Annotated in this window: 93 protein-coding genes (1 of these 93 running past the window's edge); 35 read left to right on the top strand and 58 right to left on the bottom strand. The window is 38.9% G+C overall.

All coding sequences use genetic code 11. The features are described 5' to 3' along the window. The 8 genes in view from GQR38_RS10800 to GQR38_RS10765 are tightly spaced (at most 2 nt apart) and all read right to left on the bottom strand, a layout consistent with a single transcriptional unit that may run on beyond the window. On the bottom strand, nucleotides 1–679 hold the 5' portion of the coding sequence (locus GQR38_RS10800; protein ID WP_024594461.1) for a GspE/PulE family protein. 1,049 nt of this gene lie to the left of the window's left edge; 679 of the gene's 1,728 nt are visible here — the first part of the coding sequence; it begins with the start codon at nucleotides 677–679; the stop codon falls past the left edge of the window. Next, nucleotides 676–1,818, bottom strand: a complete 1,143-nt coding sequence (locus GQR38_RS10795; RefSeq protein WP_165721215.1) for a tetratricopeptide repeat protein — start codon at nucleotides 1,816–1,818, stop codon at nucleotides 676–678. Before GQR38_RS10795 ends, GQR38_RS10800 begins: the two co-directional genes overlap by 4 nt. Beyond that, nucleotides 1,815–2,717, bottom strand: coding sequence for an AAA family ATPase (locus GQR38_RS10790; protein WP_007586321.1), 903 nt, complete (start codon nucleotides 2,715–2,717; stop codon nucleotides 1,815–1,817). The genes GQR38_RS10795 and GQR38_RS10790 overlap by 4 nt, the downstream gene beginning before the upstream one ends. Nucleotides 2,718–2,719: 2 nt before the next feature. Continuing rightward, entirely contained in the window at nucleotides 2,720–4,378 is a 1,659-nt protein-coding gene (gene mshL / locus GQR38_RS10785) for a pilus (MSHA type) biogenesis protein MshL (RefSeq protein WP_165721265.1), read from the bottom strand. Further along, nucleotides 4,362–4,688, bottom strand: a complete 327-nt coding sequence (locus GQR38_RS10780; protein WP_165721216.1) for an agglutinin biogenesis protein MshK — start codon at nucleotides 4,686–4,688, stop codon at nucleotides 4,362–4,364. The genes mshL and GQR38_RS10780 overlap by 17 nt, the downstream gene beginning before the upstream one ends. After that, complete coding sequence (locus tag GQR38_RS10775) at nucleotides 4,666–5,361, bottom strand: hypothetical protein (protein ID WP_007586316.1); 696 nt, start codon at nucleotides 5,359–5,361, stop codon at nucleotides 4,666–4,668. The genes GQR38_RS10780 and GQR38_RS10775 overlap by 23 nt, the downstream gene beginning before the upstream one ends. Beyond that, on the bottom strand, nucleotides 5,358–5,957 hold the full coding sequence (locus GQR38_RS10770; protein WP_231609141.1) for a PilN domain-containing protein: 600 nt from the start codon (nucleotides 5,955–5,957) through the stop codon (nucleotides 5,358–5,360). Before GQR38_RS10770 ends, GQR38_RS10775 begins: the two co-directional genes overlap by 4 nt. After that, on the bottom strand, nucleotides 5,954–6,877 hold the full coding sequence (locus tag GQR38_RS10765) for a hypothetical protein (RefSeq protein ID WP_024589870.1): 924 nt from the start codon (nucleotides 6,875–6,877) through the stop codon (nucleotides 5,954–5,956). The genes GQR38_RS10770 and GQR38_RS10765 overlap by 4 nt, the downstream gene beginning before the upstream one ends. A 76-nt stretch (nucleotides 6,878–6,953) precedes the next feature. Between GQR38_RS10765 and GQR38_RS10760 the strand changes: the two genes are divergently transcribed. Next, entirely contained in the window at nucleotides 6,954–7,862 is a 909-nt protein-coding gene (locus GQR38_RS10760; protein WP_165721217.1) for a pyridoxal-phosphate dependent enzyme, read from the top strand. Here GQR38_RS10760 and GQR38_RS10755 read toward each other — a convergent pair. The 4 genes from GQR38_RS10755 to GQR38_RS10740 all read right to left on the bottom strand — a co-directional run bounded on the left by GQR38_RS10755 (nucleotide 7,859) and on the right by GQR38_RS10740 (nucleotide 15,072). Then, the gene (locus GQR38_RS10755) at nucleotides 7,859–9,478 is read right to left on the bottom strand and encodes an EAL domain-containing protein (RefSeq protein ID WP_165721218.1); all 1,620 of its coding nucleotides are present in this window, start codon (nucleotides 9,476–9,478) and stop codon (nucleotides 7,859–7,861) included. The genes GQR38_RS10760 and GQR38_RS10755 overlap by 4 nt on opposite strands. 513 nt (nucleotides 9,479–9,991) lie before the next feature. Further along, complete coding sequence (locus tag GQR38_RS10750; protein WP_165721219.1) at nucleotides 9,992–12,721, bottom strand: response regulator; 2,730 nt, start codon at nucleotides 12,719–12,721, stop codon at nucleotides 9,992–9,994. Nucleotides 12,722–12,961: 240 nt separating this feature from the next. Beyond that, complete coding sequence (ssb, locus tag GQR38_RS10745) at nucleotides 12,962–13,684, bottom strand: single-stranded DNA-binding protein (protein WP_007586300.1); 723 nt, start codon at nucleotides 13,682–13,684, stop codon at nucleotides 12,962–12,964. A gap of 20 nt (nucleotides 13,685–13,704) precedes the next feature. Then, a complete protein-coding gene (locus GQR38_RS10740; RefSeq protein WP_010553785.1) occupies nucleotides 13,705–15,072 on the bottom strand; it encodes an MFS transporter in 1,368 nt (455 codons plus the stop codon). 162 nt (nucleotides 15,073–15,234) lie between these two features. Here GQR38_RS10740 and uvrA point away from each other — a divergent pair, with 162 nt between their 5' ends. Next, on the top strand, nucleotides 15,235–18,060 hold the full coding sequence (gene uvrA, locus GQR38_RS10735; protein WP_165721220.1) for an excinuclease ABC subunit UvrA: 2,826 nt from the start codon (nucleotides 15,235–15,237) through the stop codon (nucleotides 18,058–18,060). Nucleotides 18,061–18,336: 276 nt separating this feature from the next. Here the strand turns inward: uvrA and GQR38_RS10730 are convergent, their stop codons facing one another. Further along, nucleotides 18,337–20,478, bottom strand: a complete 2,142-nt coding sequence (locus tag GQR38_RS10730; protein WP_165721221.1) for a winged helix family transcriptional regulator — start codon at nucleotides 20,476–20,478, stop codon at nucleotides 18,337–18,339. Nucleotides 20,479–20,760: 282 nt separating this feature from the next. Between GQR38_RS10730 and GQR38_RS10725 the strand changes: the two genes are divergently transcribed. Both GQR38_RS10725 and GQR38_RS10720 read left to right on the top strand, forming a co-directional pair. After that, nucleotides 20,761–21,126, top strand: a complete 366-nt coding sequence (locus tag GQR38_RS10725) for a hypothetical protein (RefSeq protein ID WP_165721222.1) — start codon at nucleotides 20,761–20,763, stop codon at nucleotides 21,124–21,126. A 36-nt stretch (nucleotides 21,127–21,162) separates the two neighbouring features. After that, a complete protein-coding gene (locus GQR38_RS10720; protein ID WP_165721223.1) occupies nucleotides 21,163–22,083 on the top strand; it encodes a TraB/GumN family protein in 921 nt (306 codons plus the stop codon). A gap of 115 nt (nucleotides 22,084–22,198) precedes the next feature. On the opposite strand, the gene trpS is transcribed toward GQR38_RS10720, so the two are convergent. Genes trpS through rpe form a run of 3 tightly spaced genes read right to left on the bottom strand, consistent with a single transcriptional unit; the run spans nucleotide 22,199 to nucleotide 24,584 of the window. Further along, nucleotides 22,199–23,203, bottom strand: coding sequence for a tryptophan--tRNA ligase (trpS, locus tag GQR38_RS10715; protein WP_024589884.1), 1,005 nt, complete (start codon nucleotides 23,201–23,203; stop codon nucleotides 22,199–22,201). 32 nt (nucleotides 23,204–23,235) lie between these two features. Then, the gene (locus tag GQR38_RS10710; RefSeq protein WP_165721224.1) at nucleotides 23,236–23,901 is read right to left on the bottom strand and encodes a phosphoglycolate phosphatase; all 666 of its coding nucleotides are present in this window, start codon (nucleotides 23,899–23,901) and stop codon (nucleotides 23,236–23,238) included. Continuing rightward, a complete protein-coding gene (rpe, locus tag GQR38_RS10705) occupies nucleotides 23,901–24,584 on the bottom strand; it encodes a ribulose-phosphate 3-epimerase (protein ID WP_165721225.1) in 684 nt (227 codons plus the stop codon). Before rpe ends, GQR38_RS10710 begins: the two co-directional genes overlap by 1 nt. Nucleotides 24,585–24,745: 161 nt before the next feature. On the opposite strand from rpe, the gene GQR38_RS10700 reads away from it, so the two are divergent. Both GQR38_RS10700 and GQR38_RS10695 read left to right on the top strand, forming a co-directional pair. Beyond that, nucleotides 24,746–25,048 carry a hypothetical protein gene (locus GQR38_RS10700; RefSeq protein ID WP_165721226.1) on the top strand — a complete coding sequence of 101 codons (303 nt, stop codon included), beginning with the start codon at nucleotides 24,746–24,748 and terminating at the stop codon, nucleotides 25,046–25,048. A 3-nt stretch (nucleotides 25,049–25,051) separates the two neighbouring features. Continuing rightward, the gene (locus tag GQR38_RS10695; RefSeq protein ID WP_007586286.1) at nucleotides 25,052–25,237 is read left to right on the top strand and encodes a DUF2970 domain-containing protein; all 186 of its coding nucleotides are present in this window, start codon (nucleotides 25,052–25,054) and stop codon (nucleotides 25,235–25,237) included. Here GQR38_RS10695 and GQR38_RS10690 read toward each other — a convergent pair. From GQR38_RS10690 to GQR38_RS10650, 9 genes are all read right to left on the bottom strand, one after another. After that, on the bottom strand, nucleotides 25,194–26,051 hold the full coding sequence (locus GQR38_RS10690) for a Dam family site-specific DNA-(adenine-N6)-methyltransferase (protein ID WP_007586285.1): 858 nt from the start codon (nucleotides 26,049–26,051) through the stop codon (nucleotides 25,194–25,196). The two genes, GQR38_RS10695 and GQR38_RS10690, sit on opposite strands and share 44 nt — an antisense overlap. Before the next feature lie 53 nt (nucleotides 26,052–26,104). Next, a complete protein-coding gene (locus tag GQR38_RS10685; RefSeq protein ID WP_024594435.1) occupies nucleotides 26,105–27,448 on the bottom strand; it encodes an AAA family ATPase in 1,344 nt (447 codons plus the stop codon). Next, a complete protein-coding gene (aroB, locus tag GQR38_RS10680) occupies nucleotides 27,449–28,519 on the bottom strand; it encodes a 3-dehydroquinate synthase (RefSeq protein ID WP_165721227.1) in 1,071 nt (356 codons plus the stop codon). A 27-nt stretch (nucleotides 28,520–28,546) separates the two neighbouring features. Continuing rightward, nucleotides 28,547–29,065 carry a shikimate kinase AroK gene (gene aroK, locus GQR38_RS10675; protein WP_004589350.1) on the bottom strand — a complete coding sequence of 173 codons (519 nt, stop codon included), beginning with the start codon at nucleotides 29,063–29,065 and terminating at the stop codon, nucleotides 28,547–28,549. A 184-nt stretch (nucleotides 29,066–29,249) separates the two neighbouring features. Further along, nucleotides 29,250–31,355 carry a type IV pilus secretin PilQ family protein gene (locus tag GQR38_RS10670; RefSeq protein ID WP_101217493.1) on the bottom strand — a complete coding sequence of 702 codons (2,106 nt, stop codon included), beginning with the start codon at nucleotides 31,353–31,355 and terminating at the stop codon, nucleotides 29,250–29,252. Beyond that, nucleotides 31,342–31,881 carry a pilus assembly protein PilP gene (locus GQR38_RS10665; RefSeq protein WP_007586272.1) on the bottom strand — a complete coding sequence of 180 codons (540 nt, stop codon included), beginning with the start codon at nucleotides 31,879–31,881 and terminating at the stop codon, nucleotides 31,342–31,344. The genes GQR38_RS10670 and GQR38_RS10665 overlap by 14 nt, the downstream gene beginning before the upstream one ends. Continuing rightward, nucleotides 31,878–32,483 carry a type 4a pilus biogenesis protein PilO gene (locus GQR38_RS10660; protein ID WP_007586270.1) on the bottom strand — a complete coding sequence of 202 codons (606 nt, stop codon included), beginning with the start codon at nucleotides 32,481–32,483 and terminating at the stop codon, nucleotides 31,878–31,880. The genes GQR38_RS10665 and GQR38_RS10660 overlap by 4 nt, the downstream gene beginning before the upstream one ends. Next, a complete protein-coding gene (locus GQR38_RS10655) occupies nucleotides 32,473–33,045 on the bottom strand; it encodes a PilN domain-containing protein (RefSeq protein WP_007586268.1) in 573 nt (190 codons plus the stop codon). Before GQR38_RS10655 ends, GQR38_RS10660 begins: the two co-directional genes overlap by 11 nt. Next, the gene (locus GQR38_RS10650) at nucleotides 33,033–34,112 is read right to left on the bottom strand and encodes a pilus assembly protein PilM (protein WP_024589891.1); all 1,080 of its coding nucleotides are present in this window, start codon (nucleotides 34,110–34,112) and stop codon (nucleotides 33,033–33,035) included. Before GQR38_RS10650 ends, GQR38_RS10655 begins: the two co-directional genes overlap by 13 nt. A gap of 130 nt (nucleotides 34,113–34,242) precedes the next feature. Here GQR38_RS10650 and GQR38_RS10645 point away from each other — a divergent pair, with 130 nt between their 5' ends. Then, the gene (locus GQR38_RS10645; RefSeq protein ID WP_165721228.1) at nucleotides 34,243–36,735 is read left to right on the top strand and encodes a PBP1A family penicillin-binding protein; all 2,493 of its coding nucleotides are present in this window, start codon (nucleotides 34,243–34,245) and stop codon (nucleotides 36,733–36,735) included. 64 nt (nucleotides 36,736–36,799) lie between these two features. Here GQR38_RS10645 and metL read toward each other — a convergent pair whose 3' ends face one another. Together metL and metB are read right to left on the bottom strand one after the other, a co-directional pair. After that, nucleotides 36,800–39,145 (bottom strand): bifunctional aspartate kinase/homoserine dehydrogenase II, encoded by a 2,346-nt coding sequence (gene metL / locus GQR38_RS10640; RefSeq protein WP_165721229.1) that lies wholly within the window; start codon nucleotides 39,143–39,145, stop codon nucleotides 36,800–36,802. Nucleotides 39,146–39,150: 5 nt separating this feature from the next. Beyond that, entirely contained in the window at nucleotides 39,151–40,398 is a 1,248-nt protein-coding gene (gene metB, locus GQR38_RS10635) for a cystathionine gamma-synthase (RefSeq protein ID WP_165721230.1), read from the bottom strand. A gap of 289 nt (nucleotides 40,399–40,687) precedes the next feature. Here metB and metJ point away from each other — a divergent pair, with 289 nt between their 5' ends. After that, the gene (gene metJ, locus GQR38_RS10630; protein ID WP_007586263.1) at nucleotides 40,688–41,008 is read left to right on the top strand and encodes a met regulon transcriptional regulator MetJ; all 321 of its coding nucleotides are present in this window, start codon (nucleotides 40,688–40,690) and stop codon (nucleotides 41,006–41,008) included. Between the two features lie 82 nt (nucleotides 41,009–41,090). Here the strand turns inward: metJ and GQR38_RS10625 are convergent, their stop codons facing one another. Further along, on the bottom strand, nucleotides 41,091–42,332 hold the full coding sequence (locus GQR38_RS10625; RefSeq protein ID WP_007582028.1) for a malic enzyme-like NAD(P)-binding protein: 1,242 nt from the start codon (nucleotides 42,330–42,332) through the stop codon (nucleotides 41,091–41,093). A 688-nt stretch (nucleotides 42,333–43,020) separates the two neighbouring features. Then, nucleotides 43,021–43,236 (bottom strand): 50S ribosomal protein L31, encoded by a 216-nt coding sequence (gene rpmE / locus GQR38_RS10620; RefSeq protein WP_007582029.1) that lies wholly within the window; start codon nucleotides 43,234–43,236, stop codon nucleotides 43,021–43,023. A gap of 230 nt (nucleotides 43,237–43,466) precedes the next feature. Here rpmE and priA point away from each other — a divergent pair, with 230 nt between their 5' ends. From priA to GQR38_RS10595, 5 genes are all read left to right on the top strand, one after another. Then, nucleotides 43,467–45,653 carry a primosomal protein N' gene (gene priA, locus GQR38_RS10615; protein WP_024594431.1) on the top strand — a complete coding sequence of 729 codons (2,187 nt, stop codon included), beginning with the start codon at nucleotides 43,467–43,469 and terminating at the stop codon, nucleotides 45,651–45,653. A 20-nt stretch (nucleotides 45,654–45,673) separates the two neighbouring features. Further along, nucleotides 45,674–46,201: an SPOR domain-containing protein gene (locus tag GQR38_RS10610; protein ID WP_007582031.1), complete on the top strand. Its 528-nt coding sequence runs from the start codon at nucleotides 45,674–45,676 to the stop codon at nucleotides 46,199–46,201. Between the two features lie 79 nt (nucleotides 46,202–46,280). Further along, a complete protein-coding gene (gene hslV / locus GQR38_RS10605) occupies nucleotides 46,281–46,799 on the top strand; it encodes an ATP-dependent protease subunit HslV (RefSeq protein ID WP_002958366.1) in 519 nt (172 codons plus the stop codon). An 11-nt stretch (nucleotides 46,800–46,810) separates the two neighbouring features. Beyond that, nucleotides 46,811–48,139, top strand: coding sequence for an HslU--HslV peptidase ATPase subunit (hslU, locus tag GQR38_RS10600; RefSeq protein ID WP_007582032.1), 1,329 nt, complete (start codon nucleotides 46,811–46,813; stop codon nucleotides 48,137–48,139). Nucleotides 48,140–48,201: 62 nt separating this feature from the next. Continuing rightward, nucleotides 48,202–48,576 (top strand): gamma-butyrobetaine hydroxylase-like domain-containing protein, encoded by a 375-nt coding sequence (locus tag GQR38_RS10595; RefSeq protein WP_010553804.1) that lies wholly within the window; start codon nucleotides 48,202–48,204, stop codon nucleotides 48,574–48,576. A gap of 86 nt (nucleotides 48,577–48,662) precedes the next feature. On the opposite strand, the gene GQR38_RS10590 is transcribed toward GQR38_RS10595, so the two are convergent. The 3 genes from GQR38_RS10590 to GQR38_RS10580 all read right to left on the bottom strand — a co-directional run bounded on the left by GQR38_RS10590 (nucleotide 48,663) and on the right by GQR38_RS10580 (nucleotide 52,220). Then, nucleotides 48,663–50,543, bottom strand: a complete 1,881-nt coding sequence (locus tag GQR38_RS10590; RefSeq protein ID WP_007582034.1) for a methyl-accepting chemotaxis protein — start codon at nucleotides 50,541–50,543, stop codon at nucleotides 48,663–48,665. A gap of 109 nt (nucleotides 50,544–50,652) precedes the next feature. Then, the gene (locus tag GQR38_RS10585; protein WP_165721231.1) at nucleotides 50,653–51,684 is read right to left on the bottom strand and encodes an MJ1255/VC2487 family glycosyltransferase; all 1,032 of its coding nucleotides are present in this window, start codon (nucleotides 51,682–51,684) and stop codon (nucleotides 50,653–50,655) included. Continuing rightward, nucleotides 51,681–52,220, bottom strand: a complete 540-nt coding sequence (locus GQR38_RS10580; RefSeq protein WP_024594428.1) for a phosphatase PAP2 family protein — start codon at nucleotides 52,218–52,220, stop codon at nucleotides 51,681–51,683. The genes GQR38_RS10585 and GQR38_RS10580 overlap by 4 nt, the downstream gene beginning before the upstream one ends. A 204-nt stretch (nucleotides 52,221–52,424) precedes the next feature. Here GQR38_RS10580 and rraA point away from each other — a divergent pair, with 204 nt between their 5' ends. Together rraA and GQR38_RS10570 are read left to right on the top strand one after the other, a co-directional pair. After that, nucleotides 52,425–52,922: a ribonuclease E activity regulator RraA gene (gene rraA / locus GQR38_RS10575; protein ID WP_002959955.1), complete on the top strand. Its 498-nt coding sequence runs from the start codon at nucleotides 52,425–52,427 to the stop codon at nucleotides 52,920–52,922. Between the two features lies 1 nt (nucleotide 52,923). After that, entirely contained in the window at nucleotides 52,924–53,973 is a 1,050-nt protein-coding gene (locus tag GQR38_RS10570) for a formimidoylglutamase (RefSeq protein ID WP_165721232.1), read from the top strand. Here GQR38_RS10570 and GQR38_RS10565 read toward each other — a convergent pair. Both GQR38_RS10565 and hutI read right to left on the bottom strand, forming a co-directional pair. Next, nucleotides 53,970–55,634, bottom strand: coding sequence for a GGDEF domain-containing phosphodiesterase (locus tag GQR38_RS10565; protein WP_165721267.1), 1,665 nt, complete (start codon nucleotides 55,632–55,634; stop codon nucleotides 53,970–53,972). The genes GQR38_RS10570 and GQR38_RS10565 overlap by 4 nt on opposite strands. Before the next feature lie 120 nt (nucleotides 55,635–55,754). After that, the gene (gene hutI, locus GQR38_RS10560; protein WP_165721233.1) at nucleotides 55,755–57,002 is read right to left on the bottom strand and encodes an imidazolonepropionase; all 1,248 of its coding nucleotides are present in this window, start codon (nucleotides 57,000–57,002) and stop codon (nucleotides 55,755–55,757) included. 119 nt (nucleotides 57,003–57,121) lie between these two features. Here hutI and hutC point away from each other — a divergent pair, with 119 nt between their 5' ends. The 3 genes from hutC to hutH all read left to right on the top strand — a co-directional run bounded on the left by hutC (nucleotide 57,122) and on the right by hutH (nucleotide 61,107). Then, nucleotides 57,122–57,829 carry a histidine utilization repressor gene (hutC, locus tag GQR38_RS10555; protein WP_007582045.1) on the top strand — a complete coding sequence of 236 codons (708 nt, stop codon included), beginning with the start codon at nucleotides 57,122–57,124 and terminating at the stop codon, nucleotides 57,827–57,829. Nucleotides 57,830–57,895: 66 nt separating this feature from the next. Further along, nucleotides 57,896–59,569 carry a urocanate hydratase gene (gene hutU / locus GQR38_RS10550; protein ID WP_007582046.1) on the top strand — a complete coding sequence of 558 codons (1,674 nt, stop codon included), beginning with the start codon at nucleotides 57,896–57,898 and terminating at the stop codon, nucleotides 59,567–59,569. 2 nt (nucleotides 59,570–59,571) lie between these two features. Next, on the top strand, nucleotides 59,572–61,107 hold the full coding sequence (hutH, locus tag GQR38_RS10545; protein WP_165721234.1) for a histidine ammonia-lyase: 1,536 nt from the start codon (nucleotides 59,572–59,574) through the stop codon (nucleotides 61,105–61,107). Here hutH and GQR38_RS10540 read toward each other — a convergent pair. Further along, nucleotides 61,104–61,874, bottom strand: a complete 771-nt coding sequence (locus tag GQR38_RS10540) for an NADP-binding protein (RefSeq protein WP_165721235.1) — start codon at nucleotides 61,872–61,874, stop codon at nucleotides 61,104–61,106. The two genes, hutH and GQR38_RS10540, sit on opposite strands and share 4 nt — an antisense overlap. A 116-nt stretch (nucleotides 61,875–61,990) precedes the next feature. Here GQR38_RS10540 and GQR38_RS10535 point away from each other — a divergent pair, with 116 nt between their 5' ends. From GQR38_RS10535 to GQR38_RS10520, 4 genes are all read left to right on the top strand, one after another. Further along, nucleotides 61,991–64,018 carry a methyl-accepting chemotaxis protein gene (locus GQR38_RS10535; RefSeq protein WP_165721236.1) on the top strand — a complete coding sequence of 676 codons (2,028 nt, stop codon included), beginning with the start codon at nucleotides 61,991–61,993 and terminating at the stop codon, nucleotides 64,016–64,018. Between the two features lie 371 nt (nucleotides 64,019–64,389). Beyond that, entirely contained in the window at nucleotides 64,390–67,104 is a 2,715-nt protein-coding gene (secA, locus tag GQR38_RS10530) for a preprotein translocase subunit SecA (protein ID WP_007582061.1), read from the top strand. 68 nt (nucleotides 67,105–67,172) lie between these two features. After that, entirely contained in the window at nucleotides 67,173–67,571 is a 399-nt protein-coding gene (gene mutT, locus GQR38_RS10525; protein WP_007582062.1) for an 8-oxo-dGTP diphosphatase MutT, read from the top strand. Between the two features lie 23 nt (nucleotides 67,572–67,594). Continuing rightward, complete coding sequence (locus tag GQR38_RS10520; protein WP_165721237.1) at nucleotides 67,595–68,662, top strand: aminoglycoside phosphotransferase family protein; 1,068 nt, start codon at nucleotides 67,595–67,597, stop codon at nucleotides 68,660–68,662. A gap of 287 nt (nucleotides 68,663–68,949) precedes the next feature. Here the strand turns inward: GQR38_RS10520 and GQR38_RS10515 are convergent, their stop codons facing one another. The 3 genes from GQR38_RS10515 to pmbA form a co-directional block, all read right to left on the bottom strand. Further along, on the bottom strand, nucleotides 68,950–71,025 hold the full coding sequence (locus tag GQR38_RS10515) for a M13 family metallopeptidase (RefSeq protein WP_165721238.1): 2,076 nt from the start codon (nucleotides 71,023–71,025) through the stop codon (nucleotides 68,950–68,952). A 415-nt stretch (nucleotides 71,026–71,440) separates the two neighbouring features. After that, nucleotides 71,441–71,926: a DUF721 domain-containing protein gene (locus GQR38_RS10510; protein WP_024589904.1), complete on the bottom strand. Its 486-nt coding sequence runs from the start codon at nucleotides 71,924–71,926 to the stop codon at nucleotides 71,441–71,443. A 72-nt stretch (nucleotides 71,927–71,998) separates the two neighbouring features. Then, the gene (gene pmbA / locus GQR38_RS10505; RefSeq protein WP_165721239.1) at nucleotides 71,999–73,348 is read right to left on the bottom strand and encodes a metalloprotease PmbA; all 1,350 of its coding nucleotides are present in this window, start codon (nucleotides 73,346–73,348) and stop codon (nucleotides 71,999–72,001) included. A 144-nt stretch (nucleotides 73,349–73,492) separates the two neighbouring features. Between pmbA and yjgA the strand changes: the two genes are divergently transcribed. Together yjgA and hemN are read left to right on the top strand one after the other, a co-directional pair. Continuing rightward, nucleotides 73,493–74,026: a ribosome biogenesis factor YjgA gene (yjgA, locus tag GQR38_RS10500; RefSeq protein WP_007582068.1), complete on the top strand. Its 534-nt coding sequence runs from the start codon at nucleotides 73,493–73,495 to the stop codon at nucleotides 74,024–74,026. 123 nt (nucleotides 74,027–74,149) lie between these two features. Further along, the gene (gene hemN / locus GQR38_RS10495; protein WP_165721240.1) at nucleotides 74,150–75,523 is read left to right on the top strand and encodes an oxygen-independent coproporphyrinogen III oxidase; all 1,374 of its coding nucleotides are present in this window, start codon (nucleotides 74,150–74,152) and stop codon (nucleotides 75,521–75,523) included. A gap of 93 nt (nucleotides 75,524–75,616) precedes the next feature. Here the strand turns inward: hemN and GQR38_RS10490 are convergent, their stop codons facing one another. From GQR38_RS10490 to GQR38_RS10480, 3 genes are all read right to left on the bottom strand, one after another. Further along, nucleotides 75,617–76,132: a DUF2489 domain-containing protein gene (locus GQR38_RS10490; protein WP_010553820.1), complete on the bottom strand. Its 516-nt coding sequence runs from the start codon at nucleotides 76,130–76,132 to the stop codon at nucleotides 75,617–75,619. A gap of 12 nt (nucleotides 76,133–76,144) precedes the next feature. Next, complete coding sequence (gene yihI / locus GQR38_RS10485) at nucleotides 76,145–76,741, bottom strand: Der GTPase-activating protein YihI (RefSeq protein ID WP_007582074.1); 597 nt, start codon at nucleotides 76,739–76,741, stop codon at nucleotides 76,145–76,147. Nucleotides 76,742–77,493: 752 nt separating this feature from the next. Then, entirely contained in the window at nucleotides 77,494–78,126 is a 633-nt protein-coding gene (locus tag GQR38_RS10480) for a c-type cytochrome (protein WP_007582080.1), read from the bottom strand. A gap of 281 nt (nucleotides 78,127–78,407) precedes the next feature. On the opposite strand from GQR38_RS10480, the gene yihA reads away from it, so the two are divergent. Next, the gene (yihA, locus tag GQR38_RS10475) at nucleotides 78,408–79,076 is read left to right on the top strand and encodes a ribosome biogenesis GTP-binding protein YihA/YsxC (protein WP_007377272.1); all 669 of its coding nucleotides are present in this window, start codon (nucleotides 78,408–78,410) and stop codon (nucleotides 79,074–79,076) included. 9 nt (nucleotides 79,077–79,085) lie between these two features. Here the strand turns inward: yihA and GQR38_RS10470 are convergent, their stop codons facing one another. The 3 genes from GQR38_RS10470 to polA form a co-directional block, all read right to left on the bottom strand. Beyond that, nucleotides 79,086–79,604 carry a DUF1285 domain-containing protein gene (locus GQR38_RS10470; protein ID WP_165721241.1) on the bottom strand — a complete coding sequence of 173 codons (519 nt, stop codon included), beginning with the start codon at nucleotides 79,602–79,604 and terminating at the stop codon, nucleotides 79,086–79,088. After that, a complete protein-coding gene (locus GQR38_RS10465; RefSeq protein WP_007582084.1) occupies nucleotides 79,601–80,188 on the bottom strand; it encodes a YceI family protein in 588 nt (195 codons plus the stop codon). Before GQR38_RS10465 ends, GQR38_RS10470 begins: the two co-directional genes overlap by 4 nt. A gap of 490 nt (nucleotides 80,189–80,678) precedes the next feature. Then, complete coding sequence (gene polA / locus GQR38_RS10460; protein ID WP_165721242.1) at nucleotides 80,679–83,414, bottom strand: DNA polymerase I; 2,736 nt, start codon at nucleotides 83,412–83,414, stop codon at nucleotides 80,679–80,681. A 524-nt stretch (nucleotides 83,415–83,938) separates the two neighbouring features. On the opposite strand from polA, the gene elbB reads away from it, so the two are divergent. The 3 genes from elbB (at nucleotide 83,939) to GQR38_RS10445 (ending at nucleotide 87,937) form a co-directional block, all read left to right on the top strand. Beyond that, nucleotides 83,939–84,586 (top strand): isoprenoid biosynthesis glyoxalase ElbB, encoded by a 648-nt coding sequence (elbB, locus tag GQR38_RS10455; RefSeq protein ID WP_165721243.1) that lies wholly within the window; start codon nucleotides 83,939–83,941, stop codon nucleotides 84,584–84,586. A 226-nt stretch (nucleotides 84,587–84,812) separates the two neighbouring features. Continuing rightward, a complete protein-coding gene (locus tag GQR38_RS10450) occupies nucleotides 84,813–85,208 on the top strand; it encodes a cytochrome c5 family protein (RefSeq protein ID WP_007582093.1) in 396 nt (131 codons plus the stop codon). A 164-nt stretch (nucleotides 85,209–85,372) separates the two neighbouring features. Next, entirely contained in the window at nucleotides 85,373–87,937 is a 2,565-nt protein-coding gene (locus GQR38_RS10445; RefSeq protein ID WP_007582095.1) for a diguanylate cyclase, read from the top strand. 15 nt (nucleotides 87,938–87,952) lie between these two features. Here the strand turns inward: GQR38_RS10445 and rep are convergent, their stop codons facing one another. Continuing rightward, nucleotides 87,953–89,971: a DNA helicase Rep gene (gene rep, locus GQR38_RS10440; RefSeq protein WP_165721244.1), complete on the bottom strand. Its 2,019-nt coding sequence runs from the start codon at nucleotides 89,969–89,971 to the stop codon at nucleotides 87,953–87,955. Nucleotides 89,972–90,133: 162 nt separating this feature from the next. Between rep and GQR38_RS10435 the strand changes: the two genes are divergently transcribed. Then, a complete protein-coding gene (locus GQR38_RS10435) occupies nucleotides 90,134–90,397 on the top strand; it encodes an accessory factor UbiK family protein (RefSeq protein WP_024594416.1) in 264 nt (87 codons plus the stop codon). A gap of 216 nt (nucleotides 90,398–90,613) precedes the next feature. On the opposite strand, the gene GQR38_RS10430 is transcribed toward GQR38_RS10435, so the two are convergent. From GQR38_RS10430 to ilvG, 8 genes are all read right to left on the bottom strand, one after another. Further along, nucleotides 90,614–91,258, bottom strand: a complete 645-nt coding sequence (locus GQR38_RS10430; protein ID WP_121954626.1) for an NAD(P)H-binding protein — start codon at nucleotides 91,256–91,258, stop codon at nucleotides 90,614–90,616. A 4-nt stretch (nucleotides 91,259–91,262) separates the two neighbouring features. Further along, nucleotides 91,263–91,925 (bottom strand): carbonate dehydratase, encoded by a 663-nt coding sequence (can, locus tag GQR38_RS10425; protein WP_007582103.1) that lies wholly within the window; start codon nucleotides 91,923–91,925, stop codon nucleotides 91,263–91,265. Between the two features lie 30 nt (nucleotides 91,926–91,955). Beyond that, nucleotides 91,956–93,131: a methyltransferase gene (locus GQR38_RS10420; protein WP_165721245.1), complete on the bottom strand. Its 1,176-nt coding sequence runs from the start codon at nucleotides 93,129–93,131 to the stop codon at nucleotides 91,956–91,958. Between the two features lie 61 nt (nucleotides 93,132–93,192). After that, nucleotides 93,193–94,227: an ABC transporter substrate-binding protein gene (locus tag GQR38_RS10415; protein ID WP_024594413.1), complete on the bottom strand. Its 1,035-nt coding sequence runs from the start codon at nucleotides 94,225–94,227 to the stop codon at nucleotides 93,193–93,195. Nucleotides 94,228–94,324: 97 nt separating this feature from the next. Further along, on the bottom strand, nucleotides 94,325–95,878 hold the full coding sequence (ilvA, locus tag GQR38_RS10410) for a threonine ammonia-lyase, biosynthetic (RefSeq protein ID WP_007582109.1): 1,554 nt from the start codon (nucleotides 95,876–95,878) through the stop codon (nucleotides 94,325–94,327). Between the two features lie 2 nt (nucleotides 95,879–95,880). After that, nucleotides 95,881–97,737 carry a dihydroxy-acid dehydratase gene (gene ilvD, locus GQR38_RS10405; RefSeq protein ID WP_165721246.1) on the bottom strand — a complete coding sequence of 619 codons (1,857 nt, stop codon included), beginning with the start codon at nucleotides 97,735–97,737 and terminating at the stop codon, nucleotides 95,881–95,883. A 103-nt stretch (nucleotides 97,738–97,840) separates the two neighbouring features. Continuing rightward, the gene (gene ilvM, locus GQR38_RS10400; protein WP_010553831.1) at nucleotides 97,841–98,086 is read right to left on the bottom strand and encodes an acetolactate synthase 2 small subunit; all 246 of its coding nucleotides are present in this window, start codon (nucleotides 98,084–98,086) and stop codon (nucleotides 97,841–97,843) included. Continuing rightward, a complete protein-coding gene (gene ilvG / locus GQR38_RS10395; protein ID WP_007582116.1) occupies nucleotides 98,083–99,732 on the bottom strand; it encodes an acetolactate synthase 2 catalytic subunit in 1,650 nt (549 codons plus the stop codon). The genes ilvM and ilvG overlap by 4 nt, the downstream gene beginning before the upstream one ends. A gap of 553 nt (nucleotides 99,733–100,285) precedes the next feature. On the opposite strand from ilvG, the gene GQR38_RS10390 reads away from it, so the two are divergent. The 6 genes from GQR38_RS10390 (at nucleotide 100,286) to GQR38_RS10365 (ending at nucleotide 107,355) form a co-directional block, all read left to right on the top strand. Beyond that, entirely contained in the window at nucleotides 100,286–101,956 is a 1,671-nt protein-coding gene (locus GQR38_RS10390) for a phosphoethanolamine--lipid A transferase (RefSeq protein ID WP_165721247.1), read from the top strand. Further along, nucleotides 101,953–102,324, top strand: a complete 372-nt coding sequence (locus GQR38_RS10385; protein WP_024605310.1) for a diacylglycerol kinase — start codon at nucleotides 101,953–101,955, stop codon at nucleotides 102,322–102,324. Before GQR38_RS10390 ends, GQR38_RS10385 begins: the two co-directional genes overlap by 4 nt. Next, a complete protein-coding gene (locus GQR38_RS10380) occupies nucleotides 102,315–104,261 on the top strand; it encodes an LTA synthase family protein (protein ID WP_165721248.1) in 1,947 nt (648 codons plus the stop codon). The genes GQR38_RS10385 and GQR38_RS10380 overlap by 10 nt, the downstream gene beginning before the upstream one ends. Before the next feature lie 73 nt (nucleotides 104,262–104,334). Then, nucleotides 104,335–105,009 carry a response regulator transcription factor gene (locus GQR38_RS10375; protein WP_007377292.1) on the top strand — a complete coding sequence of 225 codons (675 nt, stop codon included), beginning with the start codon at nucleotides 104,335–104,337 and terminating at the stop codon, nucleotides 105,007–105,009. Beyond that, on the top strand, nucleotides 104,990–106,426 hold the full coding sequence (locus GQR38_RS10370) for a HAMP domain-containing sensor histidine kinase (protein ID WP_165721249.1): 1,437 nt from the start codon (nucleotides 104,990–104,992) through the stop codon (nucleotides 106,424–106,426). Before GQR38_RS10375 ends, GQR38_RS10370 begins: the two co-directional genes overlap by 20 nt. Nucleotides 106,427–106,476: 50 nt before the next feature. Next, on the top strand, nucleotides 106,477–107,355 hold the full coding sequence (locus GQR38_RS10365; protein WP_007582127.1) for a TraB/GumN family protein: 879 nt from the start codon (nucleotides 106,477–106,479) through the stop codon (nucleotides 107,353–107,355). 46 nt (nucleotides 107,356–107,401) lie between these two features. Here the strand turns inward: GQR38_RS10365 and GQR38_RS10360 are convergent, their stop codons facing one another. The 5 genes from GQR38_RS10360 to GQR38_RS10340 all read right to left on the bottom strand — a co-directional run bounded on the left by GQR38_RS10360 (nucleotide 107,402) and on the right by GQR38_RS10340 (nucleotide 114,628). Continuing rightward, entirely contained in the window at nucleotides 107,402–108,811 is a 1,410-nt protein-coding gene (locus GQR38_RS10360; protein ID WP_165721250.1) for an ATP-binding cassette domain-containing protein, read from the bottom strand. Between the two features lie 392 nt (nucleotides 108,812–109,203). Next, complete coding sequence (locus tag GQR38_RS10355) at nucleotides 109,204–110,931, bottom strand: response regulator (protein ID WP_165721251.1); 1,728 nt, start codon at nucleotides 110,929–110,931, stop codon at nucleotides 109,204–109,206. Between the two features lie 123 nt (nucleotides 110,932–111,054). Beyond that, nucleotides 111,055–113,388, bottom strand: coding sequence for a fatty acid cis/trans isomerase (locus GQR38_RS10350; RefSeq protein ID WP_165721252.1), 2,334 nt, complete (start codon nucleotides 113,386–113,388; stop codon nucleotides 111,055–111,057). After that, nucleotides 113,385–113,747: a hypothetical protein gene (locus tag GQR38_RS10345; protein ID WP_010553841.1), complete on the bottom strand. Its 363-nt coding sequence runs from the start codon at nucleotides 113,745–113,747 to the stop codon at nucleotides 113,385–113,387. Before GQR38_RS10345 ends, GQR38_RS10350 begins: the two co-directional genes overlap by 4 nt. Nucleotides 113,748–113,833: 86 nt before the next feature. Beyond that, complete coding sequence (locus tag GQR38_RS10340) at nucleotides 113,834–114,628, bottom strand: VOC family protein (protein ID WP_007582136.1); 795 nt, start codon at nucleotides 114,626–114,628, stop codon at nucleotides 113,834–113,836. Nucleotides 114,629–115,343: the final 715 nt, after the last annotated feature.

The following is a 115,343-nucleotide window of genomic DNA, read 5'->3' as shown; positions in this document are numbered from 1 at the left end:
CTTGGTTAAGAGTGTGCTCTTGTAATATTCCATCTACACGTTGACGAATGCGAAGCAAACCTTCATCTGGCTCAATGTGAATATCAGATGCGCGAACTTGCACAGCATCCTCAAATATTGATTGCAGTAACTTTACAACGGTTGCATCGGATGTCTCATCACCTAAAGAGTTTAAATCAAACTCTTCTACGTCTTGATATTCTTCATGGAGTTGTGCTGCAAAGTTGGTAATTTCATCTGTACGACGATATACGTTGTCAAATGCAGCCATGATTTGGCTTTCTTGTACAACAGCTAAATCTATTCGTTTAGGAGCAAGCATAGTCGCAAGTTGATCAAGCCCCCTTAAATCAGCAGGATCGCTCATCCCAACCAAAACAGAGTCACCATTATCTTCGATTACTAGTGCTCTGTAACGACGCGCATATACCTCAGATAAAAGCTTAGATACATCGTGTGATATTTTTCGCTGTGATATATCTAAAAAAGGTACCTGTAATTGCTGCGCTAAAAAGCGTAATAATTGTGGCTCACTAATAAACTCAAGTGTAATAAGTGTCGAACCTAATTTACGGCCCGTTGCAGCTTGAACATTTAATGCTTCACTTAGTTGCGCTTCGGTGATCATGTGTTCGTGAACAAGTAAATCGCCTAAGCGCATTTTTAAACTAGGTCTCATACGGCCTCCTTTAGTGCAACTAAACGCTGTAATGCATGCTGGGTCATAGCGGTATTTAACCCACCTAAATCTAGAGCCACCTTATAAAGCTGTTTAGCATCGAGGTACTCTCCTAATGCATCTTTTGAGGTTGCAAGTGCAAGCCACCACTTGGCTTGGCTAGGCTGGAGCTGTGTAAGATGTTTAAAGCTTTCAAGTGCTTTATGGTGCTTACTCGCACTTTGCGCAGCAGTACCTTGCAGCACCCAAAAATCAAGATTCGCCTGGGATTCAAATTCATCACTTAAAAGCAGTAATACCCCTTCATACTGTTGTTGCATAATGAGTATTTTGCTTAGCATTACACGCCATTCAAGTACGTCAGGGTTTTGGCGAATACCTGATTGCAAAACCTGTTGCGCAGAATTTATATCTTGCTGTCTAAAGTAAGTTGCAGCCAGTAAGTTTCGGGCCTCAACATGTAAAGGCGATTGCGCTAAAATAATGTTTAAATCACTAATTGCTTCGTTGTATAAGCCAAACTGTATTGCCTGTTTAGCTGCTGCTAATTGCTCGACTAATAAAGCCTGTGGTGACTTAGTTTCTGCCGCGCTTTTGATCATAGTATTTTGTGGCTTAGTTTTAGCCACTGAAGTAATTTTTGGCTTGCTGACAATAACTTCGCTAGCCACTAACACATTATCTTTAGCTAGTGCAGGGCTTTGTTTAACCTCGGCAATTACAACCGGCTCAGCCGTTGGTTGAGAAACCAGTAATGTTGCTTCACTCAACTTGGATTCAGCTAAATCATTCACTTCTGGTTTTATTTGCTCAACTTGCACAGCCTTCTTCACAACTTCTTGCTCAACTAAAGGCTCTACAGTGCTTTTTTCATCTTGAGAATCAGATAAATTAGAGCTCAAAACCGCAACCATTTTTTGCTGTGGTAACACAGACTCACGTTGAGTTTCTTTTTTGTCGGCGGTCGGTAAATACAGGTATGCTAAAAAAATGACACTTAGCATAATAAGTAAAATTACGGCTTTAAATACAATGTTTTTTACATCATATATTGGCTTTACGCTTATACCTTCTTGAATATTCACTTGTTTAGCTTCACGTTGCTCAATATTTTTAAGCATATTATTTATAACGCTCATAACCACTGCCTCCATACCCATATGGCAGCAATAGCTAAAACACTAAACATTAAAGCGCTATAACTCCAATATTGGCCTGTTCGGTATTTTGCGCAGTCTTCAGTATCTTTTATGGCAAGCTGAATATGGCGATTTGTTATTGTATTTAACCCTTCACCGTACGCTTGTAATAGTGCTTTGTGGCATAAAATATTAACTAACCTAGGAATTCCACGGCTTGCTCTGGCAATCTTAAGCCCCATACTATTATTAAATAAAGGAGGCCTATTAAATCCTGCAACTTGTAAGCGATGATTAATATAATAAACAACCTCAGCGCCAGTCATCGCCCGTAATTTATACGAAAAACTAATACGTTGGCGTAACTGCCTTACTTTATTATTTGCCAGTTTTTCATCAAGTTCAGGTTGCCCAAATAACACAACTTGAATCAACTTTTCGCTTTCTGTTTCTAAGTTTGTAAATAATCTCAGCGCCTCTAGAGTCTCCCAACTCAAGCATTGCGCCTCATCTATCAAAAGCACTACGCGCTCATTATCTTCTTGTAAGTCGAGTAAGTGATGATTTATAAGCTGCCCTAGTGCTTGTTGGTCCAATGCTTTATCTACATCCATACCCAGTTCAATTGCAATCGCCCATCTAAGCTCTTCAGGACTTAAATAAGAGTTAGGTAAATAAGCCACAATGTAATCTGGCTCAAGTTGGTTTAATAGTTTTCTACAAAGCAACGTTTTACCTGTCCCAACTTCACCGGTGACTTTAATAAACCCTTCACCCATTTCAATGGCTGTTGTTAGCACTTGCATCGCTTCATGGTGCGGTTCAAGTGCACAAAAAAATTGTGTGTTAGGGGTTAATGTGAAAGGCATTTCACTCAAATTAAAAAAGCTTAAATACATAGTTAATTTTCATACCATGTTTTTAAAAGCTGACGGCTTTCACCTTGTTGTTTTTTCCAAGTATCGGGCATAACAACGGTTGGTTTGATTAAAATAATTAGTTCTTTTTTCTCTTGGCGTTTACGAATACTTTTGAATAAGTTGCCAAATATGGGGATATCACCCAGCACGGGTGTTTTTGATTCTTCATCCTGTGTTGACGTTTGCATCAAACCACCAATAACCACTATTTCGCCACTTTGAGCGCGAATAACGGTATCTGACTCTCGAATGTTGCTTTGCGCTAGAGGTAACTCAAAACGTTGATCGTCTAAAGTAATTACTTTTAGCTGCTCTTCTGTTTCAGTTACTGAAGGGTGAACATGCAAAATAACTGAGCCGTACTTGTCAATTTGCGGCGTTACATCAAGGGCAATACCAGAAAAGAACGGCGTTAAATCAATCTCAGGCGAGGTAGTTGTAGCAGTACCTGTTACCGTCGTACTTGATACATTAGTAACAAAGTATTCGTCTTGCCCTACTTTTATAACTGCTTTTTGGTTGTTTGTAGCCGTAACACGAGGGTTGGATAACATTTGCACATCACCTTGGGTTTCTAGCAAATTAATAACCCCGTTAAAGTCACCTTTTTGAATGGTTAGCGATGACGCTCCGCCAATGGCAGCCGAAATGCTATTACTAATTGTAGAACCCGCTGTTGTAGCAAACGAAATACCGCCTTCTAAACCACTGGCTATGCGCTCCCAGTTGACCCCTTGTTGGTACTCATCTTTTAAGGTTACTTCTATTATTTTTGCTTCTAGAATAACTTGGCGTTGTAGGTTTTCTTGGCTTTGACGTAAAAACTCTTTTAGCTGACTAATTTCGCTTGGTAATGCATTTACGGTTACCAAACTAGCTTGTGGGCTTGCAACAACATAGCGCCCATCGCTTGCGCCAATTAAAGACTTAAGGGCAACTTCTAATTCCTTCCAAAAATCGTTTTTATTAATTGTTTGGATTCGAGAACCATTTAAATCTAAGCTTTGATTATCGCCGCCAAATTCACTATTTTGCTGGTTACTATTACCTGAACTTGAACCACTCGAACCACTGCCACTTTGTGCAAATTGACTCACCCCACCAGCAACAACACTCACTGTAGACTGACCATGGCGTTGCATCATTAAATAATTTACAGGTATTGTTTCTGTGCGCATTTTGGCTGGTAGTACTTGTACAATTCGTCCTTCGTTAACAATATCTAAAGGATACATACGCTTAATAACATTAATGACTTCATTAAACGTAACGCTTTTAAGATTTAAATTAATTGTGCCATTTACCTCAGGATGCACAGCAACACTAAAAGGGGTATCGTCTGTTAAGCCTGCAAAAAAAGCGCCTATTTCGACATCATTTGCTGCGACATCAAAACGCTTGATAGATAAATCATCACTTATAGTTTGCTCATTATTTATAGATGACAATAAGCTTTGTGTAAGTTCGCTTGGCATTTGTAAAGGCGCAATTACTTTAGGCTCTGTAGGTCTTTCAGATAACTCTTGCTCTATATGATTTTTAACCTCTTTGCCTGGTTTAAAGCTATGGCACGCAGTTAAAAATGTAGGTAACAATAGAAGAACAAGCCACGGATGAGATAAATTATTTTTTAATTTCATAGTCATATAATTCTAATTTTATTTGTTTATCATCATTTGCTAACACAACCTGTTTTGAGTTAATGCTTAGCACCCGAAAATCATCTACAGCATCACCAACTCGATAAATATGGCCTGAAATAATGGCCTTAAATGCTGTACTGTTTTTAATAATAGATTGCAATTTAAGTTCTGTACTTTGCTTAACTGGACTATTGTTACTCACGAACATATTTGGCTGAGTCGGATCGCGAAGTTGCGCAAGCGCACTCGGTGCTAAAGCGAACAAAAGTAATAAAAAATATAAATTATAATGCGATAAATTTTTCATTAGCGCTCACTGTAGCAATTTGTAAAGTTAATTCAGCTTGAGGGTACTCTAGTACCTGATAACTAAACTCTTGTATTAATAACTTATCTTGATTATTTTTTAATGCGGCTAAATACTTTTGTAAGCTAAAGTAGCTACCTTGCAAAGTAACTACCATCTGATGCTCAAAAAATAATGTTTGCGTATCATGTTCACCTAGTTTTTCTACATCGATAGCCCGTGCTGGTTTGACATTAAAGCTACTCACTTTTACGTCGCTACTATCTACGAGCAAATCTTTTAAAACGGCAGGTACATTTTTAGCAGCTACAAAGCCTTGGCTAAAACTATTAAGTTGATTATTTATTTCGGCTAATTCATCTCTGGTTTGTGCAATTTGACCGCGTAAAACCTTAGTGTAGTCGTAGTTTAGTGCTTGGTTTAACATGGAGAGTTGCGCATTTATCTGCTGTAACTCTTGCAGCGTTGTATTGTGCTTTGAACGTATGTTGGCAACTTCATCTTGCTGTGGAAAAATAACGAACCAGAGACCGAGGTAAATCACTATAAACAAACCAACAAATAAGGTGGAATACTTCTCACGTTTTTGCAGCGATGCAAACTGAGCTTGGTATTTGACCCATAATGGCCAACCTTTATTTTTATTATTCTGGCTACTTATTGTTTGGCTCATGGTTTATCGCCCTCATCACTAAGCTCTGTCGCTACATTAAATTCACTCACACCTGCTTGCGTAGATAACTCTAAAACTGAAAACTCTTTATCAATAAAAAATGGCGACTGTTTTAAATTATCAAACCAAATTGGTAAGAATTTTGATTGCGATGTTTGACCTTGAAGCGTCACACTTTGCCCTACAAACTTAATGTGGGTCAGCCAAATATTAGGTTCATGATACTTAGCTAAATCGTGCATTACCTGTGCGTAATCGGTTGCAGACTGATCTGAACTTTGCTCTAAATAGCTAAATATTTGCTGCTTGTGCAAAACCTCTTGCTGAAGTGTTTTTAGCTCATTAATAAAGAGTGTTTTATTTTGTTTCTCTGCTAACTGCTGTTTTACAACTTCTAACTGAGCTTTTCCTTGTTTGAGGTATTGCCTATTTTGTTCTAAATCAAGCTCACTAGAATATGTTTTATAACTGTAAAAAGCCCACGTGATTGCAATAATTAATAGCGCACCTAACCATAACGTAATCATTCCAGACAAAGGGACTGGGTCTCGCCGTACGCGTAAGGTTTTTTGATAAAAGTTAATCCGGGTTTTCATAGCACAGACTCAGGATCTGTTAATTGATAGGCTGCCCCAAGCGCATAATAAAAATTTGGCTCTAATTGCTGCGCTAATTCTAAGTTAGGCTCAAAATCTACAACTTTTACTTGTAAAAACTCTGCAAGCCCGGCTCTAAGAGTTAATGAAGATAAATCATCGCACTGTAACTGAATGCTGCGAATTGGTGGTTGCTTGAGCTGGCTTTCAAAAAAGTCCATAGAACGCTGAATTTCTAATCCTAACGCTTCTATCAATTCTTGATTTTGATCTTTATCAGAAATACCTAAAAAACCATTTAATCGTCTAGCTAATACTAATTGCCCATCACGAATAATTAAGATTCGAGGTTCATGATTAGCATGTTGCACAATCAGCATATGCGCCTCTTTGTATGAGCCAAACAAGGTAACTAAAACCATTTCTTCAGAGGTCATTGCACGCAAAACAGGTTTAGTTTGTTCAAAACTGTCTATAAACGGAAGTAGTTGCAGCTTATTCGTAATAAACACATTCATTTTGCTGCTTTGCATCGGTAATGTTATTGGATAATCGATAAAATCAGCCACAATATTTTCAGAAGCTATATCAACTAAATCTTTTGTAGTCCAAGGGAGTGACTGAATAATTTCTTCATCACTAAGGTTTGGTTTATCCATTTGCACTATTTGATAAAAGTAGTGCGGTATGACTAAATTAACGGCACAAATATCAGTAGAAACCTCATTTGTACAAGCAACAATTGCAGCGGTATAATCGGTTTGCTCAGACACATTTACACTGTGAGAACTGTGAACCATCCATTGGTCGCGTTGTTTTTTTAAACATACTGCGTTAACAGTATCTGCGTAAGTTGCAACACCAATAGCTGTATTTGGATCTAAACTACGATTTAACCATGAAAACAGCTTTTCTTTCATATAGCTACTATTGTTAATTGTGTATGAAATAAGTGTCGTACATTTTAACTACTTTGCCAAATTGAAAACCAAAAAAATGCATGAAACATTCAAAATAGATGAAAATAACTATATTCAACAAATACATAGCTCGTTTCTAAAAAAGAGAAAAATTTATTTAGGTATAAAACGTGATGATTTGCTCCATCCGCTAATAAGTGGCAATAAATGGCGTAAATTAAAATATAATTTAGCGTACATGCAAAAGATAAATAAAACAGAACTTCTGACTTTTGGTGGTGCGTTTTCAAACCATATTCACGCCTGTGCAGCTGCCGGAAAAGAATTTAATATAAAAACTCGCGCGATTATTCGCGGACCTGAACTGGATAACAACAACCCAACAATCCAATTTGCAAAACATTGTGGTATGAACCTACATGTAGTTAATCGTATAGAGTATCGAAAACGCCACGACACCGATTACCTTAATGCTCTGCAAGAGCGCTTTCCAAATGCTTATATTATTCCTGAAGGTGGCACTAACGAGCACGCCTTATTAGGATGTAAAGAGTTAGTACAAAGCTTACCTGAGCATAGCTACTTAGTGTGCCCTACCGGTAGTGGTGGCACGCTTGCTGGATTAATAGAAGGCAGTGCTTCAACAACACAAGTGATTGGTGTAGCAGTATTAAAACAAGCTAATTATTTAAATGAAGAAATTAAAAAACTAAGTAACAAAGCCAAAAGCCAAAACAACTGGCATTTACTCACAGAGTTTCATGGTGGTGGCTATGGTAAGTTTTCTCCTGAGTTGTGGCAGTTTTGCCAAGATATGAGTCGCACACATAATCTACCGCTTGAACCTATTTACAGCGGAAAAATGATGTATGCATTGTGGCAACTTATTGAGCAAGATTATTTCCCATCTGGGAGTAAAATTATTGCGGTTCATACTGGCGGGCTTCAGGGCTTGAATGGACTTAAATATAGAGGGTTAATTTAATTAAATACCGCTTGCGTAAACTCTTGAAGTGGCTCTGAAAAGTAAAACCCTTGAGCTCCCACCACTCCCAATTTGGCAAGCGTAAACAACTCTTTTTGAGTTTCTACACCAACGGCATACACAGGTAAATTTAAAAGGTTTGCGGCTTCAACTATCTTTTTTATTTGCCTTTGATTTTGAGTTTTTTCATTTAATAAATGAATTAGTTCGTATGATAATTTAAGCCCGCATACTTGGTTATAATTAGCTAATACAGCTACTTTTTCACTACTTTTTACATTATCAATCACAACTTGTGAACGGCTTTTTTTAATTATATTTAGTGCATTAGTTATCGATTCTCTATGAGTAAAAAACTCAGCCTCACTTATTTCAAATTGTAATTTAGCACTTAATTTAAGCTCTGCTATTTGACTAGGTAACCATTCCCAAAATACATTATTAAACCAATTTTTAGGGTGTAGATTTACACTAACTGTTAAGGCCGAAGATTCACTCAGCATTAGCTTTTTAACTTGTGTTATTACTGCTTTATCTAATATTAAAGCGTCTTGATTACTATAAACCTGATTAATAAAATAACGAGCAGCTAGTAAACCAAGTTGGCTATGCCTAACCCTAATAAGAGCTTCATGTTCTAAAATTTCCCCGCTAGAGAGCTCAAATAAAGGCTGGAAGAATAATATAAATTTATTCTTTTTAATATTTTCGATAACTTGCTTACTAGAAAGTGGTTTTTCTTGACAGTAATTTAACGCTAAGCGGTGAGAATGCTGCACTAAGCTGTTTTGCGATAGCATAAGTGCTGATTTTGCTAACTGATAAACCGCAATTTTATCTGCGCCTAATCGATAGTCGCACGCACCTATTTTAATGTTTTTATGAGTCATACTTTTTTGATGATTCTGGCATAGTAAAAACACACTTTTATGGAGCTTTTCAACGTAGCTGTCTAACTCGGGAATAGGAATGTGTGGCAAGGTTACGGCCAAGTAACTGGAATTTAGTATTTTTACCGACACATCTTTAAATTCAGTCAATTTTCTAGTGATTAACACTTTAAAAATAGCTTCTTTATCGGTTTTCTTATCAAAGTTACATTCAATGAGTAAAAATAAGCTATGTGATGCTGTATTACCCCCATACAAAGAACTTAATTCGCATTTTTTTACTTGTTTAATTAATCGTATTTTATTTTGTTTTTGTTTAATAATTTTAGTAGGTTGTATCATTGTATTTTTAGGCGTAACTTTGCGGCTTACATTCAATAACCCCCACCAGCGATAAGACCAGCTAGCTGCGCCTAATATGATCAAGTTTAGCAATATAAATAAGTAACTTTGTGTTACCCAAGCAGGATAATGATAGAGGCTCAAACTTAATGTTTTATAAGAAAAAACTTCGCGCTCTATATTTACTAAATGCCTAAAATGCTCTGCAGGCTTTGGCACTTCCAACACAAAACCTTCACTTTTAGCTAATGCGGCCAACACTTCATTGTTTATAGAAGGAGATAAATTCAGCTCGTAAACTTGTTTAACGAACTGCTGGCCAGAAGCATGAACTTTTTGATGTAATGCATCATTTAGAACGAAATTAAAACTAATAAGTATCATTAAAAATAAGACAAAAGAGATACCTTTGAAGTACTTTAAAAGCCAGATTTTACTCTTTTGCATAGCCTGCCACTCGTTAAATTATTAACTAAAGTGTTGTTCAATATCTATAGAAGTACAAGGCTGTAAACTAAGTTTAAACGTTTATTAATAGCGCTAAACAAAAAACACTCAGATAAACGAGAACTTACAAAAACAAACAACTATGCCCTTTATTTTATAAATAGATAATATTGAATCCTCAAGCTTAAGCGCGTTTTGTTTGTAGTGTGTACAGCGAAGCGATGTGCTTTGTTTATGGTGCCTAACTCACTAACTTCTGACATTGATAATTCAACCTTTGCTGAAATAAACATATGGGGAAAAGAATGTATGAGACTTCATATAGCAACCGGTGGCCAGATTCTATTTTATGAATTGTCTTTTTAAGTTATCCAAAATAGGCTCAAGCAACGGGAGACATTACGATAGGTACTTAATATGAATAATTATTAAATCACTTTAATGGCTCAGCTATTTATTTAAACAGCGGATTATAGTTTCACGTAGATTTTGCGCTTTAATAGGCTTTGCAACATGGGCGTTCATGCCAATGGATAAGTATCGTGTAATATCATCTTTCATAACATTAGCTGTTAAAGCAATTATTGGAATATTTGCGATTGCTTTGTCACTATCGCTACGAATAATTTTACTCGCCTCAACCCCGTCCATAATAGGCATATGAATATCCATCAAAATAATATCGTACGATTGTGATTTCACGGCTTGAATACATTCTAATCCATTGTCAACCAAGTAAATTTGAGCATCAGCCTTCTCTAGTATGTTTGTAACGATAAGCCTGTTGATCGAGTTATCTTCCACAACCAATATTTTTATACCTGTCAGCGACGCTTCACTTACGGTGTTTACTATAGGCACTTCATTAAGAGGGCCTACTACTTTACTTTCAATCGCCTCATACAAAACACTCGTGTATACAGGTTTCTGCAAAATAGTTTTTATACTTACTTTTTTGGCTGCATTATTAAGTAAACTTTCGTCACTCATTATAAGCACAATCGTGTTGTTATAAAGTTGAGGATTAATATTGAAAATGCGTATTAAAAAAGTTTCGCTACTCATTGATGGCATAGCCCAGTCGACAATAATAATTTTAAATTTCTCTTTATTGTGTTCAATAATATCAACAGCTTGTTTAGCAGATTGACAGGCCGTACATACCAGCCCCATAGCCGTTAGCTGATTTTCAATTACCTTAAGATCATCTTCATTATCATCTATAATTAATACCTCAAACGAATCAGTAAATGTTAGGTCGGGAGTGTTATCAATCAACGCTTGGTTATTCAATTTCACCTTAATCGAAGCTATAAATTCACTACCTACACCTTGAGTACTTTTTACCGTTATATCCCCACCCATCGATTGGCATAAACGCTTACTTATAGTTAAACCTAAACCTGTGCCGCCAAATTTCCTGGTTGTAGAGCTGTCAGCTTGAGTAAAAGATTCAAATAAATCGGTAAGGCTTTGCTCGGCAATCCCAATACCGGAATCCTTAACAATGAAATACAAACAAACGCTCTTAGGATCAGCTAACGATCTTTTTGATTCTATTAATACCGATACAAAGCCCTGTGTAGTAAATTTAATTGCGTTAGAGCATAAATTTAGCAGTACTTGGTTTATTCGAACTACATCACCTATTAAATCGAGCTTAACCTCTTTACCAATGACAATATCAAATGTGATCCCTTTGCTTTGAGCTAGCTCATCAAAAGTTGCTTTGATGTAGTCAACAACCGAATTTACAGAAAAAGGAAATTCCTCAAGGTTAATATTTCCAGACTCAATTTTTGAAAAGTCTAAAATATCGTTAATAACTACAAGGAGTTGATCTGAAGAATATTTAATTTTATTTAAATAATGCTCATATTCCCCAGGCAAACCTTTTTCGAGCAAAATGTTGGTTAAGCCAATAATCCCACTCATAGGGGTTCTAATTTCATGACTCATATTTGCTAAAAATTCAGACTTAGCGGATGTCAGCTTTTCGGCCTCTTCTTTGGCTTGCAACAGTTCTTCAGTACGCTGATCAACGCGAGACTCTAATCTTTGCTTTTCTTCATCAAGCTCTTTTAAAAGTTGAATGCGGCGTTGATTTAAAAACAATACGAAAACTAAAAAGCTGCTAAGAATAGAAATAATCGCAGTAGCGCTGTAAATTAATGTTTTATTTTGCTCAAAATAGGTTGGCTCGTAATAAGATATGATCGACTTTTCTGGCAAGCTTTGTGGAGCTATATCGAACTTGTTTAATTGACGCCAGTCATAAGCGTAAACACTTAGCCCTTCACCACTGATTTCACTTAAGCTTTTATTTTCATTGTATAAAACTATCGAATCGGCAATGCGTTCGCCTATTTTTTCACCCGACAACACATACCCACCAACAACACCTGAGCCTAATAGTACCTCCCAATAACTAAAAACGGGCGCAGAACTTGCTTTTGCTAATTGCTCTACGAGCTGATAAGGGCTAAGGGATTTATTGTCGTAATGCCTGAAAATGGGAGTAAACAATATAATTGAATCATCTGGCGCATTTTTTACTTTAGTGAGCAGCTCTGGCATTGAAAGATCAAACCACTTCTCTACGTCTAAATACGAAAAGTCACGGTTAATAACCGAAAAGAGCCCTCGATAAAAGCTCATCCCAATATCGTTTTTTGTATCTAATATAACGATTAATTTTTTAGGCTTCATTAAATTAACAGCGCTTGCTGTTGCTTGCGCGTAATCTAATTTAGCTTGGATCACTGCTCCGTTAGTATTTTTAGGCAAACTAAATTGAGCGCCTGGTTCCAAATATATTCTTGAAGCATTTATAAAAAAGTCATCTAATTGCGATAAAAGTACTGCTGCAGAAGGAGACTGAGTAACAATGATATCGATGTGCTTATTTTTATATTTTTGTTTGAGGTAGTCCTTCATTAACTGTTTTTGATTTGCTTCATCGAATCGGTTTACATCCATATTTTCAACGAAGAGTTCATAACTAAAAGAACGTTCTATAAGTTTTTTACGCAGTCCAGAATCAACACTTTTGTGCCAAGGCATATCTTGGTTTGTTGAATTTATAAATAAAACATGAGTAACATTTGAAGAAGGTTGAGCGTTTGAAATTGGACTCACAAATTGAAAAACAAGAAATAAAAATAAGATATTAGTTTTCATGTTTCTCATTGCGTAATCAAGGTGAAAGTCCTTTAATGGTAAGTGTTAACGATATATATATCAATTAAATAAAATGTAAATACCACCATAATTTAACATGTTTACTAATACTATTTCATTTTATTGCTTAATGACGATATTCATTGATAGTTCTGGGTTGCCCTCACTACACAGCTCGTATAAAAAAACCCCGTAAAAACGAGGTCTAATATGAGTATTACACTAATAACTTTATATCATTTAGAACGGGATATCGTCGTCAAAATCAATGGTTGGTTCCATTGGGTTTGATGCGCCACCTTGCGGAGCACTTTGTGGTTTAGGAGCGAAACCACCTTGCTGTTGTGGTGCACTTTTTTGCTGTGGTGCATAACCACCTTGCGGCTGATATTGATTACTTTGCTGCTGTGGTGCTGGAGCCGGTTTTGGTTGTGCTGCTGGTGCGGCTTGTTGCTGCGGATTATAGCCACTTTGCTGTGCGGCTTGGCCTTGGTTATTTTGACCGTAACCACCACTTTGTTGACCACCTTGCGGCTGATTACCTTGGTAACCACCACCTTGTTGTCCACCTTGCGGCTGATTACCTTGGTAACCACCACTTTGCTGATCGCCACCACGTGCGCCTAACATTTGCATTTGACCAGTAAAGCCATCTACAACTATTTCTGTAGTGTATTTTTCTTGGCCTTGTTGATCGGTCCACTTACGTGTTTGAAGTTTACCTTCAACATAAATTTGTGAACCTTTACGACAATATTCACCAACAATTTCAGCTAATTTGCCAAAGAACACAACACGATGCCACTCAGTTTTATCAACCATTTGGCCAGTGTTTTTATCTTTATAGCTATCCGAAGTTGCTAAGGTAATATTTGCTACACCATTGCCGTTAGGCATATAACGAACTTCAGGATCTTGCCCTAAATTACCAACCAAAATTACTTTGTTCACACCGCGTGCCATGGAACCATCTCCTATAAATGTTAGATTAAACCAGCTACTTTACGTGCTTGGTCTAGGTCAAATTCTTTATCATTAATCTTTAAATAGCTGCGACTTTCATCGCGAACCACAGTTGCTTCTATTACGCCTGGTAAAGCAACTAACTGAGAAGCGAGTGTTTGAGCATGCTCTTCAGAATCTAATTTGGTCATTAAACTAATAACTTTACTTTTGGGTGGGACTTGCATTTTCCACGCAATAATAAGCCATATTAACCCAACAAGTGCCGCTGCCGCAAACACAGCTTGCGTCGTTGTAGTTTGTGCTACATAACCACCTAACATACCGCCTAAAAAGGCGCCTAAAAACTGACTAGATGAGTAGCCACCCATTGCCGAACCTTTTTGGCTTGCAGGTGCTATTCGCGATACAAGCGCAGGCATAGTGGCTTCTAAAAAGTTAAACGCCACAAAATAAAGCAGCATACACACAGCAATGCCTACTACACTATTAACCCATACCGACATTGCTAGCATACTAATAGTTAACAAGGCTACTGAGCCAATAAATGCTTGTTTTTCTTTCTCTTTTTTAATGGCTACAATCATTATTGGTACCATTAATAAAAATGCTAAAAATAGCACTGGAATATATAAATACCAGTGATGGTCGGCAACTAAGCCATCTTTAATTAATTGACTCGGCAGTACGACAAATATTGTGGTTAGCGTTAAGTGTAATAGCAATACACCTGCATTTAATCGTGCTAACTGAGGGTGCTTAATTAGTTTTTTAATGTCGCTAAAGCTTGCTAATGTATCGCCTTTGGGCGCTTTATTTACCGCATTTGGCACTAGCATAGTCACTATAAATATACCAAAAACAGCTAAAATAGCAGTCAACCAAAATACACCCGCAATACCCCACGAAGCTGCGACAATTGGCCCAAGTAGCATAGCAAAGGCAAAGCTCATTCCTATGCTCATACCAATAACGGCCATTACCTTTGGTCGTTGCTCATCGCGGCTTAAATCTGAAGCAAACGCGAGTAGCGCACTGGCTATTGCGCCCATACCTTGTAGAGCGCGGCCTACGGTAACCATTTGAATAGAGTCAGCTAATGCAGCAACTACAGAGCCAATAGCAAATACGACTAAGCCACCAACAATAACCTTTTTACGACCAATCTTATCGGATAATCGACCCATAGGTATTTGCAATACGGCTTGCGTTAAACCATACGCACCAATGGCAAAACCAATCCAAATAGGCGAAAAACCTTCAAGCGATTGTCCATAAATAGCCAATACAGGCATCAGCATAAACAAGCCGAGCATTCTAAATGCAAACACACTCGCCAGCGATACTGCGGCGCGTTTTTCTCGTGAATTAAGTGAAGATGCGGTCATTATCTGCGTGATCTTACTCTATGAAAAATTGAGGTTGGGATTCTACCATAAGCTTGGCAATAATTAATCGCCTATAAGTAAGGATTTTTCATTGATCAAGGATTAATATTGCTTCGTATTATGCGATACTGAGTAAATAATTTTGGTAATAAACGAGATAGCATGGAAAACATTGAAGTCCGAGGCGCCCGTACGCATAATTTAAAAGACATCAGCCTAACCATCCCACGTGATAAATTAATAGTTATTACTGGTCTATCTGGTTCGGGGAAGTCATCACTTGCATTTGATACACTTTATGCAGAAGGACAACGCCGTTATGTTGAATCACTCTCTGCGTATGCAAGACAATTTTTATCGCTTATGGAAAAGCCTGATGTAGATCACATCGAAGGCCTCTCTCCAGCAATTTCTATTGAGCAAAAATCAACGTCTCATAACCCACGATCAACTGTGGGTACTATTACCGAAATTTACGATTATTTACGACTTATGTTTGCCCGCGTTGGCGAACCACGATGCCCTACACATGATTTACCACTTGCTGCGCAAACCGTTAGTCAAATGGTAGATACTGTTTTGGCACTGCCTGAGGGCAGTAAGTTAATGCTGCTTGCGCCAATAGTAAAAGAGCGTAAAGGTGAGCATGTTAAGTTATTAGAACAGCTATCGAGCCAAGGTTATATTCGCGCCCGTATAGATGGTGAAGTATGTGACTTATCTGATCCACCAACACTTGAGCTTCATAAAAAACATACAATTGAAGTTGTTGTAGACCGTTTTAAAGTAAAAGATGGCTTACAACAACGCTTAGCAGAATCGTTTGAAACCGCGCTTGAAATGTCTAATGGCGTTGCGCATGTAGCATACATGGATGATAGCAGCGCTGAAGAAATTCTATTTTCAGCAAACTTTGCCTGTCCTACTTGTGGCTATGCAATGACTGAACTTGAGCCGCGTTTGTTTTCGTTTAATAACCCAGCTGGTGCGTGCCAAACCTGTGATGGTTTAGGTATACGTCAATATTTTGATCCTAATCGCGTAGTGCATAACCCCGAGTTAAGCCTTGCTGGCGGTGCAATTAAAGGCTGGGATAAACGCAGCTTTTATTACTATCAAATGCTACAAGCCGTTGCTGAGCATTATAGTTTTGATTTAGATGTGCCTTATCAAGATTTAGACAGCGACTCGAAAAAAATTATTTTAGATGGCTCTGGTAGCACTAAAATTGCGTTTAATTACCGTAACGACCGTGGCGATTTAATTACGCGCAATCATGAGTTTGAAGGCGTTTTAAACAACATGAATCGCCGCTACCGCGAAACTGAGTCAAACTCAGTACGCGAAGAGCTTGCTAAATACCAAACAAGCCAAGCATGTCCTAGCTGTAATGGCTCGCGTTTACGCGAAGAATCTCGAAATGTATTTATTGGAAAAACCAACTTACCTGCAATCACGTGCATGAGTATTGGTGAAGCTATGGAGTTTTTTGAAGGGTTAACGCTAACCGGACAAAAAGGCCAAATAGCTGAAAAAATACTAAAAGAAATTCGCGACCGTTTATCGTTTTTAATTAACGTTGGCCTAAATTACTTATCACTTGAGCGCAGCGCCGACACACTATCAGGCGGTGAGGCTCAGCGTATCCGCTTAGCGAGCCAAATTGGTGCCGGTCTTGTAGGTGTAATGTACGTACTAGATGAGCCATCTATTGGATTACATCAACGCGATAACGACCGCTTGCTACAAACACTGGTCCATTTACGCGACTTAGGTAACACCGTTATTGTAGTAGAGCACGATGAAGATGCTATTCGTGCCGCTGACCATATTATTGATATTGGCCCAGGCGCGGGTGTTCATGGTGGGCATATTATTGCTCAAGGTACACGCGACGATATTTTAGCAAGCAAAGAGTCTGTTACGGGCCAATTTTTATCAGGCGTACGTAGAATAGAAATACCAAAAAAACGTCATCCAACGAACGACAAGTGGCTAGAGCTATTTGGCGCAACGGGTAATAATCTTAAAAATGTGGATTTAAAAATCCCATTTGGTTTAATGACCTGTGTGACAGGTGTATCGGGCTCGGGTAAATCAACGCTAATAAACGACACTTTATTTAAACTTGCTCATACAGAGTTAAATGGCGCAACAACAGCCGAAGCGGCACCGTATAAATCAATTAGCGGTTTAGAGCATTTTGATAAAGTGATCGATATTGACCAAAGCCCGATTGGTCGTACTCCGCGTTCAAATCCGGCAACCTACACAGGTATATTTACCGGTATTCGTGAGTTATTTGCAGGTACACAAGAAGCGCGCTCACGTGGCTACAAAGTAGGTCGCTTTAGCTTTAACGTTAAAGGCGGACGCTGTGAAGCGTGCCAAGGTGACGGCTTAATTAAAGTTGAAATGCACTTTTTGCCTGATGTGTATGTACCGTGTGATGTATGTAAGAGCAAACGCTATAACCGCGAAACACTCGAAGTACAATACAAAGGTAAAAACATACACCAAGTGCTTGAGATGACTGTTGAAGACGCTCATGATTACTTTGATAAAATACCGGCTATTGCCCGTAAACTTAAAACGCTGATGGACGTTGGTTTATCGTATGTTCGTTTAGGACAAGCCGCTACTACTCTTTCAGGTGGTGAGGCGCAACGTGTAAAACTAGCGCGCGAGCTATCAAAGCGCGATACAGGTAAAACGCTCTACATATTAGATGAGCCAACAACAGGCTTACACTTTGCTGATATTGAACAGCTGCTTGTTGTATTGCACAGACTTCGCGATCACGGCAATACAATTGTTGTTATTGAGCACAACCTCGATGTAATTAAAACAGCAGATTGGGTTATCGATTTAGGACCTGAAGGCGGTGCTGGCGGTGGTGAAATACTCATTGCAGGCACACCAGAAGAAGTAGCCGAATGTGAGCGTTCACATACAGGGCATTACTTAAAACCTCTATTAAATAAATAGAGGTTTTAAGTTGTGGCAAATCAATCGGCATTAAAGTTATTTAACCGTCGAGATTACACTTAATTAAAAATGGCGAGAAGACTCACTTCTCGCTATTTTTTTACTCTAACTTTTCATTTATCAACATAATACCAATCCGCAATAATACTTAATCATTTTGCGGGGCTAAATGTGTCGCTACCTGTGTTAAAAAATTCTCATTTAGACAAAATCGAAAATGCTATTAAAGAAAAAAAACACACCGCTGCAAATTTAACTTCGAAAGATAAACAGGCCCTAGTCGTTCCAACTTATCTGTATTATTTGCATGTCTTTATATTTTGATGCTGTAAAGAAAATCTGATTGTTATCACTAATAAAAAATGCGATAGGTTTAAAATCCACGTGCACATCTTTTACTGTTTTATCTTCTAAATTAAGCCTTGCAACTCTTGAAATTGCATCAGAGTAGTAAAGGTAATTACCATTAATGGCAAAAAGTTGTGCTTGTCGCGCGTCTTTAGGCAATTCCCAACTCTGTTTATTTGATAATTTAATTAACTGATTATTAGTAATTGCATAATTAGTACCGTCAGCGCCTGAAATTAATTTGTTGGCTTTAACATCCTCTAATATAGTTGTGTCTCGCGTTAATAAATTAAACTGAGCAAATAGATTTTCTGAACCATGTCGCTCTAAATAAATTATACTTTCATTATCTTTAGACCATACATAGCTTAGTATTTTTCGCCCTTCAAACTCAGCTATGGTATAGAGCTTGTTCGACATAACGTCAAAAAATGCAATATCACTATTAACTCTTAATAAAACACGATCTTGCTTACTCGATACTCTTAGTCCGCCAATAGCAAAGGTAGATTTACCTTCATAAGTAAAGTTACTAAGTTGCTTTGTAAGTCCATTTTGAGATAACCACAACTGACTGCTACCAGAGCGCTCCGATACAAAAATATGCGCTGGCCCTTTCTCATTAATGACTTCTGCAATGATGTAGTCGTCTTCATCACTTTTGTAGAGTGCTTCATACTCAGGAACATCGCTAAAAAGATTAGTCGCTTTAATTAACGAAAATGCTTGTGTTTTATTTGCTGAGTAAAAAAGGCTATTAGCAGATTGAACTGCAATATAATAAGGTGAAATTGCTGGGGTAACCGTTAGTGTGCGTTTAATAATATTATTTTCATCAAACACAATGGTTGAAAGTTCAGAGCCTTCAAAAACAATCACGCCTTTATCGTCTGCAAGCCAGTCAAACGCGAAGCTAATTATGCTTTTCTTTGCTTTAAATAACCGCTTGGTTTCATGGGTCTCAAAGTTGTAGCTAAATACAGAAAAAGGCTTACCCTTTTGACTAAGTACATATGCTATTTTACTACCGGAATGAGATAAACGAGGCATGATTACGCCATACATGACGCCTGGTGGTGGGATCACTATGAATTCTTTTTTAAGTTCTAAATCATATTTATATAAACCTGAACCCTCATGCTCATTTTTATATTCGGTGTAATAAATATGCTCACCACTTTCGTCTACTTGCGCATAACCTGTGTATCTAAGGTCACACTTTTTAATTAAGGTAGCCTCTCCTATAACAGGAAACTGGCTTAAATCAACGAGAACCATTTTACACTTTTGCTGCTTTAAGTTGGTCGCTTGTAACAACACAGAGTGCTGATTTAACTGCCACGATAAAATGGATACTTGAAAGCCAGGATAAGTAATTTCAACTTCCCTTTGATCAGATAGTCGCTTTACAAATGCATGCATTACGTCATTTTCAGGTTCAACATTTGTATAAGCTAAATATTGTTTATCTGAGGACATCTCAGGGTGAACCTCACTGCCTATATTCCACGTGCTTGCTACCTTATTAACCGTGATCTGTTTAATCTTTTCGCTAGAAGGTGCATTAATAAAAAACAACCCAAACCATACTAAAAAGCACAGGCAAATAATGACGAATAAAGAATAAATCAAAAACTTTTTACTATTCGTTCTTTGAACTGGTTGCAAAATAGTTGCAGTAGCTATCTCTTCATTTTTGGCGGAAATACCCGGTGAATCAGGCAAAATGTTTGCAGGCTCTTTAGAAACGTTTGCTTGCGTTAAACGCTCAGGCATTACTGTTAGGCTATATCCTTTACGGTAATGTGTTTTTAAAAGCGGCGCTTTTTCAATTGGGTGGGCAAGTTGCTTTCTTAACTCTGATATTGCACGGTTAATCGCATTATCGTCAACAAAGCTTTGTTGCCACACACTCTCAATAAGCTCTTGGCGGGAAACGATTTGTTGAGGCTTATCTATAAAGTGGAGTAATAACTTTACTAAAAGTGGATCTAATTCCCTTTCTAAATGGTTTGAAGTAATCACACAGCGATTACTAATAAATTGCCAAGGTCCGATTTGATAATTCATAGTCTTTACGTATTTTTATTTTTATAAACCGTATCACATCTACACTTTATTTTATAGAAAAAGCATTTTAAACCTTATATTAGCATTATAAGGTTTAAAGCTAACATACTAAATTTAAACAATTATTTAGCTTTAAAACCTTATCTATTAATTGCTCATAACTAGATAAGCGACTCTTAATAAATTCAGCGATATTCTTTAAACCGTCATCAACAAGCAGCTTAGTAAAAAATCATTTGTGATTCTAAATTGGCTGCAGCAAAAAATACAAAAGGTTTAATTATGAACAGCACAATGAAAAAAGTACTACCGGCTTTACTACTAGCAACTGCTTTTAATACTACTTCAGTTATTGCAGCTGACACTAAACAAAACACCGTTCAAAATAATTTTGAGAAATGCATGATTGGTGAAAGCATAAAGGCAATTAGCCCTGTTAATCAAAAACTACAAAAAACAAACAAAATAGACGCTTCTGAGTCTTTAAAAAGTAATGTTGATAAGCAAACGTTACTTTCTTCAATAGATGAAAAAATATCAGCTGAGCTTGACTCTTCAATGAGCAAAATAAACTCGCAAATTGATAAAAATCTTTCAAAGGTAACATCGTCAATCACTACATATTTCAACAATGTGTTATCGAACTAAAAACAATAAAATTAAAAGTTATATTAAGGAATTATCATGAAAAAATTCACAAAAAAATTAGTATCTGCCAGCGTATTACTTAGTTGCAGCCTTTTAGCAAATACAGCACAGGCTCAAAGCTCTGTATGGCAAGTAAGTAATGGCAATGACTCACTATTTATTGGCGGTACAGTTCACATACTACCTAAAGCTGAAATGCCACTACCCGCTGAGTTTAACCATGCTTATGAACAAGCAGATACAATTATTTTAGAAGCACCGTTACCTGACCCAGCCGACACCAATGCACAAATGCAAATGTTAGGTGCGCTATCGTATACAAATAACGAAACGTTAAGTCAAAAGCTAGAACCCGAGATTAAGGCTTTACTTGAAAATAAGCTTAGCGAGTTTGGCGCTAACCTAGCTAAGTTAGATGGTTTTCGCCCTGCTATGGTTAGTATTGTCTTAATGTCGATGGAGCTTCAAAAGCAAAATTTAATGGGTGAAGGGGTTGATGCTTACTTTACTAAAAAAGCGACTGAAGATAACAAAACAAAAAATTACTTAGAAACAATCGAATTTCAGTTAGAGCTTTTTAAAACAATGGGTCAAGGCAACGAGAACGATTTCATTAAACGTAACTTAGCCGAGCTTCACAACTATGGCGATATGTTTAAAGAACTTTTAGCTGCCTGGCGCAAAGGTGATACAGACACACTGAATAAAGTAGCACTTGAAGATATGCAGCAAAATGATCCGAATAGTTATAAACAAATCATTACAGATAGAAATAATGATTGGTTACCAAAAGTAGAAGCCATGTTTAACAACGACAAAAATGAGTTTGTACTTGTTGGAGTTGGCCACCTTGCAGGACAAGATAGTTTACTTACCTTACTTGAAAACAAAGGCTACAGCGTTTCTTTAGTCAGTGTTGATAGCACGGCAGATATAACAGTAAGAGGCGCTGAATAATGGATAAAACAGATAAACTAGCGATATCGCTACTGTTTCTATTTGGGTCTATCATGTTGATATGTGCTATATAAAAAATGCCGCTAACAAGCGGCATTTTTTTATTTTAATAAACTTACCCGCGAGGAATAAAACCAAGCGCATCGTATACCGATTTCAATGTTTTCTCAGCACGTACACTTGCTTTTTCAGCACCTGATTTCATTATGCTATTAAGTAGGTTTTGATCTTCTCTGATCTCTTTAAAGCGAGCTTGAATTGGCTCAATCATGTTTACAACTGCATCTGCTGTATCTTTCTTTAAATGGCCATACATTTTATCTTCATACTCAGGAACTAGGTCTTCTATTGAGCGCTTAGTTGCAACACTCAATAAAGTAAGCAAGTTTGATACGCCAGGCTTTTCTGTGCGATCAAAATAAATACGTGCTTGTTCATCTGAATCTGTTACTGCTTTTTTAAGCTTTTTCACAATTTGTTTAGGCTCATCTAATAACATGATGTAGCCATTTGGGTTTTCGTCAGACTTAGACATCTTTTTAAGTGGGTCTTGCAAGCTCATTACGCGTGCACCAAACTCAGGAATATACGGCTCTGGTAATTTAAATACGTCGCCGTATAAATTATTAAAGCGTGTGGCTATATCGCGAGTCAGCTCTAAGTGTTGCTTTTGATCTTCACCGACGGGTACTTGATCAGCTTGGTATAATAAAATATCCGCAGCTTGCAATACCGGATATGAAAATAAGCCCACGTTTACGTTATTTGCATGCTTAGATGACTTGTCTTTAAACTGAGTCATTCGATTAAGCTCACCCATTTGCGCGTAACAATTTAATACCCACGCTAACTGTGCGTGTTCAGGTACTTGTGATTGTACAAATAACGCAGATTTTTCAGGATCAATGCCACATGCCGCGTAAAGAGCAATACCATCCAACACTCGAGAGCGCAGTAATTCAGGCTCTTGGCGAACCGTAATAGCGTGTAAGTCTACTAACATAAAGAAACTTTCGTGGTCTTCCTGTAACTTTAGCCACTGGTTAATAGCGCCAACATAGTTGCCTATTGTCATACCACCGGTTGGCTGAATGCCGCTTAAAACTACTGGTTTACTCATGATTTTCCTTTATTTTGCTTAATTAATAATATTTAACGCTGCGTTAGAACAGGTATTATATCTAAGAAGTGATCGCATAGGTACTGTGGATTATAATCCTTAAGATTTTCACCTTGGTTATAGCCATAACTAAGTGCAATTACGTCTATATTAGCGGCTTTAGCTGCAAGTATATCGCTTTTAGAATCACCTATCATTATTGCTTTATTAGGCTCTGCATTTAGTTTTTTGCAGGCAAATAGCAATGGCTCTGGCGATGGTTTTTTTGCCATATCGTCACCGCATACAATCACATCAAAATGACTCGTTAGTGCCAGTTTATCAAGTAGTTTTTCTGTAAATATTCGAGACTTATTAGTGATTAGTGCTTTTGGCATACCACGAAGTGCTGCAAGCCCGGTTTCTACATGTTGGTACAAAACACTATACTCACCAACTTGTTGTTCATAGTGCTTATAAAACTGTAATATTGCTTTACTACTAAGTGACACATCTAGATGTTCACTCACTTGCATATCGCCACTCAAAGCGCGTTTAACGAGGACTTCAACACCATTACCGACCCAGCTTTCAACCAAGCGTTGACTAACAATAGGGAAAGCAAGACTGCTCAAGGTTAAATTAATAGCAATATACAAGTCGTAAACGCTATCAACCAAAGTACCATCTAAATCAAATAAGGCGACGTCGTACTTCATTATTTTACACTTCCAAGCTGTTTACGCATTTGGTCAATCACAACTTTGTAATCTGGTTGATTAAAAATAGCTGAGCCTGCAACAAACATATCAGCACCCGCTTGTGCTGCTGCAGCAATATTATCGACTTTAATACCCCCATCAACCTCTAAGCGAATATCTCGGCCTGACTCAATAATACGCTGTTTTGCTTGGCGTAATTTTTCAAGCGTATGAGGTATAAAGCTTTGCCCGCCAAAACCTGGGTTAACCGACATAAGTAAAATGGTATCGAGCTTATCAATAACATGGTCCAAATAACTTAGACTTGTTGCAGGGTTAAACACTAAGCCTGCTTTACAGCCGTGATCTTTAATCAGCTGTATTGTACGATCAACGTGCTCGCTAGCTTCTGGATGAAAAGTAATAATTGATGCGCCAGCCTCTGCAAACAATGGAATAAGACTATCTACAGGCTTAACCATTAAATGTACGTCGATAGGTGCTGTAATGCCGTAATCTCTTAGTGCTTTACACACCATAGGACCAATTGTGAGATTAGGTACATAGTGATTATCCATTACATCAAAGTGAACCACGTCAGCGCCCGCTTCGAGTACTTTATCAACATCTTCGCCTAGTTTTGCAAAATCAGCAGACAAAATAGAAGGGGCTATTAAATATTTTTGCTCTGGGTTAAACATGATTAACTCCATCAATAAATAGTGTATTGCGTTAATGTAACTTAATTGAAGATGTTACCCAAGTAATATGGCGTAATAGCCCCTATTTCAGGTAACTTTAAGTTTGATTTTTAATCAATATTTGCTATGATTAAAAAAGTAACAAATTATTGGATTTCATCATGCGTGCTTTTAAAACTGGGATATTAATTGCGTCGGCATTACTGCTTATCGGGGCGTTTAGCTTTGGTTCAAGCTCTGAGCAAGAATTAAGCTCAGTGGGTAATTGTCATAATACACAAGTGGTAAGTGCTCAAAACACATTAACTACAATCACGTGTGTTAAAGCTGAAGAAGAGTCATCGTGGTTTTCGTGGTTAACTGGCGATAGCCGTAGTGCTCAGTTTCATTACCTCGATTTACTAGAGCTACTTACTAGCTCTGATGATTCTAAAAATACTCCATCTTTAAAACCTTTATTTTAAATAATGCTGCAATTTTTTAGTGCGTTGCAAAGTGTGCTAGCAGCATTTTTTGGTGTTCAATCTGAAAATAAACGCCAAGTCGATTTTAAACAACACTCTCCTGTCTCTATCATCCTAATTGCGGTTGTACTATTTATTGCTTTTGTTATCGCAATTTACGCTGTGGTTGCTTGGGTGCTAAATACATAGCCATCAACTCGTCAACTTTATTTCTAGAGCCACCTTTGGGGCTAATAGTGCGCTTTACTTGAATTTGGTCAAGTGATGCTTGGCTATAAATTTTTCGAGTCCATACGGTATCGTGATTAGAGATAAGCACTGGTGTATCATTTTCAAAGGCAGCCTTCTCAGCCAGATTAGCCAAATTAGCCTGATCATCTAAATTAAACCCCCCTTTAGCGTAAGACGTAAAAGAAGCGGTTTTACTTAATGGTACATAAGGTGGGTCGCAATAAATAACTGCATTGTTAGGCACTAACTTAAAAACGTCATCGTAATCTAAACAGGTAAAGGTTGCTTTTTGTGCTTTTTCAGCAAAAAAATACATTTCTTTTTCAGGAAAGTAAGGCTTTTTATATTTACCAAAAGGCACATTAAAAATACCTTTTAAATTATACCTACAGAGTCCGTTGTAACCATGGCGGTTCATGTATAAAAACAATATTGAACGTTCATATACATCACGACTTTGATTAAACTGCACACGATATTCGTAATAAGCATCTGCGTGATTATTCAAATCTACAAATAACTTTTTAGCGTCACTAATCAGCTCATCTGGAGAGCTTTTTAGCTCTTTGTATAAGTTAATTAAGTCTGCATTTATATCGTTGAGAATATAGTGTTTAAAGTCACTATTTAAAAACACAGAGCCTGCACCAACAAAAGGTTCAACCAACGTATCAGCATGCTTGCTAGCTTGGTTTAATCGCGCATTAATATTTTCAACTAGGCTGTATTTTCCGCCGGCCCATTTAAGGAAGGCTCTACTCTTTTGCTGCATTGGCTCTTTACTTCAATCTGGTGTTGCGCGATTTTACACTAAAGCAGTGTGTTTTACTGATCAACGAGTGCTATTTCTTGCTTTATTTTACTAATTTTTTTATAGAAAGGTTTATTTTTTCTAACCTCAGCAGATAAAGTATCCATTGCTGATTTTGCTTCGTTTATACTTTCAAAACTGCCAAATGTAACAACCCACCATATTTTATTATTTCGCTTTGTTTGGTAAGTATGAGTTTGCTGCTGTAGATTGAATTGAGCAATAAAATTATCGCTAACTTCCTGCTGAGTTACGGCTAATAATTGAATAACACTATTTGTATCTATTTGCTGCATGTACCATATATTATCTTGGCTGATCTGAGTTTGCTCTGCTGTATTTACTTTTAGAGCTTCAGATTTAACGTCACTTGATACACTGCTTTTATTATTAGTACTATCATCAACATCATTGTCTAATACGTTAACTGTGTTGCCAGGTTCGGTAAGGCTTTGCATTATGGCAGGCACATCATTAATGTGTACACGCTCTGCCTTAATATCTGGCTCAACTACTTCAAGTTCATTTAAGTTAATTATTGAGTCATTTTTCTTTATAGCCGGCTCACTTACTTGCTCTATAGATATTGCTGTATTTACTACTTGTGTTTCTTCTTGCTGATAATACTGTTGCCACCACTGCGTCATATCCGACTTATAAAGCAGACCAATAATTAAAAGCATAATCAGCAACATCAAAATCAATAAGTGTAATCGCCAAGACACTTTGTCTTTAACAATAATATCGGCTATGTGCTCACTAGGTTGCCAAGCAAGCAATAAGCTTGGATTACCGTGAGCCTCAGCTAAAAAAGTACTAAATACAGGGTCTTCATCATAGGGTAAGTCTGTAAAGTACCACTGCAATAACATCTTGCTTTCTCGAAGCGTTAGCGGCTCCAGATAAATTTCAACAGCGTTATTTAAAGCCAGTTTAGACTGTGAAGCTATTATAATATATAGCGTATTTGGGCTGTTTTTAGAAAGTAACTCAAGCTCAATTAACATCTCATCAGATAATTGCCTACCGCCATCAAGTACCCATAAACATGGCCCGCATGGTTGCTGCTGCAGTAATTGGTAATAGTTTTCAGGTAAACTTAAGTTATGATCAATCAGGGGAGAGTTAAAGCTTTGCTCTAATAACTCACTCATTAGCTGAGCATCAGTCATTTGTGCACTTACTTGCACGAAGGCTTTATTAAAGTCGTTGTATTTATCTGTAATGAAGGTTTCGAGCATGTAACTTTTACCTAGCCCAGAAGTGCCAAGTAAAACAATTAAATTTTGCCCGTACTCAAATTGCAGTGCGATTCTATCCACCAAAGCCGCACGGCTTGGTAAAATTTGTGACTGCATTTACTGCTCGATTAAGTCTCTAACTTGATCATCAGATACATTATCAACTAATGCACACTGGCCAAATTGGGTAGGTAGAATAAAGCGGATAGTGCCTTTTTTATTCTTTTTGTCTTTACGCATATGCGTTAAAAACTGCTCGCTAGTCATTTGCTTTGGAATTTCTGTTGGTAAATTATATAGCTCAAGCAGCTTAATAATTCGATCAACTTCGCTTGCGCTTAAATCTTGGCGTGTCTTGGCAAGTTTAGCTGCTAATACCATTCCTGTTGCAACAGCTTCGCCGTGTAACCAAACGCCATAACCCATCTGTGCCTCAATTGCATGGGCAAATGTATGGCCTAAGTTTAACAAAGCTCGTAAGCCATGTTCTTTTTCATCTTGAGCAACTATAAGCGCTTTTATTTCACAACATCTAAAAATGATATGCTGTAAGCATGCTTCATCTAGTTGCTGTAAATTAGTCACATTTAGCTCTAAATAGGCAAATAATTCGGTATCGTAAATCAGACCATACTTAATTACCTCAGCCATACCTGCTGCAAACTCTCGTGCAGGTAGAGTGTGTAATGTTTGCGTATCAATAAAAACCGCTTGAGGCTGATAAAATGCCCCTATCATATTTTTACCTAACGGATGATTTACTGCCGTTTTTCCACCTACCGATGAATCAACCTGTGAAAGCACTGTCGTTGGTATTTGAATAAACGGTACGCCGCGCTGATAACAAGCCGCTACAAAACCAGTTAGGTCACCTACAACACCGCCACCTAACGCAATTAAACACGTATCTCGGCCACAGTTATTTTGTAGTAAAAATGCTGATATTTTTTCAAACCATTCTAGTGATTTATATTGCTCACCGTCAGGAATAATAAAAGATAGCGGATTTAGATCAGCTAATGAATCAAGTAACCTTTGCAAATATAAAGGCGCTATTGTGTCATTAGTAATGATGATAGGCCGACAATCACCAATGTGGTGAACCAGGCGGCCATTATCTTGAAGTGCAGATTGCCCAATATAAATAGGATAACTTCGCTCGTCCAAATTAACAGTTAATTTAAGCATGCTTAGCTATTCCTTTATTATTGGTTTTTAAAAATCTAATTTCTCGATGATTTGGTTAGCAACAACTTTAGCGCTTTGCTCATCGGTACGTACAACAAAATCAGCAACTTCTTTGTATAGTGGCTCGCGTTCTTCTGCTAAGCGCTCTAGTACGTTACGAGGTGCTTCTTCAGTTTGCAGTAATGGGCGACGCTTGTCGCGTTGCGTGCGTGCAACTTGCTTCTCTATAGGTGTCTCTAGGTATACAACGATACCTCGAGCCGAAAGCTTGTTTCGAACTTCTTTGCTCATTACTGAACCACCACCGGTAGCAAGTACAATACCTTGCATCTCGGTTAAATCGCCAATAACAGACTCTTCTCGAAGTCTAAAGCCTTCTTCACCTTCAAGATCGAATACCCATGCAATATCTGCACCTGTGCGGCGTTCGATTTCTTGATCAGAATCAACAAATTCAAGGTGTAATTGGTCAGCGATGTGACGACCAATCGTGCTTTTGCCAGCCCCCATGGGGCCAACTAGAAATATATTACGTTTCTCAGCCATATCTTTTAGTACAAACAAACTCTAAAATTTGAAATAAAACCCCGCCTAACGACCTGGCCCCAAAATTAAGGAGGGGATTATCTCAGTAATTGCGGGGGTATTTCAAGTCAATTAGCATAAAAAGCCATATAACGAGCAATTAATCTAAATAATCACCCGTTGGTTAACATAAAACCACTGTATTTTAATCAATTTGTATTTTTGGTGTCACAAAAATAAGTAATTCACGCTTTTCATTAAACTCACTTGTGGTTTTAAATAGTCTTCCTACGTAAGGAATGTCACCTAAAATTGGCACTTTACTCGTAGTATTAATGATCTGCTGCTGGAAAATACCACCGAGTACTACGGTTTGTCCATTCTCAACTAACACTTGAGTTTGAATCTCTTGGGTATCAATAGACACTGCTTCACCTGTTCCCGTTTGTACAGTATCACCACGAGTATCTTGAGTAATAATTAAGTCTAGAATTACTTTATTATCAGGTGTGATATGAGGTGTTACTTCTAAGCTTAGTACCGCTTTTTTAAAGCTTACAGTAGTAGCACCACTTGAAGCTGACTCAGTGTAAGGTATTTCAGTACCTTGCTCTATTCGCGCTTTTTGCTGATTAGCCGCTATAATACGCGGACTAGCAATAATTTCGCCTTTATTCTCTTCTTCAAGAGCACTTAGCTCTAAATCAATTAATGTACCGTTAGCCAACTTTGCTATGTGCAAACCAATACTGGCCGCAGGATTAGAAATTGGTAAATTTACATTTAATCGATCTGAAATACTTGGCGCATTTGAAGTTGATGTCGCGTTATAAATACCTTCTGCGCCTTCAAGGGAGCCAGAAATACCAACACTACTGCCTTGATCACTAAACCCCCAGCGTACGCCTAAGTCTTCAGTAACGTTATCGCGCACAGTTACCATTCGAGATTCGATTACAACCTGCTGTACCGGAATATCGAGTGTTTCTATCATCCGGCGAATGTTTTCTATACTCTTTACAGTATCTTTTACCAATAAAGTATTTGTACGCTGATCAACCGATACACTACCGCGGGCAGTTATAATACTGTTCCTATCTGTTTTTAATAAGTCAGCAAAATTTTCGGCTTTAGCATAGTTTAATCGAATGTATTCACTATAGAGTGGTTCTAAGTCTTCAACTTGCTGTTTAGCTTTTAAATCTTTAGCTTCACGTGCCGCAAGCTCCTCTGCAGGCGCTACCATTAAAATAGAGCCATCCATGCGTTTGTCTAGCCCTTTAATACGCAATACTACGTCAAGCGCTTGATCCCACGGTACGCCATCTAAGCGCAGTGTTATATTACCTGTCACTGAATCACTGGTTACTAAGTTAAAATCGTTATAACCCGCAATAATTTGTAGTGCTGCTCGCACAGAGATATCTTGAAAATTTAAGGTCATAGGGCGACCTTGATACTCAACGCCACCATCTAAATAGGCGTTTTGCGTTTCATCTTTTTCTACCGTCAGCGTTAAAATATTATCTATTTGCTGGTACGTAAATGTAAACTGAGCGTTTGGCTCAATAACGACACGACTTAATCCGTCTTCTTTAAAAGTCTCGATATTACTTACAACAGTACCAAAATCTAATACATCTAATTCATAAAGTAGGTCATCTAAAATATCGGTGTGATGAAAGTCAGCGTAAATTTTACCGCCACTTTCATGAACTTCAATTGCAGCTTGAGTGTCTTGTAAAAATACGAGTACTTTCGCTTCGCCCTTTTCACCACGTCTAAAGTCAATTGATTGGATACGGTTGATGTAATTTCCACTTACGTCACCTGAGTCCATCGCTACATCTTCATTTTCAGATTCTGTAAGAGGATTATCAGACACGCGTATTGATACTAAGTTGTTATGAACTTCAGTTTCATAAATTTTTAATCTATCTAAGTTTACCGTTACCTTTAAACCACTGTTAGTTAAAACATTAGTAACACTGCTAATTCCAGCTTGATTAACTTCAACATCATTTAAACCAACCTCTAACTCTGCGGTATCAAAAAACATTTCGATTCGGGCTGGGCTATTAAACACCTGAACTTTTGGCTCAAGCGTTAACTCTTCATCAAAAACAAGCTGTAACTCAGTTTCGCCTTTAAGTAATGGATTATAACGAACATCATAAAGTAACGGCCCTGCAACGGCTGAATTTACAGTGACTAAAGCAACAGCAGCCAGTAATGTTCGTGAAATACGATGAAGCCAAAGTACATCCTTATGCATGCTATTTTTACCTTTTTTATTATTAATTTGCGCCATCTGTTGCCGCCTCTAACATTTCTAATTTAGTCAAGCGCTCTTTCCAACAGCCAGACCCATCAGGGATTAATTCCACTAACTCTATATAGTCGTTACTTACTGTTTTTACTTTGCCATCATAACTACCAAGGTAATTCCCTACCGTTACACGATGCAAAGTAGCGTCAGCTGCTGTTATTAATGCCCATATTTGTCCACTAGAACCAATTGTGCCTTTCATTGCTAAGTTATCTAGCGGGTATTTTTCTAACGGTTCGCGGCGACGCTCTTGATCTGGGTGCAAACAGTTTTTTACTTGCGTTAATTTATTTTGGATTATCTCAGGCTGAGGCGCTACAAACGGGCTACGTAGCTGACCAGCACTGTACTCAAATATTTCAAACTTTGTCAGCTCAGGAATTGATTCAACCTTTGGTGTTGTGCTTGCTTTTACTTGATCAATAAATTCTTTTTGCTCAGACGTATCATCATTACAACCACTCAAAACAAACACCATTACTACAGGTACTACGCGAAGGAGCTTCATTTTTTAACCCCTTCTTCATAACGATATGTTTTTGCAACAACACTAAATGTTAACTGTTTATCGCCCGATGATAAAATAGAAAAGTCATGTAAGCTTACAATTCGTGGTAACTGAGCTACTTTACCCACAAACTCACCAAATTCATGGTAGGTCCCTATCACTTCTATTTTAATCGGTAATTCAGTATAAAATTCTTTCTCGACTTCTGGTAACCAACCTATTTTTAAAAAAGTCAGACCACTTGTTGTGCCAACATACGACAAATCATCAAGTAAACCAGGGGTTTCGTTAGAGGTAGGTAAACGTTTTAATAATTGTGAAAACTTATCTTCCATTTCAATCATTTGTTGACGGTAGATCTCAAGCTTACTCGCGACTGCGTATTTAGTGCGATAAGTTGTGCGTAACTCGACCTCTTTCGCAACTGCACTGTGGTAACTATCAATTTCATCAGAAACTAATAGGCTATAACTAAAAAACAATACAAGTCCGGCAACAAACGTACAGCAAATTGCTTTAACTGCAATAGGCCAATCGCCAATGTTATCGAGCTCTATTTCATTCCAATCAATTTCACTCAGTGCTTTAAAATCAAGGCTCATCGCTAACCTCACCAATTTTATCAAATGGTTTTACATAAAATTCCATATTAAAATCACTAAGTAAACGCGAAGATTGATCGCCTGCAACAATGCCTTGCATTGAAGGATTCTCTAGTAAATATGAGCTTTGTACTTGGCGCAGCATTGTTGATAAACGATTATTAGATTCACTGCGTCCCAATACATGTATTTGGCTGCCTCTGCGCTCGAGTTTTGTTAAATAAACCCCACCCGGTACTATTTTGGCAACTTCATCCATTATTTGCGTACCCAAATTACGGCTGCTTTGTAATTCTTCAATGAGTCTCATACGCTGTTGTAAGTTTTCTTTTCTTTTATCTAAACTTCTAATTTCACTTATTTTTTTATCTAGCATGCTAATTTCTGAGCTTAAATAGTTATTCTTTAAGTTTTGACCGTCTTTTAATGCACTATAAAAAGAGCTTAATAAGTACATACTCGCAAAACAAAGTATAACGACACCAATAAGTATAGTTACAAATTTCTTTTTCGATTCTTCGCGCTGCGATTCACGCCAAGGAAGTAGATTTATATGTGGCATGTTGAAAAGCTCCTTAATGCCAACCCTGTCGCAATTGCAAACTGCGTTTTGTGACGCTGCATTACATTACGATCTACTTTTGGAGAAATTTCCATATTTTCAAAAGGCTCAGCAACGACAGAGTGAATACCTAGTTCTTCAATGAGTAATCGGTCAATACCTTTAATCATCGATGTACCGCCCGTTAATACAATATAGTCGATTTGCTCTTTGCCACTGGTTGTTAAAAACATTTGCACCGCACGTCGTACTTGTTGAAGTAACGAAGTTTGAAAAGGGGCTAATACTTCAAAGGTGTAGTTTGGCGGTAAATCACCTGATGTTTTACCAATTTCAGCTTCATCAAACCCTTTATTATAATAAGCAACAATACTATTTGTATATTGATCGCCACCAAAAACTTGGTCACGTGTATAAATTGTTTCCCCTGCTTGAACAACGCTCACGAGCATTAAAACTGCACCAATATCAACCACAGCCACACATTTATTAAATGCGTCGCTAGGTAATTGTTGGTAATACACATCCATTGCACGACTTAATGCATAGCTTTCTACATCAACTATTTTAGCTTCTAAATTTGCAGCTTCTAAAGCGCCAACACGCGCTTCTACACTCTCAGTACGAGCAGCTGAAAGCAAAACATTCATTTTACTAGGGTCGGCCTCATTCGTCGAAAGCTTCTCAAAGTCGAGGCTCACTTCATCAAGAGGATATGGAATTAAACTATCGGCTTCAATTTCAATTTGCGACTCAAGTTCAGCATCAGTTAACGATACATCCATGAAGATCACTTTTGTAATGACTGTTTGGCCAGAAACAGCCACTGCTGCAGATTTTAACGACTTTGGTAATTTTTTTCTTAATTTTGTAATTACGTTACCAATCGCTTCAATATCTTGAATTGTGCGCTCACTCATTGCGCCTTTTGGCATCGGCTCAATTGCAAGTGCTTCGAGTCGAAATCCAGTTTCAATTTCACGTAAAAGCACAGCCTTAATAGAGTGTGATCCAATATCAATTCCTACCATCATTTGGGACGGTTTTTGAAATAGTTGACTTAGCATGTTTCAACTTGGCCTTTGTTTTAATAATAAACAAGTTATAATTTTTATATGAAAAAATATTATTCATTTTTTAATCAATATATACTAGCAGTCAAAACTCGCAATTGGGAGTCCATTTAGGGAAATATAAGTGATTTTATTAAAACGAACTTTACAATTTTTTATCATTTGTGTGTTAATTGGTCTGATTACTTTGATCAGTCTTTATTACTACGTTAAACCTGATATCCCCAGTGTGCAAGTTTTAAAAGACGTGCAATTACAAACTCCTATGCAAGTATTCACTAAAGATGGGCTTTTAATCAATCAATTTGGTGAAAAACGTCGTATTCCAGTGACTATTGATGAAATTCCTCAAACACTCATTAATGCATTTTTAGCGACAGAAGATAATCGATTTTACGATCATATAGGCATAGACCCTATTGGTATAGTACGTTCGGCTGTTGTTCTTATATCTACTGGCGAGAAAAAACAAGGTGCAAGTACTATTACTATGCAGCTTGCTCGTAATTTCTTTTTAACACGCGAAAAAGCATATATTCGTAAAGTTAAAGAAATATTTATAGCGCTTCATATTGAAGGAGTGTTAACAAAAGACGAAATTTTAGAGCTTTATCTTAATAAAATAGAATTAGGTAATCGTGCTTTCGGTATTGGTGCAGCAGCGCAAGTTTATTACGGTAAAGAGCTAAAAGATTTAACACTTGCACAAATGGCGATGATTGCAGGTTTACCTAAAGCACCTTCAGCTTTAAACCCAATTCGTAACCCAACGCGTGCAAAAGCACGCCGAAATGTAGTTTTAGGCCGTTTACTGACCGAAGACTATATAACACAAGAGCAATATAACGAAGCAACTAGCCAACCTATTACAGCTTATTTTCACGGTGCAGAAATAAACTTATACGCACCGTATATCTCTGAAATGGTGCGCGCTGAAATGGTTTCGCGCTATGGGGTAGATAAAGCCTATAACTCTGGTTTTAAAATTTTTACCTCAGTAGAGTCAAAGGTTCAAAAAGCAGCGCAAAACGCACTTGTAAATAACTTACACAGTTACGATATGCGTCATGGTTTTAGAGGTCCAACTGATGTTTTATGGAATCCTGAAACACAACCAGCTTTAACTGAGCAACAAATACTCAATAAATTACAGAGCGTAAATGAGTTAGGCACTTTAAAAGTTGCAGCAGTACTCAGTGTTAATAATAAAACAGCTACAGTACTACTTAAAAACGGTGAGCAAACAACTCTCAGTTGGGATAGTTTAAAATGGGCGCGTAAGTATATTACTCGCTACCGCCAAAGCTTTGCTCCAAAAGCAGCTACTGATATTTTAACGCCAGGTATGCAAATATGGGTACGTCAAAACGAAGATAACAGCTACTTATTAAGCCAAATACCAGAAGCATCAAGCGCTATTGTATCCCTCGATCCACAAGACGGTAGAATAAAAGCTATTGTAGGGGGTTACAGCTTTGAGCAAAGTCAATACAACCGAGCGATACAAGCTAAGCGTCAAGTGGGTTCTAATATAAAACCTTTTATATATTCAGCAGCACTTGAAAAAGGTTACACGCTTGCGTCTATATTAAATGATGCACCTATAAACCAATGGGATAAGAGCCAAGGCGTAGCATGGCGCCCTAAAAACAGCCCTGCTGTTTACAACGGTCCTATTCGAATTCGCCGTGCTTTAGCACAGTCTAAAAACGTTATTTCGGTGCGTTTACTGCGTGGTGTTGGATTACAACGTACAGCTGATCACTTACTAAAATTTGGCTTTAAAGACGCTGACATTAATCGCAGTGAATCATTAGCCCTTGGCAGTGCTTCCATTACTCCCCTTGAACTTGCCCGAGGCATGAGTACATTTGCCAATGGCGGTCACTTAATTGAACCTTACTTCATCTCAGAAATTCAAGACGCTTATGGCAATGTATTGTTTAAAGCAAACCCTGCTCTTGCCTGTGACGAAGAGCCTTTGCCAACACTCAATGCACTCTCAATTCATAATAGTGATGGTGAAGAGGAGCAAACTAAAAAATGTGCACCGAGAATTATTTCTAAGCAGAATGCATTTTTAATTGCCGATGCTATGAATAGTGCAATCTGGGGGGGGGGTAGCTGGGCTCATAAAACAGGTTGGAGTGGAACCGGTTGGCGAGCACAAGCACTAGACCGTCGCGATATTTCGGGTAAAACAGGCACAACTAATGACTCAGTAGATACCTGGTTTAGCGGTTTTAATAGTAATGTGATGACCTCAGTTTGGGTTGGCTTTGATAATCCGGGCAACGCTCTTGGTCGCTCTACATATAACAACAACCTAGATAGCAGCCAAATATCAGGTGCTGAATCGGGCGCTAAAACCGCGCAGCCAGCGTGGGTTGAATTTATGAAAGCGGCACTTGAAGGCAAGCCTGAAGCCCCAATTGAGCCGCCTGAGGGACTCGTTTCTATTCGTATTGATTTAGCTACAGGCTTACTTAGCCATAAAAATGACTACACAAGTCGATTTGAATATTTTGAAAAAGGCACCGCACCTACAAAGTATGTGCTATCTCAGCCTAACGATATATTTGAAGAAGACACTAAAACAGAAGAAGAGCTATTTTAGTAATATGTATGTAATACAAAAACGGCAGCTTATTTAAGCTGCCGTTTTTGTTTAAACCAAATGTTTATTTTAAGTTTTGAACAAGCCAATATAAATCAGAGTGCACACCCGCAGCGGTCACTTCCCTACCCGCTCCTGGCCCCTGAATCACTAATGCGTTATCGCTATACCATTTGCTATTAATTACAAAAATATTATCGCCTGGTGTAAGGTTTGCTAACGCATCGCCATTAGGCACATACGCTATTCCCACTTTAGCAATTACTTCACCTTGTGTGATTTCTAACAAGCCCGTATATCTAAGTACTGAATTTTTAGACTTTGCTGTCACTGCATGCTCTTCGATGAACGCGTCTAGCTGTGCTTTTTTATTTAAAAAGTCATCCCAACTTCCCAGCGCAAGTTCATCTGGCATCAATGCCGATAAGCTAATATCGTCAAGTTCAAGCTCAACACCTAGCTCTCGAGCTAAAATAAGTAGCTTACGCTGCATATCTCGCCCAGATAAATCTTCGCGAGGGTCTGGCTCTGTGAATCCCATTTTCTGAGCTTCCAGTAGCAACTCAGAAAATGGCCTTGTTCCATCATATTTACTACATAACCACGAAAGCGTGCCTGAGAAAACACCTTCTATACGTGTTATTTTATCGCCACTATTTTGCAAATCAGCCAAAGCAAAGTTAATAGGTAAGCCAGCGCCTACACTGGTGTTATATCGCCAATGTAAATTACGTTCTGTAATATTACTACGAAGTGCTTTATACCAAGTAGTCGGTGCTGTTCCAGCGTATTTATTAGCACTAATTAAATGACAGTTTCTATCTACAAAGTCTGGATATAACAAGCTAAATTGTTCACTTGCGGTAATATCAATTACAATTTTATGCTCGTAATCGAGCTCATTTATAGCATTCAGTAAATCTGCAGATTGATAGCTATTTGCCTCATGCTGCCATTGAGTTTTCCATTGCTGTGTATTAATACCACTTGCATTAAACAGCATTTTTTTAGAGCGAATTAGACCGACTAATTTAATACTAAAGTCATCCGATAAACGCTCAAATTGTGCCGATAACTGTTTAATGAAAACGTCGCCAACGTTACCAAGCCCCGCAACTATAATTGCGATTTCTTGGCCTTTATTAATTAGCTTATCGTGTAAGTCACTTTGTATATCACTATCTATAAATTGATCGGTAAGCAATAAAGCATAGCCAGTATCTTGATGGGCAAAACGAGGTTTTATGCTGTGGAGTTTTAATAAATCTAATGCTTGTAAGCTTAATGTATTAACGTCTTGCTCAGGCGCTACAATTGCACAACCGTTTAAATTTGACTCGCTAATATTTGCCCTACCCGCAAAATAATTAATAACCAGATAAGTTTGTGCTGCAGGTACTACTAAATACACTTCACCATTATGGTTAAAGTGATGAAGGCTATGCTGAATAAGCTGACTAACACTTGCAACCTCACCTTCACTTAATCCTTCAACCATTAATAGGTCAACATTTTGCAACGTGGTTATAAAGCGCTTTTTCTTCGCTGAACCTTCTTTGACTATATCTGTTGGACTTGCTTGTACGTCAAAACTACTGCGAACAGCTAGCTTAATATCTGTGTTTTTAAGTGGCGATAGTGTTTTTGCATGTAATACAGGGTTACCCAAACGAGCTAATAAATTAGCTTGCCCACGGCAAATTTTGCCGTATTTAATCGCTTTTTTTACCTTTCGAGGATCAGTGCTATACACTCCCTGTGTATCAGTCCAAATACATACTTGCTTAGCATTGCAATAATTTGCAAGTAGTGTTGCACTGTAGTCACTGCCATTTCGGCCAAGCGTTACAGTATCGCCTTTGATATCTGCTGCAATAAACCCAGTAACAACATTTATCTTATTAGGCAAAATTAACTGCCCACATTGCTGCGCATTTTGCGCATGCATTAATTCGCCATCATTTAAGGTAAAAAGAGTACGTGCATCTTGAGCGCATGCCTCAATATTTAGCTGCTGTAAATAAGTAGCGAGTAAACGTGCTGACCACAGTTCGCCATGTGCAAGTAATGCAGCCTCTTTTAGCTGCTCAGCTTGAGTAAGTTCTGCAATATAGCTAAGTTCGATACTTAGTGTTTTAAGTGCGCTGCGCTTTAAATCAGCTTGTAATAACTGCTCTATTAAATCACTTTGATGGTTATTTAACTGCAGTAAAATATCAGCTACTGCTTGAGTATCTTGTTTTTGATAGCTTTGCCAAAGTAATACTAGCGTATCGGTTGTCTTACCCGCAGCCGATACCACCACACAGTCGCCCGTCTGAGTATGCCCAATAATTATTTTAGCTACGCTTTGATAGCGCTCACTAGAGCTTAAACTCGAGCCACCAAATTTATGTACACAATTGACCATATTAATCACCAAAGCGCCGGACGGGCTGCACTTAATTTAACGTTACCACCAGGAGTGCCTGCTCCTTTGCCTACACGGCCAACATTTTTATTTTGCCCTGGTTTTACAAGTTCAAACACTCGTTCAAAATCAGCGACTAAATCGTGTATATCTTCAATACCTACCGAAATACGAATAAGCGTATCGCCCACACCCGCCTCTAAACGTGCTGTTGCCTCCATACCTGCGTGCGTCATAGTTGCAGGGTGACAAATTAAGCTCTCTACGCCACCTAGTGACTCAGCTAAACTAAACGTTTTAAGGCTAGTTAAAAATGCTGCAGCGTCATTTATATCGCCTTTAATATCAAAACTAACCATGCCACCAAAACCAAGTTGCTGTGCTTTAGCCAGCTCATGTTGAGGATGTGACTCAAGACCTGGGTAGTAAACTTGGCTTACATATTCAGAGCTTTCAAGGTACTTAGCTATTGCCAGTGCATTTTCTTGATGCTGCCTTAGGCGCACATTTAAAGTACGTAAACCACGAAGCGTTAAATAGCTATCAAAAGGCGCACCCGTAATACCAATGTTATTAGCCCACCAAGCAAGCTCATCGCCTAACTTTTGTGTTGCTGCAATAACAGCGCCGCCTACTACATCTGAGTGTCCGTTAATGTATTTAGTGGTTGAATGCACCACAATATCTACACCAAACTTAATAGGGTTTTGTAAGGCAGGCGACAAAAACGTGTTATCTGCAGCCACCAATGCACCGCATTGCTTAGCCACATCGGTAACCGCTTTAATATCTGTTAAACGAAGTACTGGGTTACTTGGGGTTTCTATCCAAATAAGCTTTGGTTTAATTACTAAAATTTGTTGAAGGCTTTCTTCTTTTGTTAAATCTAATATTTCGAGCTTTAGTAGTCCGCGTTTTTGTAAAGATGTAAATAAACGATAGCTGCCACCATAACAATCATGTGGAATTACTAACGTATCGTCACTATTAAGTAGCTGAGTAGCTAAATGCACGGCAGCCATGCCTGTAGCTGTAATTATGCCACGAGCGCCACCTTCAAGCTTAGCAAGCGTCTCAGCTAAAATATCACGATTAGGATTACCGCTACGACCATAATCATACTCACGCTTAGTATCAAAGTCGGCAAACGAATAAGTAGTCGATAAATAAATTGGCGGTACCACCGCACCATGATGTTTATCAGCATCAACGCCGTTACGTACAGCAATGGTCGCTTTGTTTTTTTCGCTCATATTCGTCACCTGATTAATTTGGATGTTTAGACGTCTAAAAGAGTAAGTTATCCGTTTTGATAAGTCAAAGTATTTTAAAGCTCTAGATGGCTAAAAGTAGAAGGGGCCTCTGCGAATAACACATTTTAGCTCACAAAAGTGTGCTTATCTTTACACCTACAATAGGCTTATTAAGATAGATCGGTATCTATTATTTGACTATCTTTTTTAAATCGATAGAATTTCACGCATATTTACACGCTTTTTATACCGTGTGAGAAATTAATAATCTGAGGCAACGATACATCTTATGGCTAAATGGAATGGTGAGTATATTCACCCATACGCAGAACACGGTAAAAAATCAGAGCAAGTTAAAAAGATCACCGTTTCGATCCCGCTAAATGTATTAAAGGTATTAACTGACGAACGTACACGTCGTCAAATCAATAACCTTCGCCATGCTACAAATAGTGAATTGCTATGTGAGGCATTTTTGCATGCTTTTACTGGCCAACCTTTACCAAATGACGATGACTTACGTAAAGATAACGCCGAAAAAGTGCCAGAAGAAGTTAAAAAAATAATGCAAGAAATGGGTCTAGAAGTACCCGTTTTAAACGAAGAATAAATATTACAAAGACAAAAAAACCTCAGTAATTACTGAGGTTTTTTTATGTCTAAATTTTATTGCATAGCTCTACTGTATAGATTTACTGCATATAGTTTTCAGGTAGCTCAATTTGTGCAACACCTGACTCAATAGCAGCAAGTGCAACAGCTCTTGCTATACGCGGCAGTAAACGTGGATCCATTGGTTTTGGAATAATATACTGCGCACCAAATTCTAGTTTATCTACACCAGCGGCTTTTAAAACTTCTGCAGGTACTGGCTCTTTGGCAATACTTCGAATAGCATCTACTGCAGCAATTTTCATTTCATCGTTAATAGCGCTTGCACGTACATCAAGTGCACCACGGAAAATAAACGGGAAACATAAAACATTATTAACTTGGTTAGGGTAATCAGAGCGTCCTGTTGCCATGATTAAATCGTTGCGTGCGCCGTGCGCAAGTGCAGGATCAATCTCAGGATCTGGATTTGAACATGCAAACACAACTGGTTTTGCAGCCATTAGCTTTAAATCTTCAGCCGCTAATAAGTTAGGGCCAGAAACACCCACAAATACATCCGCATCTGCAATTACATCTTGCAATGTACGCTTATCGGTATTGTTAGCAAAAAGCTGTTTATATTCATTTAAGTCATCGCGGCGGGTATGAATAACACCTTTGCGGTCAAGCATATAAATGTGTTCACGCAGTGCACCACACTTAATTAACAGCTCCATACACGCAACAGCGGCAGCGCCTGCACCTAAACATACAATAATTGCATCTTCAATTGACTTACCTTGTACTTCTAGCGCATTTAACATACCAGCAGCCGTTACAATGGCAGTACCGTGTTGATCATCATGAAAAACAGGAATACTACAACGCTCTATTAATGCTTTTTCTATTTCAAAACACTCTGGTGCTTTAATATCTTCAAGGTTAATACCACCGAATGTGTCGGCAATATTGGCAACCGTATTAATAAAGTCTTCTGTTGTTTTGTGCTTAACTTCAATATCGATAGAATCAAGCCCTGCAAAACGTTTAAACAATAACGCTTTACCTTCCATTACGGGCTTAGACGCTAAAGGACCTAAATTACCAAGGCCTAGAATTGCAGTACCATTAGTAATAACCGCAACCATGTTACCTTTACCAGTATATTTATAAGCATTTGCAGGATCTGCAGCTATTTCACGTACAGGTTCGGCAACACCTGGGCTATACGCAAGTGCAAGATCATGAGCCGTTTCAGCTGGTTTTGTAAGCTCAATGCTAATTTTACCTGGTACGGGATGTGAGTGGTAATGTAGTGCTTGTTCACGAAAGTCAGACATAACGCGATTGTATCCTGCAATTTAAGTTAAAGTGAGAGATGGAGTCTTGGGGTACGATACCCTTATTATTTTTAAATTCCAAGCAATATCAGGTCTATCCTGTTATATGCTATATCCTATAATTTTAAGAGGTTTTTCAGTAACTTTGCAGGATTATATCAACATTTAATAAATAAAAATTCACCTAAAAAGTAAGTTTTAAGGTGCTTTTATGCCTATCAAAATCTTATAAAATGTATACTTAAAGTATCAGCATAAACTTAGAATAACAGCCTACTACCCTACTTTAAAAACAGATAAGCCCACGTTAGCTACTTTTATCAACCTAGTTAAAAATTGTACTATTTAAAATATAGAGAATATCTATCGATTTGTCTGTAAAGGATTATGCATACTCAGAATAAGAATAGGAAATAGTTATGCAAAAGGAGGGGATCGTTAAAATCAACGAAATAATACCAATCTGCTTATATATGGGGTCTATTTAACGTTAAGAAAATTACGCTAGAACTAGGCTAAAATTTTTGTATCTAGTTGTTCTAAATAAAAATTTTTTAACGACGTTATAGTGCAATTTAATTCGTTAAATTGCTCAAAGATTTATGCAGGTTGGTATAAGATAATAAATAACAAATTTTAGGCACAAAAAAAGCACCCTAAGGTGCTTTTTTTAACTAAACAGCAATAATTACTTCTTGCTGGCAAGTGCACCGAAGCGCTTGTTGAAGCGATCAACACGTCCGCCAGTGTCTAAAACTTTTTGCTTACCAGTGTAAAACGGGTGACACGCAGAACATACGTCTAAGTGAATGTCTTTACAAAGAGTTGAGCTAGTTTCGAATTTATTTCCACATGAACATGTTGCAGAAATTACTTCGTACTTAGGGTGAATACCTTCTTTCATAGGAACCTCTAGTTAAGGCCGCATCGCTCTCCAAACCCGGAGTTTGGCACCATACGTCGTTAAAACAAATTTGTTGGTGGCGGATTTTATCCAACAACCTCCCCCCACACAAGTATTTATTTATATTTTTGCCAAAAAAGTGAACAATCTCTGTCTCAAGCGCTATTGCTAGTAGGTTTTTAGCGTTATTTTTAGTACATTACAGCATTAATTTTACGGGTTGAGTTGTTATGAGTTTTGTTGAAGTTGCTATTAAAGTCCCGCTTCCACGCACCTTTGATTATAAAATAGAAGAACAGCTCAGTGGCTTATCAACTCCTTTACTACCTGGCATGCGGGTTTTGGTACCTTTTGGTAATCAAAAAAAAGTAGCGGTTGTTTTGGGTATTAAAAGCAGTACCGACGTCCCTTTAAATAAAATTAAAAATATTATAGAGGTAATAGACGACGCCCCTATTTTAAGTGCCCAGCATTTAGAACTCCTTAGCTTTACTGCCCGCTATTATTGCTACCCATTAGGCGAAACTATTCATATAGCGCTACCTGGTGCACTTCGCCAAGGTGAATCGCCTGATAAAACCAGTATTAATATGGTTGCCCTGACAGAAAAAGGTGCAAAAGTACCGTCGTTAAAAGCTAAAACACAGCTCAACCTATTAAAGCAGTTATCGCAATCAGGTAAGTCATCATTAACTGAGTTAAAAGCACTGGGCTTTAGTAAAAAAACAATAGATAGCTTAATAGATAAAGAACTCATAACACAAACTATTGAGCACGATAACCAATGGCAAAGTGTTGCTCCAACCGTCGGTAGTAAACCAGTACTAAATAAAGAACAAGCGGTTGCTTGCACAGCTATAAATCAAAGTACTGGCTTTAGCAGCTTCTTATTAGAAGGCGTAACGGGCAGCGGTAAAACCGAAGTGTATTTACAGTGCCTAGAAGAAGTACTCAAACGTGGCGAGCAAGCCCTCGTACTCGTGCCCGAAATCGGCCTAACACCACAAACCGTAAACCGTTTTCGCCGCCGCTTTCCTGATACACCCATTATGCTTTGGCACTCAGCACTTACCGACAACGAACGTTTACAAACATGGCGTTTTTGCGAAAAAGGCAGTTGCGCGATAGTTATTGGCACGCGTTCGAGTATTTTTCTACCATTTTTAAAACTCGGTATGATTGTTGTTGATGAAGAACACGACTCGTCATTTAAACAACAAGATACCCTTCGTTACCATGCTCGTGATTTAGCCGCTTACAGAGCTTTTCAGCATAAAATTCCGCTTATATTAGGCAGCGCCACACCCGCGCTTGAAACACTTCACAAAGCAATTAATAACAAATACCAGCTATTAAGTTTAACGGAGCGTGCGCAAACAGCGACTGACAATCAGTTTAAGTTACTCGATATGAAAGGTCAGCCCGACCAAGCAGGTATTGCACATGCAAGCCTTGCTACTATGCGTCAGCACTTAAATCGCGGTAAACAGGTTATGGTATTTTTAAATCGCCGAGGTTTCTCACCAACCCTTATTTGCCATGAGTGCGGTTGGTTGAGCGAGTGTAAACGATGCAGTACCAGCGCTACATTTCATAAAGCGATTGGGCAAATGATCTGTCATCACTGTGGCGACCAGTACCCTGTCCCTCACCAATGCCCTGACTGTGGAAGTACGCAAATATTTCCTAACGGTAAAGGCACAGAGCAAATTGAAGAGTTTTTATCGACCGAGTTCCCTGATACACCCGTTACTCGTATAGACCGCGATTCAACTCGCCGAAAAGGTAGCCTTGAAAAAGCACTTGATGAAATAAACCTAGGGGGCGCACGCATTTTAGTGGGCACACAAATGCTTGCCAAAGGCCATCACTTTGCAGATGTGAGCCTTGTTATAATTTTAGATGTAGATAGCGGCTTATACTCATGCGACTTCAGAGCGACAGAGCATTTAGCGCAATTAGTCACCCAAGTAGCGGGGCGTGCTGGACGTTCAGGAGAACCTGGTCAAGTGTTATTACAAACACACTTTCCAGAACACCCTCTTTTGCAAGACTTAGTTAATAATGGTTACCAAGACTTTGCCCGCTTTGCTCTTAGTGAGCGCGATGATGCTGACTTACCGCCCATTACAAATATGGCCATTGTGCGTGCACAAGGACATAGTATTAAACTAGTCGTCGATTTTTTGACGGATTTGGTTCCTGTGAATGGGGTATCTGGTATACAATTGCTCGGTCCGATCCCTGCCCCACTTGAAAGAGTCGCAGGCATGTATCGTTTTCAATTGCATATTCAAGCGCAAGATCGTCGCATATTACATCAGTACCTTGCGCAAATGGTTGATTATTTAAGTACCAGTAAACTTGCACAAAAAGTACGCTGGAGCTTAGACGTAGACCCTATAGACATGATTTAGGTTAAGGCCAAAATAACACCATGGCACAGCACGATTATATTAATAAAAAGCCTGCAGGCAGAAACAGTAAAAAAAACGCACCCGCTAAAAAACCATTTCCTATTCTTTTAGCCGTTATAGCCATCTTACTTGTAGGTGGTTTTGCCTACACACTATGGTTTATAAAAAGTAATGCCGATCCAAAACTTGTCGAAAAACAAGCTAACCCAACTGCACCCGCAAAAGTAGAAGTTGTTATTCCACGTACACCGGAATTTATTAAAGAAATTAGAAACCACGAGATTCAAGTTGAAGTAAAAGAACTTGAGCAAAAAGGTCCTTATGTTATGCAATGCGGTTCGTTCAGAACTCATGCACAAGCTGAATCATTAAAAGCTAAAATCGCATTTGCAGGGCTCATTTCTGAGATAAAACAGGCTGAAGGCAGCAATGGTACTTGGTATAAAGTACGTTTAGGCCCTTACAAAACCAAACGCCAAGCCGAAAGCGATAAAAACAAACTTAAACGTGTAAAAATAGTCGGCTGCGGAATTTGGGGCTGGACTTGAAAATAAACCATTCACCCATATAACCTCATCATAATCGTTTTTTACGAGTTGCCTCTGTAGCTCGATGATGAGGAATAACATGACTACTATCGTAAGTGTTCGCCGCGGCGACAAAGTTGTAATTGGCGGCGATGGCCAAGTTTCACTTGGTAACACCGTAATGAAGGGCAACGCCCGCAAAGTTCGACGTCTTTATAATGGCAAAGTAATCGCTGGTTTTGCCGGCGGTACTGCTGATGCCTTCACTCTTTTCGAACGTTTTGAAAGCAAATTAGAAATGCACCAAGGTAACCTAACTAAAGCCGCAGTAGAAATGGCTAAAGATTGGCGAAGCGACCGTGCACTTCGAAAACTCGAAGCGCTGCTCGCTGTAGCAGACGAAACAGCCTCTTTAATTATTACCGGTAATGGCGATGTGGTTCAGCCAGAAAACGATTTAATTGCAATTGGTAGTGGTGGTAACTTTGCGCAATCAGCGGCAACCGCCCTTTTAGAAAATACAGATTTAAGCGCTCGTGAAATAGTAGAGAAAAGCTTAACTATTGCAGGCAACATCTGCGTATTTACTAATAACTTCCAAACAATCGAAGAATTATAATAGGAACTATCATGTCTGATATGACCCCAAGAGAAATTGTTCACGAGCTAGATCAGCACATTATAGGTCAGGCTAAAGCTAAAAAAGCGGTCGCTATTGCGCTTCGTAATCGCTGGCGCCGTATGCAATTAAATGAAGATTTACGCAGTGAAGTAACACCAAAAAATATATTAATGATTGGTCCAACAGGTGTAGGTAAAACAGAAATTGCCCGTCGTTTAGCAAAACTTGCTAACGCACCATTCATTAAAGTAGAAGCGACTAAATTTACTGAAGTTGGTTATGTTGGTAAAGAAGTAGATACGATCATACGTGACCTCGTTGATGTTTCAATTAAAATGACTCGCGAACAGCAAACTAAAAAGTTTAAACATCGCGCCGAAGAAGCAGCAGAAGAGCGTATTTTAGATGCACTTTTACCACCTGTTAAAGATCAATATGGCGAAAGCCAACGCGACGATACTTCATCTACTCGCCAAACATTTCGTAAAAAATTACGTGAAGGCCAACTAGATGATAAAGAGATCGAGATTGAATTAGCGCAAGCTCAATCAAACGTAGAAATTATGGCGCCTCCTGGTATGGAAGATATGACCAACCAGTTACAAAGCATGTTTCAAAACATGGGCGGCGATAAACGCACTAAGCGTAAGTTAAAAATTAAAGAAGCCTTCAAACTATTAACGGAAGAAGAAGCCGCTAAATTAGTAAACCCTGAAGAGCTAAAAGAACAAGCTATTTTTGCAGTAGAGCAAAACGGTATTGTGTTTATTGATGAAATAGACAAAATTTGTAAACGTGGTGATTCTTCAGGCCCTGATGTGAGCCGAGAAGGTGTTCAGCGCGACTTACTACCGTTAATTGAAGGCTCAACAGTAAACACTAAACACGGTATGGTTAAAACTGACCATATGTTGTTTATTGCCTCAGGTGCGTTCCAAATGTCTAAACCATCAGACATGATACCTGAGCTACAAGGTCGCTTACCGATTCGAGTAGAACTTGAGCCACTAACTGCAGATGACTTTAAACGTATCCTGACAGAGCCACATGCATCGCTTACTGAGCAACAACGAGAGCTCCTTAAAACTGAGCAAGTAACGATTGAGTTTAGTGATGATGCTATTGAGCGTATTGCTAAGGCAGCGTGGCAAGTTAACGAAAAAACCGAAAACATCGGTGCTCGTCGCTTGCATACTGTGATGGAAAGATTGATGGAAGAAATTTCATACGATGCTTCTGAAAAAGCAGGTTCATCACTTGTTATTGACGCCGCTTACGTTGAAAAACATCTAGGCGCACTTGTTGAAGATGAAGACTTAAGCCGCTTCATTCTATAAAACGAATATAAACGTTATACTAAAAGCCTCCAGATTGGGGGCTTTTTAATGGGATATATAAAATGAAACACGTTACAAAAGTGCATTACCACAGCGTGAGTAAAAATTTAGATGTTTATTTTGACGACGATAGCCAAGCAGTCTTTAGCTGTGAATTTTTACGCGTTCACTCTCCCTCTGCTGAAGTGCAAGGCCATGGCTCTGGCCCCATGAAGCTAGTACTTAATAAACAATCTGTAGGTATAAAAAACATAGTACCTGTCGGGCATTATGCACTGCGTTTAGATTTCGATGATGGTCACAATAGTGGACTGTTCAGTTGGAGTTACTTTGAAAAACTACAAGCGCAGCAACAAACGTTGAGCGATGAATATTCGGCACGCGTAGCCGAGCACGAACAAAACAAAAACAGTGTACCAATAAAGTTTATTCCTTAAACCTTATTGGTAACTTTAGGTGGGTATTTTTAGATTAGTTAACCTAAACCCTGGTTAAGATATTTACTATCCAGAGTTCAGGTTAGTTACACTTTAAACTTATCAATAGCGCTAAATAACACTCTAGCTTGCTCAGATACTTCTTCGCTAGTTTGGGCGTTTTTAGCAGCATGTTCAGTTGCATCTTGCGCAATATCGCGAATTCTTACTACATTTTTATTAACCTCTGATGCCACTTGGCTTTGCTCGTCAATAGCAACCGCTATTTGAGAGCTCATTTCCATTATTGTTTGTACATCTTCAGTAATTGCGCCTAATAACTCACCTGCTTTAATTGCTTGCGAGGCACTTTCATCGCCTTGAGAACGACATTTGTGCATAATACTCACCACTTCTTGAGTACGCTGCTGTAAGGTACTTATAATACCTTCAATCTCACTCGTGGACTCTTGAGTACGCTTCGCTAATGAACGAACCTCATCTGCAACAACAGCAAAACCACGACCATACTCACCAGCACGTGCCGCTTCTATTGCCGCATTAAGTGCGAGCAAATTTGTTTGATCTGCAATCCCCCGAATTACATCAAGCACTGAACCAATTGTTTCGCCATCTTTTTCAAGTTGCGATACTACATTTGATGCATTCCCTAACGAATCAGATAGGGCTCTAATGTGCTTAACGGTAGAGTCAACTTCACTGCGCCCTTGTTGAGCACTTAAGTTTGTTGACTCTGCTTTTTTAGCAGCCGCTTCAGTATTATGTGAAATATCCTGAATCGTCGCCTGCATTTCGGTGGCTGCAGTTGCAACCATGTCGGCTTCATGTAATTGCTCTTGCATACCGGAGCTTGTTGCTGCGGTACTTTCTGATAAATGCTCTGTTGCTATGTTAAGCGTATTTAAAGCACCATTAACTTCGTTAATTAAGTTTTTAAAATCGCCTATTAAACTATTAAAGTCGACCGTCATGGTGGTAATTTCGTCTTTACCTGTTTGCTCTATCATCACGCTTAAATCATTATTACGACGAATATCGTTAATGGTGTGATAAACCCGCTCTATAGGCACAATAATCGAGCGGCTCGTGAAATAAACCAACATTAAAACAATAATGCCAGCAATCACAAAAATAAGAATGGCTAAAAATTGTGCCTGTTCAACGCTTTTATCTACCTGCTGCTTAGTGCTTAATAGTATCTGCGCAACGATTGCATCACTTTGTTCAACACTTTTACGCATTTTTCCAAGTGCACCTGAATTTAAATCTAAGCCCAATTCAACCTGTGCCTGGACCAATGCTTGAAATTGCGTTTGGTAGGAATTTAAAAAGCCATTTAATTGAGCTGTATACCCCGTATCAAATTGAGCCTGAGCGATTTGCTGCTTTAAAGTATCAACCCCTTCATCAAATCGAGTTAAATACTTAAGATCAAAACGTAGCATAAAATCTTTTTCAGCCCGTCTTAATTGTAATATAGAAGATAAGAGTTTGTAATTATCTTGCTCTTTGAGCAAGCTTTCGACCTCGTGTACTGCACTTCTTAGTTCGCCATACAGCCCATCTTTTGGGTGTAATCCTATGCGTTTTTGTAGCACAACAACACTCATAAAGTCATTGTTATAAGCACTTACCAAATTATCGAGATTACTTATTTTTTGGGTTTCGATACCCTGCTCTTGCATAATTACATTCAACTTAGCAATTTTACTTTTAAGCTGGTTATAATCTTGTTCAAATAAGTCTAATGCTTCTTCTTGTTTATAAAAAAGAAAGTTTTTTTCATGTTTACGCAGTTCTAATTCATGGATATTAAGCTCTTCAGCAAGCTGAATTGTTTTATTTAAGCTTAACGTTGTTCTCGCTTCATAAATTATTACGCATAAAAGGACCACCATTGCTAAACCAACAACGACTGCGTTTAACTGTAAACGTCGTTTGATTGTTAAGTTTTGTAAAAAATTCATCGCTAACGCCTTTTTTAAATATGCATTTGTATTATAGCTGATAGCTCAGAAGCGACTCATTAATTTAACTTTTTATTATTGGTTATTCTAAGCTACTTAATTATGATGCCTATAAAGCGACACTATCCCACAAACCTTTGTGTAACGATTGTGTGTTATTCCACTGTTGTTTAACCAACCAATCAATTAAAGGCGCGGGATCGCTAGGGTAATTTATTTGCTTATTTTGCGGGGCGCTATTCCAGTCATCAAGGGCTTGCGGGTTTAAATAGTTCATAACATGCGCCATGCCCATGGCAAACAAAGTTTGTGCATTTGCGGTTTGCTCAAACTGCCCATCTAAAGGCTTTAATAGTAACTTCTTACCTAACTTAAGCGCTTCACTGGCAAGCTCAAACCCCGCATTACCAATAACGCCACTCGTGTTTGCTAAGTCATTTAAAAAGCCAGAACGTGAGGGTGGTCGCAAATGTATATGTCCAAAAGACTGATTGCAGGCATTTGGGTGATAACAATAAAATTCTTTTTCGGGAAAGTCTTTTAAATAATCAACAATGCTATCTAAGTTTTCAAACGGTAAATATACCAATACCTTATTTAGTACCGCGACAGGATTCTCATGATTATGATGAGCAATAAAAGGCGGGATTATATTATTTGCAAATGGCTTCCAGTGTACGCCTAAGTAAGTAGATGCTGGTGCATAATGCTTGATGAGCGATTTTCTAAGTACACCACGACCAAATATAGGTACGTTTTCTGACAAAAATGCGGCTTGGTGACTAATACCGATAACGGGTATATCGGCCCGTTTTGCAGCCCATGCTGTGACTGGCTCAAAGTCGTTAAGTACAAAATCGTACTGTTTTATATCAAGCGATTTTATATCACTCACCAGCTTACAAACTCGCATGTTTTTAAGTGTTTTTAAATTTTTGACTTGCCCATTTTTAGTATCAAACGATAAGCCCCGATACGCTTTATAATCTGAGAATTCGTGCATATCAAAGTAATCTTTATTTGCTCGCCCTGAAAACACATAATCAACATCAATACCAAGTTTATTAAAGCAGCTTGCCATAACCCTAGCCCGCGTTATATGACCATTACCGGTACCCTGCACTCCATACAATATTTTCATACAGGTACCACAAGCGCTAATGCGAATAAGCCACAAACACTGCCAATAATCGCACCTATAATAATATCAGCAGGAAAATGTACGCCTAATACAACACGAGAAATAGCCACACCAGCAGCCCAACTAAGTAGTAGCCATATATATTCAGGGAAAAAGTGACTTAGTATAATCGCAACTAAGAACGCTGCAGCGCTGTGACCCGAGGGCAAACTAAATTTATCACTTGGTACTATGTAAGCATTTGTTACTAAGCAGTCGCATGGACGGATACGGGCAAATCTATTTTTGGCCAATAAATAAATGGGCCTTTCTAAAGCAAAACCAACTAATATCGTTACAGGTAATAATTGTTGCTGCTCATTATTACTAAGCCACCACACCGCTAAACACACAAGTATGTAAAGTCCACCATCACCGCTTTTTGATAATCCAAACGCCATTGTTTTAAACCACTTCGGTGAATTGCAATTAAACAGAGTTAAAAATAATTGCTCATCTAGCAGAGCTGCCTTTTTAAACATATTATTGTTATACATCACTTCCCCTCATTGCATAATATATGAACACCGATTTAGCTTATGTGTTGTAAATAACAATTGAGTGACGCTTTTAAGACACTATTATTGCGATTAATGATTTAGCGCTTGTTTTGTCTAAATTTACTGCGATTAAGTCGTTGTTATTGCTTATAAGGAGGGTATACTGAGGTATAAATTAATGTACCTTTTGAGGATAAAATAATGGATTACAGCACTTCTGATTTATGTGACCACTTTGCTGATGTGGTTGACGTGCTAGAGCCAATGTTCATCAACTTTGGTGGTCGACACAGCTTTGGTGGCCGCATTAAAACGGTTAAATGTTTTGAAAATAATGAACTGATCCGCGAATTACTTTCTCAAGACGGTACAGACTTAGTGCTTCTTATTGACGGTGGTGGCTCAACTCGCCGTGCACTTATTGATATTGAATTGGCCGAACTTGCACTTGAAAATAACTGGAATGGTATTGTTGTTTACGGCGCAGTACGCCACGTTGATGAGCTTGAAGAACTTGATTTAGGCATTCAAGCAATTGCTTCTATCCCTGTTGCAGCTGACAGTGAAGGTGCTGGCGAGGATGCTATAGGCGTTAACTTTGCCGGTGTATCATTTTTTGATGATGACTTTATTTATGCTGATAGTACTGGCATTGTTTTATCTGCAGAAGAATTAGAATTGGAAGTTGTAGAAGTATAACGTGACCTCCCATTTAAAAGTATATGATGAAAGCGCGGTTAGAGCACTTTGCTCTAGCCGCGTAAATGAAAAAAAAGCATGGCAATCAATGGCCTTGCTAGACACTCAAGTAAACCTGCAACAAGCACTTATTGACGCAGCTCAATTTGGCATTCGCTACGTACTTCTTGGTATTTGCGAAGATATTGGCCCAAAAGCAAATTTAGGAAATAGCGGTGCAAATGAAGCATGGCCTGCTTTTTTAAAACGTTTTTTAAACCAATCTCATAATCAATTTATTGCCACTCAAAAAGTACTTTTATTGGGTGAAGTAAATACTGATGATTTAATGGCGCAAAGCAACCAACTTAATAATCAGCAAGCCCAGCAGTTAACTCAATTACGAGATTTATGCCAACAACTTGATGAACGCGTAGAGTCAGTATTAAGCCTTATTTTTAAAGCAGGGCTTGAGCCAATCGTAATTGGCGGAGGTCACAATAATTGCTTAGGTATTATTCGCGCGCTAAGTAAGTCAAAAAACACGCCTGTTAATGCTATCAATTTTGACCCTCATGCCGATTTTAGAGAATGTGAAGGTCGCCATAGTGGTAATGGTTTTCGCTACGCGTATAACGAGCAACATCTAAGTAATTACCATGTTATTGGCTTACATGAATTAAAAAATAATCAAGCAATTATAGATGCAATGAGTGAAGCTAACTTTAAGTTTGATAGCTATCAATCTATACAAGTTAAGCGAAAAATTACACTAACGCAGGCAATTGAAAATGCACTAAGTAATTTTAATGATTTACCACTGGGTGTTGAAGTTGATTTAGATAGTATTACTTATATGCCAGTTAGTGCGTATACATATTGCGGATTTAGTGTGAGTGACACTGAGCACTTTGTGCATTTAGCTGCAAGCCACCGGCACTCTAAGTACTTACACTTATGTGAAGCAGCGCCTAGCCAGCACCCTAACGGGTTAGATGCAGGTGCTGCCCATGTAGGGCAAGTGATTAGTGCACTTGTAAATAGCTACCTACAAGCCAAAGAAAACACTTAACGTTGTTGAACCGATCGCCACTCTTTTAGCCAGCTCATTAAACCAATACTACTTAGCGGGTGACCAAAGTAATAACCTTGGGCAGCATAACCTTTTAAGCTTTTTACAAACTTAAGTTGTTCAAGTGTTTCTACTCCTTCAAAAATCACTTTTGTTTTTTGTTGGCTATGCATATCAACCATTCCACCAACTAAACTGCGTATATTGTTTTGATTACTAAAGTCAGCGGTAAGTGAAGGTGAAACCTTAATATACTCAACCGCTAAACTTGGTAACTTAGAAAGTAGTACCGGGTTATCACCAAGTCCATCCACACATACTTTTAAGCCTATGTTATTAAGCCTTGCGATCATGCCTCGGCCTTTGTCATCTAAACCAGCAAAAATATGTAAAGGGCATTCAACAATTAAGTCCCCCGCCTCTAAGTGATGTTCATTTATAACAACATCAACAAATTCAACAAACTCTTCATTTAGCATTTCAGGGCCAAATACGTTAATGCTAAGCGGTATAGAAATACCTTCTACTCTAAGCGCCATTGCAAGTTCAGCGGCTCTCTCCATTACAAATTTAGCAAGCGGGTAACCAAGCCCTGCTATTCTTATGTCGTCAATAAAACGATTAGCAGATAAAATTCCTTGCTTAGGGTGCTGCCAACGCAGTAGTAATTCTAAAAACTCAATTTGACCGTTTTCGTTACAAATTATAGGTTGAAAATAGAGTTCTAATTCGCTCGAAAAATCAATATTTGCTAATTCTTTTAGTCGCGCTTGTTGCTCTCGCAGTTCAATCATCATTTGTTGATGATAAGGCACAACCTTGCGATTTGGGTGGCTATCGAGTGCTAGGTATGCGTACGATATTAAATTATCAAAGTTATTGTCTTGCTCATTACAATCAACATAACTCGCCCTCGCTTTTACCTCTACAGTGCAGTTAGCAACATTAAATGGCTTAAGCGTTGCACCCAGTATTTGTTCAATAACCAACTCATGTAAATGTTTTTGATTCGCGAAACTACAAATAAATGCAAAGTTAAGGCCCCCTAAGTGGGCTAGCTTTTCTTGCCCAACTAAAGTCACTATTTCGTCACTTGAAAGCAGTTCTTTTATTCGATTAGCCGATTGTGCTAACAGTATATCGCCAAAGTCGCGTCCTATATGCTGGTTAACTTGCTCAAATCCTTCAAGACGAATAACGATTAACGCTGCACTTACTTGCTTATTGTCGCACCATGCATAGTAACCTTGGCGTAACTGTTTTCTATCTGCAAAAACCGAAAGCGGAGACTCTTCTATAAATGTATCACCTGTAGGTTCTGGCTCTATCACGACTTCTATTTCAGCGCTTTCGTCATTTAAAAAGCCAACAATAGCTAATAATAATATTGCTAACACAACCCAAAATAACGGAACTTCCAATAATAAATGAGCTGAAAATAGAACAACAAATAAAAGACCAGCCATTGAGCTGGTAATAATCATGCTCCAATTATTTCGCTCGAAGGCTTGCCATAAATGAAAACAAAATCCAAAGGCAAGTAAAATGGCAAGCCAAGCTGCGCCCGTGCTCAAAATAGCCAAACCAACAGCTGCTGTGCATAAATAGCTAAATTTAATACTGGCATTTTTAACGGCAAATAAAGTGGCAATCATCGCCATCAATAGTGCACCACTAAAAAATATTGGGAAGTTACTGTCGGTTAGTATGTTCAAATTAACGGCATCCGTATTCGCTAAAAAAGTTTAAACCAGATTATATGTGGGCAAAAATAATACAAACTAGTTAATTCTACCCAAAATCCATAAATTTAACAGTTTATTTACGCCAAATTGGTAACTTAATTGTGATGGATGACTTATTTGCCAATGCGCAATATCAGCTCTTGCACCAACCTTTAAAATACCACGGTCGTCTAACCCTAGTGCTTTAGCAGCATTGCGAGTCACACCTGCCAATGCTTGCTCGGGTGTTAATCTAAACAATGTGCATGCCATGTTCATCATCAAGTGCACTGAGCACAGCGGTGAAGTGCCAGGATTAAAATCACTCGCAATAGCTATAGGTACTTTATATTGATTAAGTAACTCAATAGGTGGGAATTTAGTTTCTCTTAAAAAATAAAATGCACCGGGCAGTAACACCGCGACCGTCCCAGCGCTTGCCATGGCTTTTACACCCTCTTCATCGAGATGCTCAATATGATCTGCCGAAAGGCCATTGAACTGCGCCACCAGCTCAGCACCATGTTGATTAGATAACTGCTCAGCATGGCATTTTACTGGGAGGTTATGCTTTTTAGCCGCCTGGAAAACACGTTTGGTTTGCGAATAACTAAACCCTACATTTTCACAAAATACATCGACTGCATCAGCAAGATCATTAGCCACTACCTGATCAAGCATGTCAGTACATACCAAATCAATATATTCATCAGCACGGTCTTTGTATTCAGGCGGTAGAGCATGCGCCCCTAAAAAAGTAGTTTTAATATCAATAGGATGATGCTCACCCAATAAACGAGCGACTTCTAATATTTTTATCTCGTTTTCAGTATCTAGCCCATAGCCCGACTTTATTTCAACGGTGGTTACACCCTCTTTTAACAACGTATTTAAGCGATCTTTTGCATCAACAAATAATTGCTCTCGATCGGCTGCTCTCGTCGCCTTAACCGTACTTGCTATGCCACCGCCTTGTGCTGCGATTTGCTCATAACTTACACCCTGCAAGCGCTGCTCAAACTCTTGCGACCTTGAACCTGCAAACACTAAATGTGTATGACAATCTATTAAGCCCGGCGTTAACCACTGCCCTTTTATACTCAATGTCGGCGTTGCAAACACATCAAAACTGGGCAACGTTGATTGCTCTCCAATCCACGCAATTTTACCATTTTTAATAGCTATAGCAGCATTTTCGATTGCGCCATAAGGGGCATTTATATTGCTATCCATAGTGGCAATATTGGCATCAGTTAAAAGTAAGTCGATTTCTTCTAACTCATAATTTTTTGTTGTGCTTTGCATTTTGCAGCCCTTTTTACGCCCAGAGTGATGAAAATATAGTCTAACAACCCATCTTGTATATACAAGGTAATTGTGTCATCTTATTTATATAGTTTATTTTTAATGTAACCATAAATTTAATGACGACACCTAAATTTGCGCAAATAAAACAATTCATTGTTGATAAAATTCGCAGCGGTACGTGGCAAGAAAACCAACGTGTTCCCTCTGAAAACGAACTAAGTAGTCAATTTAGTGTCAGCAGAATGACAGCCCGCCGAGCACTAAGCGAATTAACCGAGGCAGGTATTTTAACCCGCAGCCAAGGGTTAGGTACATTTGTAGCCACATTTAAATCGCAGTCATCGTTACTCGAAATAAAAAACATTGCTGATGAAGTAAAAGAGCGTAACGGCAACTACACCTGTAGTGTACTCATACTTGAATCAATAAATGCAGTCGCACCTATTGCCATTGCACTTGGTGTTGAGATTGACAGTGTTGTATATCGAAGTGTACTCGTGCATAACGAAAACGACAGCCCCTTGCAGCTAGAAGAGCGTTTTGTAAACCCTGCACTTGCGGCTGGTTACTTACAACAAGACTTTAGCACGCTTACACCTCATGAATATCTATCTAGTGTTGCACCACTTACCCAAGCGAGGCATACCGTAGAGGCTATTATGCCAAACAGCGAAATGTGCCAATGGTTAAACTTATATAACGAAGAGCCATGCTTACAAGTTATTCGACGCACATGGTCTATTAACGGCATTGTAAGCTTTGCGCGCCTTGTATCACCAGGCAGTAAATATCGCTTAGGTGGTCACTTAACATTTAAAAAATAACAAACAATAGCGCTTACTGCGCTTTTTTTATAACAAATCACCTTGTATATACAACAGGAGCAAAACATGAACAACCGACTCGACACAAGTCGCGTAATACGTGCACCTCATGGCGATAAAATAAGTGCTAAAAGCTGGCAAACTGAAGCTGCTAAGCGCATGCTAATGAATAATTTAGACCCTGAAGTTGCAGAACATCCTCATGCACTTGTTGTATATGGTGGTATTGGCCGAGCAGCTCGTGATTGGCCAAGTTATGACAAAATTATAGAAACCCTCGATAGACTCGAAAGCGACGAAACTCTGCTTGTACAATCAGGAAAACCCGTTGGTGTATTTAAAACCCACAGTAATGCACCTCGTGTACTTATTGCCAACTCAAACCTTGTTCCACACTGGGCAAATTGGGAGCACTTTAACGAGCTCGATAAAAAAGGCTTGATGATGTACGGACAAATGACAGCGGGTTCTTGGATTTATATTGGCTCGCAAGGCATTGTACAAGGCACTTACGAAACCTTTATAGCCATGGCAAAGCAACATTTTTCAGGCAGTGCTAAAGGCAAGTGGGTATTAACGGGTGGCCTTGGAGGTATGGGCGGTGCGCAACCACTTGCCGCTACAATGGCAGGGTTTAGTGCGCTAGTTGTTGAATGTGATGAAAGCCGTATCGATTTTCGTATAAAAACAGGCTACGTTGATGTAAAAGCAACGAACCTTGAACACGCACTGCAATTAATAACCGACGCGTGCATAAAAGGTGAAGCCCTATCAGTTGGCCTACTTGGTAACGCTGCCGATGTATTTAGTACACTGGTTAAAACAGGTATTACACCTGATGTAGTCACAGATCAAACATCAGCTCACGATCCATTAAATGGTTACTTACCACAAAACTGGACAATGGAGCACGCAGCAAAAATGCGTGAGCAAGATCCAAAAGCGGTAGTAAAAGCTGCTAAACAATCAATGGCAGTCCAAGTTAGAGCCATGCTGGCGCTGCAAAAAGCGGGTGCCGCCACTACTGATTACGGAAATAATATTCGTCAAATGGCGTTTGATGAAGGTGTTACCAACGCGTTTGATTTTCCTGGGTTTGTACCCGCCTATATTCGCCCTTTATTTTGTGAAGGTATTGGCCCATTTAGATGGGTAGCATTATCGGGCGATCCAGAAGATATTTATAAAACCGATGCAAAAGTAAAAGAGCTTATTCCTGATGATGCACATTTACATAATTGGCTTGATATGGCGCGTGAACGCATTCAATTTCAAGGGCTACCTGCACGTATTTGTTGGGTAGGTTTAAAAGATAGAGCACGCCTTGCATTGGCCTTTAACGAAATGGTTAAAAATGGCGAACTTAAAGCCCCTATCGTTATTGGTCGTGACCACCTCGACTCTGGCTCAGTTGCCAGCCCTAACCGCGAAACAGAAAGTATGAAAGATGGCTCAGATGCGGTATCGGACTGGCCATTACTCAATGCACTGCTTAATACGGCAAGTGGCGCTACTTGGGTGTCTCTTCATCATGGTGGCGGTGTAGGTATGGGGTTTAGTCAGCACTCTGGTGTGGTTATTGTTGCCGATGGTACAAATGAAGCTAAAGAGCGTATTGCTCGCGTACTTTGGAACGACCCTGCAACGGGTGTAATGCGCCATGCTGATGCTGGATACGACATAGCAAAGAACTGCGCCAAAGAACAAAATTTAGACCTACCTATGCTAAACGAGGAATGATCATGTTCGAACTTACTCTCACACCAGGCTCACTTGATTTAAACACATTGAGAAAAATTAATAATTCACCGGTAAAGTTAAACCTTGTAAAGCATGCTGAATCACAAATAGCTGCCAGCGCGCAAACCGTTCAAAACGTTATTAATGAGCACCGCACTGTATACGGGATTAACACCGGCTTTGGGTTATTAGCTAATACCAAAATAGCCGACGACGAACTTGAATTATTACAGCGCTCCATTGTGCTTTCACACGCTGCGGGCATTGGCGAATACATGGATGACAGCACAGTAAGGTTAATGATCACCTTAAAGGTAAACTCGCTTTCGCGCGGCTACTCGGGTATTCGCCTGCAAGTAATCCAATTTTTTATGCAGCTGCTTAGTAGCGAAGTATATCCGTGCGTGCCTAAAAAGGGCTCCGTGGGGGCATCGGGGGATTTAGCCCCTCTTGCGCATATGTGCCTACCTTTATTAGCTGAAGGTCAAATGCGACATAAAGGAAAAATAATTAGTGCAGCACAAGGGTTAAAAATAGCGGGGCTTGAACCTCTTACCCTTGCAGCTAAAGAAGGCTTAGCATTATTAAATGGTACACAAGCGTCGACTGCGTTTGCACTACAAGGCCTATTTAGAAGCGAGAACTTATATGCACAAAGCTGCGTTATCGGCTCGATAAGCATAGAAGCTGCAATGGGCAGTCGCGCGCCATTTGATGCACGTATTCATGATATTCGTGGTCAGCGCGGACAAATAGACACCGCTCAAGTATTTAGAGAGCTACTCGATACGCACTCTCAAATTAGTGATTCCCACGTCAATTGTGAAAAAGTACAAGATCCATACTGCCTTCGCTGCCAACCTCAAGTGCTAGGTGCTTGCCTAACTCAGATACGCCAAGCCGCAGAAGTATTGTTATGCGAGTCAAACGGTGTAACCGATAATCCGCTAGTTTTTGCCGATGTAGGCGACATAATATCGGGAGGTAACTTTCATGCAGAGCCAGTTGCAATGGCCGCCGATAACTTAGCTATCGCAATTGCCGAAATTGGTGCATTAGCAGAAAGGCGAATTGCATTACTTATCGATTCAAACCTATCCAAATTACCGCCATTTTTAGTTGAAAACGGCGGTGTAAATTCAGGATTTATGATTGCTCAAGTTACCGCTGCAGCGCTTGCGTCAGAAAACAAATCATTAGCACATCCGGCTTCGGTCGATAGCTTGCCTACATCTGCAAATCAAGAAGATCATGTATCTATGGCAACCTTTGCAGCAAGGCGCTTAGATGAAATGGCCAATAATACCCAAGGTGTTTTGGCAATAGAATGGTTAGCATCGGTTCAAGGGCTAGAATTTAGAAAGCCGCTTGAACCATCAAATAAAGTGCAAAGCGCTAAAGCGTTATTACGCGAGCATGTGAGTTATTATGATAAAGACCGCTACTTTGCTCCCGATATCGAAGCTGCTAATACATTACTAAGTGAAGGTAAGCTATGCGACTTCATAGAGAGCAGTCCCCTGCCTTCAGCATATTAAATACCATATTGGTAAGTAAAGCCTAGCGCTTCAATAGCTGAGCCAATAACTTTGCGCTCAGCTTTATCATCACTGGTAAAGCGTGGTAACTCGCCACCATGTTCTGCACACATCACTGCATAGTATTCAGCTTTTGTTGGGTGCGCAGGATTAACAACATTATAAATATTTTGCCCTACTTGCCAGTGTTCTATCACCGCAAAAATAGCATTAATTACATCTTGTTGATGCACCATATTTACTACTTGCTCACTTGATGTATTAAACTCTTTGCCTGCCACAAAACGACCTGGTTCTCTGTTAGGCCCTAGTAATCCAGCTAAACGCAGCACTTTCCCGTCTTGCTCAAGTACTTGCTCTTCTGCCTCATAGAGCTTTATTTGGCGCTCGTTTGTGCATGAAATATCGCAACTTTCGCTATATACACCAGGCTCTTGATCGTATACCCCGGTTGACGAGCATAATAAAAAGCCCTTTGCGTTTAACTCCTTTGAGAGCTTAAGCGCTGCGGTGAGTGTTTCAGGATAATTACTTTCACTGTGCCTGCTACGTGGTGGAATAGCACATACCCAATAAGCATTTTGTAAATCAACTTGATGTCTTAATTGCCCATCTTCAAGTGTAAACTGACGCTCAAAATCAAACTCGTGTATATCTGTTCTATGCGTTCCTTGTACTTGCCAATCAGTTTTTTGCGCACTTACGCATAAAGCATGCCCTAACCAACCTGCACCTAATACTACTAATTTATTACTTTTATTTGTCATTTTTGTATAAGCCTTTATTTTAAACGCATAATTAGTTCTTTCTATCTAACTTTATAGAGATTTTAAGTAAGATATGATTAGATATAATTTCATAAATAATAAAAATATGCGCACTCATGCTAAATAATTTATCATTACGGAAGAAAATATTATTATTGATTGGTGGAACAATTACCGTTTTACTAATTATCGCCTCAACATTTTTTGTTAAACACATTGCTAATCTCTCTAGAGAAAACATAGAAAACGAAGCACAAAGTTATCTACAGACCGAGCAACTTTCAATGCAAAGTTACTTTGCGATGTACGGTAAAATGGTATCAACCTTTGTTAATAACCCACATTTAATCAACTTTTTTGAAAATTGGGATACTCGCGATCAAGCACTCGAAAGCGCGCCAGGTTACAACGAAGTAAACCAAGACTTTGTGCGTTTAAGCTCAAACGACGAAAACATCTTATCGGCCTTTTTTGCCTCAGCAACCACCGGTGAATACTTTAAAGAAAATGAACGTACAAGTCACTACAACGGCCAGCCTTATTACGCCTACAAGCGTGGTTGGTGGCAAGAAGCCATGCGAGTTAACAAACTTTACGTAGGTCCAATCTCTGTTGATTTAACCACAGGCGTAGCATCTGCAGTAGTACAACAACCTGTTTATAACGCACAGCGTAAACTCATTGGTATGGGCGGTGTTGATTTACAACTAAACAAAATTAACGACATGGTCGAAAATATTCGCTTTAACGGCCAAGGTTATGGATTTTTACTCGATGGAAATCAAAAAGTAGTTCACTTTTCAAAAGCCACTGGACACAAACTTTCAATTACAGATGAAGGTGCAAACGGTAAAGAAGGACTCGATGCGCTTGAGCAACAATTTACAGATACAGCAGGCTTTAAAGAATTAAATACACAAATGCGAAATAACCTTAAAGGCAGCCAAATGGTTACTTTTAAAGGTGAGCAGTTTTATGTGGTTTACCATCGTCTGCAGCTAGAGCAGCCTCATATAGATTGGTATGTAGGTCTACTTATTCCTACTAGCATGATTGAAGAGCCCGTAAATGCCGCAGTAACCGCAACAACAACTGCAGTAGTTATTATCTTAATTATTATATTAGCCATGATTTTATGGGCTACCCATATGATTTCAAAACCCATCACAACACTTACGCATATTATGCGTGATATAGCATCGGGTGAAGGCGACCTTACTCAAAAAATTGATATTAATAGTCAAGATGAAGTGGGACAGCTGGCCAATCATATGAACACTTTTATTGATAAGTTACGCGCCATGATGCTAGAAACCGCAGCGCAAGCAGAACAGCTAAGTAATGCAGCAGCTCAGCTAAGACATGTTTCTGAGCAAACTAATTCTGAAATTCAGCAAGAGAAGCAGCAAGTTGATAGCGTCAGCGCTGCGGTAACTGAAATGGCGACTACTGTGCTTGAAATATCACGTAATGCACAACATACAAATAACGCAGCTGAAGAAGTTCAAGCAATTACAGCAGAAGGTGCAAGCCGTTCTACACAGGCGCAAAAAGTAATGACTGAACTTGCGTTGCATATTGGCGAAGCATCTAAAGTGGTAGCAGGCCTTGAGCAAGAAAGTAATAATATTGGTGCATTAGTCGATGTAATTAATTCAATAGCCGATCAAACCAACTTACTTGCACTTAATGCGGCTATAGAGGCAGCTCGTGCCGGTGAACACGGTCGAGGCTTTGCCGTTGTTGCTGATGAAGTACGCTCACTAGCAAGTCGCACACAAGAATCAACTGACGATATTCGTAATATGATTTCGCGCTTGCAGCAAATAGCTCAACAGGCCTCAGTGATGATGCAACAAGGACAAGATCAAACCGAGGGCTCAGTACTGCAAACTAAAGAAGTACTTAGCTCACTTCACAATATTGCGCAGTCGGTCACTAAAGTACAAGACCAAAGTCATCAAATAGCCACGTCAACTGAGGAGCAAACAGTCGTAGCTGAAGATATTAATACGAGCCTTTCGGCAATTAATAACTTAGTGAACAGTACCGCTGACCATGCACATACCCTCGCTGACGAAGCTCGTGACTTAAGTGATTTAGCTGCAGCACTTAACAAAACGGTTAACCAATTTAAATTATAAAACACTCATTTAATAGCTGTGTTTAAGCGTCAAACTTAAGCGCAGCTATAACCCTTGTTTTTAATTTATTTAGCACCATATCTTTACAGTTCGCTACTATTTTTACTGTAATTGAGTAATACAAAGTTATTTTTACGAACCAGATCAAATTTTTCGATTTTATACACAGATCTTTTTATTGAGATAGTTTGTTGTTTGGCAGAGTCTGGTATAGTAGCGCACGTAATAAACAGTGCTTTTTGAGCGGTTTAATACAATATTGCTAATTAATATGTTCTAAGTGTTATTTAAAAGCACATATTAATTACCAATTGTTAAAAATGGGTTAGCCGATACTCGGCTGACAAAGAATACATTGTAACGGTTTTATCATGATATCTAATTTATTTACCAAGCTTTTTGGTAGTCGCAATGACCGCACTATTAAAAACTTAAGAAAGACGGTCGCGCTAATCAATGCGCTAGAAACGCAACTTGAAGCGCTTTCTGATGAAGATTTAAGAGCTAAAACAGCTGAGTTTAGAGAACGTTACGATAACGGACAAGGCCTTGACGATATCCTACCTGAAGCTTTTGCTGTGGTACGTGAAGCGTCAAAGCGTGTAAATGGCATGCGTCATTTCGACGTGCAGTTATTAGGTGGTATGGTTTTACATCAAGGTCGCATTGCAGAAATGCGTACCGGTGAAGGTAAAACACTAACAGCTACCCTACCAGCTTATTTAAACGGCTTAACAGGCAAAGGTGTTCACGTAATTACTGTGAATGACTACCTTGCTAAACGTGATGCTGAAACCAACCGTGCGTTATTTGAATTTTTAGGCCTTACTGTAGGCTGTAACGTGCCGGGTATGATGCCACAGCAGAAGAAGCTAGCTTATACTGCTGACATTACGTACGGTACAAATAACGAATTTGGTTTTGACTACCTTCGCGATAATATGGCTTTTAGCATTGATGAACGTGTTCAGCGTCCATTATTTTATGCCGTAGTCGATGAAGTGGATTCAATCTTAATTGATGAAGCGCGTACTCCGCTTATTATTTCAGGCCCAGCTGAGGACAGCTCTGAGCTATACACTGAAATAAATACCATCGTTCCTTTACTTGAACTTCAAGAAAAAGAAGACGAAGAAGGAGTTGAAGGCGATGGCGATTACACTATTGATGAAAAGTCTAAGCAAGTTCATTTAACAGAACGTGGTCAAATTAAAGTAGAAGAGCTACTTACTGAACGCGGCTTAATTGAAGAAGGCGATTCGCTTTACTCAGCAGCAAGCATTACGCTACTAAGTCACGTTTATGCGGCCCTTCGTGCCCACAAGCTATACCAAAAAGATGTTGATTACGTAGTAAAAGAAAACGAAGTAATCATTATCGATGAGCATACTGGTCGTTCAATGGAAGGTCGTCGTTGGTCAGAAGGTTTACACCAAGCTGTTGAAGCTAAAGAAGGTGTAAATATTCAGAACGAAAACCAAACACTTGCATCTATTACGTTCCAAAACTACTTCCGTTTATACGAAACATTAGCAGGTATGACAGGTACTGCCGATACTGAAGCTTTTGAGTTTCAATCTATCTACGGCCTAGATACTGTTGTTATGCCAACTAATAAGCCAATGGTTCGTGATGATCGCGCCGACTTAGTTTACCTAACGCAAGAAGAAAAATACGAAGCAATTTTAATTGATATTAAAGACTGTCAAGACCGCGGACAACCGGTACTTGTAGGTACTATTTCAATTGAAAGTTCTGAGTATTTATCGCAGTTTTTACGCAAAGAAAAAATTAAGCACAACGTACTTAATGCCAAATTTCATGCGCAAGAAGCAGATATCGTTTCAGATGCTGGCCTACCAGGTACAGTAACAATTGCAACCAACATGGCCGGTCGTGGTACCGATATCGTGTTAGGTGGTAACTGGAACAGTGAAGTTGAAAAACTTGAGAACCCAACTGCTGAGCAAATTGCTGAAATTAAAGCAGCTTGGAAAATTCGCCATGATGCGGTAATTGATGCTGGCGGTTTACATATCATTGGTACTGAACGTCACGAATCTCGTCGTATAGATAACCAATTACGTGGTCGTTCTGGTCGTCAAGGTGACGCCGGTTCTAGCCGTTTCTACTTATCGATGGACGATGCACTAATGCGTATCTTCGCTGGTGAACGCATGACTAACATGATGCGTAAACTAGGTATGCAACGCGGTGAAGCAATTGAACATCCATGGGTAAACCGTGCGATTGAAAATGCACAGCGTAAAGTAGAAGCACGTAACTTTGATGTTCGTAAGCAATTGCTTGAGTACGATGATGTAGCAAACGATCAACGTCGCGTTGTTTACTCTCAACGTAATGAGCTACTTGAAGAAGGCGATATTTCAGAGACTATCACAGCAATTCGTGGTGATGTTCTTGCTAGTGTAATTGATCAATACATTGCACCACAAAGCCTTGCTGAAATGTGGGATATTCCTGGCCTTGAAGAGCGTTTAAAACAAGACTTCTTACTTGAGTTGCCAATCACTCAGTGGTTAGCAGATGACAATAAACTATACGAAGAAAAACTTCGTGAGCGTATTGAGCAGGCGGTTGAGCAGTCGTACAAGCAAAAAGAAGAGCAAGTTGGCGATTCTGTTTTACGTCAATTCGAAAAAGCGATTATGCTACAAAGTCTTGATCAGCATTGGAAAGATCACCTTGCTGCTATGGATCACTTACGTCAAGGTATTCATTTACGTGGTTACGCGCAAAAGAATCCTAAGCAAGAGTATAAGCGTGAATCGTTTGAGCTGTTTTCTGAAATGCTTGAAAACTTGAAAGTAGATGTTGTAAGCATCCTAAGTAAAGTACAAGTACGCGCAGAAGAAGATGTTGAAAAAGTAGAAGAGCAACACCGTAAAAGTGAAAATGCTCCTCGCGAATATCAACATGAAGAAGCTGAGCAAGTAGGTGGCGAAGCGCCAGCACCAGAAACAGCTACTGTAATGGCTCGTACAGAACCAAAAGTAGGTCGTAATGACCCTTGTCCTTGTAAATCAGGTCAAAAATTCAAACAATGTTGCGGTAAATTAAAATAGCCCAATATCGTTATTAGCTTATTAAAAAGCGGCGCTAGCGTCGCTTTTTTTTATGGAGTTTTAAAGTAATGACTATAGAAATTGTACATGTAGCTGTTGGTGTTATTAAGAAAAATAACGCTATATTCATTTGTAAACGCGCAGATGAACAACATCAAGGCGGTTTATGGGAATTTCCTGGTGGCAAAGTAGAAGCAGGTGAAAGTGTTTTTGTTGCACTTAAACGCGAGCTTATTGAAGAAGTTGGATTAACCATTCACAGCTCTAGTCAACTTATGGTGATTGAACATGACTACGGCGATAAGTGCGTTAAATTAGATGTACACGTAGTAAGTAACTTTAGCGGTGAAGCACATGGCGCTGAAGGGCAACCTAGTGAATGGGTAGCAATTAGTGAATTAGAAAATTATGATTTTCCTGAAGCTAATGCTGAAATTATCGAGAAAATAGTAGCCCGATACGCATAACAAACTAGGTACAAGTGAGCACAATGAACATCTCAATACAAAATAAGCTAAGCGAACAATTAGCATTAAATCCTGAGTTAACTCAAGTTAGTGTGATTGGTAGCGGCCATATAAATAGTACATGGCTACTTACGTGTATTGATAAACAGTTTATTGTGCAAAAACTTAATACTGAGGTATTTAAATACCCTGCTCAGTTAGTAAGTAATGCAAAACTAATTGAGCAGCATTTAAATACCAAACAACTACAAAGCAACTACCCCCTTGAAACAGTTAAGCATATAGCCATACAAAACAACGAACACTTAATAGAAATTGATAGCGCGCATTATCGCGTCCTTAGCTATATTAGTGACAGTTACAGCGAAGACGTTGTTAAAAATGCGCAACAGAGCGAGCAAGCGGCTTACGCCTTTGGCGTATTCGCCCATGCATTACAAGATTTTGATGCACAACAACTACATACTGTAATCCCTGATTTTCATAACTTAGCGATGCGCTTTGAGCAATTAAATACCGCAATCACAAATAACTCTGTAAATAGAGTAAAGCACTGCGCTGACGAAATAGAATATTGCTTATCACAGCAGCATTTAATTACCGAGCTTAGTAGTATAGCTAAGCAGATACCACTTAGAGTGTGTCATAACGATACAAAAATAAATAATATGCTGTTTTGTAGTGCAACTCACAAAGCAAAAGCAGTGATTGATTTAGATACCTGCATGGCGGGATTTAGGCTTTATGATTTTGGCGACATGGTACGCACTTTCTGCTCCCCCGAAGCCGAGGATTCAACAAACTTACACAACGTTATTATTCGAAAAGATATATTTTCAGCCATTGTTAAAGGCTATGTGACGCCATTAAAAAGTAGCATGAGTACAAAAGAACAAGAAAGCCTGCTGTTAGGCGCTAAAATAATGCCGCTCATGTTAAGTGTGCGCTTTTTAACTGATTACTTAAATAACGATGTGTACTTTAAAGTGGCTCATGCAGAGCATAATTTAGAGCGAGCACAAAACCAACTCGCGCTTTATAAAAACATACTCAGTAACGAAAAATGGATGCACCAATGCTTAATGAGCTAAAGCTTATTTAACCTGAACTCTGGTTAAGAGATTTATTAACGTATTGAATCATGGTGATATTTAAATTTATTTTCTCTAGCCAGAGATTTTTAGTGAAAACAAGGCGAATTTACGTGTCAATAGCTGGCCTATTGCAAGTAAATTCAACGCAGTTAGCGCTGAAAATAGCTGCTTGAGATAGTTTTATTATCCATAGTTCAGGTTATTTACAAATTCAAGATACAAAAAAACCAGTAAGCTAAAACTTACTGGTTTTTTGTTAACTTTAAATCAGTCTATTTAGTAAATTACCAAATTTTTACGCGATCTTCTGGTTTGATATACATTTTATCACCTTCTTTTACGTCAAACGCTTCGTAAAACTCAGGCATATTCGACAAGATACCGATTACACGGTAGTGACTTGGTGAATGAGGGTCTGTTAATAAACGATTACGTAACTCTTCATCGCGATAGTTACGACGCCAAATTTGTGACCAACCCATAAAGAAGCGTTGATCGCCTGTGTAACCATCAATCACTGGTGATTTTTTATCACCTAAAGACAGCATATACGCTTTATGCGCAACCGTTAAGCCACCTAAGTCACCAATGTTTTCGCCAAGCGTTAGCTCGCCATTAACACTTGCATCTTCAAACGGTTTATATTCGTTATACTGTGCAACTAGAGCCGCTGTACGCTCTTCAAATTGCTTAAGGTCAGTCTCACTCCACCAGTTACGTAAGTTGCCATCACCGTCGTATTTAGCACCTTGGTCGTCAAAACCATGACCAAGCTCATGCCCAATTACTGCACCAATTGCGCCGTAGTTTACAGCATCATCCGCTTCTAAATTAAAGAATGGCGGTTGTAAAATAGCTGCTGGAAATACAATTTCGTTGTTTACTGGATTGTAATACGCATTTACTGTTTGCGGAGTCATGTGCCACTCAGAGCGATCAACTGGTTTACCCAATTTAGCAATCATGTCTGCGTACGCCCATTCGCTATAACGAATGTAATTGCCTACTAGCTCATCTGAGTTAATATCTAGCTCAGAGTAATCTTTCCACGTGTCTGGGTAACCAATTTTAGGCGTAAATTTGTCTAGTTTTTCTTTCGCTGCAAGCTTTGTTTCAGGGCTCATCCACTCAAGATTTTCAATAGCAACGCCATAACCTTTAATTACGTTATCAACTAGCTCTTCCATGCGTGCTTTAGCTTCTGGCGGGAAGTTATCTTTAACGTATACCTTACCTAAAATTTCACCAAGTACACTGTTAGATGCATCAACCGCTTGTTTCCAAAGAGGTGCTTGTTCTTCTACGCCACGAAGTGTTGTGCTGTAAAAGTCAAAGTTAAGGTTAACTAAATCTTCACTAAGTAGTTCTGCATAACCACTTACAAAATGAAATTTTAAGTAGTTTTTCCACGTCGCTAAATCAGTGTCTTTGTAAATAGTAGCAAGTGCTTCTAAGTAGCTTGGTTGACGTACAATAATGTCACTTGCACTCACGCCTGCATCTTTAAAGAATGCAGCTAAATCAAGGTCACCCATCAACTTGCTTGCATCTGCTACTGTCATCTTATTATAAGATTTAGTTGCATCACGGCTTTGCACACGGCTCCACTGAGCATCAGCTAGTGTTTTTTCAAATGCAAGTACGCTCTTAGCTGCTTCTGCCGCATCCTTAACGCCTGACTTTGCTAAAACATCAGTGATGTATTGCTCGTAAGAAGCGCGAATTTTAGTGAATTTTTCGTCATCTTTTAAGTAATAGTCACGATCTGGTAAACCAAGACCCGACTGAGATAAATACAATGCATACTCACTTGAGTTTTTAGCATCGTTATTTACAAACCAACCAAACGGTAAAGTACCGCCTTGTTTTTGAATTTTAGCCATTAAACCCACTAAATCAGCTTTAGATTTAACGCTATCAATTGTATCTAATGACGGTTGTAATGGCGTAATACCTAGCTCATTACGCGCATCTTTATTCATATAGCTTTTATAAAATGCACCAATTTTGTACTCATCACTGCCTTTTTTAGCGGCTTTGTTTGCGGCTGCACTTTCAAGGGCTATTTTCATCGCTTTTTGCGACTCATCATATAACTGCGAAAAAGAACCGTAGTTAGATTTATCACCTGGTATTTCAGTTTTAGCTAACCACTGACCATTTACATGGTAGTAAAAATCGTCTTGTGCGCGTACTGAACTATCCATATTAGCTAATTCAATACCAAGCTCTAGTGGTTTTTCAGCGGGTGCTGTTACTACTGGAGTGTCGGTTACTTTTGTTTCTTGTTGTTTTTCACCACAACCTACCAAGCCAAGCGCAAGTGCGATACTTGCAGCAGCCATTGTTACTTTATTCATAATTATTCCGTTTGTTAGTTAGAATTGAATCATACCAATCTGCTTATATATGGGGTCTATTTAACGTTAAGAAAATTACGCTAGAACCAGGCAAAAGTTTTTGTATCTAGTTGCTCTAAATAAAAAATTTTTAACGACGTTATAGTGCAATTTAATTCGTTAAATTGATCAAAGACTTATGCAGGTTGGTATCACATACCAACTCCATTAAATTCTTGAATATAGCAGGAGTAAAAATAGCACTGCCTACACGCTTTTACTTAATGGAATGGGTATCAAAGAGCTTTCGATCAATATAAAGCCCACGCAGTATCATAAACCTCATTAAGCCAACAATAAAATGGAATATGTAACAAAGTATTTTGAATGCGGTGAGCTGCCAAATTAGCCCCACCAATAACAAGATGGTGGGTAGTTAAGACTTACTTTTATTTTTTCCGTGAAGCGCTAAACGCTCTAGTTTTTCTTTTAAAGAAGGGGGTGCAGAAGATGCTATCGCGTTTAAGTAATCAGCTGTTTGCTCACTCATTTTACGTGAGTTGGTAACTGCAGGACTGCCCGACTTATTCGCTGTACTTAATCTCTGAGTTGCTTGAGGATTTGCAGTTATTTTTATTTGCCCGAGCTCTGCCATTCCGGCAGCTCTAAAATGTGAAAGCATATCCATTTTTAAATAATTAAGCCTAAGCGCGATAGGTGCAGATACCGCCTCTATCATTAGCGTACCGTCTCGGTAATTGCTGACTCGGCATTTATCACCCAACTTAGGGCCTAAAAAATCTTTTAATAGGGTTTGCTGTGTATCAAGTGCTTGGCTTTTGCCTGCATAAGCCGATAAACGATTATTTAACCCCGCCATAATATCGGTTAGCGGTTTTGGTGCATATCTATCTTTAGCCATTTTACACCTCGTAAAAGCTCACTTAGACCCAGAGATAATACTCTAGGTCTAAGTATACACTGCGTATTAATACTACGCGCCGGCTATTTGCATTTGCTCTATTAATACTGAGCCAGTTTGAATACCACCACGGCGTTCGATGTCACCACCAATAGCAGATATGCCTTTAAACATATCTTTTAAATTACCAGCAATGGTAATTTCGCTTACAGGATATTGGATTTCACCATTTTCAACCCAAAAACCAGCAGCACCACGAGAGTAATCACCCGTTACGGTATTTACGCCCTGCCCCATTAGCTCTGTAACTAATAAGCCGGTGCCCATCGTTTTTAATAGTGCAGTTAAATCGTTATGAGTTTGCTCAACAAGCCAGTTATGTATACCGCCAGCATGCCCTGTTGGGGTCATATTCATTTTACGCGCGGCATAACTTGCTAATAAATAAGTTTGTAGCTCGCCGCCTTGAATAATTTCCCTATCGAATGTTTTAACACCTTCGCTATCAAACGGTGACGACGCCAACCCTTTTAAAATATGTGGGCGCTCGGCAATATTCACACAATTACTAAATACTTGTGTGCCTAAGCTATCAAGTAAAAAACTTGATTTACGATAAAGCGCACCACCACCAATTGCCGACACTAAGTGACCAAACAATGAATTTGCAATATCGGCTCTAAAAATAACAGGCACTTTTATTGTGCCTAACTTTTGGCTATTTAATTTAGCCAATGTTTCAGCTGCTGCTTCAAGCCCAACTGCCGCTGCGTCATTTAAACCCGCTTGGTCGCGTGCAACAGTATAAGCAGAGTCGCGTTGCATCTGCTCACCATCTTGACCTATTACCATAGTGCTAATGCTATGACGAGTGCGTGGAAAGCCCGTTATCAAACCATGGCTGTTGCCATAAACACGTAATCCTTGGTGAGATGAAAAACTCGCACCATCAGAGTTAACAATACGCTCATCTGCATTTAGTGCAGCTTGCTCAGCAGCATGACAAAGCTCAATACCTTCTTCAGGGCTTACATCCCAAGGATGGTATAAATCTAAATCTTTAGGATTGAATTCAAGCAATTCTTTATCAGCAACGCCGTTAAATGGGTCATCCGATGTAAATTTGGCTATATCAATCGCTTTTTCGACTACCATGCGCAATGTTTTTGGATTTAAATCAGCGGTTGACGCCGAACCTTTATTATTACCAACGTATACACTAATGCCTAAGCCGCCGTCCTGGTTAAACTCAATGGTTTCTACTTCACCCATTCGTGTACTAACCGATAAACCAGACGTGCTAGACATGGCAGCTTCTGCAGCTGTAGCGCCTAATTTTTTAGCATGTTCGAGTACTTCTGCTACCGCATCTTTAACTTGCGATATTTGAGAATAAATTGGATCGTTTTGTTGGCTTTTCATAAATTAAGTCCTGAGCCTTAGAGGCATAATGCACGCATTTCTTATATTTAAATGCTAACACACTCAATGCATCACATCAGCTAATATTCCTAAGTATCATATTCATGTATAATGGCAAAAGTTATTTTTATTTAAGAGCACCCCATGGCAAAGAAAAAAGGCAAGCCTGCTGAAATTGAAGAAGAAATTGAATATGTATCAAGAACGGAACTTAAGCGTGAAGCGCAAGAGTTTCATCAGTTAGGTACTGAAATTGCCAAAATGGGTAAAAAACAGCGCGAACGCCTGCCATTAAATGACGATTTAAAAGCGGCAATGGTTGTTGCTGATAAAATAAGTAATAAAAGTGACGCGTACCGCCGTCACTTAAACTACATCGCTAAAACGTTGCGTACTGTAGAAAACATTGACGCTATTAGAGCGATTATCGATGTAATGCTTAATAAAAATAACCAAGCTGAAGTATTGGTCAAAAAAATTGAGCAATTACGTTCAGACCTAATTGAACAAGGTGATGACCTTATCAATGAGACTATTGAACAGTTTCCGTCTCTTGATCGTCAGCAAATGCGTCAATTGGTTCGTAATGCGGCGAAAGAAGCGAAAGCTGAAAAGCCGGGTAAAGGTTATAAAGAGTTATTTCAATATCTCAAAGATGCTCATACCGTTACGTATTAATTAGGTCGTATTAAATTATATTTATTAAAAAAGGTGCTTCGGCGCCTTTTTTGTTATAGATCAAACCGCCTCACTGCGTACTTTTTTATAATCACCCCCTAAATAAATACTTAGGTGCGCGTGATGATTAAACTTCCACAATGGGATCAAACCCTAATAAACAAATATAATGTGTCTGGCCCGCGTTATACCTCGTATCCCACAGCTCTATCACTGCGTGATGGGTATCAACAACAAGACCTACTAAGCGCTGTAGAATCATCAACGAGTCGTTCACTCTCTTTATATATTCATATTCCGTTTTGTAGTCAGCTTTGCTACTACTGTGGCTGTAATAAAATAATTACCCGCCATCAATCTAAGGCCGATACGTATCTCGACTTTTTAGCAAAAGAAATTACTGCCCAAGCTCATTTATTTAAAAACTACACGGTTGAGCAATTACATTTAGGTGGCGGTACTCCCACCTTTTTAACCGCAAAACAAATGACTCGTCTAATTAAGCTTTTAGAGCAGCACTTTAATTTTACAAGCACAACAGAGCGCGGCATTGAAATAGACCCTCGCTCACTTGCCGATAATATGCTTGTTGATTTAAGAATGCTTGGCTTTAACCGTGTCTCATTTGGGATTCAAGACTTTAACGACGACGTGCAACTTGCTGTTAATCGCCCGCAAAATGCAGATACGGTTAAGCAATTAATTACACAAGCTCGCGAGCTGGGATTTCAATCTATTAATGCAGATATGATTTACGGGCTTCCTCTGCAAACGCCAGAGAGCTTTAAGCAAACTATAGAGCAACTTATTGAGTTAAGCCCTGACCGAGTATCGGTGTTTAACTACGCGCATTTACCAGAGCGCTTTGCCGCACAGCGTAAGATTAAAGATGCAGATTTACCCAGTGCACATAATAAACTCACTATGTTTAAAAACACGCTGGAGCAGATGACGCAAGCAGGCTATCAATTTATTGGTATGGACCACTTTGCAAAAAACGATAACGAACTAGCTATTGCGCAAAATGAAGGCAAGTTACATCGTAATTTTCAAGGTTATACAACCCATGGAAATTGTGATTTATTAGGCTTAGGCGTGTCATCAATTTCACAAATTGGCACTGCCATTTTACAAAATCAAAAAGAATTAAAACATTATTACCACAGCGTAGAAACACAAAACGGCTGTGCTCTTAATAAAGGTATGCACTTAACGCATGATGATGTAATTCGTGCTGATGCAATTAAGCAGCTCATTTGCCAGTTTGAATTAGATATACAAGACTTTAGCGAAAAGCATGCGCTTATATTTAATGACTACTTTGAGGATGCGTTAATTGCGCTTACGCCACTTATAAAAGATGAACTAGTCACTATAAATGATAATAAAATTAGCGTAACGCCACGCGGCAACTTATTCATTCGTATTATTTGCATGTGCTTTGACGCTCATTTACAAAAACAAATAAATGCGACGCGTTTTTCACGAGTGATTTAACTGATACTAATTTAATGCAATTTGTATGAAAATTTTTACGCATAAAAAAAGCAGACCAAGGTCTGCTTTTTTTGAGTACTCGAAAAACTAAAGCTAGTTAAAAACTACTTTATCGCTGCCAGGAGCGGCTTTAAACTCGATGATAATTTTAGCGCAATCGGCTTTAACTTCATCTTTAAGTGTTTCTTCAGCTTGCCAGCGAGCTTTATCTAGCTTAAAAATTTCTTTTTTAGCATATTTTTTACGTGCATCGTGTGTCGGCATTTCTTTAACTACCTGGTACATTTTATAAATGCCAGGATATTGTGTCGTTAAATCACGCTCGCTCTCAAAGCCATATTGAGACATAAGTACCCAAATACGTAAACAGCCTTCAGAAAACTCACACTGCTCTTCATTCATTGCACGCGCAATTAAATGAATACTATCGGCTAGTTTGGCATTTCGCTTTAAACGCGACTTCTCAAGCTTTTGCTTTTGTTCAGCCTGCGTTTTAGCAATTAACTTTTTTTGCGCATTTAACTTATACAGCAACTGACCCGCATAAAATGCCAGACCAACTATTATAGCAGCGCCTAAAAGTAAGGCTAAAATTACCGCGGTACTCATTATTTATCCTTACTATTTGTCGTCTTCATCTAACCATTCGTTGGCTAAATCGTCAGATAAGTATTGATCGAAATCAGAATTGCCTTTGCTTTCAATATCATCTTCAAGGTCATCTTCAAATTCGTCTTCATCCTCGTCTTCAATACCAAGAATTTCACATAACGCCTGATGGCGAGCAATACGGCTATTAAAGTACTTAGCATCTTTACCAGTTAGCATTTCACCTTCTTCATGACGCTCTACTAGTTTAAGTAAACGCTCGTCATTCTCAAGTGCTTCTAGCTCTTGTTCAGGTGTAAATTCAGGCTCGATTACCTTTTTCAGCTCAATAGTTGGCTTTAAGTTGCGTTTCATTTCAACTTTAGGCTCAGGCGCAGTTGCAATTAATGGTACCGGCTTTTTACTGCCTACACGCTTATCTTTCGGCGCGTGACCAGCATTATGGCTTTCGCTATCTAGTAAATCTGGCGCGTTACGAGAACCTGGCTTAGCACCTTTGGTTTTTTTAACTCGCTGCTCTTTTAATGCGCGCATTTCTTTAAGCTTATCTTGGCTTAAACGAACAGGTCCGTTTGCTGGGCTTTTGCGTGACTTTTTAGTTCTACTCATATCTTGATCATCTCACTTAAGAGGTTTTGAGCGAAGCGCAAATTAATGGGCATCGCAGTGCTGGCCTAGCCAGAAGAATTCAGTTTGCGCTTAGAGGTTGGGTCTCTCATTTAAAAGCGCCTTAGCTAATTAATCGCCAATTTAAAACGGTGGGTATTGTAACAGGACAAATAAAAAGGCGGTAGAGAAAACATCTCTACCGCCTGCTAATCTGAGCGCCATTATCTGGACACTTCTCCCTTCGACTTTTTTTAGTCTTTATTATTTTTATTATTATCAGTCCGTATTGTTATTATTTTTACGTTCCTTGTTACATTCCATTTTGTTTTTATTATTAAACTTCCATGAGTTTTTTATTATTTTCGGTCATCCTGACACTTTTTTATTATTTCCTTTAGTAGCACTAATCTTATGCTATGTAGTCATGCCGCGTTACTTTCCTTGATAGTTATTTCCGTTTTGTTATTGTTGTTTTGCGACAGTGGTTAATTTACTCGTTAATGATTTTGTTACAACTGGTTTATATAACTTTTATTATATTTATTACATTGAGATATAAAAATAAACATAAATTACAATAAGTTAATCAATAATCAAAAATAAAAAGAAGACTTTTCTTACAACCAGACATGGTCAATGTCTTACATTAAAACGGACGATATCGTTAATTTTTGACACAAAAAAAGCAGCCTAGGCTGCTTTTTTTAACACATTGTAGTTTATTTATTATTAACTGCTAAATAAATACGACTTTAGTGTAAGCCACCTAAATACTGAGAAAGTACTTCGATGTCTTTATCTGTTAATTTTTTTGCAATATCGCCCATCATGCCATTTAAGTCATTATGACGAGTACCATCACGGAATTTTTCAAGTTGAGCCTTGATATATCCTGGATGCTGAAAAGAAATTTTTGGAAACTTAGCAAGTGACGAGCCATTACCACGTGGGCCATGACATGCTGCACATGATGGAATTCCACGTTCTGCATCGCCTGCTTTAAAAAGCATCTCGCCAACTTCAACAACATCTTTAGGTGTAGCACCTTCAGTCATGTTCATTGAAGAAAAATAAGCAGCTAGATCTTTCATGTCTTGCTCGCTAAGTGGCATAGCCATAGCGCTCATTACTGGATCCATACGCCCTTCTTTGCCGCCTGACGTCATACCTAATTTTAAATCCTGAAGTTGCTTGAGGATATAATCTGGATGTTGACCTGCAATTTTAGGGTAAATATTAACCGGCGCATTACCGTCTGGGCCGTGACAAGCCGCACACGTTGCTGATTTTTCTTTACCTGCGTTTACATCGCCATCAAATGCTGTTGCGTTGCTTGCTGACAACGCACCAAGCAATATTGTTAAAGATAGTGCTATTTTTTTCATGGTGAATTCTCTGTTTCCGACCCTGTATCATCTACAATCGTGATGTTGTAATACATATATTCTACACGATAATAAATTCTCTGGCACGTTTTCTACACATATTAAGCTTATAATTTACAGGGTTTTGACTTAGATTAAGCTTTAACATGTTTTAAATGTACCATAGGTGCTGTTTTTAGGTGGTTAAATACGCTTTTTAATACATCCTTTATAGTATAAAATACGCGCCCTGAGTGAATTTGGTTTACTCAACGTTATTTATTTAAGTTTTAGGAGAGCCTGTGCTCAAATCTCGTATCAAATATAATACTGCGTCTTTCGTAACAAGCGCTCCCGACATTACTAAATTACCTGCTGATACGGGAATTGAAGTTGCGTTTGCCGGTCGTTCCAACGCAGGTAAGTCGAGTGCATTAAATGCATTAACCGATCAGAAGCTAGCACGTACAAGTAAAACACCTGGACGTACTCAGCTAATCAATACATTCGATTTAGCTGATGTTGACGATATGCGCCTTATCGATTTACCAGGCTATGGTTTTGCTAAAGTACCAATCGAAATGAAAAAGAAATGGCAAAAATCGCTAGGCGAATACCTACAAAAGCGTCAAAGCTTAAAAGGTATTGTTATTTTAATGGATATTCGTCATCCATTAAAAGATTTAGACCGCGATTTAATTAATTGGGCTATTGGTAGTGAGATTCCAGTATTGGCACTATTAACTAAAGCCGATAAATTAAAGCAAGGCCCTCGTAAATCACAAGTACTGCAAGTTCGTCGTGAATTAAGCACGCTTGATGGGGATATTACAGTTCATGCATTTTCATCATTAAAAGGCACGGGTTTACCAGAAGTAGCTAAAAAACTAGATGAATGGTTTTTAGGTCCTGTTATTGCTGTACCACCTACCGATGAAACAATCACAGACGAAACTAACCCAGAGGCTTAAACGCTGGCGTTACGATAAATAAAACTGCTTTCCTGCAGATTTAATAAAATAGCCGAGCTTATCAGACTCGGCTTTTTCAGCCCACTGATAATATACGCTTCGCGCAACACGCGCACTACAGCCATAAGGTAGCTTTAGATAAGGCACTTTTGACCCTTTATAGTCTTTTATAACTAAAGGCTGCTGAGCGCTCACCAACCACTGCCTAGCTAAATTATCAATACAGCACAACACCTGCCCTTGCACTGTATTTTCAAAACGCCAATCAACAATAATAAACGGCGCATCATCAACCGTTATTGTTATTTTTTCGACAGGTGTTTTTAAATAAAATAGCTCACCTTCTTTACATAGAACAGAAGCAAACAGCTTCACCATGGCTGGGCGTGTTATTTCGCTGCCATCGTAAAACCATTTCCCCTCATGATTAATGACAATTGGCAGTTCACCACAATGATTAGGCTGCCAACTATCAAAAGGTTTGCTTGGCTCGCTTAATTGCTTGCTAAGCTCACTTAAAGAAATCACTGTTTTTTAAGTGTAATTGCAAATGTAACAGGCACTGCTGTTGCAATTGAAGGTAAGCCCGCTAGCTCTTGCAGCTTTTTAACGCCTTCGGTTACACCAAAATCATCACTATTAATAATAATAGGTGTTAATGATGATACCGTTAAATCACCACTTTGCGTGCTGTTAACGAGTACATCAATTGCCAATGGCTTTTTATTACCGTGAAAATCAAGCTCAGCTTTAATACCCTTCAATACATATTGACCAGGCTTTTTAATATTGCTCAGTTCTTTAGTTAAATTTGCAGTTAAAACAGCATTGGGGAATTTAGCGGCTTCGAATAAAAATGTCGTTAAACGCTCATTACGAATAGGAATTAGAGTTTCGGCTGATGTTAAATCAACATTAACGCTAAACTCGCCTTTATCAGAAAGCATACCTTCAAGGTTGGTAAAATGGTGAGCTTCAGCAATCGAATCTTTTTTAATTGAAACAAAGCTTAATTGGCTTTTATCATTCACTAGCTGCCAATTGGCCTGAGCAACATTAGAAATAACTAAACTTGATAAAGAAAAACCTGCAATAGCTAATGCTTTAAACATAACGCACTCCTTAGTAATAAAATGAAAAGAATAAAAATAATATCACTTCGATGGTATCACCTGCGATGTACCCAAACCACCTCGAAATGACGAATGAATAATACAATTGGTATAGCGCAATAAAGAATTAATTAGATAGGATTTTCAGGCGTAAAACAAAAAACGGCCCACCAAACAAGTTGGTAGGCCGGTATAGCAAACTGGGGAGAAGCTATCAATTTGTTGCACCCTTTCAGATGCATCATCAACAGGATGTCCTACAGGATAGGACAGGCGGGACTTTAACAAAAGCACGCATTAAAATACAATCATATTCCTGTAAAACAGCTCGAATTGACGAACATATAACTATTTAATACAAATAGTTGCTTAAATTAACCTTATTTTAACTAAAGCTTGCATATACCTGATTGAATCGCTGTTATTCGCCATTTTTATTAAACATAAAAAAAGCGCCAAAAGGCGCTTTAATTAAAATGCTCAAATTGCATTAATGAGCTTGTTCCCAGTTGTCACCTTCATCAGCTTCAACTATAAGTGGTACATCTAGCGCAGCAGCTTGCGACATCAGTTCACAGATGTGTTTTGTGTATTGTGGTGCGCAGTCTGTTTTGATTTCAAATACTAATTCATCGTGCACTTGCATAAGCAGCTTAATTGTATTTGGCGCTTGTTCGTGTACCCAGCGGTTAACGCTCAGCATTGCCTTTTTAATAATATCGGCGGCAGTACCTTGCATTGGTGCGTTTATAGCAGCACGTTCGGCTCCTTTTCTACGCGCCCCATTACGTGCGTTTATTTCTGGTAAATGTAGGCGACGACCAAATATTGTTTCAACGTAGCCATTTTCAGCTGCTTTTTCGCGCGTTGTTTCCATGTACTCTAATACACCTGGAAAACGCTCAAAGTATTTATCTATGTAATGCTGCGCTTCGTGGCGTGGCACATCTAGCTGACGTGCTAAACCAAATGCCGACATACCGTAAATTAAGCCAAAGTTTACTGCTTTCGCCTTACGGCGCATATCGGTAGTTACATCATCAAGCTCTACACCAAATACTTCAGCGGCAGTTGCACTATGTACATCTAAGCCGTTAGCAAATGCATTTAATAGACCTTTGTCTTGTGAAAGATGCGCCATAATACGTAGCTCAATTTGACTGTAATCGGCAGCAACAATTTTATAACCATCTGCGGCTATAAACGCTTCACGAATACGACGTCCTTCTTCTGAACGAATAGGAATATTTTGTAAATTAGGATCAGTTGAACTCAAGCGCCCCGTAGCTGTAATTGCCTGATGATAAGACGTATGTACACGCTGGGTTTTCTCATTCACCATTAATGGTAATTTATCGGTATACGTTGATTTAAGCTTTGATAAACCACGATGCTCTATAATTACTTTAGGTAGCGGATAATCATGAGCAAGTTCTTGCAGTACTTCTTCTGCGGTAGAAGGTGCACCTTTAGGCGTTTTTTTAATAATAGGCAGCCCAAGCTTTTCAAACAACAGTACTTGTAGCTGTTTTGGAGAACTTAAGTTAAATGGTTCGCCTGCTATTTCAAACGCTTCTTTTTCAAGCTCAATTAAACGCTCGCCTAAACGTTGGCTGTGCGCTGCAAGCATATTGCTATCTATCGCAACACCGGTGCGTTCAATATCAGAAATCACACTAATAAGTGGCATTTCTATATCTTCAAATACCGATTTTAGCTTTTCATCAGCTGCTATTTTTGGCCAAAGCACTTCGTGTAAACGCAAAGTAATATCGGCATCTTCAGCGGCGTAAGGCGCTGCTTTTTCAAGTTCAATTTGGTTAAAGGTAAGTTGCTTTTTACCTTTGCCAGCAATATCTTCAAAGCTAATATTTTTATGACCTAGGTATTTAAGTGCTAGCGAGTCCATATCGTGACGCGTGCCTACACTATTAAATACATACGACTCAAGCATAGTGTCAAACTTAATACCATTTAGCGCAAAACCTGCATTCGCTAATACGCTTTTGTCATATTTAAGATTTTGCCCTACTTTAGCTTTGTTTTCATCTGCCAAAATGGGACCTAGCTTTTGCATTACAAATTCAAGGCTTAATTGCTCAGGCGCACCTGGGTAGTCATGCGCTACCGGTAAATACACAGCTTCACCCGCTTTTACGGCAAAGCTCATACCCACCAATTGCGCTTTCATGTAATCAAGACTGGTTGTTTCAGTATCAAATGCAAATAACTCAGCACTATTTAATTGCTCTATTAGCGTATCAAATTGCACTTGCGTTAAAATAGTTTCGTAATGAGCATCTTCTACTTTTGGTAATTCAGTGGCTTCGGTAGGTACAGCTAAATGTGTTTCAGCATCTTTAGGAATATCAAGTAATTCAGCTAACCAACGACGGAATTCGCACTCACCATATAATGCAATTAATTCGTCTTTGTTAGGCTCTTGAAGTTTGAATGTATCAAGATCAGATTCAACTTCAACATCACACTTAATTGTCGCAAGTTCGTAGCTTAAAGGCAGATGATCAAGAGCAATTGCTAACTTTTCACCTATTTTACCTTTAATCTCACTGGCGTGATCCATTACACCTTGAAGAGAACCATATTTTTCTAACCATTTAACTGCAGTTTTAGGACCACAACCTTCAACACCCGGAATATTATCGACCTTATCACCCATTAATGCTAAGTAATCAATAATAAGTTCAGGGCCTACACCAAACTTTTCAACCACGGTAACGGGATCTGAAATACTGTCAGTCATCGTGTTTATTAGCGTAACGTGTTCATTAACAAGCTGTGCCATGTCTTTATCGCCAGTAGAGACGAGTACATGTCGTTTTTGCTCTGACGCTATACGTGCAAATGTACCAATAACATCATCAGCTTCAACGCCTTCAATACTAATTAGCGGAAAGCCCATCGCTTTAATAATACTGTGTATTGGTGCTATTTGAGTGCGTAAGTCATCCGGCATAGGCGGACGATTTGCCTTATACTCGCTATACATATCGTTACGGAACGTTTTACCTTTAGCATCAAATATAACCACCATATGTGAGGGATCGTATTGTCTGATCAAGCTTTTAAGCATGTTGATCACGCCATAAATAGCGCCCGTAGCTTCACCTTTAGAATTAGTTAAATGCGGCGGAGAATGATAAGCACGAAATAAATATGACGAGCCATCAACTAAAATAAGTGGGTTTTCGGGGATCTGAGCCATGGTGAATTTGGATCCTAAATGCAAAAAATTAAGGTAATTATAAGCATGCCATAAGGTAGTAAATAAAACGACAGTGAATTACTGCTTATCGTGTTATTAAAACTATAGCAAGCTGTGGATAAGTGTGTAGATAACAGCCACGAGCTATTCTTCCAAAGCATTATAAAATGCCTAGAAAATACTTTAACTGTATGTTTTAATTTAAAAAAGATAATACGAGGTTCTTTTTTTATTATTTTAAACCAATGTGGAAAAAGGTTTTCTAACGACTGCTTGTGTTGTTATTCACTTTGATTATTCGCGTCCATTTAAATAACCGGAGGAGTATTCTAGCACAATGGATCGAAGATCATAGCGATCCTTTATAATTTTTTTAAAGGCAAAGTGATCGCAAATGGCATAAACCGCAATACAACTTGCATAGAGAATGATTTTTGTACTAAAAATTTATTTTCGCGAGAAATTTTGAGCATGTTAGACTTCATCCGATCGACTTATAAAAAAGACTTTAGGGGCACAAAAGCATGAAAAACGTAGCGGTAATATTAGCAGGGTCTGGTGTGTACGATGGTAGTGAAATTAATGAAGCAATTTTAACTTTATTACATATAGCCAAAAATGGCGCAACGTATCAGTGTTTTGCACCGGATATTGAACAACTTCATACCATTAACCATTTAACGGGCGAAGTAATGCCTGATAAGCGTAATGTATTAACAGAAGCGGCTCGTATTGCACGGGGTGACATTAAATCGCTGCTTGAACTAGACGCAACTCAGTTTGACGCATTAATTGTACCTGGCGGTTTTGGCGCTGCAAAAAACTTATGTGACTTTGCAATTAAAGGCGCAAAAGCAAATATTAATGAAGACGTACTTAATGCTTGTAAATCATTTGCAAAAGAAAATAAGCCTGCTGGTTATATGTGTATTGCACCCGCTTTGATCCCATTTATTTACGATAACGCTGTACTTACGATTGGTAACGATGCAGAGACAGCACAAGCGCTAAGCACATTAGGCGCTAAACATATAAATTGTGCAGTAGATGATGTTGTTATTGATCAGCCAAATAAGCTAGTTACAACCCCAGCTTATATGCTTGCGCAATCAATTATTGAAGCCGATGCAGGGATCGAAAAACTAGTTAGTAGCGTATTATCAATAAATTGATCTTAGGATCTAAAAGTTAATTGTATGACTGTTTGCGCTTATTAAATTGCTTAACAAAAAACAGTAAATAATTAAATTTTATTGCGTTAACGCAAAAAGTAGTCAGTTTTATTAATAAAAACGCCTCTTAGCATTTTATAAATTGGCTCAGAGAGTTATAATCGGTTTAATTTCCGTCATCTTTAATCGTGATTGATCACGTTCAAATCGAAGTGAGCAAGGCAAAATGAAAAAATTAACAGCTGCAGCATTATTAATGCTAGCAACCACTGCATACGCACAGCCATATGATAACTCTATGACTGAAGATGCAATTAAAGCACGTCTCGCGCCGGTTGGTGCTGTATACCTTGAAGGCGATAAAGCTGCTGTAGCAGCGGCGCCTACAGGCCCTCGTTCTGGTGAGCAAGTGTATCAAGGTGCATGTTTTGCATGTCACGGTACTGGTGCACTAGGCGCGCCTAAATCGCCTGACGATTGGGCTCCACGTATAGCTAAAGGTAAAGACACTTTACTTGAGCATGCACTAAATGGCTTTAATGCGATGCCTCCAAAAGGCACCTGTATGGATTGTTCTGATGATGAGATAAGCGCTGCCATCGACTTCATGACATCTAAGTAAATACAGCTGAAATACACAAAAAAGGTTTACTTCGGTAAGCCTTTTTTAATACCTAAAATAGTGTTTCTAGCCAGTATGATAGTACGAATATCAACTTGACGATAAGCGCTAAAAGTGAAAGTATAAGGCTAATAACTATACAATAAAAATAGCCGGTTAGATCATTGGAAGATAAACTCTCAGTATCGAGTAAATTGGCGTATCAAAATAAACGTCTAAAAACATTACTCAATAAATACAAACAATCACATCACTTACAAAATGCGCTGATACAATTATCAGAGCAAGCAAGTACTGTTGCCGAGCTAACCCTACTTTATCCCGCTATCCACGACATTTTACAAAAATATGTGCCGAGTAAAAGTTTTTATGTGGTGCTATTAAATCAATACAGTCAATCGTTAGAACTTTCTTACTTTTCAGATGAAAAAGATGGTATTGCCGTCGCCCTTAACCAATCAAATAGCTTTGATGAAGGCGCCACTGGTTATGTATTTAAACAGGGTAAAACCACATGTTTTACCAAGCAGCAAATGCAAAATGCCGCAGCAGAAGGCTTATTTAAAGCATTAGGCACTCCAGCAGAGCATTGGGTAGGTGTTCCGGTTTACCAAGAACATAATATTATCGGTGTTTTAGCAGCGCAAAGTTACGATACAAAACAAGGCTATAGCTCACAACAAATACAATTACTTGAGTTTATGTCGCTTTATTTAGCAACTGCAATAGAGCGTGTAAAAAAACGAGAGCTCCTTGAGTCAGAAGTTAAAATTCGTACCCGTGCACTCACTCAAAGTAACGACGCGTTAAACCTTGAAATAGAACAACGCAAACGCGCACTTCAACGCCAACAAATTCTGTTTAAAATATCTGAAATAGCAACGCAAGCTAAAAACCTTGATGATGCTTACTTTAAGATACATGAAATAATAAAAACAATTACCTACGCAGAGAACTTATATATTGCACTTTACGATAAAGAGTCTGGCTGGATAAGCTTCCCTTATTGTGTAGATGAATTTAAAGAAAACACACAACCAAGACGCTTTGCTAAAGGTTATAGTGAACTGGTAATAAGCACTGAAGAAACGCAACTTATACACCCGTGTAGAGCAAAAGAATTAATAGAAAGCGGTGTAGTACAAAGAGCTAAGCCTGTACAAAAAGAGCAAATGGCCACTAGTTGGTTAGGCGCTCCACTTAAAACAGCTCAAGGTGTTATCGGCCTTATTGTTTGCCAAGCTTACGATAACAAACATATTTTCAGCCGGGATGATTGCGAGTTAATTACCTTTGTATCTCATCAAATTGCAGCGGTTTTACAAACAAAGCTCACCAATCAAGCGATTGCAAAAAGCCATCAAGAACTCGAATTTAGAGTAAACGAAAAAACCAAAGAACTGCGTCAAACAAATCTGCACTTACAAATGCAAATAGATGAGCGTAAAAAAATAGAGCAGCAGCTTTATCACGACGCACATCACGACTCTCTTACTAGCTTACCTAATCGCAGCCTCTTTTTAACTCAGCTTGAAAAAACACTACAACATTATCAGCGCTTTCCTGAACATAATTTTGCTGTTTTATTTATTGATTTAGATAAGTTTAAAGACATTAACGACCAACTTGGTCACCATGCTGGCGATCAGTTTTTAATTAACGTTAGTGAGTTATTTGCCCAGTGTATACGCGAACATGATTTACTAGCACGCTTAGGTGGCGATGAGTTTGTTATTTTATTAACGCACTTAACTGAGCCTCAACAAGCAGAAGATGTTGCTAATCGTATTATCGATTTAATGAAAAAGCCTTTTTTCCTTAAAGGCGAATCACTTCAAAGTGGTGCTAGTATAGGAATAACCTACTCAAAGAAAAGCTATACGCATACGGATGAAATTATTCGTGATGCCGATGCTGCAATGTATCACGCTAAAAACTCCGGAAAAAACCGCTACGAGCTATTTCATCCGCTATTAACGCAATCAATACCTGCGCAGGCACTAAAAGCACAACATCACCTTGATATATTACCTATGAGTTTTAGAAGCTCAGAAATAATTACTCTTGATGAGCAACATCAGTCTGAATCTTTATTTGAAGCATTTGGTGAACACCCAATACTTGGCTTTACTAGCTTTGATATTTTGAAAAAGTTTGCATCAGATAAAGAACAGCACCTCGAGATAGAGTTACAGTTATTACAACGCGCTTATGCACAAGCAATTACCGCAAATGTAACTATGGCGCTGGTTCCTTGCTCTGGTTTACTACTCGAGGAGCACGAATTTGTTTTATTTACAGATACGCTAAATAAACAACAAGGACATAGCCAGCTCTGTTTGCTATTTGATGAGCAAGAAATTCGTCACGCAAGCGCAACACAAATAGAAAACCTCAAAAAGCTATCACAACTTGGTTATTCAATTGGTTTAAACAATTTCGCTAAAGATCGATGCGAACTTAATTTACTAACCGATATTAATTTTGACTATCTGCTACTTAGCTCGACCTTTAGTAAACGTGTTTTACAACAAGAAAGTTACGATTTTCAGCTACAGGGCGTGCTTGCAATTACAAAGCTCAAAGCAATGAAAGTCATTGCTAAAGGCCCATCAATACTTAATTTTAGAGCTTTACTAGACAAGCACGGTTTGGCATTTTTTGTGGGAAAACAACACGCTCTAGTGTGTTCTGAGTTACCTGAAATACAAGCAACCCAGTCTTTATAAAATTAGCCTGAGGTATTACTCAGGCTTTTTAAACATTGCACGAAGGTTAGCGACTCTTGCTTGGCCTTTTTCCATTCGCTCTGCTTGCGTATTTGGCGCCTTTTTATTTTCAAACGCGAGATCGTCCTGCGGTAACTCTTGTACAAATCGGCTTAACTCAGTTTGTGAGGTTTCACCAAATTGACGACGTATTTTTGCATAAGTAAGTGTTAACTCCTGCTGTGCACGAGTAATACCAACATAAGCTAAGCGGCGTTCTTCATCTACGTTATCTTCATCAATACTTACCTGATGCGGAAGTAAACCCTCTTCCATACCCACCATAAATACGTACGGGTACTCTAAGCCCTTTGATGCATGTAGTGTTGATAAGTGCACTGCATCGGTTTCATCTTCTTCTTCGTTACGCTCAAGCATATCGCGAAGGGTTAGCTTGCTAACAACCTCGGCTAATGTCATTGGTTCGTTGTCGGCATCACCGGTCAACATATCTGTTATCCAACGATACAGCTCTGATACGTTTTTCATACGCATTTCAGCCGCTTTTGCACTCGGTGACGACTCGTACAAATATGCCTCGTAATTAATATTACGCACTAAGTCTTTAACAGCTTCGAGCGTATCACCGCGTACTGCGTTATCAGATAGCTCAACAACCCAGCGTGCAAATCCAGCAAGCGCATTAAAACCACGCCCTTTTAGTCTGTAGCCTAAATCGTTATCAAAACAGGTAGCAAATAAGCTCGCGTGTTTTTCGTTAGCAAGCGTACCAAGCTTTTCAAGTGTAACCGTGCCTATTTCGCGTCGCGGTGTATTTACGATACGTAAAAATGCATTGTCATCATCTTGATTAACTAGCAAACGTAAATACGCCATAATATCTTTAATTTCTGAGCGAGCGAAAAACGACATACCGCCACTAATTTTATAAGGGATACGGTTACTCATTAAAGATTTTTCAAAGCCACGTGCTTGATGATTACCACGATATAAAATCGCGTAATCTTTATAGCTGGTACGCTTCATAAACTTATGTGAAATTATTTCAGCAACCACACGCTCAGATTCATGCTCTTCATCGCGGCACCCTATTACTTTAATCGGCTCACCATAACCTAGTTCACTAAATAACTTTTTCTCTATGTCATGTGGGTTATTCGCAATTAAAATGTTAGCCGCTTTTAGTATTCGCCCTGCACTTCGATAGTTTTGCTCAAGCTTTATAAGTCTAAGCCCTGGGTAGTCTTTACCTAATAACACTAAGTTTTGCGGGCGAGCACCACGCCATGAGTAAATTGATTGATCGTCATCACCTACCACAGTAAAACGGGCACGCTCGCCTACTAGCAATTTAACAAGTTGATATTGGCTTGTATTGGTATCTTGATACTCATCCACCAGCAAGTATTTAAAGCGTTGCTGCCAGCGCTCACGAGATGTGGCGTTATTAGTAAGTAACAAAGTAGGGATCATAATTAAATCATCAAAATCCAGTGCGTTATAAGCACGTAGCTGATTTTGATAGCGAGCATACAGCTGTGCAAACAATGCCTTTTGCGCATCACGCGCTTCGCGTATTGCTTGCTCTGGCAGTACTAATTCGTTTTTCCAACTACCAATTTCCATTTTAAGTAGTTTGAGTAAGTCCTTGTCTTTTTTTAGCTCATCTTCGGTGAGCTCACTTAGAAGCTGATTGGTATCTTGATCATCAAATAACGAAAAGCCAGGTTTAAACCCTAATGTGCTTAACTCTTTTTTTATTATTTCTAAACCGAGTGTATGAAACGTTGATACCCATAAACCTTTAGCGTCTTGCTTTCCGAGCGTTTGCAGTACTCGTTCACGCATTTCTTTGGCTGCTTTATTGGTAAAAGTAACAGCGGCTATATTTCGCGCTTTGTACTCACATTTTCTCACTAAATAAGCGATTTTATTCGTAATAACACGGGTTTTACCAGAGCCTGCGCCTGCGAGTACTAAGCATGGACCACTAATATATTTTACGGCTTCATCTTGTTTAGGATTGAGTTTCATAACGACCAAAGAAATTTAAAAGACGCGCAATTTTAACGTAACCATTACTGCGAGCATAGCAATTGCCTTAATTAATTAAGGTAAAGATGATCATGTGTTAAATACCGTGGGTATAAGGTAATATTAGTTATTATTATTTTAGGCCGCATCGAAGGGACAAATATGATCAACCCAGCAAAACTTGAAGAAATTGCTAAGCAAATTACTAGCAATATGCCGCAAGGTGTAAAAAACCTAGCAGAGACACTCGAAGGTAAAACAAAGCAAGTTTTACAAAACAAGCTTGCTGAGATGGATTTTGTGAGCCGTGAAGAATTTGATGTGCAAAGCCAAGTACTTATTCGTACTCGCGAAAAACTAACCGAACTAGAAGCTAAAGTTGCATTGCTTGAGCAACAACTTAGCATTAAAACTGACGCTGAATAATTATACCAATTGCATTAAATTAGTGTTCTATTATAGCGATAAGAAAATAGCTCAATAACAAGGCTAAAATTATGGTGCATAGTTGTTCTATATAAATAATTTTTAACGTAGTTAGTGAGTTATTTAATACGCTAGAATGATCATTTATTAATAAAATTGGTATTAATTTAGTGTACAAAAAAGGCAGCTTAGGCTGCCTTTTGCGTTTTACTAAGTTTATTCAAATAGCTCATCTAGCACATAATAAAATAACTTAGCCTGCTGCGCTAAACTCACACTCAGCATTTTTTGCGCAACTTGCTCACCTGTTATTGGTTTGTAACGCTTTAAAAACGGAAGTCGTGTAATAACAGGAAAAATAATACTGCCTATCTTTTCTGCCACTCTAAATTGCTCACGATCACCTAATAATAAAGATGGTTGTAAAATACTTATTTTATCAAAAGGGAGTGCTTTAATATGTTGCTCAAGCTCACCCTTCATTTTCAAATAAGCACTATTACTGTGCGTGTTCGCCCCGCTTGATGACACTAAGCAGTAATGCGTAACACCATTACATGCCGCTAACTGCGCCGCTATGAACTGATAATCAAAATCTACTTTACGCTGAGCTTGTGTAGAGCCCGCCTGTTTACGGGTTGTGCCCAAACACGAAAACAATACGTCACCTTTAAAAAGCTCAACGTATTGAGTTAATTTTTCAAAATCAATAACGTGATTAACTAGCTTTGCGTGTGTAATAGGCAAAGCCCGACGACTTAACGTAACCACTTTGGTATAACGATCGCTCTTAAGTAGCTTATGTAGCAACTCATTACCGACCAAACCTGTAGCACCTATTAATATCGCCGTTTTAGTCATAAATTTATTTATTTTCGCCCACTTTATTAAGTACGTGCTGCACTGCTTTTTTGTAGCTTTGCGTTTCTTCACTCGCGCACGTTACTACAGATTCTAAATCATGAAGGTGGCCGTTTTCTAAACCATAAACCCAACCATGAACGCTTAGCTCTTGGCCGCGCTCCCACGCATCTTGCACAATGTTAGTACGGCATACATTACGCACTTGCTCAATTACATTTAGCTCAATAAGGCGGCTTAAACGTTCGCTTTCAGGCATTGCATCAAGTTGTTCAAGATGCTTTTCTTTTACATCCCCTACATGGCGTAGCCAATTATCAATAAAGCCAAATTTTGCATTGTTTAAAACGGCTTGTACGCCACCACAGCCATAGTGACCTACTACCATGATATGTTTTACTTTTAAAACCTCTACAGCGTACTGCATAACCGACAAACAGTTATGGTCAGTGTGTACAACCACGTTTGCAACGTTACGATGCACAAATAATTCGCCTGGTAATAAATCAACTATTTGATTAGCAGGTACACGAGAGTCTGAACAACCAATCCATAAATACTCTGGATTTTGTTGCATAGATAAAATTTTAAAAAACTCAGGATCAGCTTCGCTTGTACGTGCAGCCCAACGTTTATTGTTATCGAATAAATTTTTTAACTTTCTCATTGCATCTCTTATTAAGTCGAGGACGGAAATTTAATGGATATTAGCAAGAATCAAAATATTACGAGGCGTTAACTGCTTTTCACAAAACGTTTTAACGCTTACTTGATAGCCTTGCTGTTGCAAATATAAAGCACGATCGAGCACAAGCCAAACTTCAATTGCTCTTCTGAACACATGTCGAACCAGTTCAACTCGGTCAGTTATTTTTTTTCGAGCAACACCAATATCTAAATATTTATTATAATCAGTATCTTGAGGTAGATTTATTGCCTTTTTATCTGCAGCCCATGCACAAAATGATTTAAACGAATCTGAGAATATAGCTTTGTTAACCGAAGGTACGCTTACATAATATTGCTCGCCAGTAATCGATTTTCTAAGTGCGTCAAAACCAAGTCGCCATTCTAGTTCTGTTTTACGTACTTTTTCCAGACGAGAAGGCGCTGTAACGGTTTCTTGTAATGCGAGCTTTAAATCGCGATGCGTTAGGTTAAGCTCACTTTGGTTTGCAACCTCACTCATTGCACGGTACTCATTAGCCGTAAATAAATGATAGCAACAAGGTGAAAAGCTAATTTGCTGTACTTTCGCTAAACTTGCTTGACGCATAAATGCTTGGTGCAAACCACCACATGCGTGTAGCGCTACGGCATGCATATCAGCATTAAAAAATTGAGTGATATCCTCTTTTAATACATCAGCTTGGCTAAAGTGCATTGCCAAGCCTTGTTGCTGTGCACTTTTTTGTCCTTGCTCGCATAAGCTTTGTTGCAGTTCAATACTATGCACATCACTTGCGCCATTAAAAGCAAGCATTCGCCCTAAGTGTCCTTTACCCGCACACCACTCTAAAACCGGTTGCTTAGTAGTAGGTAGTGCAGATACAAAATCTTGTAACTGATCAAACTTACGACCTTTAATGCCGTTACTTATCCAAAACGGATAATCAGCTCTAGAGTGTGCAGAGCTAGGTAAGTCACATAGCTTAGCAAGTTCATCAAGTTGGTTTATGTGTTGGCTAAAAAATTGGTATAGCTGATTTTGATCGTTATCAAGAACGGTTACCTGATCATCAGTTAGTTCGTTAAGTATGCCTTGCAGCTCTGGCCAAGGAATAGTGTCAAAATCAAATGCGGTGCACTGCCAATACTGACGATGGCGCATTAAAAGTGAATCAAGTGCAAAAAATTGCTCGGCTAAAGTCATAACAGCTTAAAAAATAAAAAGACAACTAATTATATCAGCTCAGTGAGCTCTCATTAAGCAGTTATTTTTGGCTAAAAATAAGCCGTAAATACAAAGGTATTGAAATAATACTCACCAAAATAGCTGCTATAAGCATCCATGATAATTGCATCTTTTCTGGCTCTTGGTATTTATAAATAAAGTGAGATTTCACTTCGTCAAATTCGTTTTGCTGTATGCCATATAAGTCAGCAATTAAACGCCACTTTGCTATCGACATATGCCCTAAACTGGTAGTGGGTGGGGTTATATAACTTTTTAGTACTTCAGCCTCAAAGGCGAGCTGATGAAAGCTCTTACTCGGTGCATAGTTTTGCTGGGTGACTGCAATGGCTTCATCCATATTCATCATTGCATAGCGCCAACCTTTTAGGCTCGCTTGGTAGAATTTTTCGACCGTTTGCGGATTTTGCTTAAGCATGTTTTCGCTGGTAAATAAAATGTCGCTATATACATCCATACCATAACGCTGTGGGCAAACAAGCCGATGAGCTACGCCTTGTTGAGTCATATAATAAGGCTCTGTAGTAACATAAACTTGCATAGCATCTAGCTTGTTTTCAATCCAAGCCTGGTTAAAATTTTCGCCATTGTAAACTTTGAGTTTATCTACATCAACGCCACTGCGTTTAAGCATAATAAGTAGCTCGGTGCCGTCATTTTTGCTCACAGCAGTGATACGTTTATTAACAAAGTCACGAGGGTGAAAAATATCAGACGTGTCTTTTACCATCCAGCAATAAGGTGAAAACTGCAATAAGGCTGCCATTGCAACAAAAGGCTGACCATTAATACGTTGCTGTAAAATACCGGAATGCCCTACACCAAATTGTGCTTCGCCACTGGCCACAGGACCAAAGGTATCAGGTTTCATTGGATTAGCTTGTTTAATAGTTACATCAAGGCCCGCTTCATTATAAAAGCCTTTTTGCTTAGCCATATAGTAGCCAGCAAACTGAAACTGATGTGTCCATTTTAGCTGTAATGTGACTGATTCTTGCGCCGCGATATGGCTGCAAAAAAAGCACAATCCAATGATTAATCCTTTAAATAGCAAATAGGTGTCCTCAAAAAGTATGACGATTACCTGTAACTATATGTAAAACGTGTAATAAAGCAAGCACCCTAGTTAGGTGCCTGCCTTTAAAGAAGGGTTATACTGAGGCGAGTTTTTCGGCTTTTTCTGCTTGCGGTTTTGATGTTAAAAATTGGGTAAAACACGGATTTTGTGTTTCATCTTGTACACTGTAACCTAAGCGATTCAAATGCTCGTTAAACATTTCATACTGACTCGGCTCAATAGCAAAACCTGCCAGTACATTCCCCATAGAACCACCGTGATTACGATAATGAAATAAGGTAATGTTCCAATTGCTGCCTAAAGTATCTAAAAAGCGTGCAAGCGCACCCGGATACTCAGGAAATTCAAAGCGCAATAAACGTTCATGTAATTGCTCTGGTGCTTTTCCGCCAACCATATAACGCACATGTAATTTAGCGAGTTCGTTATCCGACAGATCGCAAAATTGATAATCGTTATTTGTTAAGTCTTGCTTTAACTCATTAAGCTCTTGCTCGCCTTGGCGAAGTGCAATGCCTACAAATATTTGTGCTTCACCAGGTCCTGCATAACGGTAGTTAAACTCAGTAATAGCACGGCCACCTAAAGAAGCACAAAACTGTTTAAAGCTGCCTTTTTCTTCTTTAATAGTAACCGCTAATAACGCTTCGTTTTTTTCACCCAGCGCAGTGCGCTCTGCAACATAACGCAGGCGATCAAAGTTTAAATTAGCACCCGAAAGCACAGCCGCTAAATGTAGTCCTTTTAACCCCGACTGCTGACTCCACTTTTTAAGCCCAGCCGTTGCAAGTGCACCTGATGGCTCTGCAATTGCACGCGTAGATACAAAAATATCCTGCATGGCTGCACATATTTCATCGCTAGTAACGGTTACGACTTCATCGCAAAACTTTTGCGCTAAACGAAATGTTTCAGTGCCAATAATTTTAACCGCTACGCCATCGGCAAAACTACCAACGCGATCAAGCTCTACTGGCTTACCGGCTTCAAGTGCTGCTTGTAAACACGCACTTTCGTCGGCTTCTACGCCAATTACTTTTATATCTGGACGCAACGATTTAATGTAAACCGCCATACCAGCAAGTAAACCGCCGCCGCCAACAGGAATAAACACAGCATCAAGCTCGTTTAATTGCTGCATTAACTCGCGTGCTACAGTGCCTTGACCAACAATGACATCCGGATCGTCAAATGGCGGGACAAATATACCGTTACGCTGCTCTGTAAGCTCAAGCGCATATGCTTTTGCTGCATCAAAATGATGGCCATGTAATACAACTTCACCGCCAAGTGCGCGCACTGCGCTGACTTTTATTTCAGGCGTTGTTACTGGCATTACAATTGTAGCTTGATGCCCTAAGTGAGAAGCACTTAGTGCAACCCCTTGAGCATGATTACCCGCAGAAGCAGTAATAACCACTGAGCCTTTAGGTAATTTATTTAATTTGTTATACGCACCGCGTAACTTAAATGAATACACGGGCTGTTGGTCTTCACGCTTTAACCAAACATGGTTACCTAGCTTTTTACTGAGTTCAGCCATTTCGCTAACCTCAGTAACTTTAGCCAAAGGCTCCATGTTTGCTTGAATAATAGCGCGAAAATAATCGAGCTCTTGAGAGACCATAATTAACTAAGCGCCTCCAATTTAGCTAAGTCGCGCACTGCGCCTTTATCAGCACTTGTTGCAAGTAATGCATAAGCCTTTAAAGCAGACGATACATAGCGCTCACGATCAACTGGCTTGTACGCCATTTTTCCGCGTGCTAATTGCTTTTGTTTACGTGCCTCAAGTTCTTCATCGCTTAGCGCTAATGTGATTTCACGTGTTGCGATATCAATAATGATTTTGTCGCCATTTTCAACATAAGCGATTGCACCACCACTCGCCGCCTCTGGCGATACATGGCCAATTGATAAACCCGAAGTACCACCCGAAAAGCGACCATCAGTAATAAGTGCGCATTTTTCAGCTAAGCCTTTCGATTTTAAGTAGCTTGTTGGGTATAGCATTTCTTGCATACCCGGGCCGCCTCTAGGCCCTTCATAACGAATAACAACAACATCGCCGGCTTTTACTTCGTTATTTAAAATCCCTTCTACTGAATCATCTTGTGATTCGTATACAATGGCGGTGCCTTCAAAATGTAGCATTTCATCAACTACGCCAGCACTTTTTACAACACAACCATCAACCGCTAGATTACCCGAAAGCACAGCTAAACCACCGTCTTGGCGAAAAGCATGTTCAACGCTTCGAATACACCCATTCACGCGGTCATTATCGCCTTCATCCCAACGACACTCTTGGCTCATTGCTTTGGTAGTTCGAATGCCCGCAGGACCCGCACGGTAAAATTTGCGCGCTACTTCGTTAGTTGGGTCAGTTGCATCCCATTTTTTAACAAGCTCAGCCATTGTTGACCCAGCTACATGATTAACCGACATATCAACTAAGCCCGCTTTACCAAGCTCGCGTACAACAGCCATCATGCCACCAGCACGGTGGACATCTTCAATATGGTACTCTGGTGTTGCTGGTGCAACTTTACATAAAAACGGTGTTTGACGAGAAAGCGCATCAATATGCGACATATCAAAATCAACGCCGGCCTCTTGCGCTGCAGCAAGCAAATGTAATACGGTATTTGACGAGCCGCCCATTGCAATATCAACAACCATTGCATTCATAAAGGCTGTTTTGTTAGCAATAGCACGTGGCAATACATCTTGATTATCTTTTTGATAATACTCACGACATAAATCAACAATACGAGCCCCTGCTTCAACATACAGTTGTTTACGGTCTTTATGAGTGGCAAGCGTGGTACCGTTACCCGGAAGTGCTAAGCCTATTGCCTCTAACAAACAGTTCATTGAGTTTGCAGTAAACATGCCTGAACACGAACCACATGTAGGACACGCAGAACGCTCTACTTGCTCTGAATCTGCATCACTTACCGATTCATCTGCGCCTTTAACCATGGCATCAACTAAATCAAGTTTAATGTCGATGTTAGCAAGTTTAGTTTTACCCGCTTCCATTGGACCGCCCGATACAAATATTACCGGTATGTTTAAACGTAGCGCTGCAAGCATCATCCCAGGAGTGATTTTGTCGCAGTTTGAAATACAGATCATCGCATCGGCGCAGTGACCATTTACCATGTATTCAACCGAGTCAGCAATTAAATCGCGTGAAGGCAGCGAATAAAGCATACCGCCGTGTCCCATCGCAATACCATCATCAATAGCAATGGTATTAAATTCTTTAGGAACGCCACCGGCTTGGGTTATCGTCTCACCCATAAGCTCACTAAGCTGATTAAGGTGTACATGCCCTGGTACAAATTGTGTAAACGAGTTAACTACGGCAATAATCGGTTTACCAAAATCAGAGTCTGTCATACCTGTTGCGCGCCATAATGCTCTTGCGCCTGCACGTTTACGTCCTTCAGTTGTTGTTGCACTTCTTAATTTAGCCATAGTTACCTCAGTTTTTGCCGCAATATAAGCGGGCATTCCTCATTCTAAAATTGGTGAATAACCGAGTGACTCAGTTACTCGTAAATTATTTTGTAATTCGTAATTACACAGCCTGTTGGTGCTGTAAATTTTGTAAAGTGACTTCTTTTACATCCACCAGCTTGTTTAGCTGGCTGGTTAATAGATGAATAGGTTTATCACTATCTACCGTCATGGCTACGTTGTATAAGCCATCATCCATATTGAGCTGAAAATGCGTTAGGTTAAAACCACGATGACGCACCACTCGTAAAAAGCGTTCTACCGCTATACTTTGGCTTTTTAATGCAATAGTTAGGCTGTGTTTCATTTTGCTTTCTCCGTCATCATTTCGTCGTTAGCAGCCCCAGGTGGTACAAGTGGCCAAACATTTTCTTTATCATCAATACAAGCATGTACTATGTACGGGCCTTTGCTGTTAACTAATGCTGTAATAGCATCATCAACTTGGTTAGCATGGGTAATTGTTTGCCCTGGAATACCAAATACAGCAGCTAGTTGCACAAAGTCTGGGTTATCCGAAAGGTTAGTTTCAGAGTAACGTCCTTCAAAAAACAGTTCCTGCCATTGGCGAACCATCCCTAAACGCTGGTTATCTAAAATTAATATTTTTACAGGTAAATTATTACGGCGAATCGTGGCCAATTCTTGAATATTCATCATTATTGAGCCATCGCCCGATACAGTGATAACAAAGTCATCAGGGCGTGCTACTTGTGCGCCAATAGCCGCAGGTAGACCAAAGCCCATTGTACCTGCACCACCACTGCTTAAATGATTACTCGGGTGAGTAAACTTCATGTGTTGTGCTACCCACATTTGGTGCTGACCTACATCGCAGCACACAACCCCTGTTTTTGGCATGCGTTGGCTCAGTTGGTTTAATAAGTACGGTGCGTAAACCTTCTCACCTGGGTAATCGTAACGCCACGCGTGCTTAATATTCATTTCTTTATTTGTGTCACACCACGCTTTAGGTGTTACAAAGCACTCAAGTGCAGGTAACGACGTTTTTAAATCAGCAATTAATGAAGCTTTAGCTGGTTTACGCTTACCTACTTCAGCGGCATCAATATCTAAATGAATTACTTTAGCTTTAGCTGCAAATTTAGCTAAGTTACCCGTTACGCGGTCATCAAAGCGCGCACCTATACACACAAGTACATCACATTCTTGCACGGCAATATTAGCGGCTTGACCACCATGCATACCTAGCATGCCTAAGTAATGCTCGTAGTCAGGTAACACACTGCCTAATGCTTTTAGTGTTGATACAGCAGGCATCTGGGTTTTATTTAAAAACTGCATTAACTCGTCTTGCGCATCAGCGGCTTGTACACCACCGCCTACGTACGCTACAGGCTGTTTAGCCTCACTCAACAATTGATTAGCAATAGCAACTTGCTTTAAATCTAACTCAGGTAAGTATTCATCAGCTGCAAGCCAAGGCTTAAAAGGTACTTGCGCCATTTGAATATCTTTTGGGATATCGACAAGTACAGGACCTGGTCGGCCGCTTTGCGCTAAATGAATAGCTTCTTGTAATATCTCTGCTAAGTCTTCCGCTCGTTCTACCATGTAGCTGTGCTTAGTACACGAAAGCGACATACCTAGTACATCTATTTCTTGAAACGCATCTGAACCAATAGCTGCAGTAGGCACTTGGCCGGTGATCGCCAATAATGGTACTGAGTCCATCATCGCATCAGCAAGGGCAGTTATTAAGTTAGTTGCACCTGGGCCCGATGTTGCAAAACACACACCTAATTTACGCGTGCTGCGAGCATAACCAACAGCTGCAAACCCTGCACCTTGCTCATGACGAGTAAGGTAGTGTTTGACTGGCGCGCCATACAGCGCATCGTAAATTGGCATAATAGCTCCGCCTGGGTAGCCAAATACTTCATTTACGCCGTGTTTGGCCAATAAGTCGATTGTTAGTTCTGCGCCTGTCATTAATAAACCCTCATTCCTCAGTGACAACCCAATTACATTTTTACGCTAAAAACTTTGCCCTTAAAACTAAAAAGCCCTCCGAACGGTTAAGTGCGGAGGGCTTTTTTAATGCTTAAGTTTTTAAAGCACTACGAAGCCCTCGCGGGAATAATCACCACGATAATAATCAGGACTAGGTTAAGTGCGTTTGTAAGCATGTAATTAATACCAAATTTTGTTCAATTATCGCGAAGGTTATTCCTTCGCTCTCTTTTTATATTAGTACCGCGCTAGGCCCTTTAAGTCAACACCAAAGTTAATCTAACAAAAAGACTAAAAGGCAATTTATCAGGTTTTAAAATTCATTATACAAGCTGGTAGTGGTTTTTTTATGCTCTAATTTTATTCTCAGAAATTCACTATTCTTATATCCCTTATTTAAGGTTTGATTAATTTTTAAGAATATTTTTATAAATAAAATTATTTATCACCTTCAGGTAATGCGTAGGTTCTCTTAAGCGACTCTTAAGTGTTGTTGCATAGCATGGCGTTGTTATTTTAAACGAGCCTAAATATGAACGTAATTAGTCAAACACCAGCACAAAAAAAGCCAAATCGTAGTAAACGGTTTTACATTCACTGTAGTGCAAATGCCTTTGTAGTGATGATTGCCTGTTATTACTGTTTAGTTATAAACATTCCTTTTATTCAAGGTTCGTTTAGCGCCATAACCTCTCTTGCATCTTTTTCATGGCTATTTTTACTTTCAGTCCCGCTACTTTTGTTATGCCTTTTAATTATTTTCTTTTCGATAGTGTCGGTTAGATGGTTATTAAAACCAATTAACTATCTTTTACTGATAATTTCTAGCGCCGTGCTTTACGGCTCATTAAATTACGGTGTTGTGTTTGACTATTCAATGATTCAAAACACGTTCGAAACGGATTCAAGCGAAGCGCTGAGCTATTTAAACCCGCAGCTCATAGCCTTTTTACTGTTGTTTTGTGCGCTACCTGTTTTTATATTAAGCAAAGTAAAAATACACTTTACTCGCCCTCATCAAGAAGCGATTAGCCGCATAAAACTTATTATTGCCTGCTTAACGCTAATTGCTTTAGTGGTCGCTAACTTTTACGCCGATTACGCAGCCACTGGACGTAACAACCGCATTTTGAAAAAAGAAATTATTCCGTTTCAATATCTCTCTAGCGGTTATAAATATATGCGCGATCAGCTGCTGTATACCAACATGGAATTTAAAAATATAGATGCAACACCCACTCTCATTACGCCTAACACCACCAGCGTAACAGTTATGGTTGTTGGCGAAACCGCACGAGCAGAAAACTTTGCTTATCAAGGTTATAAGCGCAACACCAACCCTTATACACAAAAGCATAATGTGACGTATTTTAATAATGTGGCGTCTTGTGGCACCGCTACTGCTGTGTCTGTGCCGTGTATGTTTTCACTGCAAACACAAGATAACTTTGATCGATTAGCAGCCGACAACCAACAAAACCTGATTGATTTAGCACAACAAGCTGGCAGCGATGTATTGTGGGTTGATAATAACAGCGGCTGTAAAAACGTATGCCCTCGTGTTGTTAACATTGATATCCCAACCACCCCATCAGCGCTTTGCGATGGGAAATATTGTTTTGATGAAGCACTCCTTGCTCCACTTAAACGCAAACTCGCTAATTTAAGCCAAGCTAACACCGTTATCGTCCTACATATGATGGGCTCACATGGACCAACTTACTTTAAACGCTACCCAGATAAGTTTAAGCAATTTACGCCTACGTGCGATAGAAGCGACATTCAAAACTGCTCACTCGATGAATTAGTTAATACCTACGACAACACAATTGCGTACAGCGACTTTGTTAACGCCCAGGTAATTGAGCAATTAAAAGCGCTGCCAAACAATATAGATAAGCAGTTTTTATATGTCTCTGATCATGGTGAATCACTTGGCGAAGGCGGTGCTTATTTGCATGGTTTTCCGTATAGCTTTGCCCCAAGTACACAAACACATGTCCCCCTTTATATGTGGGCTGATGAGCATAACCAGCGCATTACTAATACCTGTTTAGCTAATTTAGACACCCGCGCTGCGCGCTCACACAACAATATTTTTCACACCCTTTTAAATTTAATTGGCATTAAGAGCAAAACATATCAGGCATCGCTTGATTTACTTGCTAGCTGCCAAACAACACCAAGCGAAATACAATTATGAGCAATAAAACCGTTATAAAACGCCAAGGCTTAATGCGCCTTATTTTTACCTTAAGCCATTCTTTTAACGGCTTAAAATGGATGAGTCGATTTGAAGCGGCGTTTCAACAAGAGTTAGCACTGTTTTCGTTACTCGGTGTGTTTGTGTGGCTACAAGAAATTGCACTAAGCGACAAGTTATTACTGATAGCCAGCCTGCTTTTTGTATTATTTGCTGAGCTGGTAAATACGGCAGTTGAGGTTGTAGTTGATAGAATTGGCAGTGAATACCATGAGCTTTCGGGGCTAGCTAAAGATATTGCCTCTGCAAGCGTGTTTATAGCTATGCTAATTGCCGCTCTTATTTGGTGGGCTGTGTTATGGGCATAAAGCTAACTTTTATACCTAAAATACAAAATGCACTTGGCCCTGTATGGATTTTTGTTGTATTTACTGTTTTGGCACTTAGCTTTTTAACACTTGCTCGCTTTGGATTAAGTGTATGGCAAGGGGAGCGTGTATTTGGATCGCATGCGTGGTTATCTATATTTATAGGTGGGTTAAGAGTAGATATAGCCACTCTAAGCTACATTATTATGCCCGCATTACTACTTACCTTACTGATGCAAAGCGTAGGTTGGCAAAATAAAGTACGCGGCCTAATTAAAATTTACTTAGTGGGGATGTCTGCTTTACTCGTTTTTTTTGAAGTGATTACGCCTACGTTTATAAACGAGTACGACTTGCGCCCTAACCGCTTATTTATAGAATATTTAATTTACCCTAAAGAAGTCTCAAAAATGATTTTTTCAGGCTATAAGTTAGAAGTATTTATTGCTGTTATAGCACTTGTTTTAAGCTGTAAATTTGCAAGCAAAATATTTAGCAATCAATGGCAAAGCAAGTCATCACTAACAGGCTTAAACCAATCAATTTTAGCGCTTGTTTTAGTATGCTTAACTATTTTGGGCGCGCGTAACTCATTAGGGCACAGACCACTTAACCCCGCTATGGTCTCTTTCTCTACTGATCACTTACTTAACGACTTAACCCTTAACTCACTTTATAGCGTCGCATTTGCAGTTAAGCAACTCTCTAACGAACAATCAAGCCAAGACTATTATGGCAAAATGCCTACCGATGAATTGCTTAGTATTGTGCGTAGTAACATGCAAAACACGCAAGCCGCATTTAATGATGTAACCGCCCCTACAAAAACGTTTCATGAAGCAAGTAATATAGGTAAACCAAAAAATCTAGTCATTATTTTACAAGAAAGTTTAGGTGCTCGTTATGTAGGCACGCTTGGCGGTTTACCGCTTACACCTAATATAGACGCCCTTTATAAACAAGGCTGGGGATTTGATAATTTATACGCTACGGGCACGCGCTCGGTGCGTGGTATTGAGGCGGTAATTACAGGATTTACACCAACGCCTTCGCGTGCAGTTGTTAAGCTTGATAAATCACAGCGTGACTTTTTTACCATTGCTGATTTTTTAGCGAAGCAAAATTACAGCACACAGTTTATTTATGGTGGCGAAAGCCATTTTGATAACATGCGAAGCTTCTTTTTAGGCAATGGTTTTAAAAGTATCGTAGATACAAATAACTTTAAAAAAATAGATTTTAATGGCTCGTGGGGCGCATCAGACGAAGACTTGTACGACCAAGCCGACATAGAACTTACTAAGCTTAAAAATCAAAACAAACCCTTTTTTAGCCTTATATTCTCAAGCTCTAATCATAGTCCGTATGACTTTCCTGACGATAAAATAACGCTGTACGATAAACAAAAACAAACCCGTAATAATGCTGCCAAGTATGCCGATTACGCACTAGGCACGTTTATCGAAAAAGCCAAGAAATCGAGCTACTGGGATGATACCGTATTTATAGTTATTGCCGATCACGACTCACGCGTATCGGGTTCGAATTTAGTACCGGTTGATCACTTTAAAATTCCGGCCGTTATTTTTGGTAAAGGTATTACCCATAAACGAGATAGCCAACTAGCCAGCCAGATCGATATTCCTGTTACTCTACTGTCTTTAATTGGCGCAAGTGGTAAGCATCCTATGATAGGCCATGATTTATCAAAGCCAATTAGCGACAACAAACAACGCGCAATGATGCAATACGACAAAAACTTTGCATATATGCACGATAATAAAGTGGTGGTGTTACAACCTCAAAAACCAGCAACCACCTATACGTATAGCAATAATCAGCTTGTACCATGTGAAAACGATGAGCAACTAGTTAAAAAAGCCCTAGCCCATGCGAACTTAGGTAATTTAGCCTACACAAATGGTTGGTACCATTAGTTATTATTCTTGCAGTGACTTGATAATAAAGCCTTGTTAAAGTAACAAGGCTATTTTTATAAACCGAGTAAACATGAAAATCCTCGTTATTGAAGACTCTGAAGCACTAAGACGCAGCTTGCAAGTTGGCCTTAGCAACCTTGGTTTTACCGTAGATGAAACAGGTGATGGCTCAGAAGGGTTGAGTATGGCACTGAGTGGAAACTACGACCTCCTCGTACTTGATTTAATGCTACCGAGCGTTGATGGCATGAGTATTTTACAAGCACTGCGCAGCAGTAATAGCCAAAGCCGTGTGCTAATTTTATCTGCACGAAGTGAGCCTCAAGATAAAATTAACGGCCTTATGAAAGGCGCTGACGATTATTTAACTAAGCCATTTTCGTTTGAAGAACTCCATGCTCGCGTCCTTGCATTACTTCGTCGTGGTTCACTGCAAAACCAACAAAATACCCTTACCGTAGGTGATTGCGTATTAGATCTGTCACTTAAAACTCTTCACTACAAGCAACATGCCATTGAGCTCACACGTAATGAATACAAAATAATAGAATGCTTATTTAACGCCCCAGAGCGAGTATTGGGGCTTGAGCTTATAAGTGAAGCGGTGGTAGGGCAGTTTGATATGCTCTCTAAAAATGCGCTTGAAGCACACATCTCAACCATACGTAAAAAAGTAAGACAGTTTGATGGCGAGCTCCCGATAAAAAATAAACGTGGATTTGGTTATGTCGCAACAACAAAATAAAAATCACTCAATAAAACGTAAACTCGTTAATAATATTAGCGCTGTGATCTCTGTTATTTTATTCACCATATTTTTAACCGTTGATCTAAGTGTTGATACTTGGGTGGAAGATCAGTTCAATCAGTCTCTAACTAACAAAGCTAACTACTTAAAAACCTTAGTTGAGGATGACAACAACGTAGTTGAATTTGATTTTGCTGGTGAGTTTATGTCGGAGTATGAAGCAGCCGATGCCACGGAGTTTTACCAGTTATGGCATGGCCGTGATGTGTTTGAACGCTCGGACTCATTAGCGCTTTATGAAAATGCTAACCTGCCTTTTTTAGAAATGCCGATAAACGAATCTAAAATTATAGATTACGAGCTTCCTAACGGGCGTGATGGCCGCGCACTTATAAGTCACTTTGTAGCCCAAAAAGATGATAGAAATCCCACTCACTCTGCTGTTTTTAATACCATGACGCTTGCAATCGCAGCGCCCACCTCCGAACTTAATAAAGTACTGATTATTATTGATGTAGTCTTTATTTTAACCTGTGTGCTTGGTGTGTTTGGTGTGCGCTATTTAGTGACACGGATTGTAAATAAAGGCCTGCACCCACTACACAACTTAAACGATCAAATTAAGTTACTCGATATTACCGGTGTTGCGCAAACAATAGAAAGCGACTTTAAAGTAGAAGAAATAGAACCTATACGTAACGAGCTAAATAAATTTATTACCGTTAATCAGCAACTCTATAGTAATGAAAAACGCCTAACAAGCGACATTGCACACGAGCTTAAAACCCCAATAGCTGAACTCATAAGCCTCTCAGAGGTGGCTATTCGCTACCCTGACGATAAACGCATTAGCGACACCTATACCAGTGATGTGCTTAATATTTCACAGCGTATGAAAACGATTGTTAGCAACCTATTACTGTTGCAGCGCTCAAGTAGCAGTGCAATGCAATTAAATGCACAAAATATCATTCTAAATAACCTAGTAAATCAAATTGTTGATGAGCTGACCTTTAAGCACCCAAGTATTAAAGCGCGTTTAAATAATGAGATAACTGACGAGTTTACACTTAATGCTGACGAATTTAGTTTAAATACCATTTTATGTAACTTAATCGATAACGCACTATTTTATGGACTCCCTGAGGCACCAATTAAATTAACTGCCGTAAATAACAGCACAAACATGACCATCTCTGTTAGTAACAAAGTAAATAAACCACTAAGTAGTGAACAGCTCACTGCTATTTTTGACCCGCTCTATCAGCTAGATTCATCTAGAACTAATAACCAGCGCCATGGTTTAGGATTATCAATTGTACAGAGCTTATGTAACTTAAATGGCTTTACTATCACGGCCAGTAATACCGAAAACAATACGTTAACGTTTATATTAACGTTACCTCTGAAGTAAATTTAGGTTAGTATTTACACTACTAACCTTCGAGATTTTAAGGACAAACCATGAATGCTCTTACCCGTGTTAGCCACTTTTTTATTGTGGCATTACTTATAACATTTAGCCTTAACAGCTATGCAGCTCCTGCCATATACAAGATAGAAAAAAATGGCGTTAGCTCTTACTTATTTGGCACCGTACACGTTGGTGATGCCAGCATGAAAGGCTTACCTAAAAATGTAACCGATGCAATTAGTGCAAGCAAAGAAGTGATTGTTGAAGTTGATATAAGCAAACTTACACCACTTGAAATGCAACAGCGCTCAATGCCATTTATGATGCTAAGTGACGGTAAAACATTACAAACTGAGCTTTCAAAGCAAAATTATACCAAGCTAAAAAATTACTTTGCTAAAAAGTCGATTGATATTGCTATGTTTAATGGCTTAAAGCCTTGGGCTGTTATGGTGACTATGATGCAAATTGAATTTCAAAATGCAGGATATTCAGATAAAACCGGCATAGACAAGCAAGTACTTGCTTACGCTAAAGAACATAAAATAAAAATTGGTGAGCTTGAAACTCTAGAGCAACAACTGCAAATGTTTGATGGCATGGCGCTATTAAGCAATGAAATGATTGAAGAAACATTTGAGCAACTCAGCGATATTAATACTTACTTTATCAAATTAGTTAATGCCTGGAAAAACGGGGATATGGATACACTAACCGATTACTACAACATGAGTTTTGATGACAGTAATTATGGTGAAATTAGCGAGCAAGTAATGCTAACTAACCGCAATAATAATTGGGTTAAACAACTCACACCGCGTTTAGCAAACGAGCAATTATTTATTGCCGTAGGCGCTCTGCATTTACCTGAAAAACACGGGTTACTTAAACAACTTCGAGATAAAGGCTTTAGCGTTACTCGTCTTTAAAATAAAAATGGTTGAGTGATTTTTCGCTCAACCTTTCTGTGAGCTTTTAATGAAAGTCTTCCATTTTTAAGTAATTCTCTATTCCTTTAATTTTGTCTGCCGCATGATGATTTACATAAATCACAGTACTTGTATTGGCAGCACAAATTTTCTCTATTAGTAGCAGTACACGCTGCCTGTTTGCTTCATCTAAGCCTAAGCAAGGTTCATCTAAAATGAGTAACGTTGGATGTTTTACCATAGCCCGCACAATTAATAACATACGCTGATCGCCGTACGAAAGCTGAGTGAATGAGATATTTTGTTTATCACTTAAACCAATAAATGCCAGCCACTGTTGAGCAATATTAATTTGTGCGTCGCTCGGTTTTTGATATAAACCTATGCTGTCGTAAAAACCTGAAATAACAGTATTTAAAGCCGATATACTTACGCGGTAATCCATATGTAGCGCGTTAGATATAAAACCAATATGCTGTTTTATATCCCAAATACTCTCCCCGGTTCCGCGTTTAAAACCGAACACTTCAATGTCATTGTTATAACACTGTGGGTTATCACCTGTTATTAAATTTAATAGGCATGTTTTACCTGAACCGTTCGCTCCAGTAAGCTGCCAATGCTGATGCTTTTTTATAGTCCAATTGAGATTTTTGAATATGCTTACATCACTGTAACTAACTTTAGCATTACTCAATTTAACTAAGGTATTACCAGTGAATGCCTTTTGCTCTTGTTCGGTATCAGGAGATGGCACATCCAATGAAGTATGCTCTAAATGAAGTAGTTTTAGTAAGTCACTTAATTGCTCACTACTTGGCTTTGCTAAAGTATGTAACAAGCAACCTTGGTTTACATAGCCATAGTGAGTAATGAATGAAGGGATTTCGTCTAGGCGGTTTAGTACAAAAACAAAAGTAATCGTGTGGCTAAGCTCTATGAGTATTTTATTAAGTTGCTGACAAGATTGTACGTCGAGTCCATCAAATGGCTCGTCAAGCACGACTAACTCACTATGGGAGCTGAGTGCTTTTATAAGTAGGAGTTTACGAGTTTCACCCGTTGAAAGGTCTCTAAAATGCCTATTTAGTAATGAGCTAAATTTAAATAATTCTATTAGCTGCGCTAATAACTCATCATTATTACTATGCCCTGTAAAAATAAGGTCTTGGACGAGGCTATGCTTTTCATGCTCTAATTCTTGGGCCAGTAACTGTTTATGTGAATCTGAAGACACGAGCATAAGCTTATTAATACTACTTATACGCTTACCAGTTTCGCACTTAGCTTCACCAACTAACGCAGCTGTCAGTGCAGATTTACCGGCTCCATTAGCACCTAGAAGCAGCCAATGTTCTCCTAGATTCACTTGCCAATCTAGGTTGCATATGTCGTAACGACTTTTGCCTTGCCCTTGTAAGTAACCATTAAATTGCTCAAGCGTAATTGACTGCACTAACTTTTCCTAATAAACCTTAAAACAGCAAGTTAACGCATATTAAAAGAGCTTAGCAAGCTTGTTATCTGCAAAATTAATTTATTTCACTAGGGCGTATTGATCTTTGTGGATTGAAATTTGTTCAATCTAGGGGCGATTAAATCGCGGCGCGAGGTTTGTAACCTAGTGAGCTAAGTCAAAACCGAGTAAAGCTTCCGCGTCCTGCTCACGCCCCTTACCTACATCCATGTAGGCAACAAAGAGTTAATCGTCCCTAGAAAGAACCCAATGGGCAGCGCATGTTTGGTATTTATGCTGCGTTATCGCCTATTTATGGGGAATAACCACACTACATAGGCTCTGCCTTGCCTAAAAACCAAGCATACTGCTGCAAATTCAACTACCAAAGATCAACACGCCCTAGCAACGCTAATACTATTTAATGCGTCTTTAATTGCTTGCTGACTTATTGGTTTATGAATATGAAAGTTAGCCCCGTATTTATAAGCTCGCTCTATATCATTTTGTGAAGTATTTGCTGTTATAACAATAATTGGCATTACTTTATTAAGATCAGAGCGTATTTTTTTAATCGCCTCAAACCCATCCATTACTGGCATATTTAAGTCCATAAAAACAATATCGTATTGATTTTCACTCACCATATCGCACGCGACTTTGCCGTTTTCAGCGCAATCATAGCTTAAACCTAATAAGCTAAGTATGCGGGTCAGTAATATAGTATTTAATGGATTATCTTCAACGACTAAACACTTTAGTTTGTCATTTATTTTACGAGGGTTTGGGAGAGCTTTACTGGCAATTATTGGTAAGTGCAAAGATACCAGCGCTCCATGGGCTTCATTATTTTTGAAGGTAATTTCACCGTGCAACGCCTTTACAACATACTGAACCCGAGTGATACCTGTTCTTAATCCTTGAAAATGGTTTGTTTGTTTAAATGAGTCAAATTCAAGATCAGTAATCTCTTTCGAAAAACCACAACCAGTATCACTTACAGTTACACAAAGTTCATCATTAAAAAGCTTTGCAGAGACAGTAATTTCACCTTCTGTCGTAAACTTAATAGCGTTACTGATTAATTCTGTAAGCGTATGCTGCAAACGTTGATGATCCAATTTACATACACAATTTAATGATTCATCTAAACAACTAACTAGTTTTAGGCCTTTTTGCTGACAAGCATGCTCGTAAGCCATTAGTACTTTATTACACGACTCTAGAAGGTTTTCATTTTTAAATTGCGGTACCCACTTACCTGTACTTAAAGCTTGCAAGTCCTGCAGTTCATCTAATATAGCTATTAACCTAAGTGCGCAGTAATTAGCTTGGGTTTTAACGCTTTGCTGCGTATCAGAAACCTTTAACTCCTCAATAGACGTAATAAGACCCTGTAAAGGAGTTCTAAATTCGTGACTTGCTCTGGCAATAAAATGCTCTTTATTTTGACTCACTTGTTGAGCGAACTCTTTTTGTTTTTGGTATTTAGACAATGCGTTACCTATTTCTTTTTCCATTGGCATAAATACAAATCTTAACTCTACAAGTAGTAAAAACATCGCCATAAGCCAAAATAATAATTCAAGGTTAGATACCCAGTTCAATTTTTGTACAGCTTGCTCTTCAAATAAATTCACTGCATGATCTAGTTGCTTTAATAGCTCTTCAACCTCAGTTACAGAGAATATACGCTTATCTACTTGGCCTTGTTGATAAAGCAAATTTTCCGCTTGCTGGATATATGTTGCAACTTGGGAATCTAGTTTATGAGGAGCTAACGTATATAGCTTAATAAGCTTAGGTGTAAGGTACTGATACTCTCCATTAGCATTTTTTGAAAGTAAGTAATTATGAGTTTTTTTGAATGATACGACTGATGTCTTTAACGCTTTAGTATGCTCAGAAATATTTGTTGCCGATAATAATAACTCATTACTATGCCAAGCTATTTTTTGAGAAAGCATTCTCTGCTTACCAGCCATATTTATTATTTTTGCGTCATATTTTTGCACCGAAAAATAATACTGCATAAGTGATGCTGATGTGCTTATTAATAGTGCTATTGCTATTAATGCCCATCGGTAACGAGTACGGATATTCGCGACAACTTTAAACATACTAAGCCCTGTTTTTGTTTTAAGTGTAGCTCAATTTTTTAGAACTAATAAGCAGCTTAAATAATGATTATTAAATAAAAAAGCCCAACTAAAAAGTTGGGCTAATAAAATAAAACTATTTAACTATCTATTTTCTAAACGGTTATAGTCGAACATTCCATATTCTATCCCACGATATTTTTTAGCTGTATCGTGCAATATATCGCTGTATTGCCAAAACTGTGGATGAGTACGTCGTATACCAAACTTAGATTTCAATGCACCATAATCAGCTTCTATTTGCATCATAGGCAATTGCTCGGCAAAAGCATTTACTTGCTGCTCGTTATTTAAATACCAAATAGCTGCTGGATAATCTCCGATAAACCCAGGAACAATAGTCGCGGTATCTTCATCATAAGCACGTTGGCCATCTTCGTTTAATAAACTAGATATATTGTAGTGCGCATTATGATGAATAATAGTGTAGCCCTTATGGCTATTATCTTCTTGCTTTACAAGTATAAAAGAAAGCTGAGGTAATAAGTTAACCGCTTTTGCTGGCATTTCACTTATTACATTTAACGGCTTTGCCACTTCAGTGTAGTTGTATTTTTCACTTAAAACTGGCGCTAAGGCTTCTTTCATCAAGGTATATAGTTCATGCTGTGGATCATCAGTTTTATAGTTAATACCACTGGGCTGGCTAAATTCTCGGTTACTTTTAAAGAACTTAGATAAGTCAGGTGGTGAATTACGATACCACTGCTTTTTGATTTGATTACGCTTGTGCTCAGGTAATAGAGCTAAAAAGTTTTGCTCTCCCTCTAAACGTAAAAAATCCATATATAAACGTGTAACCAATTGATGGCCTATATTTCCGTATACATCAAAGCCTGCCACAAGCAAATAATGAATACGTTCAAATAACGCATAATCAAGTATCCACGTGGTTTTAGGCTCTTGACCAATAAAACCTTTAACAACAGTTGCACTATCAAAATGGCGGAAAATAGTCAGCGCAGCATTTTTATTATGCCCATCACCTTTCCAAAGCAAGTCAGTTGTAAGATGCTCGCCACCTTTGAACATTTCGTTTGCAAGCTCAACTTTTGCCTGTAAATATTTTTTCTCACGAACTGAATATTTAACCCAGCTAGAAATAGGTAACGCATTACTTTCCTCTGCGGCAGGAAGTTCTAGAGCTTCTTCATGTTGCATTAGCATTTCCCCTACAGCAGGAGTCGCAACCTTATCAGGATCAGCAAATGCCACCCAAAAGTGATCATTTATAACATTTAAAGCAATCTGACCACGACAAACAGGCCCTTTTATAAAGCCCATAATAATTAACTCTGCTTCATCAAGCATAAATTGATATTTAGAATTAATAGGAATAACTTCAAAAGTTTTAAATGGGTTAGATGCTGACTTAGGCTCATAACTCGGCATTTGCGTAACTGTATAATCTGGCGCAATAAACTGCTCGTACAAACGCAGTAATTTAGTTTCATTAAGCTCAAGTGGTAAATGCGTTTTAGAAAGTATGGTTGTACGCTCTTGCATAAAACGATAATAAACACGGCTAACTTTAGGGTCATCGTATGGGCGGCGCGTGTTAATTAACTTTATTTCCTCACCAGGAGGCGTACTTGAGCGAACTAGTTTGAAAAAGCTTTGTGGGTTTTCTGACGTAAAATAAATATGTGCTAAAAACCAATGTTCATAAATATAACGTGCTGATAACTGATACTTTAAGTTATCTTGATTTAAAAATGCTTCCCAGCCCTTTATTTTATTCTGATCATACTTACTTGGTGGCTCAATATGTGACATTTTACCGCCATTTTTAAGCCAGTTCTGTAAATGATTAAACTCTTCGCGCGAAACCCCAGGTAAACCATAAGGCATACCGCCATGAGGTTGCTCGTCAGCTAATCGGTCAAACTCCCCCATTGTTGCACAGGTTTGCGAACGCCCTAATGAAAAATCAAATTCATCATCTAGCACTTCATTAGTTGGTAATTCATAGCTTTGCTTTAACACTAAACTATTAAATAAAACACTTCCCGCTAAGTTTGCTTCTTCACTTTGTACGCGCTCATTTAGCACTGGCGTAAAGTTTTTTTCTCGCCATTGCTGTGTATTGGTTGCATCAAACAATAAACGGCTTGGGGTCGTTGCCAATAAACGAGTTCCATCGTAAACGAGCTCTTTACTCAAACCTCGATCAATACCTTCAGGGGATGAGAGCTTAAGCTGGCAAGGTGCGTCGTAACAACCATGGCAAACGACGCAGCGGGTATCGAGTACTGGTTTTACGTTTTGTAAAAAATCAGCTCCAGCAAGGGTAGAATGTGGAACGATACGCTCTTGCGCTTGTTCAGGGCCAAATAAATCATCGTAATGTGCATTACCTAAGTAAGCACAACCACTAAGGATAATTAATACAAATGTACTTATTATTATTTTTTTCATTCGTCCTCGTCACCTAAATCGAAGGTGGGCATCATATCCATTTGAGGAGAAACGAATGTTTTCTGACCTTCAGTATTCAAAACAATACTTAAAAGAGGCCCATGCGTTAATGTTATCTGCGCATCATGCTCTTGCTCTAATATACTTAAATACAGAGAATCAGTTATAAGCAACTCATAACCGCTAACGGTAATAGCTACACTGCTATCTTCACTTGGATTTTGGCAAATTTGAGCAAGTAACTCATCATCAAGTCCAATTGATATTTCAAAATCAGGCTGCTCTAAATCTCTATTACTTAATGATTCATCTAATAGAAATAAAGGAAGGGTTAAATTGCTATCTTGTTCAAATTCCATTGCGTTCTCTGCACTTTCTGACGATTTAATTGGCGAGTATTATAACAAACTAGCGAGTAAATTAACGCTAAAGCTAATGTAACTGTTTAAACGTCATCTATAACAGATTCGATCACCGAAAATACACCACCTTGAGGATCGCATATAACACTAAAACGACCAACATCGGGGATATCTGTTGCAGGAACACATACTTGTCCACCTAAGCTAGCGGCTTTATTTACTGCCGTATCGCAGCTCTCTACTGCAAAATAAATCATCCAATGAGCAGGAATATCTTCAGGCCAGTCGCTTGTCATCTCAAGCATACCGGCAATTGGCTGTCCATCAACCAAAAATAAAGTGTAGTTCATACCTTCCATTGGCTTTATTTCACTTTCCCAGCCTAGTAAAGTACAGTAAAAATCTCTACTTACTTTACTATTTCTGGTTGCTAACTCATGCCAATAAGGCGTGTTTAATTCACCTAAGTACTTACAACCTTTATGCTCATTGCCTTGCCATAGTGCAACAGTGGCACCTACAGGATCTTTTAGCATCAACATTCGTCCTGCATTCATAACATCATGAGGACCGGCAATAACTTCAGCACCTAGTTCTTTAGCTTTTAGCGCACAATCATCAACATTGTCGACGGCAATGTAAGCCAACCAATGACTTGGGATCCCTTCACTAATTTGCTCTTTAGGCATTTCATACATAGCGGCTATATCACCACCTTGCTTTTGTAGCATGGTGTAATATATGTCCTCCCCAATAGGTTGATCGTCATACCCCCAATCAAATAATGATGTATAAAACGTCTTACCTTCTTTCCAATTGTGTGTACAAAGTTCTGACCAACAAAAAATGCCATGTGGATGATTATCAATTTCACTCATTATTAAACCCTTATTATTCTATTTTTATCTAAACGAACTATGTCACATTTTATAAACTACATAATTGAACAGATCATAAATTGAGATTAGAGCAATAACTAAGCGGAGTCGATAAAAGAAGGGCAAAAAATTCGTTATTCAGTTGTTTCATATATGAGGCTTTTAACGCAGTTAGCGTCAGATTTAATCCCTCAAATTGATTAAATATTATTGCTGATCGATATAAATGATTTACTAAGAAGTCCTTCGCTCTAGAGGAATCCCTGAATCACTTTTTTGAAGACGTAAAAAACCCGAATCATTAGATTCAGACGCTCTACAATATAAAGTCGGTACGCTACGCAGTATATCAGCGTCGGGAGTCGCTATGCTTGCCCGCCCTGCGTGCTAGGTGTTGATGTGAGTGTGTATTAATTGCGCGTATTTCACTTTTCTGCAGATGTAAAAAAGCCCGACTATTTATAGTCGGGCTCTCTACAATTTGAAGTCGGTGCGCTACGCAGTAGGATTTCGTAGTGCCCACAGCGGTGGAGAGCCACAGTGAAATGCTACACTATCATCGTCGCTGTTTCGTTTCACTACTGAGTTCGGCATGGGCTCTTGGCTATTTATTAAATCCCAGACAGCAAAAAACCCGTCACATTGCTGTAACGGGTTTCTTTAATTTGAAGCCTGGTAATGTCCTACTTTCACATAGCAAATGCTACACTATCAT

Source organism: Pseudoalteromonas sp. c7(2019), assembly GCF_011378625.1.
In the GTDB taxonomy this organism is placed as follows: domain Bacteria; phylum Pseudomonadota; class Gammaproteobacteria; order Enterobacterales; family Alteromonadaceae; genus Pseudoalteromonas; species Pseudoalteromonas arctica.
The sequence above is the reverse complement of the archived record's forward strand: the minus strand, read 5'-3'. Positions and strand labels throughout refer to the sequence as shown.

What these genes read in the sequence shown, in the direction of transcription:
- GQR38_RS10665 (WP_007586272.1), bottom strand. Translation starts at nt 31,881, where the DNA reads ATGAAGCTCCTTCGCGTAGTACCTGTAGTAATGGTGTTTGTTTTGAGT.
- GQR38_RS10775 (WP_007586316.1), bottom strand. Translation starts at nt 5,361, where the DNA reads ATGAGCCAAACAATAAGTAGCCAGAATAATAAAAATAAAGGTTGGCCA.
- GQR38_RS10375 (WP_007377292.1), top strand. Translation starts at nt 104,335, where the DNA reads ATGAAAATCCTCGTTATTGAAGACTCTGAAGCACTAAGACGCAGCTTG.
- GQR38_RS10610 (WP_007582031.1), top strand. Translation starts at nt 45,674, where the DNA reads ATGGCACAGCACGATTATATTAATAAAAAGCCTGCAGGCAGAAACAGT.
- pmbA (WP_165721239.1), bottom strand. Translation starts at nt 73,348, where the DNA reads ATGAAAAGCCAACAAAACGATCCAATTTATTCTCAAATATCGCAAGTT.
- can (WP_007582103.1), bottom strand. Translation starts at nt 91,925, where the DNA reads ATGAGAAAGTTAAAAAATTTATTCGATAACAATAAACGTTGGGCTGCA.
- GQR38_RS10565 (WP_165721267.1), bottom strand. Translation starts at nt 55,634, where the DNA reads ATGGCGATGATTGCCACTTTATTTGCCGTTAAAAATGCCAGTATTAAA.
- GQR38_RS10670 (WP_101217493.1), bottom strand. Translation starts at nt 31,355, where the DNA reads ATGGCGCAAATTAATAATAAAAAAGGTAAAAATAGCATGCATAAGGAT.
- GQR38_RS10515 (WP_165721238.1), bottom strand. Translation starts at nt 71,025, where the DNA reads ATGAATAAAGTAACAATGGCTGCTGCAAGTATCGCACTTGCGCTTGGC.
- hslU (WP_007582032.1), top strand. Translation starts at nt 46,811, where the DNA reads ATGTCTGATATGACCCCAAGAGAAATTGTTCACGAGCTAGATCAGCAC.
- GQR38_RS10625 (WP_007582028.1), bottom strand. Translation starts at nt 42,332, where the DNA reads ATGTCTGACTTTCGTGAACAAGCACTACATTACCACTCACATCCCGTA.
- trpS (WP_024589884.1), bottom strand. Translation starts at nt 23,203, where the DNA reads ATGAGTAAACCAGTAGTTTTAAGCGGCATTCAGCCAACCGGTGGTATG.
- GQR38_RS10490 (WP_010553820.1), bottom strand. Translation starts at nt 76,132, where the DNA reads ATGAGTACCGCGGTAATTTTAGCCTTACTTTTAGGCGCTGCTATAATA.
- GQR38_RS10765 (WP_024589870.1), bottom strand. Translation starts at nt 6,877, where the DNA reads ATGAAAGAAAAGCTGTTTTCATGGTTAAATCGTAGTTTAGATCCAAAT.
- ilvG (WP_007582116.1), bottom strand. Translation starts at nt 99,732, where the DNA reads ATGACAGGCGCAGAACTAACAATCGACTTATTGGCCAAACACGGCGTA.
- GQR38_RS10430 (WP_121954626.1), bottom strand. Translation starts at nt 91,258, where the DNA reads ATGACTAAAACGGCGATATTAATAGGTGCTACAGGTTTGGTCGGTAAT.
- GQR38_RS10480 (WP_007582080.1), bottom strand. Translation starts at nt 78,126, where the DNA reads ATGAAAAAAATAGCACTATCTTTAACAATATTGCTTGGTGCGTTGTCA.
- GQR38_RS10390 (WP_165721247.1), top strand. Translation starts at nt 100,286, where the DNA reads ATGAACGTAATTAGTCAAACACCAGCACAAAAAAAGCCAAATCGTAGT.
- aroK (WP_004589350.1), bottom strand. Translation starts at nt 29,065, where the DNA reads ATGGCTGAGAAACGTAATATATTTCTAGTTGGCCCCATGGGGGCTGGC.
- hutC (WP_007582045.1), top strand. Translation starts at nt 57,122, where the DNA reads ATGACGACACCTAAATTTGCGCAAATAAAACAATTCATTGTTGATAAA.
- secA (WP_007582061.1), top strand. Translation starts at nt 64,390, where the DNA reads ATGATATCTAATTTATTTACCAAGCTTTTTGGTAGTCGCAATGACCGC.
- elbB (WP_165721243.1), top strand. Translation starts at nt 83,939, where the DNA reads ATGAAAAACGTAGCGGTAATATTAGCAGGGTCTGGTGTGTACGATGGT.
- hemN (WP_165721240.1), top strand. Translation starts at nt 74,150, where the DNA reads ATGATTAAACTTCCACAATGGGATCAAACCCTAATAAACAAATATAAT.
- GQR38_RS10355 (WP_165721251.1), bottom strand. Translation starts at nt 110,931, where the DNA reads ATGTTTAAAGTTGTCGCGAATATCCGTACTCGTTACCGATGGGCATTA.
- yjgA (WP_007582068.1), top strand. Translation starts at nt 73,493, where the DNA reads ATGGCAAAGAAAAAAGGCAAGCCTGCTGAAATTGAAGAAGAAATTGAA.
- GQR38_RS10590 (WP_007582034.1), bottom strand. Translation starts at nt 50,543, where the DNA reads ATGAATTTTTTACAAAACTTAACAATCAAACGACGTTTACAGTTAAAC.
- GQR38_RS10450 (WP_007582093.1), top strand. Translation starts at nt 84,813, where the DNA reads ATGAAAAAATTAACAGCTGCAGCATTATTAATGCTAGCAACCACTGCA.
- GQR38_RS10690 (WP_007586285.1), bottom strand. Translation starts at nt 26,051, where the DNA reads ATGCAGCAAAAGAGTAGAGCCTTCCTTAAATGGGCCGGCGGAAAATAC.
- GQR38_RS10465 (WP_007582084.1), bottom strand. Translation starts at nt 80,188, where the DNA reads ATGTTTAAAGCATTAGCTATTGCAGGTTTTTCTTTATCAAGTTTAGTT.
- GQR38_RS10435 (WP_024594416.1), top strand. Translation starts at nt 90,134, where the DNA reads ATGATCAACCCAGCAAAACTTGAAGAAATTGCTAAGCAAATTACTAGC.
- ilvM (WP_010553831.1), bottom strand. Translation starts at nt 98,086, where the DNA reads ATGAAACACAGCCTAACTATTGCATTAAAAAGCCAAAGTATAGCGGTA.
- rep (WP_165721244.1), bottom strand. Translation starts at nt 89,971, where the DNA reads ATGAAACTCAATCCTAAACAAGATGAAGCCGTAAAATATATTAGTGGT.
- GQR38_RS10780 (WP_165721216.1), bottom strand. Translation starts at nt 4,688, where the DNA reads ATGAAAAATTTATCGCATTATAATTTATATTTTTTATTACTTTTGTTC.
- GQR38_RS10685 (WP_024594435.1), bottom strand. Translation starts at nt 27,448, where the DNA reads ATGCAGTCACAAATTTTACCAAGCCGTGCGGCTTTGGTGGATAGAATC.
- GQR38_RS10595 (WP_010553804.1), top strand. Translation starts at nt 48,202, where the DNA reads ATGAAACACGTTACAAAAGTGCATTACCACAGCGTGAGTAAAAATTTA.
- metL (WP_165721229.1), bottom strand. Translation starts at nt 39,145, where the DNA reads ATGGTCAATTGTGTACATAAATTTGGTGGCTCGAGTTTAAGCTCTAGT.
- polA (WP_165721242.1), bottom strand. Translation starts at nt 83,414, where the DNA reads ATGGCTCAGATCCCCGAAAACCCACTTATTTTAGTTGATGGCTCGTCA.
- GQR38_RS10365 (WP_007582127.1), top strand. Translation starts at nt 106,477, where the DNA reads ATGAATGCTCTTACCCGTGTTAGCCACTTTTTTATTGTGGCATTACTT.
- hslV (WP_002958366.1), top strand. Translation starts at nt 46,281, where the DNA reads ATGACTACTATCGTAAGTGTTCGCCGCGGCGACAAAGTTGTAATTGGC.
- GQR38_RS10385 (WP_024605310.1), top strand. Translation starts at nt 101,953, where the DNA reads ATGAGCAATAAAACCGTTATAAAACGCCAAGGCTTAATGCGCCTTATT.
- hutH (WP_165721234.1), top strand. Translation starts at nt 59,572, where the DNA reads ATGTTCGAACTTACTCTCACACCAGGCTCACTTGATTTAAACACATTG.
- GQR38_RS10580 (WP_024594428.1), bottom strand. Translation starts at nt 52,220, where the DNA reads ATGTATAACAATAATATGTTTAAAAAGGCAGCTCTGCTAGATGAGCAA.
- GQR38_RS10520 (WP_165721237.1), top strand. Translation starts at nt 67,595, where the DNA reads ATGAACATCTCAATACAAAATAAGCTAAGCGAACAATTAGCATTAAAT.
- yihI (WP_007582074.1), bottom strand. Translation starts at nt 76,741, where the DNA reads ATGAGTAGAACTAAAAAGTCACGCAAAAGCCCAGCAAACGGACCTGTT.
- metB (WP_165721230.1), bottom strand. Translation starts at nt 40,398, where the DNA reads ATGAGCGAAAAAAACAAAGCGACCATTGCTGTACGTAACGGCGTTGAT.
- GQR38_RS10755 (WP_165721218.1), bottom strand. Translation starts at nt 9,478, where the DNA reads ATGATACTTATTAGTTTTAATTTCGTTCTAAATGATGCATTACATCAA.
- GQR38_RS10420 (WP_165721245.1), bottom strand. Translation starts at nt 93,131, where the DNA reads ATGACTTTAGCCGAGCAATTTTTTGCACTTGATTCACTTTTAATGCGC.
- GQR38_RS10700 (WP_165721226.1), top strand. Translation starts at nt 24,746, where the DNA reads ATGCGTGCTTTTAAAACTGGGATATTAATTGCGTCGGCATTACTGCTT.
- GQR38_RS10655 (WP_007586268.1), bottom strand. Translation starts at nt 33,045, where the DNA reads ATGCCACATATAAATCTACTTCCTTGGCGTGAATCGCAGCGCGAAGAA.
- metJ (WP_007586263.1), top strand. Translation starts at nt 40,688, where the DNA reads ATGGCTAAATGGAATGGTGAGTATATTCACCCATACGCAGAACACGGT.
- mutT (WP_007582062.1), top strand. Translation starts at nt 67,173, where the DNA reads ATGACTATAGAAATTGTACATGTAGCTGTTGGTGTTATTAAGAAAAAT.
- rpmE (WP_007582029.1), bottom strand. Translation starts at nt 43,236, where the DNA reads ATGAAAGAAGGTATTCACCCTAAGTACGAAGTAATTTCTGCAACATGT.
- GQR38_RS10660 (WP_007586270.1), bottom strand. Translation starts at nt 32,483, where the DNA reads ATGAGCCTTGATTTTAAAGCACTGAGTGAAATTGATTGGAATGAAATA.
- GQR38_RS10650 (WP_024589891.1), bottom strand. Translation starts at nt 34,112, where the DNA reads ATGCTAAGTCAACTATTTCAAAAACCGTCCCAAATGATGGTAGGAATT.
- GQR38_RS10790 (WP_007586321.1), bottom strand. Translation starts at nt 2,717, where the DNA reads ATGTATTTAAGCTTTTTTAATTTGAGTGAAATGCCTTTCACATTAACC.
- rpe (WP_165721225.1), bottom strand. Translation starts at nt 24,584, where the DNA reads ATGTTTAACCCAGAGCAAAAATATTTAATAGCCCCTTCTATTTTGTCT.
- GQR38_RS10345 (WP_010553841.1), bottom strand. Translation starts at nt 113,747, where the DNA reads ATGGAATTTGAACAAGATAGCAATTTAACCCTTCCTTTATTTCTATTA.
- GQR38_RS10770 (WP_231609141.1), bottom strand. Translation starts at nt 5,957, where the DNA reads ATGAAAACCCGGATTAACTTTTATCAAAAAACCTTACGCGTACGGCGA.
- GQR38_RS10585 (WP_165721231.1), bottom strand. Translation starts at nt 51,684, where the DNA reads ATGAAAATATTGTATGGAGTGCAGGGTACCGGTAATGGTCATATAACG.
- rraA (WP_002959955.1), top strand. Translation starts at nt 52,425, where the DNA reads ATGGATTACAGCACTTCTGATTTATGTGACCACTTTGCTGATGTGGTT.
- hutI (WP_165721233.1), bottom strand. Translation starts at nt 57,002, where the DNA reads ATGCAAAGCACAACAAAAAATTATGAGTTAGAAGAAATCGACTTACTT.
- uvrA (WP_165721220.1), top strand. Translation starts at nt 15,235, where the DNA reads ATGGAAAACATTGAAGTCCGAGGCGCCCGTACGCATAATTTAAAAGAC.
- GQR38_RS10510 (WP_024589904.1), bottom strand. Translation starts at nt 71,926, where the DNA reads ATGGCTAAAGATAGATATGCACCAAAACCGCTAACCGATATTATGGCG.
- GQR38_RS10710 (WP_165721224.1), bottom strand. Translation starts at nt 23,901, where the DNA reads ATGAAGTACGACGTCGCCTTATTTGATTTAGATGGTACTTTGGTTGAT.
- GQR38_RS10380 (WP_165721248.1), top strand. Translation starts at nt 102,315, where the DNA reads ATGGGCATAAAGCTAACTTTTATACCTAAAATACAAAATGCACTTGGC.
- GQR38_RS10540 (WP_165721235.1), bottom strand. Translation starts at nt 61,874, where the DNA reads ATGACAAATAAAAGTAATAAATTAGTAGTATTAGGTGCAGGTTGGTTA.
- GQR38_RS10370 (WP_165721249.1), top strand. Translation starts at nt 104,990, where the DNA reads ATGTCGCAACAACAAAATAAAAATCACTCAATAAAACGTAAACTCGTT.
- GQR38_RS10740 (WP_010553785.1), bottom strand. Translation starts at nt 15,072, where the DNA reads ATGACCGCATCTTCACTTAATTCACGAGAAAAACGCGCCGCAGTATCG.
- GQR38_RS10760 (WP_165721217.1), top strand. Translation starts at nt 6,954, where the DNA reads ATGCATGAAACATTCAAAATAGATGAAAATAACTATATTCAACAAATA.
- ilvD (WP_165721246.1), bottom strand. Translation starts at nt 97,737, where the DNA reads ATGGCTAAATTAAGAAGTGCAACAACAACTGAAGGACGTAAACGTGCA.
- mshL (WP_165721265.1), bottom strand. Translation starts at nt 4,378, where the DNA reads ATGAAATTAAAAAATAATTTATCTCATCCGTGGCTTGTTCTTCTATTG.
- GQR38_RS10795 (WP_165721215.1), bottom strand. Translation starts at nt 1,818, where the DNA reads ATGAGCGTTATAAATAATATGCTTAAAAATATTGAGCAACGTGAAGCT.
- GQR38_RS10350 (WP_165721252.1), bottom strand. Translation starts at nt 113,388, where the DNA reads ATGAAAAAAATAATAATAAGTACATTTGTATTAATTATCCTTAGTGGT.
- GQR38_RS10535 (WP_165721236.1), top strand. Translation starts at nt 61,991, where the DNA reads ATGCTAAATAATTTATCATTACGGAAGAAAATATTATTATTGATTGGT.
- priA (WP_024594431.1), top strand. Translation starts at nt 43,467, where the DNA reads ATGAGTTTTGTTGAAGTTGCTATTAAAGTCCCGCTTCCACGCACCTTT.
- hutU (WP_007582046.1), top strand. Translation starts at nt 57,896, where the DNA reads ATGAACAACCGACTCGACACAAGTCGCGTAATACGTGCACCTCATGGC.
- GQR38_RS10340 (WP_007582136.1), bottom strand. Translation starts at nt 114,628, where the DNA reads ATGAGTGAAATTGATAATCATCCACATGGCATTTTTTGTTGGTCAGAA.
- ilvA (WP_007582109.1), bottom strand. Translation starts at nt 95,878, where the DNA reads ATGGTCTCTCAAGAGCTCGATTATTTTCGCGCTATTATTCAAGCAAAC.
- GQR38_RS10695 (WP_007586286.1), top strand. Translation starts at nt 25,052, where the DNA reads ATGCTGCAATTTTTTAGTGCGTTGCAAAGTGTGCTAGCAGCATTTTTT.
- GQR38_RS10720 (WP_165721223.1), top strand. Translation starts at nt 21,163, where the DNA reads ATGAAAAAATTCACAAAAAAATTAGTATCTGCCAGCGTATTACTTAGT.
- ssb (WP_007586300.1), bottom strand. Translation starts at nt 13,684, where the DNA reads ATGGCACGCGGTGTGAACAAAGTAATTTTGGTTGGTAATTTAGGGCAA.
- aroB (WP_165721227.1), bottom strand. Translation starts at nt 28,519, where the DNA reads ATGCTTAAATTAACTGTTAATTTGGACGAGCGAAGTTATCCTATTTAT.
- GQR38_RS10730 (WP_165721221.1), bottom strand. Translation starts at nt 20,478, where the DNA reads ATGAATTATCAAATCGGACCTTGGCAATTTATTAGTAATCGCTGTGTG.
- GQR38_RS10725 (WP_165721222.1), top strand. Translation starts at nt 20,761, where the DNA reads ATGAACAGCACAATGAAAAAAGTACTACCGGCTTTACTACTAGCAACT.
- GQR38_RS10750 (WP_165721219.1), bottom strand. Translation starts at nt 12,721, where the DNA reads ATGAAAACTAATATCTTATTTTTATTTCTTGTTTTTCAATTTGTGAGT.